The sequence below is a fragment of the Clostridium chauvoei genome (assembly GCF_002327185.1).
GTDB lineage: Bacteria > Bacillota > Clostridia > Clostridiales > Clostridiaceae > Clostridium > Clostridium chauvoei.
Window position 1 is genome coordinate 2,018,503 of record NZ_CP018624.1, and the last position, 115,343, is coordinate 2,133,845.

Below are 115,343 nucleotides of genomic sequence, written 5' to 3' on the forward strand. Positions count from 1 at the left end.
TCTACTTTTGTTATTTTAAGAGTACCTGTATTACTTTGTTCGGCTATTTTTTTATTTTTAACATTGGCTTTTATAACTTCACCATTTGTTGTTATTTTAAATGCTACTTGAGTTGTGTCTAATTTATATCCTTTTGGTGCACAAACTTCTTGATAAGTGTAGTTTCCATAAGGTAATTGGAATCTTAATTTACCTTCCTTATTTGTACATCCACAAGCTACTACCTCACATTTAGCATCTCTTATAATAAATTTAGCACAAGGTAATACTTCTCCCGTCCTAGCATCTGTTTTTTTAATTACTATTTTACCTTTTATAGGAATGTTATTAACAATTTCATTTACATCTGTTACTGCTAATTCATTTAGCGTTATTTGCCTGGGATTAACGTATGGTATATATCCTTCTGGAGCCTTAACTTCTTTTATAGTATAAGTTCCTGCTGGCAATTCTGCACTTGCAGTACCATCTGCCCCTGTTGTAACAGTATCTACTACTTGTCCTTGAGCGTTGATAATATCAAACTCTGCTCCTGCTAGTAACTTACTATTATTACTAGCATCTACCTTAGTAATAACAACCTTACATAATTGTTCAACATCACTAAATGTTAATATTGATGGTGATGTTTGATTAAATCCTATTGTAAAGTTTTGAGGTGTAGTATTAAGAACATATCCTATTGGAGCCTTAGTTTCAGTTGCTGTATAGCTTCCTGGTAATAAACTAATAGTTCCTTCACCATTTGAACCTGTAGTAATAGTTCCAGCTGAGCTACCACTTGAATTTGTAATATTAAATACAGCTCCTGCTAATGCAGCTCCTGTTGTAGCATCTACTTTTCTAATTACTAATTCTCCTGGAGCCTCATTATTAGTTATTGCTTGACTGACTACTTGGCCATTAACATTTATTGTAAATGGTATTGGAGTGGCATTTAATACATATCCTGCTGGAACACTTGTTTCAACTAAAGTATAATTACCATATGGTAGATTTGGTAATGAAGCTTGTCCTTGAGCATTTGTAGTTACTGTTCCTACACTAACTCCTGATGAATTTTCTATATTAAAGATTACTCCTGCTATTGGTTTACCTGTTTGTTTATCAGTCTTAGTAATACTAAGTGTTCCTGTTATAATTGCATTTGCTATATTTTGTGTTACAGTTGCTCCATTTGTTGTAATTGAAAATGGTACTGGAGTACTATTTAATACATATCCTGTTGGAACTGCTGTTTCAACTAAAGTATAGTTACCGTATGGTAAATTTGGTACTGTTATTTGTCCTTGAGCATTTGTAGTTTCTGTTGCTACTACTACCCCTTGAGCATTTTTAACTTGGAATGTTGCTCCAGCTAATAGTTTACCTGTTGTCTTATCAGTTTTAATAATACTAAGTGTTCCTGTTATAGCTGTATTTAATACATTTTGTGTTACTGTTGCTCCATTTGTTGTAATTGTAAATGGTATTGGAGTATCATTTAATACATATCCAGCTGGAACTGCTGTTTCAACTAAAGTATAGTTACCATATGGTAGATTTGGTAATGAAGCTTGCCCTTGAGCATTTGTTGTTACTGTTCCTACACTAGCTCCTGATGAATTTTCAATTTCAAATGTTGCTCCTGCTACTACATTACCATTTTGGTCTTTTTTAGTTATACTAAGATTACCTGTTATCATAGTATCTTCAACAGTTATTTGTACTGGTGTAGTTTGACCTGGAGTAATTGTAAATTGCTTTACCTCTGGTGAGGAAGGTGCAGGTCCTGCTGGAGGTGTTGTTGGAGGTGTTGTTGGCGCTACTACTGTAGCTTTCTTCCCTCCTTGCAAGGTCTCATTCATTGTTCCTCTTTCATTTGTATCTGTTGTCATAATCTCATTCCCCTTTAAGTCCATTATTTTAAATCTTACTCTCTTTATAAATAAGATGTGTAAATTTAATTTTTCATTTGTTGAATTATATAACTAATATTTATATTTTAGCTTTTCTTTATAATGATATATTATGAAAAAACTATATTATTTGACATCCCTAATATAGTTTTTTATAACCCTTTATATTATATATGATATTATTTATCATTTTTATACAAATCCTCTATTTTTTTTAATAGATTTAAAGCATTTAAAAAGAAAGATACAAAATAGTACCTTTCTTAGATTAATCCTTCTTTTTCTTCATTTACTTGAAATTCAATAGATTTTGAAATATCATATCCTATTGCTTTCTTTGTTTCTATTAATTTATATTCACCTTCTGGTAAAATAACCTTACCTATTCCGTCTGAATTTGTTGTTACTGTTGTAATTAATTTATTAGGAGTATTATTTATATCATATATTTTAAATTCTGCTCCTACTAATAACTTACTTGGATTATTTTTGTCTACCTTTTTTATATTAATTTCATATCCTTTATTATTTTCTATATTACCTAAATTAATAGTTTGACCTACCTCATTAGGGGTAATTGTAAATTTTATAGGCTCATCATCAATAAAATATCCATTTGGTGCGTTTACCTCTTGAAGATAATATATTCCAGGTGAATTTATAGGTGCAGTTATTATCCCTTCTGAATTACTAGTTAGCTTAGTTATCGTATTATTACTTTTATCTTTTAAATCAAAAACTGCTCCTTCTAATACAATATTTGCATTTTCACTATCTACTTTGACAGCTTTAAATGCATATCCTTTTTTAGTTTGAACAGTGTTAGTTATTGTTTTATTTATTTTAGCTTTATTATTTACAGTTGTGCCATCTGGAACATTAGTAAAATCAGTAACTATTTTAATAGAAAAGTTATCTCCATATGAAATTTCTCCATTACTATTTTCAAAAATAATAGTATTTGCTTCTTTATTTATTGAATAAGTGAAATTTGAAGGTACTTCTACTGATAGAATCTTAACATTATTATTCATATTATCTATAACATCAACAAAATTTTTATCAAAATATCCATAACTTTGAAAATTAATAGAGTAAGTTACTATTTGATTATCTGTACTAGTTAAGATTTCTGTTGAAACATATTTCTCAGCATTTATAATACCCGTATCTTTTTCTTTTGTAGTCATTACTTATCATCCTTTATTTAAAATTCCTACTAATCTTTTATAGGTATTATCATAATATGTTGCAAGTACTCCTTTTGATTTCTATATTTATTAATATAGAATAAAAAGATATGAATTCTAACTTTTTAAAATTCATATCTTTAAAATACTAATTTTTATCAGTTTCTATATCAAATATTATTGGTTTAGATAAAGTTGAATATCCTTCTGGAGCTTTTATTTCTATTAATTCATATTTACCTTCTGGTAATATAATCTTTACTTTACCTTCTTCTGCTGTAGTAATATTAGTAATAAAAACTTTAGAATTATTACTTATATTGTATATAGAAAATTCTGCTCCATTTAAAAGTTTATTATGATTATTTTTATCTATCTTTTTAATATCTACTTCATACCCTTTATAGTTTTCAATATTCCCCAAGTTTAAAGTTCGTCCTATATCACTAGCTGTAATAGTAATTTTTACAATACTTTTATTAAGAATATATCCCTTAGGTGCTTCTTCTTCTTGAAGATAATATATCCCTGGACTATTTATACTGGATTCAATTACACCATTTTCATTACTTATTATAGTTTTTATTATCTTATTATTATTATCTTCAAGATTAAATGTGGCTCCTTCTAAAGAAGCTAAACTATTACCATCTACTTTAATCGCTTGAAATGCATAACCTTTTTTAACTGATACTGTATTACTTTTATTATTATTTACTGTAACTAAATTTTTTATGGTAGTCCCACAAGGTACTTTAATAAAATCTGTAGTTATAGTAATTGAGAAATTCTCTCCATAAGCTATAGCCCCTAGGCTATTTAAAAAAGTAATACTATTGTTAATTATCTTATAAGTGAAACTTTTAGGTACACTTACAGATACTATATTAACTCTTTGATCTATTTCATCTATGATTTTTATATTATCTATATCAAAATATCCTTGACTTTGAAAATCAAGAGAATATACAACAATTTGGCTGCCATCTTTATTTAAAAATTCTGGTTTTACAGATTTTGTACAAACTAAATTCCCTGTGTTTCTATTGTAACTTGTAATAGCTTCAGTATTATACGCATTAGTATTATAATTAATAACAGCTTGATTTATATAACTTTCTTCTACTTTATTAACTTTAACAGAATAATTTAATAGATAACTTTTATTTATATTCCCAAGATTTAAAATTAGTTTATTATTATTTACAGTTAAAATATCATTAGTTGTTATAGGCGTAAAGGTCCCATTATTCTCTACTTTTAATTCTGCACTATTTGGTACATAAACTACACCCTCTGGCAAAGTATCTTCTATTGTTACTCCAGTTAAAATATTATTATCATTATTTATTTGTAATGAATACTTTATTATATCCCCAGTTTTATTTACTACATATTCATTAACTCCCTTGCTTTTAATAATATTATCTGTTAAAGCTACTTTATTCATAATCTTTTTATTATCATTACTAACTTCTACAACTGCATTTGAATTTATAAATCCTAATCCACCTTGGAAAGATGCTGTATTAATATATTCTTTTTTTTCAATAGTAATCTTACATTGATACTCTATAATATATTCTGAATCTACACTTCCTAACATTACTTGCATAAAGTTGAAAATAAAAAATATCCCACCACTATTTTGTAATTTCTTTGTTACATTTTCTCTATTTCCATTTTTAGAAACTTTATATACTTGTACTGATTTTTGAATTATTTCCATTCCTACAGGAGTTTGGTCATTTATTGAAACAGTATATAAATTTTTAAACTGACAATTTACATATATTGTATAACTAATTATTTGACCTACTGCTGGGCTATTAATTATTTTAACTGGTGTACGACCTTTATCTGGAATAAAGTTTCCAAAAGTTTTTAGATATTGAATACTTTTGCTATCTTCAAAATTTATGAAGTCTTCTAGTTCATTCTTATCCTTTGTACACATTTTATTTTCATCCTCTTTTGTTTAAACTTTTATTTATTACTATATTATGTTCTATAATTCTTTTGTTCCACTTGCCTACAATATAGATTTTTTCAAATTAAAAAGGAAAACTAACTTAGCTTTCCTTTTTATATAATATTTAATATGTATATGTGTCTTTTCCACACTTCTTCGATACATATAATTTCTCATCTGTAATTTTGATTAGACTTTCAGCATCTTCGTTTGATTCTACAATAGCATTTTCTATTCCTAAACTTATAGTTATTCTATCGCTTATTTTAGAGTAATCATGTTCTATATTTAATTCATATAGTTTATTTATTAAATTCTTAGCTTTGTTTATAACCTCTTCTTTGGGATTATTTGATATAATACAAAATTCTTCTCCACCAAATCTACAAACTACATCATTTTCAAATACTCTTTTAGTTAGCATTGCTATATTTTTTAGTGCTTCATCCCCTTTTATATGTCCATAATTATCATTATATAATTTAAAATCATCAATATCTATTATTACAAGTGTTATTAATTCTTTATTTTTCGCCTTTAAAGCTAACTTATCATAAAAAAACTTTTTATTATAAAGTCCTGTTAAAAAGTCTGTTATACTTATATTTTGAAGCTCATTATTTAACTCATTTATCTTTCTATTTTTATTATTTAAAACATAAAAAGCAATTAAAAGTATAATAGACATTAAAATAACTATTCTTGTCTTTAATTTTAATATTTCAATTTTCTTTTTCATTATTTCTTTATCTATTTCATCAACAATATATCTAGAATTTTTAAATTCTTCACTTATATTATTAACCTTTATAGAATTTTCATCGTCACTATTTAATGCAAATTCTATATATTTATCTGTTTTATTTAAGTTTCCTCCATTAGTAACTGGAATATCCTTAATAATAATAAGTAATATCATTACTCCAATAAATGATATTATCATTTTTATTAAATTACTGTTAGTTTTAATTACGCTAATTAGTTTTTTCATCAATAGAACCCCTTCATGTACCATACCTTTTCTTTATATGTTAATCTTATGTTTCTAGTTTATATTTCCTTAATATAATTATATATAATCCTACAAAAATGGATATACTTTTCTTTTAAACGACCAAATTTTTCATATAAACAACCTTTTTACTTTTTAATATTATGAATACTTTATTAATAAACTCGCAAAATTTTATTCTATCTATATACTTTTTCATTATAACTTATTAATTTAAATGTGTTTTTTGTAAATTGCATTATTATATATAAAAAGAAATAGAGTAGGAATATTATTGCCCACTCTATTTCTTATATATTATTAAATTTATGTAATTTATTTTTCGTTAAAAAAACGGAATAAGTAGCTTAATGTATGAAAATCTCTATCTACAGCTTCTGCCATATCATTAAAGCCTTTAATTAAAGCTTCTTCACTATATTTTCTTTGTAACATTATAATTTTTATTGGATTTATTTTTCCTTCTTTTGTGTCTATAACTCTTGAAGCTTTTATAAATTTATTTTCCATAGCTTTATTTATTGCTTTTTCTAACTCTTCACTTATATCTAGTTTTGGTATTTCTTCATATATAGTAACTTCATCTTTATCAAAAAATAAGCTTTTGCATGTATTTAAATTACACTCTACAAAAATTGTATTCTTAAATTCTGCATCTCTAAAGTCTACTTCACTTAAATTAACTCCTTCAAATAAAGTATCTTCAAACTTACCATGTCTAAACTTACTATTTTTTAGATTTGTTCCTATAAATTCTGCACTTTTAAATGTGCAACCATAGAAGTCACAAGATTTAAAGTGAGCACCCCTAAAGCTTACAAAGCTAAAGTTTGATCCAGCAAAACTAGAATTATAACAATTACTTCTTGTAAGGTTGCTATACATAAAGTTCTTGTTCATCTTTTCCATATTATTGTAATGAAAGTTTCCCTTAACACTATTATTTTTAGCCATATTTCCTCCAGAAAACATTATATTTAATTATAATAGTATAGATAATGAAGGATAAAGTCAAATCTTCAGAAGAAAAATAGTAGCTCCAAATTTAATTGAAGCCACTATACTTAGTATATTTTTAAATTTAATTATTTATTTTTAGATTTTTTCTTTAATAACAAGGCTGCTCCTAAGCTTGAAAATATTGCTCCTAATGTCTGAAGATTTCCTAAGCCATCCATACCTGTTTTAGGTAATTTATTTTTCTTACCATCATTTTTAGTTAATGTAGTTATATTTTTACTTTCTTCATTTTTAGTAGTTTTATTCTTAGCAGTTTCACTACTATTAGTTTCATCCTTATTTTCTGCTGAAGCTACTAACCCCTTAACAGCTAAATTTAATGCCTTTTCTGAAGTTCCTATTTCCTCTTCTGTTGCATCTTCCTTTTCAATAACAGCTTTAGCATTTAATATTTCATTTTCTAATACTGCAAAGCTTTCAGTAGTAAACTCATTTCTATCTTTCTTTTCTGCTTCATTTATTAAATCTTGTAACTTTTCCTTACTTGGCTTTAATCTTAAATCTAAAAATGCTCTTAATAATTTATCATAATTTTCAGACACTTCATTTTTCATTACATTCTTATCAGCTATTACTGCATTTACTTCCTCTAAAACTCCTTGAAGCTTATCCCAAGGTTCCTTAATATATTCATTAGAATTTAAAGTACTTATTTTATCAACTAAACCTATTAAAGCTTCCTTGTCCCCCTTTTCAAAAGATAACATATGCATTACTTTACTTAATCTTTCAAAAGAATCATCTATTTGCTTTTGAGTTGCTTTAGAATCCTTTAATACTTCTTCTGCTTCTATTAAGGCATCATTAAATTCTTTTTTAACTGCTGGTACAACCTTATCAAGAATAGTTGCATCTATTTTTTTAGCTTCTGATACTGCTATTTCTAAATGTCTTTTAAAGTTTTCTTTATCTATAACATCATCCTCTACAATATTACCTTCTTTAGCTATTATTTCATATATTTTAGGTAATGGCTTTGATGGGTCAAAAGTAAGTTTAACTTCAACTATTTCCTTAGAAACATTTAATTTATTTAATTGGTTGTCTAAAGCTCCTATATCCGTCCATTTTCCATTTGCACCTTTAACACTTACCTTTGCTCCACATATATTGTTTGCATCTTGAAGAATTGATAATTCTGAAACCTTTGTAACCCGTGACATTTTATACACAAGAGCATCTCCATTTTGAACACTTTCAGCTTCAAAGGCTGTTGACAAATCTCCATCATGTAAGTTTTTCCAATTTCCCTCTGGAGTGCCTGTAACTAATTCTACTGTATCATCACCTAATTCAGGTACTGTTTTATTAAATTGAAGCTCACATAATTGTACCCAAGAACCATTATTTTCTCCATTAGCTTGTATCTTTATATATTTTGCCATTTCTCCCTTTGCATCAACAGAAGCAACTTTTTTTCCATCTTTATCTGAGTATTCTAAAGCTCCAAGAGAAGTCCATGTAGATCCATCTTTTGAAATCATAAACTCAGAATTTCTCATATAATCTCCACCATTAAAATATGCACTTACATCATGAAGAGGAATAGTATTTCCAAGATCTAATTGAATATAGTGTCCATTTCCTGATGCCTTATCTGACCAATATTTAGTATCCATATTACCATCTAACGCATTTTCTATTACATAGTTTTGATAAGTTCCTATATTTTGTGATATAGTTGGATTCGCTTTATATACTGGATTAGTTTGAAGGCTTTCTATATTTATAGTAACTGGTGCTTTTGAATCATTTAAAATTCTAACATAGGTAGCTGAAATACTATCATTAGTTTTTAAAGTTCCATCTTCAACAGTAGCTTCTGCTTTACTCCATTCAATTCCATTTATTGAATACTCAATTGATAAATTATTATAGCTACTAGCTTTTACTTTTATCGCCCCTAACTTCATAGCCTTTGGTAAAGCTATACCTATATAATCACCCTTATTAAGAGTTACATTTTCTATACTATTGATAGTATAATTTCCACCTGAAACCTCTACTTCTTTATTTAATATATCCTCTATAGAACTTATAACCTTTGGTTCATAATTAGCTAATATTGAATTAGATATTATTGATTGTGATACTCCTATAGCTTCCTTAACTAATGGTTTCAATCTCTTTTCCCCTACTGATACAACATATTCTTTCGTAATAATATTTCCATGATCATCTTCTAATCTAGCTACCTTAAAAGTATCCATTAAAGCTAATTTTTCTGATGCTAATGAATTTTCATTAAGCCACGTTTCTATATCTCCATCCTGTGCTGCTATTAATGCATTCATAGATGCAATACCTGCTTCTGATAAAGCTTTATATGAATTTAAGAATGAATCTAATTCAGCAAGTAAATTTGCATTTTCAGTTTTAGTCTTTATAGCATCATAGTCTGAACTCATTGTTTTAAATTCAGCTAATAACTCAGCTGCTTTATCTTTTACATTTTCTTTATTTGTAATAGCAGATTTTAATCCATCTATTTTTTCTGCTAAATATCCTGATTCATCATATTCAAATGGACCACTAGCTCCCCCATCATCCTTTAAATAGCAAGTATTAGATGCAAATCTCTTAAACTCCTCACAAACTTCAGGTACAAGTTTATTTATTGATGTTTCCCAACTATTCATATAATCAAATGAATCTGTATTCCATGTATAATCAGCTATACTATATAATGCAACCTTTGATGCTTGTGCTTGATTCATTGGGTTTGAGAAGAATCCACTAACATTATCAAGATCTTTACTTAAATTATGAAGTGGTGCCATTAATATTCTACTATCACAATAATCGTTTACAGGATAGTTCCACCAAACTGCTACTTCTTTATTTACTCCTGTTTGTGCTTTTGGCCACTCAAATACATCTTTTGAAACATTAGACATTGTTGCATGTCCTGTCCACATTACTTGAATATCATCATGTAAAGTTTCCATAAATGGCTTAAAATAAACATTCATATTAGGGCCCCAAGCAGAGTTATATCTTGCTGAAATAACTATCATTGGTGCAACATCACCTTTAGCCTTAACAAATTCTGTGTCTATTTTGTTAATCCATTCAGCTTGTTTTCTACCATTATACCAATCATCAGTATCATCAAATAATACTCCAAATTGACGAACTCCTAAACTATATAACTGTTCAAATTTCATTATAAGTGCATCGTAATCCTCATCTGTAAATTTAAGAGTAGCTCCAGGATGAATTGTCCAACAGAAATTAAAATTATTATCCTTTCCTGCTTTTGCAAGTTCTGCTATTTGATTAGCTTTATCTTCTGGATATAACTCCTTCCATTGTTTTCTGTGATATGGATCATCCTTTGGAGCATAAATATAAGTATTCATTTTAAATTTACTTGTATCCTTCATAAGATTCATTCTATCTTCATGACTCCAAGGCGTTCCATAGAAGCCTTCTATAAATCCTCTAAATTCAATTTCAGGATAATCACTTATTATAACTTCTGCAAATTTATCTTCTGAAGTTGATTGTTCTAATATTTGTGCTAAGGTTAAAACTCCATAATAAACACCATCAGCATCTGATCCTATAATCGAAATATTTCCTTTTTTATTTTCATCATTACTACTTTTAAGAATATAAGCTTCTTTTTTACTTAAAACATTATTTTCTTCAAGCTTTCCTTTTATACAGTCCTCACAATGATCCTTTTCAGAAGAAATTATAATATTAGCTTTGTCATTATTTACAGCATCAGATATAGAGTACTTAATATTATTCTCATTTAAAACTTCTTCTAATTTAGGTAAAGTTGCTTCTTCTTGAGTCCCATGAACAACTACATTTACTTCACCTTCTAATGACATACCTTCTTCTGATGAATATTTTAAATCTTGAGGTACTGGGTAAATATTAGCCTTTACTATTTCCCCTTCTTTTGTTATTGTTTCTACTCTAATTAGCTTTCCACCTGCCATAGTGGTTACTATAGTTACTGCACAAGTAGTAGCTAAAGCATTTTGAAAAATCTTTTTTGATTTCTTTTTCATTTTAATCCCCCTTAAAATTTCATATATTTTTATCCCTATCAACTCAAGTTTACTACTTATTTATTTTTATGTAAATATATTCCATTTTAGTTTATGCTTATTTTTTAAATAACTTTAAAAATAAGAAAATAGAACCTTAATAAAAAAGTAGTTTCAAATTAAAATTGTTGATATTTGGTAACTTACAAGTTATCCTTATAGTAAGAATTTAATATATGGAGAAAAGACATGATATAAAAGGAAGGCGATTAAATGAACTGGATTAATTCTATAAAAAACTATACCCCTTATAATGAACAAGAGAAAAAAGATAAAGAGTTAATACTTAGTGCAATTGAAAATTATAACAACTTATTAACTCGTGAAAATGTAGTTATGCATATGACTAGCTCAGGATATATTGTAAATAAAAATAGAGATAAGGTTTTAATGATTTATCATAAAATTTATAATTCATGGGCTTGGACGGGTGGTCATGCAGATGGTGATGATGATATGCTTTATATCGCTATAAAAGAAGCTAAGGAAGAAACTGGCCTTAAAAATGTAACTGCTATTACTCCTGATATCTTCTCTTTAGATGTTCTTACTGTTAATGGTCATGTTAAAAGAGGTAACTACGTCTCCTCTCACTTACATTTAAATGTTACATACTTACTTGAAGCTGATGAAAATGAAGCTTTAATTGTTAATAAAGAAGAAACAGAAGGGGTTAAGTGGTTACCTATTAATGAATTATCTAAGTACTGTAGCGAAGAATATATGATTGAAAATGTATATAATAAACTTAATAAAAAAATAAATCTTTTATAAAAATAATAATGAAATATGATGAAGATTAAAGGAAACTTAATATATATTATTAATTTAATCTGATTTAACCCCTCAAGGTTGTTTTTGATATTTGATAATTATTATCTATTGATATATATTGTTTTTAAAGAAACAATTAATTACTTGAGGTGATAAAAATGAAATTTATGATGGACATAAGAGAAAAGACTTCTTTATTACATAGTGCTTCTGAAAATACAGGTTATATAAAAAAATTAGTAGATGGAACTGCTTCAGTTGAAGGCTATGCTGAATATATTTTTAATCTTGAAAAAATGTATAAAGCTATTGAAGATGCTTTAGATAAAAATAGCTCAAATGATGTAATTAAACCTTTTGTTACAAAAGAATTATATCGTTCTGAACTTATAAGAAAGGATTTACAATTCTTACTTGGGGATAAATTAGAAGCTATGAAACCATTAGCTTCCACTGAAGCCTCTGTTGCAAGAATTGAGGAATTATCAAAGACTAAACCTGAACTTGTAGTTGCATATGCTTACACAAGATTTTTAGCTGATTTATTTGGTGGTAGAACCTTCCTTTCATTATTAAGCACAAACTACAAGATTTCAAATGAAGGATTAAACTACTATCAATTCCCTGATATTAGTGATTTAAGAGGTTATGTTATGAAATATCATAATCTATTAGGTGAAATTAAATTATCAGATGACCTTAAAGTTGATTTTATAAATGAAGTTAACAATGCTTATATTTATAACCTTGCAATTTCAAATGAATTAGAAGCTAAATTAAAATAATATTCTTTTCTTTATTCTAAATTAAAATATCCTAAGATGTAGAAGATATTAAGCTTCTTATCTTAGGATATTTTTATATATTATTTATTCTTTATTGATTTACGAATATAGATTGCAATTGTTCCAAATATAACAATTAAAGATATAGGTAAAAATGCACTTGATAAATTCTTCATCTCTGAATTCATTCCAATTACTATCTTTGATTGGGTATAAAAAAACATAGATGCTATTTCAATATTAATAATCTTCATAAATGTTGATGCCATCAAATATTGTTTTTCTTTATTTATTGGATTTATTTCAACACAATAATTATACACTTCAGGATATTTAGATAAAATAGCCATTCCAATATAAACTATAACAACTACTGGTAATAAAATAAACATTGTATTCTTTGAACCATATCCATCAACTTCTCCATTAAAATTATAATGAGTTGGTACAATTTCAGGTGCATTTATCCAACCTATAAATGTAATTAAAACTAAAGCTATAATTAATACTACACCTACTATATCTATGATTTTATTTAATTTTTTATAAGTAGCTTTATCCATAACTACTCCCCCTAATAATAGTATTAAATACCTTTTATGCCTTAATTATATTCCTTTTTACTATATTTGCAAATAAATTTCAAGGGAGTATCTAAATTTTTAATACAACAACATGCATCATGGTTACCTTTTGCTAATATAACTTGAGTTCCCTGTGATTCTTCATTTACAGCCTTCACACAATTTTCTGCTTCCTTTGGTCCTACATAGTCACCACCAAAAATCATATAATCTAAAGGCTTTGAATCTTTATCTAAATTAGATAACCATGACTTTAAATTCGAAATATCACCATGAACATCTGATGTAGTGCCTATATAGTGAATGTCTTAATTATTATAATCAAACCTATTTAAATTTTGAATTTATTTTTTTGATCTTACTTTTCAATATAAAATATTGTATAACCCATATAACTATAAATATTATAATAAAAATTCCAAAATAACTTACAAATCCCATAAGACTATGCTCCATCCAATTCATTAAATAAGCAATGGGCATCATCACTATAGATGTAATAAAAAAATATATACTTGTTTGTTTTGCTATACTCCAATTATCCATTTCCCAAATTACCGAACTTCCTGCAAAAGCTGAGCCTACAAATCCACTTAAAATAGTTTGCAAAATAACTGCATTAATTTCACTACCCGTTGCATCAATAAGCCCTGGAGCACATGGTGAATAATATCCTTGTCCAAAGCAAATGGAAATAATAATTGAAATAATATATCCAATTGAAATCCCTAAAGGGAATCCTAATAAACTAAGAAAAAAAGCTTTCTTTTTCATATAACCACCTCATAATCCTAATATTTGTTTTATTTTAGCAACATATCGTCTTGAAACATATGTTACTGTATTGTCTAACATTGAAACACAAATAGTACCAGTAAAACTCAAATCAAAAGATTTTACCTTTTTTAAATTTATAATTTCTGAATTAGAAATACGAACAAAGTTATTTTTATTAAGACGTTCTTCCAACTCATATAAGCGTAGTCTTAGGGAATATTCCCCTTTATTTGTCAAGGCAATTACTTTTCCATCTACTGTATAAATACGACTAATATTTGATTGGTCTAATATCTCCAAAATACCTTTCTGAAAACCAGCTATTATCTGTGGTTCTTCATCAGAAAGCTTTTTTATTATATTATTTATTTCATCTGTCATCTTATCAGTAATTATAATAACTTTTGGTTCTTTACAGCTATTATCAATTTTTATTTCAACTTGCATCTAATTACCTCCTTCTTATGGTGATATTATAAACATATAAAGACCTATACTCTACTGTTTTTTCATAAGTGGTCAATATTTAAAGATAAGTGGTGAAAATTACACAATTGCTTATACTTATAATTCATCCACCATTTTTTTACTTAACTATTTATATAATAAATAATAATACCCCAACGAATATAATCCGAAAGGGTATTATCTATATTAAGACTTACTATTAGATACTTTGAATTACTCTACATCTGCTTTTTAGTAAATCCTTTATTGCTTTTTCTCTATATTTTTCAACACTATAAAAATTAATAGTATCTATTTTATTATTTAATTCCTTGGCCCATTTTTTATATTTTTTAGGGTTCCTCTTAATAACATCCTTAGCCTGATCCCTATTCTTAATATAGAATGTACCTAAATCTGAATAACTATCAAAGTCAAACTCTTTTAGTTCATACTCCATATGAAAATTCAATAATGAAAATCCATTATCAAATATAGGAGCTAATTTTTCAATTTCTCCTGTATTATTATTTCTAATAAATCCAAAATTATTAAAATGTCTATCTTTATTTTCAATAATATAGTCAAAAACTATCATATCATCTATTCCTAACATTATTTCATCAGAAACTAAACTTTTAATATCATTATATTTCCATCTATCTTTAGTCCCTACTTCTGTAGATAAAAACTCTGCCATTGTTAGGTACCCATGATCAACATCAGTAAACAACTTGCATTTAGTACATAAGATATCTTGCCATCTATCTAATTCATATTTAATATGTGGTATTCCTATTATATCAGCAACTTGTGATGCAATAACCTCTGAATAAGGTTCATTACCTGCATTGGCCGCTCCTGATGAGCCCTTTTTATATAAATAGATTCCATCATCTAGTTGTCTCCATGCTTTACCTAACATTCCTTGTGTAGTTAATTCAGGTGTATTTATTCTACCACCTAAAGATGAAGTATTACCAAAAAAAGTTATTATTCCTAATGATTCTTTAAATCCATTTTCATATAAATTGACACATGAAAAATCTTTATCATACCAGCTTATTTCATCATTTGAATTCTTAATCCAATAAGTATCATTTAATGAAACTCCATTATTAATCTTTAAATAATCAAATGGATCTGGTCTATCACTAAGCATTAAAGCTTCTATTACATTTTCTATATGTTCTCTATTGGTTGGAATTGGTCTGCTATCTAACCAAAAATCAAATATATCTATATTATCCTTTAATCTGTATGGTAATATATTTCTATTTTCCTCATATATTTTTATAACTTCATACTTCTTATCAAGTGTATCAACTTTCTTAAAATCTATTAGAGGTTTATCTTTGGAATATAGTGTATATATATTTTCCATTATTTCACTCTCCCTCTTATATTCTACGTATATCTTTAATAATATAATATCTTAGATATTATATTATAACAATAGTTTATCACATACTAAATGGAACTGTAATTTTGATATAGGGCTATGTGAATAAACTATATTCAGGTAGCGAGATTGAAATTAAAAGCAAAGAAAAAAGCACCCATCCGACCAAGAATAGTGCTTTAAACTCTTAATTAAATCTCTATTTAATTCATATAATAGCCCTAAAACAAAATAAATGTTCTAAGGATTACTTAGTGTTACAGGCACTAAGCTTTTCTTATTTATATAATATCACGTTTTTTTAAAAAATAAACATAATTTTTTGTATCTTATGCCGTTAAAAATAATACAAAGTAAAATAATATAATTGCAATTATAATACTTCCAAGTGCATATAAAAGTTTTTTCATAGTATTCCTCACTATTCTTTATCTTTAAAAATTATTTCATATTTTTTTAAATCATATACATTCCCAAAAAATGCTGTTAACATTTTTTCTCCATTAGTACGAGCATTATCTAATAAACCATTTGCAATAGAATCTTTTTCTGCTTTTTCTTTTAATTCCTTCATTACTTCATTATTTTCTGTAATGGTAACTTTAGTAAAGATACTATCATCCTCATGATATATTTTAAATGAACCTAAGTCTATTTCACTACTTAATACCTTTGACTTTGGTAGCTTTACTTCAATGCTAGTCCCATTTTCTTTCCACTCAATATCTTCAAAATTAAAACCAGCTTTTATAACTATATCGTAGCTATATATGTATTTACTTTGCGTAAATGGTATTGTAATTCCAAACAAGTTCCTTGACTTATCTGTAACATTTAATTCTGTACAATAGGCAGTTTGGGTAGCTAACTCTCCAATATCTTCAAATCCAATTTTTGTAGTCTTATTATCAAATGAAACAAATTTACTTAATCCAATTGCTACAGCAACAATACATGCTAGAATCACAATACCTATTATTTTCTGTTTAATAGAATACCTTTTTAAAAACTTTAATTTAATCCCACCCTTTTTTACCATTTCATTTTGCATACTCATAAACTTTTCCTCTCCCTTTACTTAAAATTCTTCATTACAATAAAGCATACAATTTTCATAAAATAGCATGTCTAAATTCTTAGATGCCTTTATAAATTCTACATAAAAATACATTTTTTATTAGATAAATTAACATAATTATAGCATATTTTTAAATACCCAACTATATTAACTCTAAAAATATGTGTTTATAATCTTAATTCCCTTTTTACATCTTAAAATGACATTTTCCCATTTTATTCTTATGTATATGTTATACATAATTATGTTATAATTTTAAAGTAATATATTAAAATTAAAAGCAAAGAAAAAAGTGCCCCATCCTGCAAAGAGTAGAACTTTTTCTTAATTAATCTTCAATTAATCTTTACCTATTACAACTCTCATATTTTCATCATATTCAATACCTAATTCCTTATATAACTTATCATTTAACTTTATAAGTTTATCATGATAATCCTTGTACTAATTACTTAATATTTTCATGTTAGGTAAAAAGATATCATAGTATCCGCTACTATTAAAAAATTCATTAAGTTGCTTTTTAAACCTATAGAACGGATTCATAATCTTTAATAATGATTTATCATTTTGTTTTTCTATATTATCTAATAATTTTTGCTTATATTTTTCTAACTCTTCCCCTTCTGCATTTAACATATTATTTATTTCACTCTATGTATTTTCTACTAATTAAATTTAGAGTATTACTTATGATACAGTTCAACTTTATATATTCTAATATATAAAATAAATGCAATAATACTTCCATTTAAAATCATTGAAATACTTATTAAAAACTCACTAAAAATTATACTAATAATAAATACTAAAGACATTAATCCAACTACCAATTGCCACTCATAATTGCTTTTTATTTTTTGAGTAATTTCTTGAAACCAGCTACACTTCTTATTTAATTGTATAAATATAGTTAAACTAATTATGTAGGAAATTATCATTAGTAAAATATTTATAGATTTATTCAAATTAATCATCCCCTTATAATAAAATATTATTAACATAAATAATTTATTTTGTATAATTAAAGGTGGATAAATCGTTTATCCACCTTGTTTTTAAACTTAATTTGCTGTTATTTTTAATTTTATAATTCTTTATTTTCAACTTCGTTGTTAATTCTTTTAATTAACTCTTCTAGTTCCATACTACCTTCATCGCCATTCTTTCTACTACGCATAGAAATCTTATTTTCCTGCTCTTCTTTTTCTCCAATAACAATAATGTATTGGATTCTTTCGTTTCTTGCTTCTCTTATTTTATATCCTATTTTTTCGCTTCTAGAATCCATTTCAACTCTTATTCCATTAGCATTTAGTTTGTTTTTAACTTCTTCTGAATAAGCATTGAACTTATCTGATATTGGTAGTATTTTAACTTGAATTGGAGCAAGCCATGTTGGGAATTTACCTGCAAAGTGTTCAATTAATATTCCTATAAATCTTTCTATACTTCCGAATATTACTCTATGAATAACTATTGGTCTATGCTTTTCTCCATCTTTTCCTATATAGTCTAGTTCAAATCTTTGTGGAAGTTGGAAATCTAATTGAATTGTTCCACATTGCCAAGTTCTACCTAAGCTATCTTCAAGGTGAAAATCTATTTTAGGTCCATAAAATGCGCCATCACCTTCATTTATTACATAGTCTAAGTTAAGTTCATTTAATGCTGCTTTTAGTGATTCTTCTGCTAAATTCCAGTCTTCATCACTTCCCATAGAGTCTTCTGGTCTTGTAGATAATTCAATGCTGTATTTGAAGCCAAATATTGAATATACTTTATCAATAAGGTCTACTACACCTTTTATTTCAGATTTTATTTGGTCTGGTAACATGAAAATATGTGCATCATCTTGAGTAAAGGCTCTAACTCTCATAAGTCCATGTAATGCTCCTGAAAGTTCATGTCTATGAACTCTTCCAAGTTCTCCAACTCTCATTGGGAAATCTCTATATGAATGTGCTTCTGATTTATAAACTAGCATTCCTCCTGGGCAATTCATTGGCTTTAATGCAAATTCTTCTTCATCAATCATTGAAGTGTACATATTTTCTTTGTAATGATACCAATGTCCTGAAGTTTCCCATAGCTTTTTATTTAACATAATTGGTGTTTCAACTTCAACATATCCAGCATCATAATGAAGCTTTCTCCAGAAATCAATTAAAGTATTTTTAAGTACTACACCCTTAGGTAAGAAGAATGGGAAACCTGGCCCCTCATTCATAAATGTAAATAACTTTAATTCTTTGCCTAATTTTCTATGGTCTCTTTTCTTAGCTTCTTCTAAGTTATGAAGATGTTTTTCTAGTTGTTCTTTATTTGAAAATGCTACACCATATACTCTTTGTAACATCTTATTTTTTTCGTTTCCTCTCCAATATGCCCCAGCTACACTTGTTAATTTAAAAGCCTTTACGTATTTTGTTGATTTAATATGAGGTCCTCTACAAAGGTCAATATGTTCACCTTGTTTGTATAAAGAGATTTTTTCATTTTCTGGTAAATCTCTTATTAATTCTACCTTATATGGCTCATCTTTTTCTTCCATTAGCTTTATAGCATCTTCTCTTGGAATATCAATTCTTTCAAAGCCTAAGTTTTCTTTAATTATATTATTCATTTCTTTTTCGATTTTTTGTAAATCCTCTGTAGTTAATGGAGTTTCTATGTCAAAATCATAATAAAATCCATTTTCTATTGAAGGTCCTATAGCTAGTTTTGCATCCTTATAAATTCTCTTTACAGCTTGTGCTAATATATGAGAGGTAGAATGTCTTATAACTTCAACTGCTTTTTCATCATCTGCTGTTAATATATTTACCTCATCATTATTTTTTAGCTTGTAGTCTAAATCAACTAAGGTCTTATTAACTTCCCCAACTACTGCTTCTTTTCCTAAATTTCTGCTAATTGATTTTGCAAGATCAAGAACAGTTGAATTTTCTTCAATTTCTCTTATTGATCCATCATTAATTCTTATTTGTATACTCATTCTTTTACCTCCTACTTAAAGTTTAATTTTAAATATAAAAAAAGCATCCATCCCTAGCTTGGGACGAATGCGATTATCCGTGGTTCCACCCAAATTGAATTAAAAAATTCAATTCTTCTCTATAGCTTTAACGACTTTCACCGATGACATTTCACTTAATTTAGCTAATAAATCATAGCTCCAGGGTAGTTTTTCTTATAGTCATATTTAGAAATACTTGCAGTCAATGATATTTCCTCCCTGAAAATTGTATTCTATAATACTTTTCCCTTTCATAGCTTATTTAATATTTAATTTATATCACCTAGATTATAGTCCTTTTAGATTATATTGTAAATACCTAATTAGTATTTAAATTCTAAATATTCAGCTCTTTGTAAATTTTATAAGGTCTACTTGAATAAACTCCTACTAAGTTTTTTACCTTTATTTCTATTCCTGATTCTTCAAGAACCTCTCTTGTTACACCTTCAATTAAATCTTCTCCATTCTCAATTTGTCCCCCTGGAAATTCCCATCCTCTATGTGGATTATTTATTTCTTGTAAATAAGGAATTTAATCGTCTATAAGATCTTTAGTTGCAGGACTTTCTATTAATCTTCCCTTATAATCAAATCTTGATCCATGACATGGACAATCCCATGTTAATTCATCTGCATTCCAATGAAGTTGGCACCCTAAATGAGCACATTTTGTTGTTACAAAAAATGCTTTACCTTCATTGTCTTTATAAACACCAACTTTTTCTCCATCATAATCAACAATTCCACCATGACCATTTTTAATATGTTCTATCCTATTACTTGGAATATAAACTTTTTGTGCAATAAAATTCTTTGCTGTTTGGCTTATATCTTTAGCTATATTATTTATTGATAATGATAAATCAAATCTTTTTGGTGAAAATATATCTGAAAAATCATTTTCTTTTTCTAATATCATATCTGATATTATCATTGCTGCTACCATAGAATTTGTCATTCCCCATTTGTTAAATCCTGTAGCAACATATATATTAGGTGTTTCATAAGAATATTCTCCTATATATGGTATTCCATCCATAGTCATGCAATCTTGAGCTGACCAATAATATTTTTCTTTTGAATTTGGAAATAATTCTTTTGTTACCTGCCTTAACTTATCATAGCTTCCACCCTCTTCATTTTCACCTGTTCTTTGGGTTATTCCGCCTAATAATAACAAGTTTTTATATGTCCTAAAGGAATACCCCTCTTTATCAGCATCTATATACATTCCATCAATATTATTTACATTTTCTAAAGCTATAACATAAGACCTTTCTTGATGCATTCGCATAAAATAATATCCTGGTGTATTCATTATTGGATAATGTGTTGCTACAACTATATGGTTTGCAGTTATCTCTCCCCTATTTGTAACTACTAAATTCTCTTTAATTTCTAACGCTCTAGTATTTTCATATATAATTAAATCCTTTGAAATATCTTTTAAAAATTTTAGTGGATTAAACTGTCCTTGATTATTAAACTTAACAGCTCCTTTAATTTCAAAAGGAAGGTTAGTTTCTTTTATAAATTCAGCCTTGATTCCTAATTTCTTAGCAGCTTCTACCTCTTCTTTAAGCTTATCTATCTCATTTAAAGAATATATATACGCTGACTTCTCTTCAAAATCACACTCTATTTTTCTTTTTTCAATAATTTCTTTATATTTTTTTATGGCTATTTCATTTGCTTTGGCATATTGCCTAGCTCCTTCTTCTCCAAATTCCAATATTAATTTGTTATAGATCAAATCATGTTGAGATGTTATCTTTGCAGTAGTATTTTTAGTGTTTCCACCTGCTATTTCATCTCCTTCAATTACAATTACATCTTTCCCACTTTCCTTTAACATGTAAGCTATTAATACTCCTGCTATTCCTGCACCAATAACTAAAATATCAGTTTTTATGTCTCCCTTTAAAGCTTCTCTTTTTTCAAAATTACAACTTTCGCTCCATATAGATTTCATAAAATCACCTCAATTTTAGTATTCCAATTTTTAAATAATATAAATAATAATTGTATGTATTTTTAATCAATTTATAAAAATCCCCCTAGAAATTTTAATAGTTTTATAGTAAAATTATAAAAAAATAATTGGAGGTATTAATTATGGCTCTTGGATATTTATTTATTTTATTCGTTGTTCTTATAGGAGTAAGTATACTTGGAATAACTTTACTTTACCTTTCAAAAAATGACAAGATAAAAAATATAGCATTTTACGCTTTAGCTGTTTGGGCAATATTAATTGCTTTTCTTAATGCAACTAGCTTACCAACAAACTACTTTACAGAAAAAAGTATTGCATGGGCTGTTGGAATAGTTTCACTAATTGGAGTTATACTTAGGCTTAAAAACCCTAAAAAAACAATTATCCCAAATATCCTTGTAACAGCTTCAATAATATTTGGATTATACACTTTAATATTTTAAATTTAATTTATAAAAATAAGCTATTGTTTCACATTACCAGATGCGAAATAATAGCTTTTAACCATTTAATTTATATATAATTAAACCATTCTCCTTTCATTTTGATATATTCGATTAAAAATAAATATCATTAAAATATTTTATGGCTTTTTATCATGTATAATTATTTGTTTATTTCCCTTTAAGTATATAATTATTTCTTCTTTTGTAATTTGTATTTCTGCCCCCATCATTCCGTAAATAAATCCTATAATCGCTATTGTTACTATAAAAATCATAAGCAGTATATTATGCTTTAAGTTTATGTGTGTAAAACCATTTATGTTAATTATCATAATAAAATACATAATGAAACAATATAAAAATATATCTAAAAATATAGATATAAAGTAGTCTAGTTTTGGATTGATAGATAAACACTCTACTTTTGGCAATCTCATTTTTTTATACTTCATAGTAACTTTTTCTATAAATATTTTTAAAATATACTTATTTATAAAAACTTGTCCCACTATTGATATAACCTTTACTATCATATTAGCTTTTGAAAATATTAATGTTAATATTGCAGTACATAAAGTTAGTAAAATATATGAATATTTTTTAATAAATTCTTTGTTCATTATGTCACATCCTTAATTGCTATTTTATATTTTTTATATCTTAATTATATACCAAGAAAATTAAGTAGAAACTATATTTTCCATAAATACCTTTACAAATTAACTTTTATGAAGAAAAATAATGTATTACTAGATGTTTATGCTAATTCTCTACCTAAAACAATTATTTTTGCTTTAGGAGGAATTTTATTATTAGTTCTTATGCTAAAAATAGATTATAGAAATTTAAAGAAGTACTGTAAATTTATTTATATATCAACAATAATTATTTCTTTGATAACAATATTCTTCTCATCTCATATAAATGGTGCTATTGGATGGGTAATTATTGGACCTATATCTTTTAATATTTTTACTATAGCTCCTTTTTTCTTAATAATTTCTCTAGCTGGGATTTTTGAAAATTGGAATTGGAATAATAAAAAATATTTATGTATAGGATTATTACTAGCTCTTTTACCCAGTTTGATTTTTATACTTGAAGCTTCATTATCTAATGCAACAATATATTTAATTGCAGCTATAACAGTAATGTTTATTTCTGGAGTAAAGTTAAAACATATAATTATTTCATTTTCACCTTTAGTTATATTCCTTACAGGATTTTTTCTTTCTGCTCCCTATAGAATTAACAGGTTATTAGGCTTTCTTAATCCATATAATGACCCTGAAGGTAGTGGCTGGATTTATATTAAGCTAAATGATTTAAGAAATTCTGCTGGATTATTTGGAAATGGTGCAATATTTGCAGCTCAATTCCTATTAAATATATTAATGAATTTCTCTGCTTCACCTATAACAGGTGTAGGACTTCCTTTTATAAGTTATGGAGGAAGCAGCTTATTAATTAACATTTTTGCTATTGCAATAATAAGTAATGTTTATAAATGGAGAAATACTCCTTTTTCATCAATAAATTAAGTAATTTAAAAGGGATATCAAAATAGATATCCCCTTTGTTATTCTTTAACCTTCAATAAATTTATTAATCTCATCTAAGTTCCAGTTTTAAATTCTAATTTCACATAATTATCCAAACTATAAAAGGAATATACATTAACAAGCATAGTACCCTTTGCCATAATCCCCCAAGTGAAAATAGACTATCTTTAAACTTTGGTTTATTCCCTATAGCAAAAAATATAAAGGATATTAAACTTAAAATAAAAAATATAAATGAAATCCAACCTAATACTATATCCCCAGAATTAAATCCTAAAATTGCAAGAAATAGATTTGAAAATTGAAGTGCTACAAACCCAATAGCTGATCCTATTCTATGTGTCTTAGACGAAACTGTAACATCTTCTTTTTTCTCATTTAGAGGAAAAAGACCTGAAATTATCTCATCTCCAAATCCATATATTGAAAGTAACAAAAATATAGTTATTGCCACTCCAAAATTTATATTTTCATAATATAAAAATATTCTATATCCAAAGAAAGGAAAAATAACTCCTGAAGCTATCATCCATAAATTATAAATAATTCCCCAAGGACTATTTTCACATCCTAAAACACTCATAACTTGATTAGTATGACTATATCCTTTATAAGGAATAGCTATAACAAACGGTATGACTAAATCTATTACCATAACACCTAAAAATAACATATCTTTCAAAACAATTCTCCTCCCAACAATACCCTCTCCATACTACTTAAAACATTAGAGAATATCATAAACTTATATTCTCTAAACACTTGTCCTACAAAATTTCACTACGTAAATTACTTTTATATTTTCTACCAATTGGTATAACCTCTCTATTACTTAATACTAATTCTATATTTTTAAATTCTCTTATTTTTGCAATATTAACTATATAACTTCTATGACATCTTTCAAAACCCTTATTACTTAAAGCTTTTTCTATATTATCTATTTTCTCATAAAACTCAAAGTAATTATCCTCAGTATATAAAATAACTTTTCCTTGCCTTGCTTCAAAATAGAATATATCTTTTAGTTTAAAAACTATAGTCTTTCCACTTCTAGTAACCTTATAGCTATCCATTAATTCTTTATTTAATTCTTCAATAGCTCTAAAGAAATTGTTTTCTATTTTTTCTTCCATTGCTGGCTTTATCATATAAGACATAGCTGATACCTCATATCCCTCTAAGGCGTACTTTTTGCTATTACTTAAAAAAATTATTTTAACAGTTTTATCCTTCTTTCTAATTTCTTTTGCAACCTTTAATCCATTAATTCCCTCTAAAATTACATCTAGAAAAATAATATCATATGAAATATCCCCATTTAAATAAGAATCTACTAATTCTTCTCCCTCATCAAATTTATCTATAATAATTCCGATATTATTCTTTAAACATATTTTCCCCAATATATTCTTAAGTAAATTTACATCCTCTTTATTATTATCACAAATAGCCACTTTCACCATACATTTTCCATCCTTAACCCGTATATAACTTAATATTTCCTCAAACAATTTATAATATTAATGTTAAATAAAAAAAAGCCAACTAAAGCATATCATAAACATACTTTAATTGACTCTAAAATCTAAAAATCTTATTTAAAATAATCTATATATGCATTAAATTAATATTTATATCAATTATTATAATATAGGTTATTGTAAATATCTTCAACTATCTATCTGTATTTAATTTTTTACTACAAAGAAGTATTACTTGTAACATTGTAAATGGAAGGGAACTATTTCTTCTATAAGCTAAATATTTTGGTACCCATTGTTTAGTGTACTTCTCTTTAAAGTTTCTAATCCCTATAAAGGAGTAAAAGTTTTGACCATATATTGATAATTGAGCTGCTATACGTTCACTAACAAAGGAATATCTTGATGTCCCTACGTTAGCTAAAGGTGCCATTCCTATATTGAAATTCTTATAGCCTTCTTGCTTTCCATACTCTATGATATTTAAAATCATAAAATCCATAGTGCCTACTATAGCATCATTAGAATATCTCATTAAATCTATAGATAAACTTCTCTCATTATCATACATAGGCATCATATTTGCAAAACATTTTATTTTATTATTTTCATCTCTAACTATAAATAGTCTATCTAAATTTAAATAATCCTCATCAAAGAATCCCATCGAAAAGCCTTTTTCTTTTTTTCCATCAAGCCATTCTTCTGATACTTCTTTAAGTTCTTCTATTAGCTCTTCTGAAAACTTTGGTTTAACTACTTCAAATGTATAACCTGCTTTAGCTATCTTATTGTAACCTGCTCTTAATCCTCTTGTTTTCTTACCTGCTATTGAGAAATTAGTCAAATCAACTATTCCCTCTTCTCCAAGCTTCATAAATTGATATCCATATTGATGTAATGTTGGAATCATCTTTTGATCTATTTGATAAAATATAGGTGTATAACCATATCTATCTGCTAAATTATAAAACTCGTCTATTGCTGATATAAATTCAAGCTTATTTCCTGCTGGATTTCCTAAAACTATAAGCTTATCTGCATATCTTTGATATTGAATTAAAACTGTTTTATTTTCATTTATAAAAACATACTTATCATCTAAATATAATAAATGAGTTAATGATGTTCCTTTATAATTTTCTAAAATTTCAGCTACTACTTCCTTATTATCACCAAAGGTTTCAAAGGGATATTTTTTATATTTACCAATCAAATATACAAATGCTATAAATACTATAGATAAAATAAAACCTACTAAACTACTTAAAAGTAAATAATTATAATTGTATTCAAGTACAGCTCTTACATAAGTACTTATTTTCTTAAACTTAAATGGAAATCTTGGAAAATATATTACTAAATAAAAGATAAAAAATCCAAATAAGAAAATCACATCTTGCACTAATCTTTCCCAAGAGAATACAAAGCTTTCTCTATAGAAATTCTTTTTACTAAACCATAAAAATATCATAACAAATACTAAAAATCCAATTTGCCAAGGTGAAGAATGTTCTATTAATGAACTAGCTAAAGCACATCCTAGTAAAATAATAACTACCTTAAAAATATCTTTTGATTTATAAGCAAGCATTCTTGAAATTGCTATTAATAAAAATCCCATTATTATTTCTGTAGTTAATGATATATTACTTGCTGGTTCTAGCATCTTATATATATGTCTAAAGGTTTCCCTCATTTCTGGTAATGCTCTAAAAAGTAAAATCATAATTCCTGTTAAGAATATTAATATTGCTGAAATACTATATGAAATATGTGATGATATTGATGAAAATATATTGTTATATTTTTTATCTATAACAGTTTTACCTTCATGTATAGCAAGAACTACACCTATTAGAACTGGGAATATGTAATAGCTTACACGATATAAAACTAGTGCTAATAATGCTTGTTCTTTTGCAACCCCAAAAGCACCAAGTCCCATTATAAAAGTTAAATCGAAAGTTCCAAGGCCACCTGGTATCATACTTATTATACCTACTGCACATGAAGTTACGTATATTGGGAATATATGTGTAAATGTTACTTTAGTCCCTAAAATTCTAATTATAGAATAAATTAAAATTACTGAAGTTATCCATTCTATAACGGATATACCCATTATTTTAAGAGTATTTATTGCTTCACTCTTCTTTTCTGTCTTAAAATATCTATATAAATTATAGATTATAAGAGTTGGTGTATATAAAGCTATTATGCACATAGCTATTTCAATTATGTTATACTCTCTCATACGCCAAATATTAGAAATTGAATATAAAAAACATACCATTGAGAAACCAGTAAAGTTTAATGCAACTATTTTTGTTACTTCTTTTACTAAACTTTTCTTATCATCTCTATTTATATGTGGTGAATAAAAATATCCCTTTAGAGCTATTGCAGACGTACCACCAAATCCTACAATACTTGCAATTGAACTTGCTATCCAAGAGTACTTATAAAGTCTTTTGTTACTTAAATCTATTTTACAAACATCCTTTAAAACAAAATCATACATTGATAAAGGTATGTATGAAACTAGCCCTAAAATTCCTATTACTATTAAATTCAAAATAGTCAATCTATCTTTATATATATTAAAAGTTCTAAAATCAAAGGTCTTAAATAGTTTTGTAAACTCCATAGAAATCAAAATAAAAATTGCAGTAATAAATAATATTTTTAAACCCAGCATTATCCTATCCTTTAATTTTCTATCCATGCTTATCTCTTACCTCCGCTTAAATTTGTTTACATCTTATTAATTGTTTATTCATCACTCAAATAATAATATCTCATTTAAATAATTAAAATAATTCCATAAAACTATAAAAAAGATTACTTAAAGTACTGCTCTAGGCAGATATTTTCTGTAATCCCTTGTTTATTATATATCACTTATTGTCTTTATTCAAAAGAATCCACTATTATTATGATTTTTTTAAGATTTTATTAAGATATTCATAACTTTTTAAGATTTATATATTATTACAAAAATCGCCTCTTACCATACTTATATTTTATTTTAATTAAATTTTACTTTACATAATTACTTATAATTAAGTTTTATGATAAAACTTAATAAAAAATTCAAAATATATAGACTATTTCCCCTTTAAATCTATCTTTTTTTACTGTAATATATTGTAATATATTCTTATTATTTATCAACTTGTATTTCTTTAATATTAAAAATCGAAGGAAGGTTTGTATTTTATGAGTTTAAATAACGCTGATAACATAAAAGAACTAAAAAATATATTAAGTGATTTATATCTAAAATACGGAACTACAGATGAAACTTTAAAATTAAGTCAATTACTAGACATTATAATTGAAAACCAACAAAACATTATTGTTAACCTTAGAAAAAATAAAGAAAAGTTTAAAAATATTATTTATGCTGCTAGCGATGTTATTTTTGAAATAGATATAACTAATAATGAGTTGTTATATTCAAAAGAAAACTTACCTTTAGATATTATGGAAACTAGAGATAAAACTCAAAATATTTATAACTTAATATTTTCATATGTAGCTTATAACTTCGTACATCCTAATGATTGTAAAGAATTTAAAAGCAAATTTTCCATAGCAAATATAGAAAATCTAATTGTAGAAGGCAAAGAAGCTCCTTATATGGATTTAAGATTTCTACACAATAACGATTATTTATGGGTTACTTGTAGTATCATCCCTGTTGTTAATGATGATGAAGTGGTGCTAGTTGTTTATGCTAAGAATATACATTCAAAAAAATTAAAGGAGCTTGAACTTATAAGAAAAACTCAAAATGATCCTTTAACAAACCTATATAATAAAACCTTTACTAAAAGCAAAATTGAAAATATAATATCAAATTCTCCTATAACTTACTATTACTTTATTATTGTAGATTTAGATAACTTCTCATTAATCAATAAAAATTTAGGTCATAGTTTTGGTGATGCTGTTTTACAAGATATATCTAAACAAATAAAAAGTATCTTTATGGATGCAGATGTAATTGGTAGAGTTGGTGGAGACGAATTTGTAGTATTTACTAAAGAAATAGATAATAAAATTTCATTATTATATAAATTAAATAAATTGAAGGTATTGTTAAGACAAAGTTATGGTCGTAATGGAAGTAAAGTAAATATTTCTGCTAGTATGGGGGTATCAACTTATCCTCAAGATGGTTCATCTTTTAATGATTTATATGAAAAATCTAAAAAAGCTCTTTATTTAAGCAAAAGACTTGGAAAGGATTCTTATGTATTTTACGATTCTTCTGTTCATCTTCACTTAAAAAATACTATAAAAAGCTCAGTAGATAATTCTGATCCTATTTACGTACTATCTGATATAAAACAAAATATTTTTGAATATATATTTAGAATTCTTTATGAAACAAAAGATACTTATACAGCTATTAACCTTATATTAAAAATAGTTGGGGAAAATTTTAATCTAAGTAGAGTTTATATCTTTGAGATTTTTGAGAATGGTCTATACTCTTCTAATACTTTTGAATGGTGTAATGAGGGTATCCCTTCTCAGCTTGAAAATATGAAAAAATTATATACTTCAGACTTTAAAGAGTCTGCCCCTCATTTTGATAGTAATAGCGTATTTTTCTGTGACGATATAACTACAATCAAAGGAAAATTTCATGAAATAATGGCTAAACAAAACATAAAATCCTTTATGCAATGTGCTGTTTTTCAAGAAGATAGATTTGTTGGCTCTGTAGGCTTTGATGAATGTGTTAATGAAAATAGAGTGTGGACAATGGAAGAGAGAAAAATATTAAATATTATCTCAAATATAATTAGCACTTTTTTATTTAAAGAAAGATCCTATACTAAACTATTAAATAGTGAAAAAATTAATAGATCTATATTAGAAACCCTAGATACCTATACCTATGTAATAGATATGGATAATTTTGATTTACTTTATATAAATAAAAAGATTAGAAATCTTATGCCTAATGCTAAAATAGGTGATAAATGTCATAAATTAGTTTTTAATAAAGATAAACCTTGTAAGGTATGTCCAATAAAACTTCTAAAGGAATCTGGAAAATCTAATACTGAAGCTATAGAAAATTATAATCCATTATATAATTTTTGGACTAGCTCCGTTGCTTCAAAGATTAAATGGGAAAATAAAGATAACGTATGTCTTATAAGTTGTCATGATATAAGTAAATATAAAAAATAACTTTAATATAAAAAATAGCTGTCTACGAAAATAATAAAAATTATTTTCGTAAACAGCCTTTTTTGTTATATCAACCTTTAACTAAAGGAAGCTATCTCAAATTATGATTGAATAAACATTTCATCTATACAAGCTTCTTTTGCCTTTATATCCCCTTTAACTTTAGCCTCTTTTTTCACTTCACCTAAATTCTTAAAGGCTACTGACATCATAAGCTTAATTCTATTTAACTGATTAACAGTTGACACTCCTGGATCATAATCTATTGCTACTATGTTTGCCTTTGGATATTTCTCTTTTAACGCCTTAATCATCCCTTTGCCTGTTACATGGTTTGGTAAACATGCAAAAGGTTGTAAACAAGTTATATTAGTTGTTCCGCTTTCAATAAGCTCTATCATTTCTGATGTTAAAAACCAACCTTCTCCTGTTTGATTTCCAAGAGAAAGAATTGATGATGCCATATTAGCAAGAGTATATATATCCTTTGGACTATGAAATCTCTTACTATTACTTAACTCTCTTTTCATAACAAATCTATATCTTTCAATATAATTAATTGCAAATTCTGCTAACCTTTTAGTTACTTTACTCTTGCCTAAATAATCAGCCTTAAACCTTGAGTTATAACAACAATAAAGCAAGAAATCTGTAAGGTCTGGCACTACAGCCTCTCCACCTTCACTTTCTATTGTTCCTACTATATTATTATTAGCAGTTGGATGGAATTTTACTAATATTTCTCCAACCACTCCAACCTTAGGCTTATTTATATCTACTAATTCTATATTATCAAATTCTTTAATAATAGATGTTAAATTATTCTTAAACTCTTTCTTACTTCCATTAATTAAATTCCTCTTAGCTTTTTCATTCCAATTATTATAAAGTTTATTTACAGCCCCTTGTACCTTCTCATAAGGTCTTGTTCTATAAACAACTCTCATAAATAAATCTCCATAAATTAAAGCCATTAAAGCTCTATTTAAAAACTTTAAATTCACCTTAAAACCAGGTTGTCCTTCTAATCCTACAGCATTTAAAGATATTATTGGTACCTGCTCAAACCCTGCATGTCTAAGAGCCATCTTTAAAAATCCAATATAATTTGTTGCTCTACAGCCTCCCCCAGTTTGAGTTATTATAACTGAAGTATTATTAACATCATATTTTCCGCTTTTTAGCCCTTCAATAATTTGCCCTATTACTATTATGGATGGGTAGCAAGCATCATTATTAACATATTTTAATCCCTCATCTACAGCTTTACTATTAGTTGTACTTAATACTTCTAAATTATATCCAGCTGTACCTATTGCTGTTTGAAGTAGATTAAAATGTATTGGTGACATTTGAGGACATAAAATAGTATGCTTCTTTTTCATTTCCTTTGTAAATACAGGATTATTGTAAGCCATACTTGATGTAACTTGTTTATAATCTTTTCTTATTCTTTCCTCTACAGCTGCCTTTAAGGATCTTATTCTTATTTTAGCTGCTCCTAAATTATTACCTTCATCTATTTTTAAAGCTGTATATATTTTCCCTTTAGATGAAATTATCTCATTTACTTGATCTGTAGTTACTGCATCTAAACCACAGCCAAAAGAGTTAAGCTGAATGATATCAATATTAGGCTCATTTGCTATAAAACTTGCTGCTCTATATAGCCTTGAATGATACATCCATTGATCTACAACTCTTAGCTTCTCTTGAAGTTTACCTAAATGAGATACTGAATCCTCTGTTAAAACTGCCATTCCATAAGAAGTTATAATATCTGGAATACCATGATTTATCTCTGGATCTATGTGATATGGTCTTCCACATAAAACTATTCCTCTTTTATTATTCTTTTTTAAATAATCTAGTACTTCTTCTCCAGCTTTTTGTATATCCTTTTTATAATTTTCTCTCTCTAAAAAGCCTAAAGCAACTGCTTTCTTAGCTTCTTCTAAGGTTATATTAAAATCTTTAAATTCATCTACTATTCTCTTTGGTAGACCTTTTTCATCCTCTAAAGAAAAGAAACCTTCAATGAAATTAATTTTCTTTTCCTTTAAAGCATCTACATTATTTCTAATAACCTCTGGATAAGAAGTTACTATGGGACAGTTAAAATGATTATTTGAATCCTTAAATTCTCTTTTTTCGTAGGACACACAAGGATAAAATATTGTTTTTATTCCTCTATTTATAAGATTCATTATATGACCATGACTAAGCTTTGCTGGATAACAAGCCGATTCTGAAGGAATAGTCTCTATACCAGCTTCATAAAGCTTCTTACTTGAATTACTTGATAACTTAACACTAAACCCTAAGTTTGTTAAAATAGTAAACCAAAATGGATAATTCTCATATATATTAAGAACTCTAGGAATTCCAATTACCCCTCTTTTAGCTATCTTTTCTTCAATAGGCTTATAATTAAAAGTTCTTTTATACTTATATTTATATAAATTAGGCATCTCTTCCTTTTTAGAATTTTCTATGCCTAAGCCTCTTTCACATCTATTCCCTGAAATAAATTCCTCCCCATTTGTAAATTTATTCACAGTTAAAAGACAGTTATTACCACACTTTCCACATCTTTTAAAGGAAGATGACATTTTAAAAGTATCTATTATATCTTTAGGTAATAAAGATGTTCTTCTGCATTTATCTTTACATCTTTCCTTTGCTATAATAGCACATCCAAAGGCACCCATAAGCCCTGCAATATCTGGTCTTACAGCCTCTCTTTTAGAAATAAGCTCAAAGCTTCTAAGAACTGCTTCATTATAAAAAGTTCCACCTTGTACTATTACCTTTTTACCAATATCTTTTTCATCTCTTAGCTTTATCACCTTAAATAAAGCATTTTTTATTACTGAATAAGAAAGTCCTGCAGAAATATCTGAAACCTCTGCTCCTTCCTTTTGAGATTGCTTAACTCTGGAGTTCATAAATACAGTACATCTTGACCCAAGGTCAACTGGTGATTTTGAAAATAAAGCTTCCTTTGCAAAATCTTCTACTTTCATATCTAAAGACTTACTAAAACTTTCAATAAAAGAACCACATCCTGCTGAACATGCCTCATTTAATAATATGCTATCTATTGCTCCATTTTTTATTTTTAGACATTTCATATCTTGTCCACCAATATCTAGAATAAAATCTACTCCTGGTAAGAAATAGTCTGCTGCCTTATAATGAGCTATGGTTTCTATTTCTCCAATATCTACATGAAGTGCTGACTTTATTAAGGCTTCCCCATATCCAGTAACACAAGAATTAACTACCTCAACTTCCTTTGGAAGCTTATCATATAAATCCTTTAAAATTCCAACAACTTTATCTAAAGGATTCCCTTCATTGCTTTCATAAAAGGAATATAAAAGTTCACAAGCTTCATTAATAAGTACCACTTTAGTAGTTGTTGAACCTGCATCTATTCCTAAATAAGCCTTTCCTTTATAATTTTTTAAATCACTCTTTTTAACTACAGACTTATTATGTCTTTCTTTAAATATCTTATATTCATCCTCATTTTTAAATAGAGGCTCTAATCTTTCTTCTACTTTATCTTTTATATTAGCTATTTTCTTTACTTTTTCAAATATAAATTTAAGAGAAGTAAGGTCTTGGTCTTCTGATAATAAAGCTGCACCTACTGCAACAAAAAGCTGGGAGTTATCTGGTATAATTGCTTCCTCATCTTTTAAAGCTAAAGTCTCAATAAATCTCTTTCTAAGTTCTGATAAAAAATACAAAGGGCCTCCTAAAAAGGCTACATTCCCTCTTATAGGCTTCCCACAAGCTAGTCCTCCAATTGTTTGATTAACTACTGCTTGAAATATTGATGCTGCTATATCTTCTCTTCTAGCACCTTCATTTATTAAAGGTTGTACATCTGTTTTTGCAAAAACACCACATCTTGATGCTATTGGATAAATAACTTCATATCCTTTTGCAAATTCATTAAGTCCTGCTGCATCTGTATTTAATAAGACTGCCATCTGGTCAATAAATGCACCTGTACCACCTGCACAACTACCATTCATTCTTTGCTCAACTTCACCTTTAAAATATGTTATTTTAGCGTCTTCTCCACCAAGCTCTATTACAACATCAGTTTGTGGAATAATTTCTTCTACAGTTTTAGTACACGCAATTATCTCCTGTACAAAATTAACTTTAAGCCATTTAGATACTGAAAGTCCTCCTGAGCCTGTTACAGTTATTTTACAGGGAATATCACCCACCCCCTCATAGCAGTCTCTTATTAGAGCAATAATTGTACTTCTTATATCTGAAAAATGTCTTCTATATTTACTATATACTATCTCATTTTTATTATTAAGCACTGCTACTTTTACTGTCGTAGATCCTATATCCAGTCCAATCTTATAATTTTTCATTATTCTTCTCCCCCTGCTTAGTTGTCCTCCATAATTCGTAAATCCTTATTCTCAACCCTAAACCAAGTAAAAAATGAATTTTTTGTTAATTTTCCCTATTATGTCATTATAATTTAACAAATAATTATGGTCAATTAACGCTTTTCTCCATATTTAAACGCATTAAGCCATTTTTGCTTAAAAAATAAACAGAACTTTTCCTTATTAACAAAAGTTCTGCTTTTTTATTCATATTTCCTGGGAAATTCAACTTATTCCCCTCTCCTATATATTTTATTAATAAACTTCATAAATTATAACTTATTAATAAAATTATATTATTGCAAATTAAAAGGATGTCCAAAGACATCCTTATGCTATGTTATATTAGATTCTCCATAATTATTAATATTTTACAGTAAGGAATAAATACTACATATAATTTTGAAGAATCCATATTCTCCTTTATATAATATTTATACTTACTATTAAACTTAGGGAAATATTCCTTTGAAATTCCCAAATCTTTTAATGTTTCTATTATTTTATCTTCAAGTTCTTGATTTTCCCCATCTTTCCAATCTAAAATTGAATAAAGTTTATCAATATTTCTGTATTCAAATATATGATATTTTTTACCATAAGACCAAAATTTAGATTTACTATTAAAAGAATAAATTTCTTCATAATCACATGGTAATACTATATCCCAATTTGAATTTACAATAGAAGCATAACCCATTTCTTCTTTAAATGAATCAAAACAACCTAATAACGAAACTACTGTAGTTGTTATAATAGAAATTAAAGTAATAATTTTAATGTTTTTTCTCATATATCCATTCCCATCCCCGTTTAATCCCCAATAAATGTAAATAAATATTTTACATTATTTTACTATAAATATTATTATTTGTAAACAGATACTCTTGTCTATACAACTTCTTTTTCTACAAGTTATAAATTCATACTCTCTTTTTCATCTATTTACTATAAAATTCATTTTTTTATTCTAAAATAAAATCAAAATTATTCTTTTTATTCTGCTTTTTTCTACCTAGTATAAATGGTAACCATCTATTTATAATTTTAACTATTGGTAATATTACAATACATGCTATTATTACAAAATAAAAAGAAACCATAAGCTTATCTAATATAAATTGTGATTCAAATACAGCACTACTCATATTGCGTTTTAAAAAACCAAAAATAACATATTGATGTATTGCAAGATAAACAAAGGAATTTTTACCTATAAAGCTAATAAATTTACTATTAGGTAAATTCTTTATTATTATTATCGTTGCAAATATACCACTAATTGCAGCTATATAAAACAAAATAAAGCTTCCATACTTACCATTAGAAATATCAATATTAGTATTTATACTACCTGCAAGTAAATTTATAATTAGTAATATAATTATTATAGGAAATTTGCTTATCTTAGTTATTAATTTAGTCTTCTTAGTTAAATATCCTAAACCAAGAAATACTATTGCAGTTATTGCTGCATCCATACTCCACAAAAGACTTTCCCCTACAAATAAATTATATAAATATGATATAACTCCACATATAATAATTGAAATTATTATATCTCTATTATTATTTTTAAATAACTTAACTGTAAAATAAAATACAATTTCAGCTATAAATAAAGCTAAAACAAACCATAGTGTTCCATTACATAAAGTCCACTTTGTTCCTCTTATCCCCACAAACATACCTAATAAAGGTTGCATCGCACTATTTAAATTCTGCCCTGCAAATTCATTAAAAACAATAGCTCCAAATAAATAATTAGTTGTGCTAAATATAAAATACGGAATTAATAAACTTTTAAATTTTGATTTAAAAAACTTTTTGAAACTATCATACTTACTTATGTTTAAAAGATATCCAGATATGAAGAAAAATAATGGCATATGAAATGCATATATATATTTTCTAATTGGCTCTGGTAATGGTGTATGTGCAAACATAACTAATATCATACCAACACCCTTAACCATATCTATCCATTTTATTCTTTTACTCACATAGTCACCTCCAAAATTCTTCCTATTCCAATATAATACTATATTATTCGAGGTTTTATGTCAATTAAAGTATATTTGTTAAATATTATCCATTTTTTATAATTTGTTATTTAATTTAAGTCTAGAAAATATCAAATAACATAACCAGTAAAAAATACATATTTATTTTAACAAATCTATAAAAACTAATTTTTACAAAAAAAATACACCCAGCCTAAAAGGTGTATTTTTTCGAGGCCACTACTCCTCACGGTACGTTTTTACTTATATTATTAACATTGATAGATTCACAATATTATTATATATCATTTATTAACAGCTTTTCTTCTTTTTTACTAAAATTTTCATTTTGTTAACATTTTCAGTATATTTTTAACAATTCAGTTTAACCGTAAATATTTACACATTAACTTTATAATTATAAACTTATATTTTTCCCAAAATAATGATATAATTATATAGTAATTTTTCATAATTTTCACCTGTGCATTTTAATTTTTTCAATTTCAAGCTCTAAAAGCTTCTCTAAAAATTCTTTGCAAATTTTAGCTAAAGAAAAATGACAATAAATATAAAAATTTTATTCTATACTTTTTATATATCCATCTTCTATTCTTATTATTTTATTGCATTGGTTTGAAATATTTTCATCATGAGTTACAATAATTACTGTCTTTCCCTGTTTATTAAGCTCAATCAAAATATCCATAACTTGTTGAGATGTATCTTTATCAAGTGCTCCTGTTGGTTCATCTGCCAAAATAATTTGGGGGTTATTTACTAATGCTCTAGCAATTGCAACTCTTTGATTTTGTCCCCCAGATAATTCTCTTGGAAGTTTATCTTTTTTTTCTATAATATCTAATTTTTTCAATATATCTAATATCAACTCTTTTTTCTTTTTTCTTTTACTATATATTAATGGTAATTCAACATTCTCATAAACAGTATAGCTATTTATTAATCCAAAATATTGAAGCACAAAACCTATATTTAAGTTTCTACTTTTCCATCATTAACTCCATATGTTTTGTATATATTCTCGAGTTTTATTATTTCCATTACTCACTTCTCCTTACTAAATCATTTATTGAGTATTTATTTAGATTAATCCTAATTATTATAGAAATTATGATTGTTATAAAAATTAATACTCCTATGGTTAAAATAAAATAAATAATATTAAACCTAAAAATAGTAAAGTTAGTTAATATAATAGATGATATTAAACCACTTATTCCCAACAAAATAAATACTTGTCCTAAAACTCTATTTCTAATGTCTTTCATAGTTGCTCCCATCATAATATTAATACCATATTCTTTCCTTTCTTTATATATAGTATTAATCATTACTATAATCACTGATATTGTTGAGAATAATATTACTATACTAGATACGTAAATTGCAGGTTTTATAGTATCGTTACTTTCCTTTCTATACTCTTGTATAGATTTATTAAAATCATTTATTTGAAATTTCAATCCTGATTCAAATAAATAATCGTTAATATTATCTATAGATTCATTATTTTTAAGGATTATATATCCTCCTTGCATATAACTAAAAAGCTCTACTCTTTGAATTAATTTAACTCTATCATTTTTACCTTGTTGCATCATATATTCTTCTCTAAATGGAATTAATATAGCATTTTTTAAAGATTGTTGGTTAAATTGAATTCCTCCTAAATTTATATAACTATTATCTGCTAGTATTCCAATAACTTCTAACTTAACTTGTTTATATTCTCCATCTTTATCTGTAGTTATAGTTTCTATTTTATCTCCAACAGAATATTTATCCTTATATATGTTCCCTAGAACAATTGGTATATTATCCTCATCTACTCTCTTAAAATTATCAAAACCTCCATCTATAAAATCATAATTCATCTTTTCTAAAAATAATTTATTCAAATAAATTCCCTGAACTCTTATATATTCTGTACTATCAATATTTTCAGTAGAATATGTTACCACAGTATCTGGAATAGCTTGTTCTTTTTTTATAAAAACAACCTCTCTAACTGCTGACATAAATTCAATATCTTCATTTTCATTGAAGTAATTATTTATATCCTGAAGAATCTTTAAATTCTTTTTATTTTTTTCTATATCCGCACCTCTAATATTTTCTATTGCCAGCTTTTCATCCATCTTATAATACTTATCATTACCAAATTGCTTATTTACACTTTCAATTAAATTGTTTGCATCACTTAGAAATTGAATTGAAACATATATACATACTATTGCTATTGTAAATTGAAGAATAGTTAATAATGAAAAAGTAATTTTTTTACTTATTCCTTCGTATAAAAACTTGAAAACCATCTAAATATTCTCCTTAATAATAGAATTAATGTTCATTTTACTTATTTTAATAACTGAAGGAATAATACATGTAATACTTACAATCACATTTATTAATGTAATTATAAGTAAACTCTTTAAAGCTATTAATAAATTAATAGAATTTAAACCACCACAAATTCCAAATATTAAATAAGCTATAATAATTGAAGCTATAATTACAAATTCGTATTCTATAAATAAATTAAGAAAGATACTTGATTTACTTTCACCAACTAAGCTTTTAATACCGATTATTACTTTTTCTTTTTCAATCCAATAAGAACTTATATTAATTACAGTAGAAATTAAAGACATACTTGCTAATAATCCCATTATTAAATAAATACTATTGCTTGAAATAGCTTCATTTAGCGGTTCAACTATTGGTTCACTTATTTCCATAATTACTTTGTTTCTTTCATTTAATTGTTCATATATTTTTTTCGCAGTGTAAGCTGTAGAGCCATCTAATACATCAATCGTAATACTTTTTCTATTTAAATTAAAATCTTGAGAATTCATATTTATATAAATACTATCTCCCAACCCTTTAGTAGATTTATTACCTAAAATACCAACTACTTTATACTCTTGATTTTGTATTTTTACCTTTTGATCTTGTATGTTATCTTTTAATTTATACCCTACTAATGCTACTCTTTCTCCTCTCTTAATTTCCTCTAAAGTAAACATCCTTCCTTCTGTTAAAGGATAAGTCTTATCAATATTATAGTTGTAATAAACACCAATAATTTCAGTTGCCTTATAATCATTATTTATAAGTACCTTACCTTCTAAAACAACATTCTTATCTTTTAATGTATTAATTAAATTATTAATTTTAATATCCTCTGCTGTTTCAAATAATATTATTTTAGCATCTTTACTTATTAATGAATTTTTTGTTTTTATGTCTTGTTCAAAACTTAGTATATTTATTATTACTGATATAAAAAATACATTTATTAAAATAAATGTACTAAATAATACCCAATATTTTTTAATTAGTTTTTTAAGTTTCTTCATTAATTCACGCTCCAAATAACAATAATATCTCTAAGTTAACTTTTGTTATCCCTCTTTATTGAAATTATGTTAATTTAATATAAATAATTATATCAAACAATTCCATATTATGCTATTATTTAGCTAGATGTACTTTTGATAGAATACTATAACTGTAGTTATGTATTAAATATTTTTCTACTACTAAATCCACTATAAATTAAATAATTTAAGTTGCAACTGGAGGTAATGACAATGAATATACATCTCTGTTTTAAATCTATTTTCAAATGTACTACAAATTTATTAAAATATTTCTTTATATTTTTTGCATCTTTAATATTTTCTATAGCTTTACAAGAAAAATTAGCTTTTAATGATGATATTGGATTTTCTTTAGCTCTCTTAATATCAACTTTCTTTTTTCTATTAGCTTTAAAAATAGAGAAGAAAAAACCTATTGAGTTTTTAAGATTACGTAAAGTTAATTTTAAGCTCTTACCCTCTCTAATATTTTTATCTGTCATAATTCTTCTCTTTGAAATTGGTTTAGGGAATTTATTACATGAAATCTTTACCTCACCTATTTCTGATGATATGGACTTATGTTTTTTTAGCGTACTTCATATATTAATTTTAGCTCCTATCTGTGAGGAGATATTTTTTAGAGGAATTATCTTTGCAAAGTTAAAAAATATAATGCCACTTTCTTTAGCTATCTTTATTCAAGCTTTTTTATTTGGATTTTTACATGGTGGCCTATCTGGACATATAATTCAAGCATTAATCATTACAATTTCTGGGATAGTTTTAGGTTTGGTATATCACTATACAGAAAACTTATCAATGTCAATTTCCTTTCATTTTATTAATAATTTTATAGTTATGATTTTAAATATCCTTGATTTTGACATTAACCCAATTTTTTGTATTTTAATCTCTATCTTGTTACTAATAATATATATTAAATGGATTACTTCTATTAAGTATTAGTTATTATTATCCGAAAATCTAATTGATTAGATAATAAATACTTTAGAGGAGGAAATTTAATGAAGGGTACCGTTGTCGCAACCTGGATGAAAACCAACAGAGAATTATTTGGTGATAAAGCAGTAAATGAAGCTATGAATCGTGTTGGATGGAAACAAAATAAAATCTTTTCACCAATTGAAAATGTTGATGATGATAAAGTAAAAACTGTTATAAAACATATAGCCTCAAGTCAAAATATGGATGTTAAACTTTTATGGAGAAAAATTGGACAAGATAATATAAAAACTTTTAATAAGTATTATCCTGCTTTCTTTCAACATGAAAATGTATATTCATTTTTAAAATCAATGTTTGATGTACATGTAGTTATGACTAAGAAATTTGCAGGGGCTAAACCACCACTATTAACTATTAACCCTATATCTAGTAAAGAAGCTATTTTTACATATAATTCTTCAAGAGGAATGTTTGATTATTTCCTTGGTTTATTAGATGGAGTATTTGCTCACTTCAAGGAAAAAATTAGAGTAGAAGAAATTTCAAGAACTAATACTACATTAGATTTAAAACTTGTATTTGAAAAGGACATATACTATAGCCAAAAGTATTCCTTTAATAAACTGCTGTCTTTAGGCTTTATCAAAAACTTTGGAGCTAAAGCAGCTTTATTTACTTTCATAATATCTTTAATAGTAACAATCCCTCTTATGGGACTTGATAATATTTTAAAATCTTTAATAGCAAGTTCATTATCAGGTATAGCAACCTTTATAGGTGTATCTTTAATGTTAGCTCCTATTAATAGAATAAAAGAAGAGCTTAATAATGTAGTAGAAAATAAGTATCATATAGATGGTGAAATTAAAACTTATGATTTCTTTGAAGATATATATAATTCAATTAAGAAGCATAAAAATATTATTCAAGCTGACTTTGTTGGATTTAAAGGTATTACAGATGAAATGAATGCTTTTATAAACAATATAAATTGTATATCTAACTCTATGGATACTACTTCTAGTGAAATAAGTGGTATTGTAGAACAAGTTGCAGATAATGCAATTGTCCAAGCTAACAATACAGATGATGCCGTTCAATCCCTTAATGGAAATATTGGTGCATTAAAAAATATTGTTGAAAATGAAAATAGCAATAAAATACAATTAGAAACTGCTATGGAAAAAATAAATAATAGCTATGAAGAAATAGATAACGCAAGTAAAAATATTTCAATATCTTTAGATAAATTCAATGATGTTAAAGTAAAAGGAACTCATCTTGAAAATAGAGCTAAAGATATAACAAATATAGTTTCTATAGTATCCGGAATATCAGATCAAACTAACCTTTTAGCTCTGAATGCATCTATTGAAGCTGCTAGAGCTGGTGAACAAGGAAGAGGCTTTGTTGTAGTTGCTGATTCTATTAAGAAACTTTCAGAACAATCTAAAGATGCAGTTAAGGAAGTAAATTCAAATCTTAAACAATTTAGAGATGAAATTAAAACCTTAGTAGAACAAATTGAAGTTCAATATAATTTATTAGAACAAGAAACTGCTAGCTTAGGAGTTGTTAGAAATATAAGCTTTGAAGCTAATAGTTCAATACAAAAAGTAGCTACATCTATGATAGAAACTATAGAAAAATTGAATAAAGAAGCTGATTCAATTTCAATGGCTTATAAAAATATAGAAGCCTTATCAACTATAGCTGAAGAAAATTCAGCATCTTCTGAGTAAGTAAGTGCAAGTGTAACAACATATACAAATGAAATTAAAAAGCTTATGGAAAATATCTCTGACTTTAAAGGAATTACTGAAATTTTAAAAAAAGACTTAGAAAAATATAAAATATAAAAAGACTGCTAACACTTTGTCAGCAGTCTGAAGGGGTGATATTATGTCACCCCTTTATTTCTTTTATAAACTCCCAAGTAGCTCCATTATCTTTTGATTGATAAAGAGCCTTTGAGTTAACATTATAGTCACCATCTGCTCCTTGACCAACTAACATGTTTAAAACTCCATTTTCTTCATAAGGCATATCAGGAAAGTCAAAAGGATTTATACTTTCCCCATTATCTAAAACTACTTCTTTTAAAGGAAATTCTATTTTTTCATAGGATACTCCTCCATCTTCTGTACGATATAAATTAGAATAAGTACCACCACCATGGGATAACCCTAAAAATCCAAGTTTATCATTAATAAAAGTTATTCCTGCTGCTCCACCAAGTGAATCTTTAAAAGGCCCTTCATTTATAATTTCCCAAGTTGCACCACCATCAACAGTTTTCACTAAAGCATAGGATCTACTACCTGCTGCTGCACCTGTAACTTGTAAAAAATAATAAACATCATCTGATACATAGAATTTTTCATTATTATTTTCTTTAACTTCTTCTACTGATTTTTCCTCATCCTTTGGAAGTTCTTTAGATTTACTCCATTCAGTATCATTTTTCAAGTTATATCTTTGAGGAGTATATTTATCTTCCTTTTCTGGAACAAATATAGATACAGTATAACCTACTATAGGGGAATTAGTTTCTACTACTTTTCTCTCACCTTTTTCATTTATATTTATAATTCCATCTGTATTAAGTCCCCAATTTCTTTTTCCTAAATAAAGCAATCCATATTCTTTTTCATCCCATACACTTACTGCTTTCTCAAGAGAAATAGCTTTAACTATACTTAATAAAGGTTCTAAAAGCTTATCTTCATTATAGTCAGCATCTGCATATCTATTAAATTCAACTGTAATATCTTTAGATTTACTTTTATCATAGTTAATTAAAAAAGTTTCATCTTCTCCCTTATCATTTTTTCCATAAATAAAAGTATAAAAACTTGTTATAGTTCCATCCTTTTTAAAATTCAAATCGAATCTCTCACTAATATATAACTTACTTGGCAGAGGATATTTTTCGTTTATATCATAAAAAATTCCTTCTACACCGTCTTTATATATGTTGTTATGCTCAAACTTAACTGACTTTACATTTTTAACATCATCTATAAAAAATGAAAGTTTACCACTATAATTTGTAGCACTATCATAAACTTTTTTACCATAAATAGATGTTATTCCTATAATACTTATAATACAAACAGCAATCCAAGCCCCTTTATAATTTGAATATATCGGATTGTCTTCTTCTCCTAACTTTACTTTTCTTATAATTCTAATTGTAGTAAATAATATAATTAATATAGAAAATACTACACAACCTAATATTATAAGAATATTATTATCTACTCTTCCATACCTAGCTAATGACGTTAACTCATAACAAAATAGCCAATATAGAATTATTAGTATTGGATTAGTTATTAATGAAATAAATACTTTCTTTATACCCTTTTTAAACATTTATTGCACCCCTTTATTTTTGAAGTTATTGTAGATTAAATTATCCTTTAATTTCTTTTATAAATTCCATTTTAACAAACTCATCATAACCTGTAATTGTATTTTTATTATATATTGTTTTTATTTTAAATCCTGCTCTTTCATAACATTTAATTGCTCTTTTATTAAAAGAACGTACTTCTAAAATAATTTTTTTATTGGGATATAGCTTATTAGATTGACTTTTTACTATATTCATCAACTTTTTTCCTAAACCTGCTCCACATAGAGAAGGCTTTAAACCAAGTCCAATTAAAATGTAATCATTTTTATCTTGAAATCTTATATAAGCACATAAATTATTAGATTCATCTATTAATGCAATAAACTCTTTTTCTCGTTTTTCTTTAAGTGTAATAGCCCAATTTTCCTGACAGACTTTATTCCATTCTGGATAGTTATAAACATGATATTCCTCTTCATACTTCCAATTACAAATTTCCTTTGCATGTGATTCAGTAAAATTCGTTAATTTCATTTTATTTCTCTCCACCCTTAAAATATTTTGCTTTAATAATCTTATGAAATTTTTAAGAATACTCTTTTAACCAATAATAATAAAAATGGTGAAGAAGTATCTCTAACCCCTTCACTCAATTTAATTTTAAGCAACATATCTAGCTAATACTCTATCTATAATAAATATTACTGCTACTATAATAACTGCTGATATTATAGAAATATTTACTATAGTATAATTTAAATAATATGCACATATCACCATTATACCTAAAATCAACATACAAACAACCCAGGTTTTTAGAAAGGAAACTACCTTATTCTCCTTTTTATTATTAAGAGATGTTTTACAAATATAGTTAACAAAGATATTAGCTAAAGAAATTACAATTAGAATATTAATAATATCCCCTATAGATAAACTAAAATTCCAACTTTCATTATGTGTTATGAAATTTCCTATTGCCAATCTAATAATATAAACCATTCCTAATATCCAAATAGAAGAAGTAGACATTTCTACAATCCCTATTACCTTTTCAAATGTTGTTTTTTTAGGCATAGTTTCTATAATTTCATCGCATACTTCTTTATAGTTTTCCCCAATAACCTTTTGTATATCATCTCCACGATTCTGTCCATCAATAATCATTTGAATTAAATCTTCACGTACTAACTCCTGATTATATTCTGTCATATCTGATCCTCTAAGATAAACTATCATATCGGTATAGATTTTTTCATTATTTTTATAAATTTCTTTTTCTCTCTTGTTATTACTTTTAAGTAATTCCCTACATTTATTCTTCATTCTCATTCTCCTTTTCTAATAATTTATTTACTGCTTTATCTAGCTCTATCCAATTGTTTTTAAATTGGTTTAATGCTTCTATACCTATTAAAGTAAGTTTATAATATTTTCTTTTGGGTCCACTATTTGATTCTTTTAAGGTTGCACTTATCATGTTATTTTTTTGTAATCTTAATATTATAGGATAAATTGTACCTTCTGATATTTCACCAAATCCATATTTACTAAGTTTTTTAGATATTTCATATGCATAGGTTTCTTGTTTATTAATAATCTCTAAAATACATCCTTCTAACATTCCCTTAAGCATTTGTGATGGTATCATTTATTTCTCCTTTCTATCTTGTATTACAATATAGTATATATTGTATTGCAAGATACTATCTTTTGTCAATATTAATTAACACCATAAAAATAAGATAGGATTAAATCCTATCTTTAAACAAATGCTATTCTTTATTTAACATATTCAAAATTCTTTTTATAGCTCTTTAACTCTTTTAATTCCATACTTTCTGGTACTGAAAGTTCTTCTTTTGTTTTCTTAAATTCTTCTTCATTAAAAGGTCCATGCACTATATCTTTTTCAACCTCTATAACCCAAAACTCATACTCTTCTTCTGGAATAGATTCCATATACTTATCCTCTTCCATTAAATTGGTAAATTCTTTTTTTCTAGCTTTATATGTAGGTATTGATCTTGCAATAATATATTCATCATTGAAATTAAGTTCTATAACTTTTCCAGGTACTCTTGCATCTGATCCTTCCTTATCACTAGTCTTTATTATCACAACATTATATCTATTAATTTCCCATAATTGATAATCCTTTGTTAATTTCATTTTATAATCTGATTTTGGTGAAGCTATAATACATCCATGAAGATTTAATACTACTACCATAATAATTAAAATTGTTCCACCTATTTTGAATAATTTATTTTTCATAAAAGCTCCTCCTATTTGTTAATACTTAGTAAGTGTATATTTTTGTTCCTTAATTGTAAATTAATTCTGAACAAAACATCCAATAATCTAACTAAATAGAAGTTGTTTATGTAGAAAGTTTATTTTTAGTATAAAATAAATTGTTAAACTTTAGATGATTCTAAAATACTGAGCTAATTAACAAAGAATCTGTAAATTAAGATAATTATTTAATATTTAATTACGATTTTATTATCTCTCCAAATCTCCACTTTGCATATTCTTCTTCAAACCACCATATGTCTTTTTTATCTAAATCATTTGGTGAATCAGATACCCATAAAGTATTTACACTACTTATTCCATTTGTTCTCCTAAGATACTCAAATCTATCATATACCTGTAAACTTACCTTTTCCAATAATTGTGGTAAGTCATCTCTTGAAGATGATGGAGTTCTTTCATCAATAAAATATGGTCTATCATTTTCAAATACAAAAGCATCTTTAATCCAATAAGGACAACTGCTTATATGAGTAAAAGCTTCAAATTTTTCACATTCTCTTACTGTATCCATATAATATTTAACTGTATATTTTATGTTTGAACCTTTAATAAACTCTTCTATTTCTCCAATGAGATAATTATTTAAATCATTACCAGTAAAATACACATATAATTTTTTTGATACTGACCCATCATCATTTATTTTTGAAATATCTTTATATATATTATATCCCATAAATTCTTCGTAACTACTCATATAAATCACCACCTATAAAATACGTATATCTTGTTTCTAAATATCTTATGAAAAATTCTAATTCTATATCACTACAAAACATCTTTAAATTTTCATCTCTTTATTTATTATTTTTAAGCCATTGTATCGCGCTATATGTATGTATTGCTGCTCCTGTAGCTAATATTTCTTCATTAAATATTACTTTACTATTATGCATTGGTTCACCATATAATGGATTTTCTTGTTTTGTTCCTGCTCCTAACATAAAATATACACTTGGTACTTTGTATGAATAAGATGCAAAATCTTCTGAGCCCATTCCTCCACCTTCAAACATTACTACCGATTTTTCTCCTATTAACTCTTTAATATATGATATCATTTCATTAGCTAATTTTTTATCATTAATTAATGGTGGTACTGATGATAATTCTATTAGTTTAGCCTCTCCTCTAAACATTTTTGCAGTTGAAATTACTATATCGTTTATTCTATTAAATATAAATTCACCTAATTCTTTATCTAAACTTCTTATAGTTCCTTCCATAACTACTTGTGAAGGTATGATATTTGGTGCATCTCCACCTACAAATTTACCAATAGTTACAACTGCTGATTCAGTGGCTTTTATTTCTCTAGATATAATTTCTTGAATTGATAAGTATATATGTGCTGCTATATTAATTGGATCTACCCCTGTTTCTGGCATAGCTCCATGACAGCCTATTCCATTTACTTCTATTCTAAATCTATTGCATCCTGCAATAGAAGTTCCCATTCCACATATAACCATATTAGAAGGTGTTCCTGAATTTACATGCATAGCCAAAGCTACATCAACTTTTGGGTTTTCAAGTACTCCAGCTTCTAACATTTTCTTAGCTCCAGTAAACCCTTCTTCATCTGGTTGAAATACTAATTTTATTGTTCCTTCTATTTCATCTTGATTTTCTTTTAATAACTTAGCTGCCCCTAAAAGCATAGTAGTATGCATATCATGTCCACAAGAGTGCATATTTCTATTAGTAGACTTATAATTAACATCAGTATCTTCTAACATAGGTAATGCATCCATATCAGCTCTTAATAGGATTGTCTTGCCACCTTTCTTTCCCTCTATTATTGCTACAATTCCACTCTCACAAATTTCTTTTGGATCATAGCCAAATTCTCTTAGTTTATTCATTACAAAAGATTTTGTTTTAGGAAGATTATCACCTACCTCTGGATTTTTATGAAGAGTTCTCCTATACTTGATTAACTCATCTTTTATTAACCTAGCTTGCTTGATTATACTATTCATAATTCACCTCTACTAATTGTTTTATCTTTAATTAAGTTATTCTCATATATTAATTTTATTATAACATCAAAGTAAAATTTCTTTAATATGCAAGTCATTTAATAATATTATCATTTTCCTAAGCTCCTCTTTAATACTAATATTAAATTGGCAATGAAAATTATAAAACTTATTATTGAAATTATTTCTAACGAAATTGCCCATACATTATATCCCCCAGCACTATTATCAGCTAATACTCCTTGGAACATCAATCCTGACCACATAGCTATACCACAAAACACATCTATTATTAAGTCTATCTTATTAAAATTTCTTTCTGTTTTCTTTTTATTACTATAAATAGCTTTGCAAAAGTTAACTATTACAATAATAAACAATACTATATATGGGAAAAATGCAAACTTGAAGTGATACATTATATCTTCCACATTGCTTATTTCTGTAACAAGTGGATTTTTATATGGGTTATTAATATCAATAATGAAAAAATATATCCATAATCCAACAATAGTAAGTGCTGTTATTGTTGCTAAAGGTAATAAGTGTTTTATAACTTCATAAGCTCTCTTTTTCATTTTATCCCTCCAAAACCTTACTTCTTATTTTAAATTTTGTACTCTCATAGGTTAATATTATATCCTAAAAACATCTCTTATAACTCTCTCCCCCTTTTGTATATCACTATATAAATATTATACTTTATTTCAAAATAAAGGGAAATAGGAAGCTATATTTTTATAAAAAAATAAGATAGGTTTTAATCCTATCTTAAATATTAAATATCTTTATTAGAAATACTTCTTGGCCATGAAAGTAATTTTTTCTTATCTATTTTCAAGTTTTTTTCATTTGCAAAGTTTATATCACAGAAATAGTTATGATAATTAGCTATCCAAACATATTTGTCCCAAACCCTTATGTTCTCTTTATATAAATCTAACATTTCCTCTAATTTAACTTTATGTCTAAAAAGTAATTATATTTGAGTTTTTTCAAATTCATAATTATTATTACATTTGGTATACTTTTTAAATATTGTATTTAGATAATTTAAAAACCATTGTCCATCACTATCTATTAATATCTTATTTTGCTGTGGAGCTATATCGTAATTATTTATATATTTTTGTAATCTATTTACTATTTTGTTGTCTAATACAATTCTTGGATAGCAAGCTAAATTACTTTCAACGTAATGTGCATCTAAAAGTGCTGGTCCAAAAACTATATCCTCATTAATGTAAAATTCACCTACACTAACTCCACCTCTAACAAAAAGACCTTCTAAGGCTAAATTAAATTGATATTCTGATACATTATCTAGTATTTCATTTAGACTTTCTTCCCCATCATCTTTTATAGGATAACCTATAATCATATTATCAGTGTATATTTTTATTTTTCCCTTGCTATACTTATTCTTAATTATACATTGCTTATTTTTATTTATAAGAAAATTAATTTCTCTAAGCAAATTATTTCCATATTTATTATTGCATGATTGTATTATCATTTGTGAAAAGCCTAATATATCTATAGTACATACCATAGAGTTGACAAGCATTGGATTATCTTCATTATATTCTTGCATACTTTTTCTCCTCCATTTAAAACACTATATTTATTATAGTTTAATATTTACTTTTAATTATTATAATTATATCTTTTATTGTAATAAAAAAAGATTGCAGTTTAAACTACAATCTTTGCTAATCTAAAATTATCTGTTATTTTGTTCTTTCTTAGCTCTTCTACAAGATATGCATCTTGTTGGTTCATTTGTAAATCCTTTTTCTTTGTAGAATTCTTGTTCTCCTACTGAAAATATGAATTCACTTCCACAATCTCTACATTTTAATATTTTATCTGTCATAAATATTCCTCCTAAAATTAAAGATTCTAAATTGATATAATAATCTCTAATTTCTGAGAAACTATCTACCTAAATAAAACTTCTTTGTTAGCAATTTTGCTACTCATTTATAATAACATACTATTTACTTAATTACAACTTATTTATTGTAATTATTTTTATTTTGGAATAATTATTAACTAACTATAAATTTATGTTACTAGTTTTTTTCTACTATATTAACTAATCCTATCTTAAATTTTGATTATTCTTGTTGTACCACTTTATAATAAACATTTGATGTTATTACATATACAATTACGTAAAGTATAATAAATACTATAGCTGTTATTATTGTTACTATTAAAAATATATTTATATCAAATAGGCCAAATAGTCCTAGTAGTTTTGATATTGGTTTAAATGCAAAGGCTGTATGGATTAGTGCTATTCCTACTGGGAAAAAGAACACCATAAGCACTTGTTTATTAATAACTTTTTTAACTTCTTCTTTGCTCATTCCAACTTTTTGCACGATTTGGAATCTATCGCTATCATCATATCCTTCTGATATTTGTTTATAATAAATTATTAATACAGTTCCTAGGATAAATAATAATCCTAAAAAGCTACCTAAAAATATGCATCCTCCATTTACAACGTAAAAATCTTTTCTATCTATATCAATGTTACTAATCTTTGCTAATTTGGTATTTGTTAAATCACTACTTATTGCTTCACAAAAGTTTATTTTGTCTTCTTTAGTTCCATCTAAATTAAATTTAATTTCATTTGTTGAAAATAATGCTCCTTTATCTGCTGAATCTTTACATACCTTTTCTATCACTTGTTGATTTTTAAGAACTACACAATATTCATCTGTTATATTATTTTTATTTTTATTAACTACCTTAAAGCTATCTAAATTTTTGGCTATTTTAAATTTATTATCATTAATAACTATTGAATCACCAGTATACTCTTTTGATACAGAGAATATTAAAGCTTCATTATCCTTTAGTTCTATATTTTTATTTTCTATTTTGTTGTAATCATCTAATGAATAAATTTGAATAACGCTAATGTCTTCAATTCCAGAAGTTTTTTGTTCTATTGCTGATTTAAAATTTTCACCATCAGCATTTACCATTAAATTAAAATTATTAAATTTCTTTAAATCAGTTATCTTTACGTTGTAGTTACTAGCTTTATTTTCTAAGTTATCACTAATTTTAGTATAAAGTTCTTTTTCTGAAGCTGGAACTTTTATTTCTGTATCATATGGATATGCAATTTTTAAGCTTCCCTCTTGACCTGCATATAAAGAAACTGTTGTGGATATTGTAATTAATACTGCTGTACATAATATACATATACTAGCAAGTCCTACTGCATTTTGCTTCATACGATAAGTCATACCTGATACTGATATAAAGTTTTTTGATTTATAATAGAAGCTTTTATTTTTCTTTAACAATTTTAAAATTGCAATACTTCCACTTGTAAATAGACTGTAAGTTCCTAGAATTACAAGTATAATTGCTATAAATACTATTGAAAGTGCTTTTAAAGGCTTATCTACTGTACTCGCCATTGTGTACCCTGCTGTTAAAAATCCAAAAGCACATATTGTTAAAATCCAAGATGCCTTTGGTTCTTTTTCACCTTTTTCTCCACCCCTTAAAAGCTCTATTGGATTATTTACTTTAACCATTATTATATTTTGAAGAAGAACTACTATAAAAATAGCTACAAATAAAAATACTGTATTTTTCATTGCAACTAATGATATAGAAAATGTACTTGAAATACTAATACTAACTTTTAATAAATTAATTAATATTAGAAATAATAGTTTTCCTAATATACTACCTAAAATAATTCCTAGAATTAAGCTTCCAAAACCTATAATTAAAGTTTCAATTATTAGAATTTTACCTATATGCTTCTTTTCCATTCCTAAAACATTATAAAGTCCTATCTCCTTTTTTCTTCTTTTAATTAAAAAGCTATTTGTATAAAATAAAAATATAATTGAAAATAAACCTATAATTTTAACTCCAATACCAAGAAGTATTTTTAATGCACCTGCTCCTCTTACAGAGTCCAACCCTTCATTTGTAGCTATACAACTCATAACATAAAACATCATTATTGTACCTATACATGCTAATATATAAGGAAGATATGTCTTTTTATTTTTTAGTAAATTATTCTTTGCTATATTAACGTACATTGAATTTTTCATTATTTTTCCCTCCTGTAGCAAGTATAGTAAGGGTATCAGAGATTTTTTCATACATCTTCTCGTTATCCATAGAGCCTCTATATATTTGATTGAATATCTTGCCATCTTTAATAAATAATACACGACTTGCATGACTAGCTGCTAAAGTACTATGGGTTACCATAAGAATTGTTTGTCCTAATTTATTAATATTAGAAAATAAATCTAATATTTCTGCTGTTGTTTTTGAATCTAAAGATCCTGTTGGTTCATCTGCAAGTAATAATTCTGGACTAGATATTATAGCTCTTGCTATAGCAGCTCTTTGCTTTTGTCCACCTGATACTTCATATGGATATTTTTCTAATATATCTTCTATTCCTATCATATCTGCAATAGGCTTTAAGCTTTCTTCCATTTCTTTATACTTTTTCCCTGCTAATACTAATGGTAAAAAAATATTGTCCTTTAAGGAAAATGTATCTAAAAGGTTAAAATCTTGAAATACATATCCAAGGTGATTTCTACGAAAGGCTGCCATATCTTTTTCCTTTATGCTAGTTATATTTTTCCCCTTTAATAAAACTTCTCCACTAGTTGATTTATCTAAAGAAGCTAATATATTTAAAAGTGTTGTTTTACCTGATCCTGATTCACCCATTATAGCTATATACTCACCATTTTCTACTGAAAAGGAAACATCCCTTAAGGCTTCTACCTTATTTCCACCAAATCTTGTGCTATATACTTTTTTTAAATTTTTAATTTCTAATATTGCCATATTTATACCTCCAAAACTCTCTTAAGCTTTTAATTTCATTTATTTTCTATGATTTAATTATAATAAAAAAAGAAATGCTTTGCCTTAACATGACATTACATTTCTCCCTTGCAACCTTACAGTTGTGTAAGGTTATTCTATTTTTATATTATTTGTTGAAAAATCAATATAAACTTTAGTTCCTACTCCTACTTTAGAAGTAACATATAATTTATGTGAGAGCCTTGTAGCTATTTCATTACATAAATATAACCCTATTCCTGTAGATTTTTTATCACGTCTTCCATTATATCCAGTAAAGCCTTTTTCAAAAATTTGTGATACATCTTCTTCTACTATCCCTATGCCTGTATCTTCAATTACTAAAGTATTTTTACTTTCCTTGTCCATATAAATAGAAATAGTCCCTTTGTTTGTGTATTTTAAACTGTTAGATAGTATTTGTTCAATTACAAAAGTAATCCACTTTTCATCAGTAATAATATTGCAAGTTATATCTTCTAAATCTAAAGCTATCTTTTTATATACAAAGGTTGCAGAATATTTTTTAATAGCACCTTTTATAATCTCTTTAAGAGAATACTCCTGTAGCTTTAAATCATAAGATAGATTTTCTAGTCTTACATAGTATAAAACCATATCTACATATTCATTAATCTTAAATAATTCTTGCTTCATCATATTTTTTTCTACTGATGAATCCATTGATTGAACAATCATAGAAAAAGCTGAAATAGGAGTTTTAATTTGATGAGCCCACATTGTATAGTAATTAACTGTATTCTCATACTTAGAATCTAAATCTGTTTTTAAATTTGTTTTATTATTATAAAGTGCTTCTATAATATTTTCATAATCTTTATTAATTAATGAATTGCTTTTGGGTAGCTTATCCAAACTATACTCTACCTCATTTAATACACTAATTAAAACTTTATGTTTATTATAATAAATATTAAAATCATATAAACTAAATAAGAATGCTAAGGTAGAAACAATAAGTGCTGCATATAAAAATACTCCTAAAGGCAAGTGATATAAACTATATACAAGAAAAAATATTCCCATAAAAACAAGAAATTTTATAATGATACTTAGCTTATCTTTATAATAGCTAATTAATATATTGATTATTTTTTTATCCTTCATACTACTCACCTATTATATAGCCAATTCCTTTTTTAGTTTTTATAAAATCTTTTAGCCCTATTTCTTCAAGTCTTTTTCTAATTCTAGTTACATTAACAGTTAAAGTATTATCATCAATATAGCTTTCACTCTCCCAAAGATAAGTCATAATATCTTCTCTGGAAACAGCTTTGTTTTTATTTTCTAATAATATTTGAAGAATCTTAAACTCATTTTTAGTTAAACTTAACTTTTCCTCTTTATAAGTTAAAGTAATCTCCTCTAGGTTAAGGATAGCCCCCTTACTTTCTAAAACATTCATCTTTCCTTGAAAAGAGTAAGCTCTCCTAAGTAAAGCTTGTACCTTTGCTACAAATATATTTAAATCAAAAGGTTTTACTATAAAATCATCTGCGCCCATATTTATAGCCATAATATAATTCATATTATCACTTTCTGATGATGCAAACATTATTGGAACCTTGGACATCTTTCTTATTTCAGTACACCAATGATATCCATTATAAAAAGGTAAGTTAATATCCATAACTACTAATTGTGGATTAAACTGCATAAATTCACCTAATACATTACTAAAATCAGAAATACATTCTACTTCATATCCCCATTTACATAAATTCTCTTTTAACAATGATGATATAACACTATCATCCTCTACAATTAATATTTTATACATATTTAATTTCCTCTTGTTATTTCTATTAGTTTTTTAATTTAATTATAGCATATTTTGTAAATGCGGTTTTATATTATAGCTACTATATTCTTACCTTATTCCAATTATCTATAGGTTTTATTCTCATTTCACTTTAAATATATTTTTATACTTATTTTAACATCAAAAAAACAATATATTTAGGGTTATGAATAAACATATTGTTTTTACACTATATCTATATTGAGTACTAAAATATCTGTACTTATAAAGACCTATTAATTTTATGAATTTCTTCTTTACTTAGTTTTGTGTATTTCATTATTTTTTCAATAGGCTCATTGTCTTTAAGCATCTCTTTAGCTAATTCTAACCTTTCTTGCATTTTGCCTTCTTCTCTTCCTTCTTCTAATTTTTCTCTATCACGCTCTAAAAGTGTCATAAACTCTACCTCCACGCTAGGATTATTCTTAACTTCTATTACTCTTTTATGGATATTTTTAACTAATGTACCTTTAGTTTTTTCAGCTGTTTTATCATCTGAATGTTCTACATACTCTAAAAAACCAATAAGTTCATCGTTAAGATCTTTTATAATCCCTTTAGTATTTAATATAATTTTATTTGTATCATCTTTTAGTTTTATATTATTATCTTCAATACATACAGTTTCAAATGTGTATTTATGTCGTCCTGCTTTAAATAAATCAAAGGTACATATATATCTAGTCTAATTCGTTTAATTTCTTACCATTATTATATTAAATTATTCATCTAATCTCAATGTTAAAGTCTTGTTTATACAATAACTATATTTAAAATTATTAAAGTGAGCATTGATTTTTAATGCTCACTTTGTTTTTTATTCTTAATAGTAACTTCTTCTGTTTCTTTTATTTCTAAAATCTGATGTTCTTCTTCCACCTCTGAAGCTAGGTCTAAATCTATCACCTTTTAGGAGTTGTAATTTTTCTTTACAGGCTCTACATCTTTCACTTGGGTAATCCCATGCTAATTTTTTCTTACAGTCTAAACAAACTCTTTCATGTTGAAGTAAGCTTGTTAGAAGTAGTTCATTTATTTTATTTGCTGTATTTTCTTTTTCACTTGAAATGTATCCATTGTTTGTAATTAACTTAAAGTTTTTACCAAAGGAGTAGTTAAGCTCTAATGACTTATAATAACATTCAAGTTCATCAAGTTCTTTTTTGGCATTTACTATTTCATTAAGTTTTGGTCTTTTTAAGTTTACTGCCCCTTGGCTATACATAGTGCAGTATTCTTCCCACAATGCAAGTACTCTCTTATTATTTTCTTCAAATGGAATTGTTGCCATCTTTAAAAGATCGCTTTTTGATGCTTTAACTTTTATATCTTTTAATCTATTTAAAAGGAATATTATTGTTGTAACATCTGGCTTTTGGAAATATCCTTTAACTGGTGCTAAGCTCCAAGTTTTTAATGCATCTATAATATCTATATCCAATTCTAAAAGTGAATCTGGAATTTCTATGTAGCATTTTTCTATCTTCTTTGTCTCTGAAGTTAATGCTGATTTAATTAGGTTACTATCAGCTGTTGTAGCAACATATCCTTTTTCGTATATCCCTTTACGTCCAGCTCTTCCTGCAATTTGCTTTATTTCTGAAACCTTTAGCTTTCTTTGTGAAATCCCATCAAACTTTCTTGTTTCTAAGAATACAATACGCTTAATAGGTAAGTTCACACCCATACCAATAGCATCTGTACATACTATTACATCTGTTTCTCCATCTAAGAATCTTTCAAATTGTTTTTTTCTTGTTGAATATGGTAATGATCCATAAATAATACTAGTTTTTATATTATTATTTAGAAGCTCTGCTGAAACTGCTAGTGCCTTCTTTTTCCCAAAGACAACTAAAGCATCTCCTTTTTTAACATCATTTTTAAGTTCAAATTTCTTTTCTTCAAATATTAATTTAGTATTTCTTTTATGATTTATTATTTCATATGTATCATTACAATCTTTTATTAGCTTGATTATTATATCCTTTGCTTCAGGAGCCATGCAAATATGTATTTCTGGTGATAGCACACCTATTATAGCTCTTGTCCAAGCCCATCCTCTTTGTTTATCTGCAATCATTTGAGCTTCATCTATAACACACACATCATAATTAGTTCCTAAAGAAAGTTTTTCAATTGTTGATGAAACATGTGATGCATATGATTTTATATCTTCTTCTTCTCCTGTTAATAATGAACAAGATATATTTTGAGAATTAAGCTTATCTTGAATTTCTAAAGCTAACAATCTTAATGGTGCTAAATATACCCCAGTTTCTGCATCCATAAGTCTTTGAATACTTGCATAGGTTTTTCCTGTATTAGTTTCACCAACATGAAGATAAAAATGTCTTTTCATATCTCTAGCTTCTTTATACTCACCTATTGGATTATCTAATATTATTTCTTTTATCTCATCTTTTACTTTACTTTTTATGTATATATTTTCTGATGTCCAAAGTAATCCTTTTGTACAAATCCATAAAAGACATTCTTTTATAAATTCCATATCTTCAATAGATGGAGCTGAAGGATTTTTTTCTAAATAATTCTTATATATAATATTTTCAACTACAGCTACTCTTTCAATTAGCTTATTTATTTTATATTCTTTATCTATAAGAGTTTTTCTAAAGCCTGGTAAATTAACACTTTTATAATATCCAAATATCATTTCTCTTGCATCATTTAAAAACAGCTTCATATGTTCATTTGTCTTATAAACATTCATATTAATAAGGTCATCTATTTTTTTATCAAAGGAGTTAATAACTTTAACTTTAAGCTTATTTATTCCCTTTGATAATTTTGTAGCTTCTTTATAGTTATCAAGCATAAGCTTTATTATCTTTTCTTCATCTTTACTGTTGTCTGCCTCTATAACTTCTGAAGAATATTCATTTTTAATGCCTAAAATCTTGCAACCTTCATCATAAATATCTAATAAAAGTTTATTATCTAAAGAAATTACCTTTGCTACAACATCATTACCCCATCTAGTTTTGTAACTGTTGCCTATTTCAGTTTTTATTTGTTCTTCTAGTCTTATCTTTTTATTTTCATCTATTTCATTTAAATCTATATCACAATAAATTTTCCCATCTCTAGATCTTTTATACCATCTAACACTATTAAATAGGAATTCTTCATTATATTTCTTTTTAAATTCTTTATATAGCTGACCTTTTTTTATTTCCATAGATGCTTCTACTTTTTCATATAAAACAGTAGCAATATCTTTTGGTATGTACTTGTATAATACTTCTGAATCCTCTGTTATCTTTTGTGGTATATATTTTGATCTACCTTTAGAATTGTCAGAGTACTCACTTTCCTTTAATTCCTTTATGTATGAACCTTCCCAGGATAATTCATATAAAAAGTCTTTTACATACATATAATCATAAATATTAAAAGGTCCATCATCTTTTAAAATAACCTTAGATTCTGCATCCTCTTTGTCAAACTCAGAGTCATCAATCTTAACTTTATGAGTTGTTCTTATATAATTAATGATTTCTTTAATCATTTCAGTAATAAATTCATTGTCTATGTATTTATTTATTTCATTTTTAACTTCTTTTCTTAATGTGCATTTAATTGAACCCATTTTATCACTTCCTTGGTAATCTAAAATTATCTTTTGCTATGTTTAACTATACTACATTGATAATAATTTACAAGGATATAGTCTTTATATTTAAAATTTAGTATTAAACATATTCAATGTTAATAAAAAAGAAAAGTGGCCAAAATTGATATATTCCCTAAGCAATCTTATATTAAATTATCAATTGGCATAAGAACTGTCAATGCAATATAAAGCCAAAATGTAATAGGGAAAAAAATGATAAATATTATTCTTAACCTAGTTGCATTGAACCCAAAATATTCAGATATACCTCCACACACACCTAATATAACCTTATTTGAATTAGATTTGTATAATATGTTTGACATAAAATCCCCTCCTACCTAATAAAAAATATAATCCAAGTACTTATTTAAACTAAGTTCTAAACTTTCTATTTTCCTTTTAGTTATTATAATTATTATACCATATAATAAAAATACTGTAATAAAGTTACTTTTATCCTCTAGGTTGTTTAAACATCTATATTTGGCTATAATATAGATAAATTATAAAAGGAGGCAATATAATGGGTAGACGACTTTTGAATCCTAAAGTAGATTTTATATTTAAGAAAATATTTGGGTCTGAAAAGCATCCAAACATATTAATTTCCTTCTTAAATGCTGTAATGAAACCAGCTGACAAAATAGTTTCTGTAGTCATTAATAATACAGAAATATCAAAGGACTTTTTAGAAGATAAGTTTAGTAGATTAGACGTTAAAGCAACTACAAATAAAGGTGAAGTTATAAATATAGAAATACAAATTAAAAATGAATATAACATGATAAAACGTAGCTTGTACTATTGGAGTAAATTATATGAAGAACAACTTAGTGAAGGTGATAAATATGATAAGCTTTCAAGGACTGTTTGCATTAACATTCTGGATTTTAAATACTTAGATAACGACAGATTCCACAATGGATATAGACTAAAAGAAATTGAAACAAATGAAGAACTTACAGACATTGAAGAAATTCATTTTATAGAAATCCCTAAATTAAAAGACCTTGATGATGATGCAAATATTGATACAATAGATATGCTTACAGCTTGGATTGAATTTTTAAAAGATCCAGAAAGCAATGTAGTTAGAAAACTTGAATTTAGTAAAGAAGAAATTAAAGAAGCTAAAGACGAGCTATATAGACTAAGTAGAGACAAAAAAGAACTTGAACTTTATAACCTGAGAGAAAAATCATTCTTCGATAAAATTTCTGCATTATCTAACGCTGAAGAAAAAGGTAGAGAGCAAGGTCGAGAGCAGGGTTTGGAAGAAGGTAAATTATTAGAAAGAATTAATATAGCTAAAAACCTTTTAGATGTATTAGATAATGAAACCATCTCCCTAAAGACTGGATTAAGTGTAGAGGAAATAGAAAAATTAAGATAAAATTTAAAGTTATAAAAGAAGGCAATTTAATGGATAGAAAACTAAGTAGAAACAAAAAAGAACTTGAGCTTTATAACTTAAGAGAAAAATCATTCTTTGATAAAATTTCTGCCTTATCTAACGCTGAAGAAAAAGGTCGAGAACAGGGTTTGGAGGAAGGTAGAGAGCAAGGTCTTGAAGAAGGTAAATTATTAGAAAGAATTAATATAGCTAAAAACCTTTTAGATGTATTAGATAATGAAACCATCTCATTAAAAACTGGATTAAGTGTAGATGAAATAGAAAAATTAAGATAAATTTTAAAATTATAAAAGGAGGCAATGTAATGGGTAGACGACTTTTAAATCCTAAAGTAGATTTTATATTTAAGAAAATATTTGGGTCTGAAAAGCATCCAAACATATTAATTTCCTTCTTAAATGCTGTAATGAAACCAGCTGACAAAATAGTTTCTGTAGTCATTAATAATACAGAAATATCAAAGGACTTTTTAGAAGATAAGTTTAGTAGATTAGACGTTAAAGCAACTACAAATAAAGGTGAAGTTATAAATATAGAAATACAAATTAAAAATGAATATAACATGATAAAACGTAGCTTGTACTATTGGAGTAAATTATATGAAGAACAACTTAGTGAAGGTGATAAATATGATAAGCTTTCAAGGACTGTTTGCATTAACATTCTGGATTTTAAATACTTAGATAACGACAGATTCCACAATGGATATAGACTAAAAGAAATTGAAACAAATGAAGAACTTACAGACATTGAAGAAATTCATTTTATAGAAATCCCTAAATTAAAAGACCTTGATGATGATGCAAATATTGATACAATAGATATGCTTACAGCTTGGATTGAGTTTTTAAAAGATCCTGAAAGCAATGTAGTTAGAAAACTTGAATTTAGTAAAGAAGAAATAAAAGAAGCTAAAGACGAGCTATATAGACTAAGTAGAGATAAAAAAGAACTTGAACTTTACAACTTAAGAGAAAAATCATTCTTTGATAAAATTTCTGCCTTATCTAACGCTGAAGAAAAAGGTAGAGAGCAAGGTTTGGAGGAAGGTAGAGAGCAAGGTCTTGAAGAAGGTAAATTATTAGAAAGAATTAATATAGCTAAAAACCTTTTAGATGTATTAGATAATGAAACTATCTCATTAAAGACTGGCTTAAGTGTAGATGAAATAGAAAAATTAAGATAAATTTTAAAATTATAAAAGGAGGCAATGTAATGGGTAGACGACTTTTGAATCCTAAAGTAGATTTTATATTTAAGAAAATATTTGGGTCTGAGAAGCATCCAAACATATTAATTTCCTTCTTAAATGCTGTAATGAAACCAGCTGACAAAATAGTTTCTGTAGTCATTAATAATACAGAAATATCAAAGGACTTTTTAGAAGATAAGTTTAGTAGATTAGATGTTAAAGCAACTACAAATAAAGGTGAAGTTATAAATATAGAAATACAAATTAAAAATGAATATAACATGATAAAACGTAGCTTGTACTATTGGAGCAAATTATATGAAGAACAACTTAGTGAAGGTGATAAATATGATAAGCTTTCAAGGACTGTTTGCATTAATATTCTAGATTTTAAATACTTAGATAACGACAGATTCCACAATGGATATAGACTAAAAGAAATTGAAACAAATGAAGAACTTACAGACATTGAAGAAATTCATTTTATAGAAATTCCTAAATTAAAAGATCTTGATGATGATGCAAATATTGATACAATAGATATGCTTACAGCTTGGATTGAGTTTTTAAAAGATCCAGAAAGCAATGTAGTTAGAAAACTTGAATTTAGTAAAGAAGAAATTAAAGAAGCTAAAGACGAGCTATATAGACTAAGTAGAGACAAAAAAGAACTTGAACTTTACAACTTAAGAGAAAAATCATTCTTTGATAAAATTTCTGCATTATCTAACGCTGAAGAAAAAGGTCGAGAGGAAGGTAAATTATTAGAAAGAATTAATATAGCTAAAAACCTTTTAGATGTATTAGATAATGAAACCATCTCCCTAAAGACTGGCTTAAGTGTAGATGAAATAGAAAAATTAAGATAAATTTTAAAATTATAAAAGGAGGCAATATAATGGGTAGACGACTTTTAAATCCTAAAGTAGATTTTATATTTAAGAAAATATTTGGGTCTGAGAAGCATCCAAACATATTAATTTCCTTCTTAAATGCTGTAATGAAACCAGCTGACAAAATAGTTTCTGTAGTCATTAATAATACAGAAATAACAAAGGACTTTTTAGAAGATAAGTTTAGTAGATTAGATGTTAAAGCAACTACAAATAAAGGTGAAGTTATAAATATAGAAATACAAATTAAAAATGAATATAACATGATAAAACGTAGCTTGTACTATTGGAGCAAATTATATGAAGAACAACTTAGTGAAGGTGATAAATATGATAAGCTTTCAAGGACTGTTTGCATTAATATTCTAGATTTTAAATACTTAGATAACGACAGATTCCACAATGGATATAGACTAAAAGAAATTGAAACAAATGAAGAACTTACAGACATTGAAGAAATTCATTTTATAGAAATTCCTAAATTAAAAGATCTTGATGATGATGCAAATATTGATACAATAGATATGCTTACAGCTTGGATTGAGTTTTTAAAAGATCCAGAAAGCAATGTAGTTAGAAAACTTGAATTTAGTAAAGAAGAAATTAAAGAAGCTAAAGACGAGCTATATAGACTAAGTAGAGACAAAAAAGAACTTGAACTTTACAACTTAAGAGAAAAATCATTCTTTGATAAAATTTCTGCATTATCTAACGCTGAAGAAAAAGGTAGAGAGCAAGGTTTGGAGGAAGGTCTTGAACAAGGTCGAGAGCAGGGTTTGGAAGAGGGTAAATTATTAGAAAGAATTAATATAGCTAAAAACCTTTTAGATGTATTAGATAATGAAACCATCTCATTAAAAACTGGATTAAGTGTAGATGAAATAGAAAAATTAAGATAAAATTTAAAGTTATAAAAGAAGGCAATGTAATGGATAGAAAACTAAGTAGAAACAAAAAAGAACTTGAACTTTACAACTTAAGAGAAAAATCATTCTTTGATAAAATTTCTGCCTTATCTAACGCTGAAGAAAAAGGTAGAGAGCAAGGTTTGGAGGAAGGTAGAGAGCAAGGTCTTGAAGAAGGTCGAGAACAAGGTCTGGAAGAAGGTAAATTATTAGAAAGAATTAATATAGCTAAAAACCTTTTAGATGTATTAGATAATGAAACCATCTCCCTAAAGACTGGATTAAGTGTAGAGGAAATAGAAAAGTTGAGATAAATTTTAAAATTATAAAAGGAGGCAATGTAATGGGTAGACGACTTTTGAATCCTAAAGTAGATTTTATATTTAAGAAAATATTTGGGTCTGAAAAGCATCCAAACATATTAATTTCCTTCTTAAATGCTGTAATGAAACCAGCTGACAAAATAGTTTCTGTAGTCATTAATAATACAGAAATATCAAAGGACTTTTTAGAAGATAAGTTTAGTAGATTAGATGTTAAAGCAACTACAAATAAAGGTGAAGTTATAAATATAGAAATACAAATTAAAAATGAATATAACATGATAAAACGTAGCTTGTACTATTGGAGCAAATTATATGAAGAACAACTTAGTGAAGGTGATAAATATGATAAGCTTTCAAGGACTGTTTGCATTAATATTCTAGATTTTAAATACTTAGATAACGACAGATTCCACAATGGATATAGACTAAAAGAAATTGAAACAAATGAAGAACTTACAGACATTGAAGAAATTCATTTTATAGAAATTCCTAAATTAAAAGATCTTGATGATGATGCAAATATTGATACAATAGATATGCTTACAGCTTGGATTGAGTTTTTAAAAGATCCAGAAAGCAATGTAGTTAGAAAACTTGAATTTAGTAAAGAAGAAATTAAAGAAGCTAAAGACGAGCTATATAGACTAAGTAGAGACAAAAAAGAACTTGAACTTTACAACTTAAGAGAAAAATCATTCTTTGATAAAATTTCTGCATTATCTAACGCTGAAGAAAAAGGTCGAGAGGAAGGTAAATTATTAGAAAGAATTAATATAGCTAAAAACCTTTTAGATGTATTAGATAATGAAACCATCTCCCTAAAGACTGGCTTAAGTGTAGATGAAATAGAAAAATTAAGATAAATTTTAAAATTATAAAAGGAGGCAATATAATGGGTAGACGACTTTTAAATCCTAAAGTAGATTTTATATTTAAGAAAATATTTGGGTCTGAGAAGCATCCAAACATATTAATTTCCTTCTTAAATGCTGTAATGAAACCAGCTGACAAAATAGTTTCTGTAGTCATTAATAATACAGAAATAACAAAGGACTTTTTAGAAGATAAGTTTAGTAGATTAGATGTTAAAGCAACTACAAATAAAGGTGAAGTTATAAATATAGAAATACAAATTAAAAATGAATATAACATGATAAAACGTAGCTTGTACTATTGGAGCAAATTATATGAAGAACAACTTAGTGAAGGTGATAAATATGATAAGCTTTCAAGGACTGTTTGCATTAATATTCTAGATTTTAAATACTTAGATAACGACAGATTCCACAATGGATATAGACTAAAAGAAATTGAAACAAATGAAGAACTTACAGACATTGAAGAAATTCATTTTATAGAAATTCCTAAATTAAAAGACCTTGATGATGATGCAAATATTGATACAATAGATATGCTTACAGCTTGGATTGAGTTTTTAAAAGATCCTGAAAGCAATGTAGTTAGAAAACTTGAATTTAGTAAAGAAGAAATAAAAGAAGCTAAAGACGAGCTATATAGACTAAGTAGAGACAAAAAAGAACTTGAACTTTACAACTTAAGAGAAAAATCATTCTTTGATAAAATTTCTGCCTTATCTAACGCTGAAGAAAAAGGTAGAGAGCAAGGTTTGGAGGAAGGTAGAGAGCAAGGTCTTGAAGAAGGTAAATTATTAGAAAGAATTAATATAGCTAAAAATCTTTTAGATGTATTAGATAATGAAACTATCTCTTTAAAGACTGGATTAAGTGTAGATGAAATAGAAAAATTAAGATAAAATTTAACATTAATAAATTTAAAAGGATGTCCACATCAACTACTTCCTGTTTACTTCACAGGGGATAGCTCAAAGTGGACACCCTTTATTTTTATAAAAATTACTCACATTAATTTCATATACTTAAACTACTTATTATTTACTATCTTTAATAACTTATCTATATATTTTTTATCCATTTTTACATAGTTTGAACCTTTTTCACTTGAATCTTTTTTAGCTCCACTATGCATAATATATTGGTCTATATCAACATATTCTTGCCATGAATCACCCTTATATTCCTTTGAAGATTGAGAACTAGATGGATAAGCTAATTTTAACTTCTTACCATTTTTCAATGTAATATTATAGAAAAATTCCCCCTTACTTTTTCCACTATCACCAAAGCCAGTATGGATATACTCTACATCACTAAAGTTATACTTATTTCCTTTTAAATTAAAAAAGCTATAATCATAAACCCCCTCTTTCGTAACTACCACTACACTAGTTACTATCATATATATAAATATAATTATTGCTAATATCAATAACTTATCACACTTTAACCATAACGATGAACCTTTGTCCTTAGAAAGCAATTTTTTCTTGTCTACAAATAGTATTTCTATTCTTCCAATTGCTATTATCAATATTAGAAATAATAAATATGAATATGGACTTTTTATAAGGTAAATTATATATTCTCCTTTAACAAATAGTTTTGCTTGTATAAAGTTAATTCCTATATAAAGTCCCATAAAAGCTATCAAACTTACTACTACTAATAAAATATAGAATATACCTGTTCCTATAAAACTTAGTTTTTTATCTTGCATTTATGCTCCCCCTAAGATGTTATATTTTATCTCTTTACCTATTTATTTCATATAATTAGTTTTTACTCCATTATATTACAAGATTTAGATAAGTACAATTAATCATAGAAACTTGCTTTTCTTCTATAACTCACATCAAAATGAGTATCTTTTTATAAAAAACAAGATAATTCTAGTTAAATTATTTATTTTTAACTAAAATTATCTTCTTCAAAGCTCTAAATATATTTTTATTTAATTCATACCAACGTAAAGGTAAATATTATAAATCTTCTGTCTTGTAAACAGTGTATCCTTCATAATAGTAGCTTGTATCAATACCCTTCATATAAATTTCTCTATCATTAATTTTATCAATTAATGCTTGTTTTAAAATATGCTTAATCTCTATATCTTTTATAGGGCTACGTTCCATTGCAAGCAAATAATCATTCTTATCAACTTCACTCCAGTTAACTACTTTTCCCAACTCTTTTTTTAATATTAAATCAAGCCAAATTCGTGAACTTCTTCCATTTCCTTCTCTAAAAGGATGAGCAATATTCATTTCAACATATTTTTCAATTATTTCATCAAAACTTGATTGTGACATTGATTCAATATGTTCTAATGATGCTTTCAGATACATAATAGGAGCAAACCTGAAATTCCCCTTTGCAATATTCACATCACGTACTACTCCTGCAAATTCATATATATCCTCAAATAAATATCTATTAAGTTGAGCTAATGTATTATATTTTCCTGCTTCTAAACTATCTAAATATCCACTTTCGAATAATTCGATAGCTTTTTTCTTGCTTATTTTTTCTTCTACCCTAGCAAGCTCAACTGAATCTGTAATTTGCAATTTATTATTAAGTGCCATAATACCTCCTATATAATAGATGTTTATTTTTCTCTTATATATTAATTACTTTTTTATTCTCTATTTTAATTATAACATTGATTAAAAGCTTATTTAATTGAAAAATTCATTAATAAGAACTATCTCCATTTACTCTCTAGGAATTCTAAAACTTTGTTCTATCCCCATTTCTCTAATACTATCTAACCATCTATAAATATCAGCCTGATTATATTTGTAACTTCCATTATCATTCTTAGCTTTTTCTAATGCTATTCCCATTAAAGCATATTCATTTTCTAATAAAGTATCAAAAACTTCTACTGAATAAATTATAAAACAATGTTATCAAGTTCGTACACTACTTATAATTTAACTATTAATATATCTCTCATACATATTTAACACCTTAACACTTTTGTTATATTGTCTATATTTATATTCCAATAAATCTGATTTATCCGATTCATGAGTAGACATTATTACTTGAGAATCAGTAAATGAATCTACCAGTACATCTGCAAAAGAGAAAGCACTTATATCATCAATTGATTGAAGAGGATCATCTATTAATATTAAATCTAAACCATCATTAAAATCAATAGTACTCCTTATTGATAACATAATTGATAATGCTACTCCATTTAATTGACCCATACTTAAATAGTTAAATATGTCATCCTCTTTGTTATCAGTTTGGAAAATAACTTGCTTATCCTTTATATCTACATTTATTCCTAATCCCATAGGATAATTCTGAATTATTTTACCTGAAGTTATGTATAATGGTATTTTTATATTCTCCACTAAATTCGTTTGGTACGCCTTAAATGCAGCATCATATTTCTTTCTATATTCCTTAACTGTATCTTCTGCTAACTTATTTTGATTTTTTACTTTTTCATATTCTATATTCCTATCCTGAAGCTTCTTTTTTTCTATTGAGATTTGTTTGGAATATCCTGTTGAATATTTATCAGCAATAAACGCTATTTTATTATTTATATCAACTTCCTTATGATTAATTCCATTTTTATAGTACTTATCAATTAAATTCTCATAATCCTTAACTTCTTTTTCAGATAGTCTTTCCCCTAATCTATTAATTTCTTTTTCAATATTTAATTTAAATAAACTGTATTCATTATCAAAATTTTCACTTGCAAAGTCCTTTTCATTATTAAATTTTAACTCCGTCATTACCTCTTTTTCTTCTGTAAGATTAGAAATATTAATATTAATTAGCTTTTCTAACTCTAAATACAATTTATATTCTGTATTATTTAAAAACTTAGCCTTTTCATTTATACATTCAGCCTCATCAAAATACTTCTCTATTTTATCTTTAATCAAATCTACGTCTTTTTCTAACAATGTATTATTTTCTTTTAATACTCTTTCTGTCATATTAAAAAGTCTTTCCAATTCCATAGATGTATTTCCACACAAAGGACACACATTCTTATCAAAATTATTATTTTTAATATTTTTATTGAAAAACCCTATTAAATTTTTTCTATTAGTAATAAAGGTAGCCCTATATCTCTCATTGCTCTTTAAATCTGTTAATAATTTATTGTATCTTCTTAAAGATATTTCTATTTCTGTTATACTTTCAATTGAAATGCCCACTAGCTTTCCTACGGCTATTGCATCGCTATATTTTCTTTCTTTTAACATGTTATCTACATTCTTTATATTATTTAAAATATCTACTTTAGGCTTAATTTTTTCAATTTCATCAGCATAGTATATCGCTCTCAAATTATTCTCTATTGAACTTTTAACCTTTTTTTCAAAATCCTTTAGAAACTCACTTTTTTCTTGAATATTACTACTATCTAATATTCCTAAAATTAAACTCTTTCTATCACCATACTTCTTCTCAAGAAACTCTAAAGACTCCTTTTGTGAAATATACATACCAATATCAAAAATGCTTTTATTAAACTTTAATAGTTGCCATAAATATTCTTCAGTACACTCTTCTTCATTAACCTTTTTAGTAGATGTACATCCATATTTACAATCAATACATCTTTCAATAGTTATAATATTACCTTTTTCATTAACTAATTTGGCAGTAATTTTAATATCCTTTGAGGGATTATTAGCTAAAATTGATTTAGAAATATTTCCTCTATTTAAGAGAGTTGAGTTAAAGCTCTTAATATCTCCCGTCAATAGTAATTCTACAGCTTCAAAAGTAGTTGTCTTTCCATATCCATTCGGACCATTTAGAAGTACTAAATTAGCCTCCTTAAAGTTAATCTCTACTCCTAATTCATTTTCACTATACTCTACAAACTTAAAATTATTAATCCATATGCTTTCAATCCTAATTAGTTCATTAAAGCTATACTTTTTATTCTTTTTAGCCCAAGCTTCAAATATATTCACTTCATCATCGTTATAATAAAAAACATATTTTTTACAGAAATACTCATTCTCTTCTATTTCAATTATCTTCTTATATAATTGTTCTCCTATAGAAGTTGTCTTTAAAATAACTATTGAATAAATAAATTGTGGTTTAATATTCCTTAATATTTCATTTTTATTACAACAACTTTCTATATATGCCGCAATTTCTGAGAGAATAGATAATTCTATGTAATTATCTACTGTATCTTGCTAAAATGCAAAGATCCTTTATTACTTTAAATTATTATTTATATTAACAACACAAGAATCTTTTAAAAATTTTATAAAATCCCTTAATATTATGTAAAGATTGTTTTGGATATTTAGTTGAACTCCTACTCGATGAAAAGGTAAAATCAACCCTTTTTTTAGCTCTAGATAAAGCTACAAAAAATGCACAAAAATCTTCATTCTTTTGATTGTTAAAATTCCAAAAAGCACCATCCTCTAGTCCTATAAAAAATACCACCTCATATTCCAAGCCTTTACTTTTATGTATTATCATAATAGGAATAGAATTTTCCCCTTTAAAGTTATTTAATGCTATATTCCAATTTTCACTCATTTCATACTCGTTCCATAATAATTCACAATACTTATCAATATAATATTTGAATGTATTATCATTTTTATATTGATTATATTTTCCTTTATACTTATCTATATCTATAAACTCTAATAACTTATATATAAAATTGTTAAATGATTGTTTATCTAATACCCCTAATAATACTTCTTTTAACTCAATAATTTTACATTTAATTTCGTGTTCAAATTTGTTAATATCATATAAGTCTTTTAGTTTATCTTCATTCAATTCAAACATTAATTCCAATAAGTCTGCCCATTCATTTGGTGATTTCTCATTTATTAATATTTTAATAAATTTATTTAACATAAATACTAACTCTTCTTTTAATATATCCTGATATATTACTTCATTTCTAGCTAATATTTCATACTCTTTCAAAAAATCAATAATCTTTTTACAATATACATCAGGAGTTTGCTTTACTAAAATACATATATCTCTATGTGCATATCCTTTTTGTATAAGATTATATATTTCTAGTGCAATAATCTTTGCTTCTTCTTCATCATTATTAAATAAATGTAAATAGGATTCTCCATCATATTCATTCCATTTTGGATTATTTTCTATATCAAATGTAACCTCACTATCCTTATAAAAGAATTCGCTATATATAGTTTTTTGTATTTTCAACAATCTTGGAGCACTTCTATGATTCATAATTAACATTGCATCATTTGCGTTAAAATCTCTTATAAATTTTTCAAATGCATCTCTTAGTGCACCTGCCCATACCATTATTCTTTGTTTATCATCTCCAACAGCAGTTATTAGTATAGCTTCATCATAAAAACAGCTCTGTAGTAAATCATACTGTAAAGAAGTAGTATCTTGATACTCATCTAAAAATATATGAGAATATGTCATATTTAAGATTTTTTTGATCATTGGATTACTACTTATTAAATATTCTGCTAACCTATTAATCATCCTAAATGTTAAATAACATTTCTGCTCACCATCCTCGTTAGCTATATATTTCCATAATGTTTTGATATTATTCCCTTCACAGAATGGTAATTTTTCGCTCGTTAACTTATCAATTTCTTTTATATATTGATTCTTATATTGATAATTAAATATTTCATTTTCTCTCAAGAGTTCTATTAAATCTTTATCTTCTATTATTTCATAATTTCTTAATGGTCTATATTCTATTGGAATAGCATTCAAAAATTGATCCACTAAAGATTTAGCAAATGCATCAAATGTCATAGAATCAAATCTTGAAGCTAATTCCCTACCACAACGTTTTACTACCCTCTCCTTAATATTAACAGCTGCATCCTTCTTAAAACTAACAGCCAATATTCGTCGTGGTTCTTTACACTCATCAGTTTGTAACAAATAACATGCTCGTTGTGCTAACAGCTCACTCTTCCCAGCACCAGGGCCTGCAATTACAAGCATATTATTGTTACTTTTTACTACTTCTAAAGCATTTTCTTCTAGAATCATACCATCTACAGGAATCCACTTTTCTTTATCAATTAAAATCCCCACCTATCTCATCCCCCCAAAGACTCTATCTAGCATAATTTGCTCTCTATATTTCTCCTTATTTTCATAAAAATATCTGGCATATTTTCAATTAACATCTCATCTTCAATATTTAATAATGCAACTCTATGTGTTGTTGGTTTACCACGTGTTAAGAAAAAGTATTTATACCAAATCATTAATTCCATTTCTTCTTTTGTGAATGTACTTCCTGAAGTACATTTATCTTTTAATGTATCTTTAACATCTTGTGATAATCTTTTGTCATATTTGCTTTTTAAACGCTTTTTATTTTTCTTATCTTTTTCTGTCTCAATATCTTTTATCTTTCCATACCCAATAATTTGCGGACCTTCATTTTCATTTAATATCTGAAGATACTCACTTTTAAATTTTTTTATCATTAAAAAATCAATATCTAATGGTGCTGAAAAATAAATATCATACGCCTCTAAAAACCCTATCCATTTATTCATCTCATCAATGTTCTCTACATTCCAAATATGCATATCATCAAAATTTCCAATCATAGTAATTTCACTTGACTTCTCAAGCTGATCTATAGTTATTTTATTTAATTTTATTAATTCTTCACATACATATTTGATTCTTCCCCATCCTCCAAGATATCTTTCTCTATCTAAGTCTAATAGTGTGATATATGGAATATTTAATTGATTTAATAATCTCCAAAAATGATTTACATGCCTACCGCCTAAAGGAACTACTGAAATTGACTTTGTATCAATCTTATTACCTAAAACTTCTATCATTTTAGGTAATAGAATTTCCTCACTATCGCCTTCTCCTAGTATAACTAAATTTGCAAAGTATAACTCTGGATATGCTATAACTCCATTTTTTATATATTTATACTCTTCTTCTGAATATCCATCTTTAGAAGGTAAATCTAGGCTTTCAGATTGTTTTATATAACATAGCCTTGTATCTATGCTGCCTTCTACTGTTGATCCTCTACTCCATGTTGCCTCTAATCTAATCCTCAAATACTGCCTCTATATATAAATTTTTCTCTTGAATATCTTCAGGATTCTCATCTTTATTTAAATGAAAGTCTGATCTAACCAATGCTCTTTCTCCAGCTGTTGCACCAAATAATTTTTGTAATGCACTTAATGCTGTTGTTTTTCCACTGCTATTATTTCCAATAAATGTTGTTAATTCATTAAATTCAATTATTTTTGCTTCACAAAAAGATCTATAATTATAAATCTTTATTTTTTTCAATCTCATAACCATAATTTTCCCTTCAGCTTGTATTTGTGTACTTATGTAAACAACTTCATAGTATAATATTACTATTTTTCTCCTTAAATAACAATAAGATACTGTTGTTGTATCATACTTAAGCATAATTTTTATAATTTTCTTGCTTATAATTTGAAATTATAAACTTATTATATATAATAAAAACAACTGAAATAAATTCAGCTGCTCTTTTAAAACTGTATATCATCCTCTTATATTTTTTCTAATAATTTTGGTTCTCCACAGGTATGGTTCACCGTACCGTAAGTATAAAAATTTAGATTTCCCCATATACAATATAATTAATATAATTTTAAATTCAAGTTTCAACTATATTTTTTATAAAAATAGGATAGGTTTCACCTATCCTAACAATTCTTATCTCTTAAATCTTTAATTTCCTCTATATCTAATCCTGTCTTATCAGATATTGTTTCATTATCTAAAACATCTAATAAATTTCTAGCGATCTCTATTGCTTTTCTTTTCTCTGCACTCTCTTCCATTTCTCTTAAAATAAATGCATTATTAGCAACCATTTTAATAACATCCTCCTTACTCGCTTCTAATACCTCTGTAGCTTTTATAGCTAATGGCTCTTCTGTAGTATTTCGAATCCAATGCTTTATTGCTTTTAATTCTTCATTACTTAAACTATCAAAAAATAATGCTATAGCTTTAACTCTATTCAAAAATTCTTGTGGCGTTATTTTTTGATCTAATAAAAATATTGCAGCTGTTACATTTTTGCTATTTACTAACTCTTCTTTTGTAAACCCATTGTTAATATCAAATATATCATAAGTGAAATTTAAAATTCCACTATGAAATTTTTCTTCATTATAAAATATCTTTCTTAGTTCAGTTGGTACGTCCCACACTTCTCTTCCATTATATAATACTATTGGTATTACTGCAGGAATCTTTAAATTCCTATCATTTTTATCGTGATTTTGATTTTTAGAGAACTCTCTTAGTATTTCACACATGTAAAATAATAATCTTAGTGGCATCCTATAATCTATAGTTGATTGGAACTCTATTAGTATATAAAATATTGCTTCTGTATCACCAATTTTTGCACTATAAACAATATCACTTTCTGACTCTTCATAATCTGATGAAATAAAAGATTTATTAACTAAAGTTAAATCTTCTACCTTTAAATATTTCGTGAAATCCTTACTTACGAAATTCTTTAACAAATCTATTGCTATTTCTTTTTTTGAATATAAATCCTTATAACTTTTGTCATGAATATGATACATTTCTTTCTTAACATTTTTATTCATATGATAACATTCCTTACTTTTTCTTTTGTTTTAATTATTATCATATTTCACCTTTATTATAACACTAAAGTAAAATTTCTTTAATAGAAACTTTATTATAATCCTATTTTACTTATACTATAGATATCTCTTATATCATTATATGTTCTTTAAAATCGAATACTAATCCTTAATTATTTTTTCTAATAATTTTGGTTCTCCACAGATACGCTTCCCGGTACTGTAAACAAAAAAAATTATACTTCCACCTATACAACCTAATTAATAATATCTCAAATTCAAGTTTTAATTATATTTTCCTACATTAATTTCATTATAGCATCAACAAAACTTCCTTAATGTAAACTTAATATTAACTTTAATTTAACTATATTAAGGCTCTCTTCTATTATTAATCCTAAATAAAATATTTTCTCAAATTCAAGTTTCTACTATGCTTTATACTAAAAAAGTAGCTAGTAAAATTTTTATTATTCTACTAGCTACTTTTTTAGTATATTATTTGCCCAATTAGGTATTTTTTTATCTTTCCATATTATTTCCCCATTTTTTAAATATATAACTTCTTTCAATACTTCTGTATTATCATATATATTTACTTCATCACATATTGCAATCACATTATTCAAGTTGTTTAATGAATCATAATATCTTCTTTCTATATCCTTATCTGGTATCCCATGCCCGCCTTTACTTACTCTAATTTTAACCCTTTCTTTAGCAACTTCAGGATCTTTTACCCCTACATAATTCATAACTATATAAAATCCATTTTCTTTTGCAAACTTTATGTTCTTTATTATGGTTTTTCCAGATAAAGTGGTTTCTTGATTAAATGATCTACCTTCTAAAATATAGTGTTTTATTAATTTAACAGCTTCTCTTGCACATTTCATTTGAATATTAGTATCTTTCCAACATCCAATTCTAGCTACCATTTCATCAGTATTTATTCTTTTTTCATCTTTATTCTCATTATAATAAATGGATTTATATATTGAAGTTTTGCCAGCTCCATTAACACCTGCAAAAATTGTAAATATCGCCATACTATTGCCCTATGACCTTTGCTTGCTCTTTTTGCAATACCAAATTAGATAATGTCATATAAAAGTCTTGTTCTTCTTTTGTCTTTGCATTCTTAAATAATTCCTTTAACTGACTATATGAATAACTTAGAAAAATATCGTATAAATTATTATTCTTATTTTCCATTTAAATTACCTCCTTTAAAAACACTTATATTAATATTATATACTAAATCCACTATATTATAAAATGTAAAAATTAATGCTCTCTTCTATAAATTCTGCTGTTGTCTCGAAATATATTTTGTATTTTTTGGTATTATATTGTATAATTTTTATGGTTTAATTTAATAATTATTAAAAATTTATACAAAAGAGGTGTTGTTTTGTTTAATTACTTTAAGGCTGAATTAAAATGTACAATTTATTCAAAATACTTTTTTATATCGTTATTAATAGCTTTTTCGTTGTTGCTGTATTCTTTCTTTGAATTTATTACATTAGGTTGGAATTTTAATGTATGGAATTTCCATTCTTTTTCTGAGCATTATGATTTTATTGATTTATTTCTAATTTCGAGATCTGAAAATAGGGCAAGTTATCTTGGGGTATTAGCTCCTCTTTTAGCTTCTTTAATTTACTCTGACTCTTATCTATCTGATAAAAAAACTGGTTATATAAATTTTATTTATATGAGAATTTCTAAGGGAAAATATATCTTAGTTAAATTATTAGTTAATTTTATTTCTAGTGGATTAGCTATATTATTGGCGTCTTCAATGATGTTAGTTTTTTTATCAATACTATATGGGTTTACACTTAACCCTAAAAATGCTTTGAATATCACTGGAGTATTTTCAAGTGGTAAATATTTATATCTTATTTTTATTATTTTTAACTCCTGTATTTTTTATTGTATATTTTCAACATTATCTTTAGCTGTTTCTACTTTTATAGATAACAAATATATTTCATTAGCTATTCCATTTTTTTATTATATAATTTCTGGTTCAATATTTGTTATGTTTGGACTTAATAAATTAAATGCAACAGCTTTATTTACACCTAAAAATGGTCTTAATATTTACCAGTTTATATTTTATGAGCTATTTTTACTTTCATTAGGGGTAATAACTTTTATTTATGGAGTGCTAAAATCAAATGAAAAGATTAATTAGATTTTTTTATAATAAAATTAATGATAGAAAAATTAAGATAACTTTATTTGTAGCTATCCTTTATCAGTTTTTAAATTTTTTAGAAATGTGTAAAGAGAAAGTACAGTTTAACTTATATGATGTGATTATTAGTCAATTTGATTATCTTTCATTATTTTTATGCTTAGTATTGTATTTTTAATTGTTATTTACAATATAAATTCTAACTCAGAGTTTGACCAATATTTATTACTTAGATTTAGTGATAAAAAACAATATTTTGATGCTAATGTTATAGTTGTTTTTATTACATCTTTCTTATATGTTTTTATGTTTAACCTGTTGTCTTTTATTGAATGTATAGGAAGAATTTCTATGAAAAATAACTGGAGTCAATTTTTTCTTAATGCAAATGCTGATTTAGTTAATATTGATACTTTTTTAAGTTATTTTACACCATTAAAATATACTATGATTTTAAATGTTTTAGTTTTTTTATATTTTTCTACTTTAGGAATGATATTTTTAATGATACATTCTATTTTTAACAAAAGATCTATAACATTAATTATAACAATTGGTATTATATGTTTAAATATGGCTTCAGATTCAACAAGAATACTTTCAGATTTTACCTTTACAAATAATATCTTTATCCTAAACTCTACTAATTTTATATTTTCAAATTTTATTTACTTTTTTAAAAGGCTGGCTTATTGGATGTTTATATTAATATCCTCTTACTTAACTGGTTTAATTATAACTATAAAGAAGGACTATAAATATGAATGTTAATTTTAATGTTATAAAAAATAATATTAGGAGTATTTTTAATTACAAAACTATAATTTTAAATATTTTAGTTTTTCTTTTATTATTTTCATTTCAACTTGACTTAATAAAAGAAAGCTCTCCTACCACCTTATTTCAATATATAACTTATTGTTTTTATGGAGTAGATACTGTACTTGAAAATATTAGTGCTTCATTTTCTTGGCTTATGTTTCAATTATTATTTATATTAATTATAATTCAATATATTAACAATGAATTTCAAGGTAGAAACATCTATTTAATTTCAAGACTTAAAAGTAAACAAAATTGGTTTTTAAATCTTGAATTAACACTAATTTTAGCAAGTATAATCTATTTTTTTATAGGTTTTTTAACGCTTATTGCTTGCTCTAAATTATTAGCTACTAGTCTTCAATTTTCAAATAAGGAAATCTATGCTTTTATTATTATTTTTCTTAATAGCTTATTTTATGTTAATTTTTATTTGTTTACAATAATTCTTCTTAAACATAATAAATACTCTTTACTAGGTTTAATTCTACTAATATTTATTAATATAGACTTAGGAAGTGTATTAAAAATAGATCTATATAATCCTTTTACTCAATGTATTTTTTAAAATACTATTTAATTAATAATTCATTCTTAAATTCTATAATGATTTTATTAATTAGCAATAGCTTGATTGTACTATCATTATACTTTGCTATTATAAAAAAAGATTTGCTAAATATTACAATATAACAAAGGGGGAACTGACACATGGATAATACTGTGGTAGAAATTAAAAATGCATCTAAAATAATAAATAATATAAAGATATTAGACAATATTAATGTTTCATTCAAAAGTGGACATATATACGGAATAATTGGGAAAAATGGTTCAGGAAAAACAATGTTATTTAAAGCTATATGTGGACTTATAAATATAACCTCTGGTGAAATAAAAGTCTTTGATAAATTAATAGCTAATGGGAAATTTCCAGATGATACTGGGATAATAATAGAAAACCCAGGTTTTTTACCTCAATATAGCGGATATAAAAATTTAGAAATACTAGCTAGTATACGTAATAAAATAACACCTTCAGACATTAAAGATATTATTAGAAAAGTAGGTCTAAACCCTGATGACAATAGACCAGTAAAAAAATACTCCTTAGGTATGAAACAAAGATTAGGAATTGCACAAGCCCTTATGGAAAACCCAAAACTACTAATTTTAGATGAACCAATGAATGCTTTAGATGAAGAAGCTGTAAATGACATCCGTAAAATACTACTAGATTTACAAAAACAATCAGTAACAATTATACTAGCAAGCCACAACAAAGAAGATATTTATACACTATGCGATTCTATCTATACCATAACCAATGGAGTGTTAAAACCAAGTTTAGTTACTACGTAAAAGAAACAGTATTATAAATTCTATAGCCTTATCTATCCCTAAAATATAAAATTGCAATATATAGTTAAGGTGATAATTACAATATAACTTGAAAGTAATATTTTTACATTTGAATATTATTAAACTACTATATGAAAGAAACATCTTAACTCTTAAAAATTCAAATTTAGTTTAAGATGATTTCTATAATTAAAAATCAAATTCAGTTACTACATGAAAGAAACATTATTATAAACTTTAGAGCCTTATCTATCCCTAAAATATAAAATTGCAATATATAATGAAGGTGATAATTACAATATAACTTAAAAGTAATATTTTTACATTTGAATATTATTAAACTACCATATGAAAGAAACATCTTAACTCTTAAAAATTCAAATTTAGTTTAAGATGATTTCTATAATTAAAAATCAAATTCAGTTACTACGTAAAAGAAACATTATTATAAACTCTATAGCCTTATCTATCCCTAAAATATAAAATTGCAATATATAGTTAAGGTGATAATTACAATTTAATATTAAGTAGTCCTTAATACGCAATAAAGATTATCATAAATCCTAGAGTTTTATAATTCTACCCTCTAATATAGAGTTTTTATCTATCCTCTCATCATATCTAAGAATTACAATATAACTTGAAAGTAATATTTTTACATTTGAATATTATTAAACTACTATATGAAAGAAACATTATCATAAAATTTAGAGTTTTATAAATACAACTTTGATATAGTAAATAAAATCTCTATTGTCTGAACGTATGTGAGTTATAGAGATTTTTGCTATATCTATAGTTGTATTTATAAGAAAACTCTTAGTGAAATGATATAGCTTTCTGGAATATAGTAGTTTAACAACTTCACACTTTAAAAATTCTTACCTAAAACATATTCTCAATTCTAGAATACTCCCCATACCACACCAACCCCACCATCCCTTTTCCTCCGTGTCTATTTTTTAGTATTATGGCGTTTATGCAATTTGGATTTTCGTCTGCACTTCTTGAATTGTAATTAATTTTTCCGTTTCTACTCATTTCGTCTCTATAAGCTAGATTCTCAAGTTTTTTATTTCTATATAAGGCTATAACTTGATCACTATCTTGCTCAATTCTTGCACTATCTTGAATATCGCTTTCTGATATTTTTTCGCATAGATTATCAGATACATTTCTATCAACACCTCTATTTGCCTGTGCTAAAAGTACTATACAAATATTCTCCTGCATAGCTAAAGTTTTAAGTTTTGATGATACTTCTCCAAGCTTTTCTGTTAAAGAAGATCCTTTAGCTCCTGATACATACTTATTTATATAATCAACAAAAACTACATCCAAGCCATGCTCTAATTTATAAAGCTTAATCTCATCTATCAACACATCAATATTAGTTTCATTAGTAACATAAAACTCATTATTTAAAAGCTTAGTTATAAGATAATTAACCTTGTCCTTTTTCTCTTCATCAGCAAAAACCTTATTAGATATATCAGAATACTTTATATAACAATAACTTGATGCCATCTTATTAAAAACCTCAGTATTACTCATTTCCCCACTACAATAAACAATCTTTTGACCATTCATAGCCATATTTAAAGCTATCTGCAAAGACATTGTAGTTTTCCCAACACCACTTCTTGAAAAAATAGTAATAAGCCTTCCCCTTTGAAAATTACAAAGAAGTTTATCAAGCTTATTAAGTCCACTTTTAAAACCAATTTCACTAGTATCATTATAAAGCCAATCCAAGTAGTTTTCATAAGGACTAATTATGTCAACTTCCCTTGTTAAACTAGATTTATACACAGATGCCAAGGTGTTTTCCACAGCTTCAACCATATCACTTGTAGATATATTTGTGCATAACTTTTTTGAAAGCTTTAAAATCTCACTTCTCTTATAATTTTCCACTAAAAGTTCAAGTTTTGTATTAAAATTCTCCTCACTTATTGAGCAAGTTGACACCTCTGTAATATATGAAACTCCCCCCATTTCTTTAGTAATATTCTTATAATTTTCAAGAAAATTTATAGTATCTATAGATTTCCCTTCATCCATCATCCTTAAAATTCCCTTGTAAATTTTCTTATGGGAATCAATTCTAAACATACAAGATTTAATCTTTTCTTTAGCCCTAAAAAATAAAGTACTATTATTAAAAATCCCACCTAAAATCTCTTGCTCTAAAACAATTTCTTGATTAGTAAGCATAATAAATTCCTCCCCTACTCAATATATTTAGTAAAATCAAATTCTAATTTTTTACTTGAAGTTTTCTTAAACTTAGAGGTATAGTTGTTCCATATATCACCACTATCTACAAACCTTTTAAGACCATTGTTCTTAACTAAAAAACTTTTCAATCTCCACTTAAAACTATAATAATAATTGCTCTTTAAAATTTCTGAATAATTACAAATACCTTGAATAATCTCACTAACTGAGAAACTTAACAAAGCCTTCTCTATGGCAAGCTTATTTTTAAAACTTAGCTCCTCAATATAACCTAAATTACATGAATTCCAACACTCTAAAATCCTTATATATATATTTGTATTATTCTCTTGTATTATTAGTGTTCCATTTTCAGAACCCTCTGGATTCTCACTTTCAGAACTGGTTGATGCTTCTAAAGTTTCACTGTTGATACTTGTTGATACTTCGTGATACTTCTCTTCTTTAACCTTTTGTTCAGTATTTTCCACATCACTTTCTTTATCTAAAGCCTTATTAATACCACCAAAAAGCTTATCCTTAATTCCTTCATAAAATAAATAACCCTTATGCAAAAAATATCTAGTTGCTCTACCAGTTTTAATAAGCTCAATATATCCCTTCTCCTTCAATGAAGAAATAATCTTTGATATTTTGCATCTATTCCTTATTTTTATTAAGTCCATAATGTCATTGTAAGTAGCTTCAATTACACCAACCCTTTCACCATCTAAAGACCAAAGCCCTGATAAAAAAGCTTTTTCATCAATACTTAATTTTTCATCTAAAAACACAATCTTCTCACTTATACTATAATTAATCATTTCCACAACCTCTCCCCCTTAACCTAAAACATATTTTTGAAATAATAATGATTTACCTTTTTAATAGTTTTCTTTTCGATATATCCCTTTTCACTTAAAGACTTAATAAGCTTAGAAATCTTTTCCCTTCTTTTAGTGCTGCAAATCTCCATTAAAACTTTATAGCTTGGAAATACCTCTCCACAATTTTTATAATCAAACTTCTTCAAAGCTATAAGAAAAAACTTTTCCTCCAAACTTAAATCTTGATTTTCTAAAATCCAATTATCAACCATAGTAAATTTTTTTCTCATCATAAAAAGTTCTCCTTTCGCGCGCAAATAATTAGGGAATTAAAAAACCCTTATATATAATAAATACGAAAAAAAAATCATGTTTTACGGATTTTCCGTAAAAAACATGATTTTTTTTAAAAGTTTTTTCCGACATAAAAAGACATCACCTTTTTAGTCTCATATTAACTCACTATCTCCCTAACTCTTTGAAAGACCTTAACTGGATTACTTGAAACCTTCAACAACTCAATAAAATCTTCATCCTCTACAAGTTTCATCAATTGAGTTATTATATCTATATGATCCTTTTCATTTTCTGTAGCCATAGTAAAAAATACTTTTACTCCATCTTTATTTAAAATACTAATTGGTTCTTTAAAAGTAGTTATAGTAAATCCAAATCCCTTAACATTTTTACCTGGTTTTGCATGTGGAATTGCAATCCCATCATCTACAACTATGTAAGGTCCTAAATCTTCTATATTCTTTACCATATCATCTATATAAGCTTTATTTATTACCCCGTCTTCTAATAATGGCTTAGCTGATTTTCTTATAGCTTCTCTCCAATCACTTTCCTCTATAGATAAATTTATATTATTTATACTAAAATTGCTTAACAATGAATTACTATTTTTATCTATTATATTAAAATACTTCATAAGTTCCTTTTTAAGTTCCATTCTATCATTAACGTTAGCTCGATCCTCAATAATACTTAATATATCATTTACTACATCTACATTATATATTGTAGAGCTTACATTTATATATCTTTTAAGATTAACTATATCTTCACAGGACAATAATGGAGATACAACTACACTTGGCACACTTAAATTTTCTTTTATTTTTATAGAGCTAATTACTAAATCTACATCATTTTCTAAAATAATTTTAGAAAGATTATGAAGAGAAGTTACTGAAACTATATTAACATTAAACATCTCTTTTATCTTAGAGCTTAAAAGTCTACCTGTTGCAAAGCCTCCATAACATGCAATAATTACATTTTTCACTCCATCTATATTTTTGCTTTTTAAATTTAATTTATCATTACTTTCTTTTATTCTATCTTTTCTTTCTATGGCAGCTTGAAAATATAAAGTTAAATATCCTATTTCATCATCACTAATTTCTTTTTTATATTTTCTTTCTATAAAATTAGAGGCTTGTCTTATAACATAAAAAATCTCACTATAAGAATTCTTTATATTATCAATTAAAGCATTAGTAGTTTGTCTATCATATACTATTCTAAATACTAAGGAATTAATATGCTTTAAAACTCCATCATATAATTGATAATCACTTCTAAGTCCTTTACACACCACTTTTTCTACATTTCTTATTAATTTATTTGTTATATATTCAATTTCATAAGAAGTAGGTTGCTCTAAAACATTCTTCCCACTTATACTGCTTCCTTGCATTATCATAGTTAAGTATTGAACTTCTCCTTTAGAAATATTAATATCAAAATACTCTTCAACACTTCCTACCACTTCAGTAATTATTCCATATTCTTCACTACAATTTATATAATCTAAATTATAATCGCTATAATCTAAGTTTCTATTAATTAAATTTCTTTTTACAGTAACTAAAATATTTATAACAAGGTTCATAAAAGCTTCATCTGACAAGCTAAACTTCTTTTTATGCTCTAAATTCCTAACTATACTTTCTACAAACTTTACATCTTCACATTTAAAGAAATCCTTTTGTATAGTATGAAAAATAACCATATTTTCTTTAGAATATATACTATCTACAATTTCTATAATATTATATCCTCCACCATCGTTAACTAATAAATCAACCATAGCCTTTCTTATTTCTTTTTCTTCACCATCAATAATTAAACCATTTTTATTTTCTGTTGATATAGCTAGCTTATAACCTTTAAGCCATTTTCTAACTAGCTTAAGGTCTGATACTAAAGTACTTTTACTTATCATAAGTTTTTCTGTAAGTACCCTATACTTTATTTCAGATTTTGATGTTAAAAGTTCGTAAAGTATAATAACTACCCTCTCTTCTTGGGATAAGACATAATTATTAATATCTATTCTTCTAAAAATATCATTAATGCTATTTTTTTCATTGTCCTTTAAAGAAAGTTTAACTCCAGCATTAGGTTTTCTACTTATTTCAGTTAAGGAATTACTCTTTAAAAAATAATCTATCTTATCTAAATCGTATCTTATAGTTCTCTTACTTACATTAAACTCATTGGCTAAATCTTCAATATTATAATATAACTCTTTTTCCATTAACATTAATAATATATCTTTACACCTTTTATTTAACATATTTCCTCCAATGTCTATAAATACTTATTGTTGCACTAAAGGTCTATATATAAATATATAGACCTTTAGCTTAACCTTTTTATTTTACATATTTAAAGCGTCATCATCGCTTAAATTATTTATAACCTTAGACTTTGTTTTTATAAAGTTTGGAATTATTAATGCTGCAATTAATATTACAACTATTCCATAAATACCAGCTTTTCCAACAAACTCATATACCTTACCAAGTAATATACCTATAACTCCAAAGTCTATATCTCCAAAAGTTGTGTTTTGGAAACCTAATGTACTCATTACTGATAATAATATTGCTGGTAAAAAGCTTAATAATAATCCGTTAACAAAGGCTCCTACAACAGCACCTCTTTTACCACCTGTTGCATTACCAAATATACCTGCTGTTGCTCCACAGAAGAAGTGAGGTACAAGTCCTGGAATTATTAATATTCCACCTGCAACGCCTAGTAATAACATTCCTATTATTCCACCTATAAAACTAGCTACAAATCCTATAACTACAGCTGTTGGAGCATATGTGAAAAATACTGCACAATCTACTGCTGGAATTGCATCTGGAATAATTTTAGTTGCAATACCTTGGAAGGCTGGTAATAAATCTCCTAAAATCATTCTAACACCTGAGTAAACTATAGCAACACCTACAGCAAATTTAAGAGCTGATAATATTGCAAAAATAAACATTGACTTTCCACCTGATAATTCAGCTACAAAATCTGGACCTGCTGCAAAGGCAGATACTAAATAGAAAACCATCATTGTAATACCTGTTGAAATTGTTGAATCTCTTAAGAAACTCCACTTTTCTGGTATTTCTATATCTTCAGTACTATCACTATTTTTACCTACAAGACCTCCAACCCAAGCTGAAATATAATAACCTATACTACCAAAGTGACCTAAAGCTATATCATCACCATCAGTAACCTTTAATGTGTATTTTTGACCTATTGCTGGAGAAATAGCACTCCAAGCACCTAATATAATACCGCCTATAATAACTAATAAATAACCTTCAAAACCAGCTGTTTGTAATACTGCTGATAGTAGACACGCCATAAAGAAGCTATGATGTCCAGTTAAAAATACATATTTATATTTTGTAAATCTAGCTATAACTAAATTTATAAGTAAACCAACAATAAGTATTGACATTGTTTCTACACCGAGAATCTTTTGTGCAACAGAAACAACAGCTTCATTATTAGGGATTACCCCTTGTATGTTAAACCCTTTTTCAATCATCTTTCCTAAAGGATCTAAATTTGAAACGATAAAATCAGCACCTGCACCTAACATTAAGTAACCTAAAATCGGATTTAGGGTACCTGTTAAAATTTTATGTGCAGGTTTTTTTAATGCTATAAGACCTACACAAGCCATAAGACCCATTAACAAGGCTGGCTCACTTAAAACATCCTTTACAAATTGTAATACTCCCATTAAATTCGCCCCCTATTTATTTAGATTATTATAAATTTCTTTAATCTTTTCTAGAGCATCTTCTTTAATTTTTTTCTTATTAACATAGCTTCTTACCACAGCTAAATTCTTACCTTCAAACTTACCTGCAAGTTCCTTTACTGTAACATATAAATCACAATTTTTACTTGAAGCTGCATTGAAATCACAAGATTCAACATCTACATTGTTCATGCCTTCTTCTCTGCAAATCTGCTCTATTTTAGTTGCAAGCATTAAGCTACTTCCTATACCATTTCCACATACAGTTACTATCTTCATAAAATCACCCTCCATTTTATTAAAAACTAAATATAACTTTTTAATAAATTAATTATTTCAACTTTATCTTTACAATTATTTATTTTCTCTATAAAATCATCATCTTCTAAAAGAAGCATTATATCTTTTAAAAGTTCTATATGACTATTATGGTCTAATGCACAAATAGCAATTATAACCCTTACTGGATCATACTCCTCATTTCCAAAAGCTATAGGATTTTTTAAAGTTATAAGAGAAAAACCTATATCCTTTGCTCCATTTTCTGGCCTTGCATGGGGCATCGCAACCCCATTTGCCATAACTATATAAGCACCCATTTCATTTACTGTATCTATCATTGCTTTTATATATTTTTCTTCGACTTTCCCTGCTTTTAAAAGTAAATCTCCAACTTCATATATGGCATTTTGCCATGTCTTTGCATTAACATCTAATTTAATAATATCTTCATTTAATAATTCTCTTAACATATTAAATCCTTCTTAACTTTAAGTTTTATTATAAAATCTTATATCCTAAACTTGTGGCATCCTTAAAGAAGCCCTTTACTGTTTCTAATGAATAGTCCTTTAAGTCTTTTCCAAATAAAGATAATTTATTTAAATTAGAGTTTGTTACAGTTATTATTTGACATCCACATCTATCAGCTTGTACTATATTGAAAACTTCTCTACAACTTGCCCATAATATTTCACAGTTTTTATTTTTCTTAGCAAAATCTACAGATTCCTTTACAAGATTTTCAGGATCAAAACCTGTATCAGCAATTCTTCCAGCAAATATTGAAATAATACTTGGAGTATTTTCATCTAATACAGCTAAAATATTTTTAACTTGTTCTACTGTAAATACAGCTGTTACATTAACCTTTATTCCATCCTTTGATAAGTTCTTAATTACCTTACCTGTAAATTCTCCCTTAGTATTAGTTACAGGAATTTTTATATAAATATTTTCTCCCCAGCTTGCTATTTCACGAGCTTCTTTTTCCATCTCATCAATATCATCTGAAAATACCTCAAAAGATATTGGCATATCTTTTATATTATCTAAAACTAGCTTTGCAAATTCAGAGTAACTTTTAATACCTGCTGCCTTCATTAAAGATGGATTAGTTGTAAATCCCTTTACTATTCCCTTTTTATATTCCTCTAACATACCTTCTAAATTTGCTCCATCAGCAAAAATTTTTACTTTTAAGTCCTTAACCATTATTTAGTCCTCCCCTTTAAACAATCTCTTGTAATTGATTACAATATCATTATATTCCCCCTCTATATGTATTTAAAGGACAAAGGTTTTCACTCTATTGTGGCAAAAAAATAAGTTATGCAAAAATGCATAACTTATTTTTAAATACTTAAAGCTTTAATTTTATCGATAGCTTCACTAGATAAACCTAAGCTTGATAGTGCTAAGTCTAGTTTATCTCTTAAAGCCTCTTCATCTATTGACATTTTTAGGTAGTCTAAAACGGCATCCCTTGTTTCAAAAAAGACTTTCTTTACTGTTACTAAATCCTCTCCAAAAACAAGGTTACTATTAAGAATTTTAGATAAAGTATATAAATATACAAATCCAAAATTCACTATGTCTAATTGATTTCTATTTTCTAACTTTTTTATTTTATAGTTACATCTCATAAGATCGTACTTACTAAGGCTGTCCTTCTCTAAAATAAACTCTTTTGCTTCTCTATTTATATGCTCACTAATATTGTTATCAAAATAATTTAATATTGCCTTACTTATGCAATCTACATCCTTAACCATATAAACCCCATACCTAAACTTTTACTTTTTATTTTTGAAAATAAATATACCTGCCATACCTATAACTATTATACCACTTAAAATAAGTATATCTTTAACCTTATTATTTGCTCCTTTATTGATAGAAAGCTTATCTGGTTCTTCATTTGAAATATCATTTGAAGTATCTCCATCTTTACGTATTATATTATTTTTTTCTAATTTGTTATTTTTTTTATCTAAATGTAAAAAACCTAACACTCTATCAATAAAGTTAGACTTTACCTTTGTGGTGTCGTAAGTTAAATTTTCATCTGAGTCTAAAAATATACCTTCTTTTTTATCATTTCCATTATCTTCATTTTTTATACCTCTTTTAAAATCAAAAGGCATATTATATACATTATTTCCACTATCTATCCCAACTAATTTAATAGTTAAGTTAGTATCATTTATATCTAAAGTCCCATCCCCTATGATTTTTGCTTTTATTTTAATTATTGAACCTGATCCACTAACACCTTCAACCATACCTTTAAAAGTCATTTTATAACTTGCTGTATCCCCATCTTTTTTAGGTTCATTTATTAATTCTTCAAATTTATTTCCTTCAATAAGGCTTCCTTCTACTATTGATTTTATTTCAATTATATCCGAATTATATGTATAATCCATTGACAATGAATATAAGTTTTCTACATTCTCTATATTTAAGCTTATTACAATATCCTGCCCCTTTTTTAATTCACCATCAACATTAATATTAACTAAAGGCTTATCATCAGCCCAAACTACATGTATAGATAAAATAAAAATTATAAATAATAATCCTAAAATCTTTTTCATTAATTTATTTCCCCCTTAAATTAAATTTAAATTTCTTTAATAAAAACACACAAAAATACACCTAATAAATAGGTGTATCTTTTGTAGTAATAACACTGCTCACGGTATTCTATTTCTTATAATATCTATAATTTGATTTTTGAATTTATTTACATATTTATTATATATTATTTTTAATTGAATTTGTGAAAATAATTTCATTATTTACAAATTATTAATATCTAAAGCCTTTTCTTAACATATTCTAAATCTTCTATAGAATCTATCTCGAAAATATCATCTTCTTCTATTTTATTTATATATAAATCAAGCTTTTTAATATTATCCTTAACTATATCGTCCCAATAAAAATTAGAAAAATCTTCATTTTCTATAACTCTTTCTAAATCCTTTATAATAACCTCTGCGTCCTTTTTGCTCCAATATGAAACCCCTGATAAGATATGGCCTTCGCCTTGTCCATCCATAACTTCAATATCTGAAACCTTATTGTTTTCATCAAAGATTATCTTCCACTCGTTTTTAACATCCTTTTTGTAAGCTGAAAAATAAGTTGAAGTTTTAGGTTTTTCTAGTAAAAAGTTTCTATTTATATACACATCTGCATCTATAACATAAGAATCTTTTAAAAATTCTCTAACTAGAAACATTGTATAAATATTGTTATATACATTATATTTATCGTTGTAAACTAAAGTTACTCCATACTTATTTTTAAGATATTCAAATTTTTCATTTAAATATCCTGTTACTATTATTATTTCGTCGATTCCTTTTTCCTTTAAAAACTGAATTTGTCTTTCTGCTAATGGCATTCCATTAACTTTTATTAAGGATTTAGGAGTATCTAAAGTTAATGGTCTTAACCTAGTTCCCATTCCTGCTGCCAAAAGAATTGCTCTCATCCCTATGCCTCCTTAATTTCATTAGGTTCTTTAGCTACTAAATATGATCCCATCATAATAACTCCACCTAATATTATTGTTTTTATAGAAAGTTCTCTTCCTAAAAATATAGTTTCAAAAATTATAGCCCAAGCAAAATATGTTATATTTATTCCCATTGCTTTTGTGGCTCCTATCTTTTGTATTGCACTATAATAACATAAATATGATATAGTTCCAAAAAGAGCTGTTACTATAATGACTATAAAAATTGGTTTTTTTATTGTTTCAATAGTTAATGGAATTGCTTTAATTAATGGAATTATTAAAAATCCATACACTATTGCTGAAGTAAACTGTCTTATTTGAAGGGCAGAATTAGAGCTTATCTCCTCATCCTTCATTCCATAACCACATATAACAGCTTCTGATCCCCAGCCTAAAACACATAGAATTATAAAAACAAACCCTAAAACATTTCCTGTATTATCTCCTTTTGAATATCCTAAAATTACAATACCAGTTATACTAATAATTAGTCCAAGCCATGCTTCTTTATTTATCTTTTCTTTAAGGATTATTGCTGCAAGTACTGCTCCTACTGCTGGATAAAATGAGGATATTGCTGCTGTATATGATGGTCCTAAATACTTAATTGATAATAAGTAACCAGTCATACCAACAGGTCCACCTAACAATGCTCCTATTACAACATAAAAAGCACTTTTAGTTTTCATTTCCTTAAATAAAGCTTTAAGTTTCTTTGTTACACATAGATACAAAAAGGTCCACATAGCTGAAAATAAGTCATGTAAAAATGTACTTATAAAAGGTGCTAAAAACATAGCCTCTGAAGTTTCTATAAAAGGAGTCATCGCTAAAATTATTCCCATTAAAACAGTATCTGCACCCCACATTATAGCTGATATCCCAGCTGCCCCTGTTCCTATATTCAATATTCTATTTTTCATAATTTAACCCCATAAATCCTCTAAATTAATTTTTCAAGCTTATCTAAATTTTCCTTGGCTCTATTGTATCTATCGATACCATAAGTTCCAAAGTCATCACCCTTAGCTTCCTTTATTAACGTCCATACTGCCCATAAAAAATCTTGGCATATTTTATTTATTAAAAGCTTAATTCTATTATTCTTACTTGCTTCACCATTAAAATATAATTTTAAAAATAACTCCTCATCACTTTCTGAAAATTTACATTCTATGCTATGAGCTGCTAAGTCCCACATCTCATCATTTAAACCACTATACTCCCAATCTATTAAATATAAACGACCATCTTTATCTTTAACAAAGTTTTCAGGTACAGTATCATTATGAGATGGTACAAGGTTAAAATCACATTCTTTAAATATATCTTTTAATCTCATCACTCTATTTTTTACTTCAAAATAATCTTTATAAAAACTTCCCTTACAAGCTTTTACTAAGTCTTCATACTTCTCCATTTCACTAAAAACATCAAAAGTATTTAACATCTCTATCTTTGAATTATGTAAAGTTCTTAATATGTCAGTAACTAATTTCATATTTTCTTCTTTTTTAGCTGCTCTTCCTGTTAAAGTTTCAGCTTCCTCTATAAACTTTGATATCTTAATTCCTCTTTCTTCATCAAAGCAAGGTATGTCTACATTTAATCCTAAATCTGAAGCTAATTTAGAATTAACCATTTCATTTTTTCTGCTTATCATATTTTCAGTTCCAGCTCCAGGAACTCTTAATATAAAATATTCTCCATTTATACATACTTTATAATTCTTATTAGTCATTCCCCCTGCATGTATAACTGTAGTAACATTTTCTGCTGGGATATCTAAATACCTTTGTATTATGCTTTTTATATTATCCTTTTCAAATTTTAAATCTTTTCTTTTAATCTTAGAAAATAAATAATTTTTAATTGCATCATACTGCTTTAAAGTATCAATTTCTCCCCAAGCTAAATCATCTATTTTTAAGGCCGCTACCCTATGCTCCCTTGATAAATCTAAAAGCATATATTCATAATGTAAATATGGGTTTATATTGTTTTCAAATTCCTTAAGCATCTTACTGTATAAACTATAAGAAATTCTGCTAATCCCTATCATTTCCCCATCTATTCTATTAAATTGATGAATATCCTTAGATAACTTAAATAAATATCCATTCTTTAACTGAACAAAGCCTTCATCCCCTGAACCACTTTCATTAGTTATAAGAACACAATCTTTTTCCTTGCTATTAACAATTTGAGAAATAGCCTGACTTTCAAAAATCAAATCCCCTTCTATAAGGATAAAATCATCTGTTATAAATTCTTTTGCTAAAGCTAGTGAAGTCATATTTCCTGTCCATTTATACTTTTCATTATTCACTAAAACTACACTGCTTTCTTTTTTAACTAATTCCTCCAAAAAGCTACTATTATATCCCGTTACTATAACTATCTTCTCTATTCCATTTTCCTTTAATATACTTATAGCTCTTTCAATTAAAGTAATGTCTTCAACTTCTAAAGCACACGCTGGCTTATGAAAGTCTTTTTCTCCTGCTGCTAAAATAACAGCTTCCCTTATACCATCCACTTTATTATTCATAATTACCCCCTAAGTAATTTTCTTAAATAACTATGTTCAACAGTAATATTTGCTTTTACATAAAAATAAGGATAGCCACACCCATCCTTATTTTATATTAAATATGAATTTAATATAAAATACACCTAAATTATATCAAACTTATATTATCGTTGTAAATTATCATTCATTAAGTTTTATTTGTTAAAGTTTTTTAAACTTAAAGGTATTCTTAAAATAAAAAAAATAGTTGTCCCTAAAATCCCACCAGAAAAATCAATTAATACATCCCTTACACTTGAAGTTCTACCTGGTATATATAATTGATAAAACTCGTCAAGAACCCCAACAAGCAATACTATAAATAATATATAAATAATAGCATTTTTACCCTTGATTCCAAAGTTCTCTAAAACTAAAGCTACTACAATAGCCAACATAAGAAATTCTAAAGCATGTGCTGCTTTTCTTAAAAGTAAATTTAATTTATTTTTATTTATATTTATTTTCTTAATAGAATTATTCTCTACCTTTTCCTCTATTTTATCAACAATCTTATTCACTATACTTTTACTTTTTATATTAGATTCCTCTCCACTTTTACTTGAGTTTGAAAATATAAAAAGTACACATAAAATACTAATTACTATTAACGCTAATTTCTTCATAATACCTCCTTACCTATTTAACTATTATACCAAATATTATGTCTCTCAATATTACAAAGATATTAAAAAAGCTACTTGAAAAAAACAAGTAACTTTTTAAAACCTATACTTTTTTAATACTTATATTGTAATCTATTTTATAATCTCTAAAATTTAAAATTCTTTCGTAGTCCTCTATATAATCTACCTCTGCCCAGAACTTTTTATTTATATCCTTAACAAAAATATCTGTCTTATCTGATAATGTATATAATGCATTTTCCCACCATTGTCCATGCTCTTGATGGTTTATCATTACATTTAAGTTTTCTTTAAACTTACCTATAAAATCACTCTTTATCTTAGCAACACCAATATACTCACCAGTAATTTCATCGCCTTCTAATTCTTTACCATATTTTATAAGCTTATTATTTTCATAATAGAATTTATAGTCAGCTTCTTCCTTTCTAGTATCATCACAGAATAAAACAGGACTTAATTCTTCTTCTATTATTTCCTTTAATAAACCTTCTTCTAAGAAAACATCACCATTCATAATTATAATATCTTCATCTTCTACAATAAAATCTTTTGCAAACCATGCTGAAGCTATACTATTTGTAACATTATAAAATGGATTATAATAAAAATTAACATTTTCATCTTTTAAAACTTCTTTTATATATTCTTGATTATAACCTAATATAATCCCAATATTGTCTATTCCACATTTTTTAAAATTTCTTACAGTGTACTTTATTAATATTTCTTCACCTATATCAACAGTACATTTAGGGTGACCTGATAAATATCTACTTATTCTAGTTCCTCTTCCTGCAGCTAAAATTAAAACTCTCATAGTATTCCTCCCTCATTCATATCTACAAATGCTTTTATTAACTTATCATTATCCTCTTTAGATAAATTACCTATATGACCTACTCTAAATAAGGTATCTCTTAAGGTTCCTCCATTTGGACATATGTGTATATCATAATTTTTTTCTATATACTCAAAAATATCATGAGCCTTCATTTTGCCAAGAGGCTTTAATGGTGTTACTGTATTTGATAATGATTCACTTGCTATCTTAAATGGTAAATCTTTGATTTTACTTCTAAAATCTTCTGCAATTTCTTTTGTATAATTTAAGTAATACTCTATTCCCTTTTCATCAATCTTACTTAATCTATAATTTAATTGAATCAATATTCCTACTGCTGGTGTAAAAGGAGTTTGTCCCCTTAATCCATCCTCTAAATACTTTCTTAAATTAAAATATAAAGATCTGCATTTAGATTTATTAACTCTATTAACACCTTTTTCATCTAATACTAATATTGATATTCCTGGTGGAAGAGCTAACCCCTTTTGTGAGCTTAAAATAGTAATATTTACTCCCCACTTGTCCATATAATATTCATCTGCTAAAAATGAGCTTATTGCATCTACTACTAAAAATAAATTTTCTTCCTTGCAGAATTTTGATACTAATTCCATATCATAATAAACCCCAGTAGAAGTCTCATGTACATTTATTAAAAATCCAGTAAAGCCTTTTCCCTTAAATTTACTTAAATCTTCTTCTGTAAGCTTCTTTCCACTAGAAAGCTTGATTTCTTCATGATTTATATTATGTATTTCACAGATTTCTTTAAATCTGCCTCCAAAACTTCCCCCATTTACAACTAAAACCTTATCATTTTCATCAAAACTATTCATTACAGCAGCTTCCATAGCACCAGTTCCTGAAGCTGTTAAAAATACTGCCCTTGCTCCATTACTAGCATAAACAAACTTTTTAATTAAATCTTCATTTTCTTTATTTAAATTTGAAAATTCTGACGTTCTAAAATAAGGAATTTTATGTGAACCAATCTCTTGAATATCCTCATCCATCTCCACTGGTCCTACAGAAAAATTCAAATTCTTTTTTAACTCTATCATTTCATATCTCCTACCCTATATCTAATTCCCTTTAATTACAATTTCATGATTTTTTAATATAATTATTTTTATCAATGAATATATCAACTATTATAACATTTAATTAGTTTTTTTCCAATTTTTATATAAATATTATCTAGTAAATTTTAAATAAAAACTAGTTTTCCATAAAAAAAATAAGACTATCTGTAAAAACAAATAGTCTTATTATTGAATCTCTTCTTTGGTTTTAAAAATAGTAAAGGGATATTATATTTTAATTATTTACACTTTTACTAATTTTATACACTAGTTTTTATAATTTTTTCTAAATATTCCGAAAGTCCTTCTTTAAGCTCTGGTCTTCTTAATGCATATTCTATTGTTGCTTCTAAAAAGCCTAACTTATCACCTACATCATATCTTCTGCCTTTAAAATTATAAGCATACATTGCTTCATTTTTTATAAGCTCCAATAATGCATCTGTAAGTTGTATTTCATTTCCCTTATCTGGTTTAGTATTATCTAATATTTCAAATATTTTAGGGGTTACTATATATCTTCCAAGAATAGCAACATTAGATGGAGCTTCTTCAATACTAGGCTTTTCAACTAATCCCTTTACCTTCATTACTCTATCTTCAATATCTATTCCATCAACTATACCGTACTTACATACATCTTCATTATCTACAGTTTGTACACCTAATATCGATGTTTTATACTCATCATAACATTCAATAAGTTGCTTTAAACAAGGCTTTTCTTCATTATATACAATATCATCACCTAATAATATTGCAAAAGGTTCATTACCAACGAAAGCCTTAGCACAATTAATAGCATGTCCAAGTCCTCTAGGCTCCTTTTGTCTTATATAATGTATATCAACCATATCAGATACATCCTTAACTAACTCAAGAAGCTCATCCTTTCCACTTTTAGCAAGCTCCATCTCAAGCTCAATAGACTTATCAAAGTGATCTTCAATACACTTCTTACTTCTTCCTGTTATAATAAGAATTTCTTCTATACCTGATTCCACAGCTTCTTCTATTATATATTGAATAGTTGGCTTATCAACTATAGGTAACATTTCCTTAGGCTGTGCCTTAGTTGCAGGTAAAAATCTAGTACCAAGACCTGCTGCTGGTATTATTGCTTTTCTTATTTTTTTGTTCATAAATCCTCACTAATTATATTATTTTTTCATAAAATTATATCTTTTTAATATCTGATTTACTACTTCATTCTTATTTCTTATCATATAAATTATACCTATTAAACAATAAATACTTCCACCAACAATAATTTGTATTATCCCTGTTAATATTGTTTTATTTAATACTAAACCTATATATCTAATAATTAAACACATAAATATTCCAGGAATAACGAAAAACATATTACGTTTAATGTATGTATTAATATCTAATTCTTCTTTTACTTTTATTGTCTGATATATAGCCACTGTTGCTTCAGCTAAAACAGTTCCTATTGTAGCTCCAATAGCTCCATATTTTCTAATTAATAATAGATTAATAACTAAATTAACAATAGCTCCTAAAATAGTAGACACTATATAAATTTTATCTTTTTTCTTTGGTATCAAAAATTGCATTCTAATAACATTTGCCCATGCTATAAATAATATTGTTACAGACAAAATTGATACTATGTCTATACATTGAATAAATTCCTTTCCTAAAAATATAGGAATTAATACAGGGCTTACTCCTATTAAACCAAACATAGAACCAAAAGCCATAAACATTACAAAATCCATTGATATTGATATATATTTTTTACTTTGATTTTTTTTACCTTTTGCTTCTAAATTTGATATCTTAGGCAACATAACAGTACCAAGAGCAACAATAATACCTATTGGTATATTTATTATTTTTTCAGAATTTTCATAGAAACCTACTTGAGTAATTGTATTCATAGATCCAATCATAATTTTATCCATTATCTTATATATACTTATTGCAACAATTGGAATAAAAAGTATTAATATTGGTTTAATTTGTTCTAATATATTATTTATATCTATTTTAATTAACTTAATATATCTACCTATAAATTTCCATAATATTAGTTGTCCAATTAAAACTCCTAAAGCTAATATCAATGAGTATATATATAAGTCATTTTTATCTTTTACAAAAATAAAAATACTAAGTACTGATAATAATTTAATAATAGTATTTCTTATTACTGTTAATTTAAACTCTTCTATTCCAAAAAAGAACCAATTTATATCAAATAAAGCTGATATAATATATATTAGTTGAATTAAAAATATTATTTTATATTTATCTACTATAAAATAAACATATATACTATAAAAAATAATCATAATTAAAGATATTATAACTTGCACTGAGTAAATACTAAGAAATACCCTACTTAAATTTTCTTTATTATCCCTAACCATAGCTACACTTCTATTTCCATGATTATTTATTCCTAACATTGCAAATAAAACAAAATAATTTACTATTGAATACGTATATGATTGTACTCCTACCCCATCTACTCCTATAACTCTAGATATATATGGTGTTGTAATTAATGGAAGTATTAATATTAACATTTGATATGTAACATTATAAATAAGATTCTTTTTTATACTCATAAATTTATAGCCTTATATCTTAATTTTTTTAAAATATAATACATATTTACTTTTATCCATAAATATATATTTATTTTTTTTAGTATTTTCATTTCACTATGTGCTTTACTGGTATTATTATTTTTTATATACAACTTACTTAGTCTATATGAAAAACTTTCTTCAACTTTTATTATTTCATTAGTATTTAAGTTATTATATAGACTTCTACAATACAATCTTAACATCTCCTCTCCTTTTATATTCTTAATGCTACCTTGACTTATTCTTTCTTTTGAATGCTCATTATATCTAACTAAAATTTCGGGGACTCTATCTACTTCATACCCTCTATTTAATAATTTTATTATAACTGTAGAATCTTGTTTACTAGGAACATTATTAAATCCTCCAATATTAATAAGTGCTTTTCTTTTACATAACCATTGTGATGTTGCCGCAATACACAAACACATTGAATCAAATAAACAATTTCCAACATAATCATATCTATATTCATTTAATTTTTTATCATATTCATCATAACTATCGGTATAACAGTATATTAAAGCTAGTTTTTTACTTTTATTATTTTTAAATAATTCTATTTGTTTCTCTATTTTTTCTGGATAATATTCATCATCATCATCTAAAAAAGCAATATACTCTCCTTCAGCATTATCTATTCCTCTATTTCTTGTTAATGCTCCTCCGATATTCTCTTCATTTACTATGTATTTTATATTATTATACTTTGTATATTTTTTTATTATTTCTTTCACTCTAGTATGATACTCTGATTTAATACCATTATCATCTACTATTATTATTTCTATATTTCTATATGTTTGTCTAATTATACTTTCTATGGCGCGTTCTAATTCAAAATCTCTCTTATATGTAGATATTATTATACTAACTAAATCTTCCATATTATTTCTCCTTTATATTAAATTGTATATAGTTCTATTTAAATTTGAAATAAGAAACTACATATGATGGAATTATTAATAAAGTTGATAAAATTTTATTCGGAGTATTTTCTTTTATATTTATCTTTCTATTTAAACAAAATGAATTTAATACTAATATTACTCTTAAACATCTATAAAATTTTTTAACTCCCTTAATTTCTCTTGATTTTTTATATCTACTATTAAGTAATTCCAAAACGCCTCTTGGAGATTGCTTCCATAATTTTTTATAATTTTTTGTTAAACCATCCTCTAAATATTCCATAATATATATAACTCTATTAATTATATATAATGCTCCTATATTATCTAGCTTATTATATAATATTTCCTCACTTAAAAATTTTTCTCCTTCAAATTTAATAAAATAATTTTCCTTTAAATATTTAGTTCTAAATATTAAAGCTGTTTCGCCCTTTTTACCATACAAATTATATAAGTCACTTAATGTAGCTCTATTTATTCCAGCTTTAAAATAATTACCCATAACATTATTTATTGAATATCCTCTTAATGCTACAATTCCAATACATGAATTTAAATTTGAAGCATTTTTTAATATAAATTCAATAGCATTAGGTATTATATAATCGTCAGAATCTACACAAAAAAATAGCTCTGTTTTACATAATTCAACACCTTTATTATGAGCTATATGTTTTCCTGAATTTTCTTGAAAATGATATATTATTTCTATTTTTTTATCTAACTTAAACTTTTCTATTAGTTCCTTAGTCCCATCATTTGAACCATCATCTACTACAAGCCATATAAATTCTCTACTAGTTTGTTTTAATAAACTTTCATATAATCTATACAATTTATTTTTTCTATTATATGTAGGCGTAAATATAGTTACCTTCAAAAAAATCCCCCCTTTTTATTACTTTTTTTATAAATTAAGTCTGCTAAAAATACTAATGATAAATTTAAAAATATATTAGATAAAAACCCCTCAGTAATTCCATAAATAGAAAAAAAAGCTATAACAAGTAATTCTTCTTTTCTCTCTAATTTTATAAATAGGTTAGTAATTATAAAATATCCTAACATATATATTATAAATACTATTAGACCATAATTTATCAACAATATAACATAACTATTATCTATAAGACGTGAATCATTAAACAAATTATGTCCAAATAAAGTAATTTTATATGAGTTTAAGAAATGATACGAATATTCTACCTGTTAATATATTATCTAATTTATATAAAATTTCATACTGGTTATATAGTTTTGCTGTAACAAAAGTAAAAATTACGCTTATTGGCATAATATATTTGAATATACTATAATTAATATGTTTTTTAATTCTACTTAATATATAACTAACTATAACTATCATAATAATTGAATAAAACCCAGTTCTACTTAATGAAAAGTTATATATAAAAAAATTTACCGCCAAAATGATACTACAATTTATAATATTTAACTTTTTATAATTTAAATATATAAATAAAACTACTATTATAAATAAATTACTATGTAATAAATTAGGATGATTATATCCTAATGAATATCTAGTTATATAGCCTATTCCATCTCTCCAATGTACATACTGTTTATTTGGTATCATACCTATTAATGATGAAAAGATTATAGTGAAATATATTATAACTTTTATATTTAATGATAAACTAAATAATTTCTTATATTCAATATTTTTCATACCTATTATAGTTAAAATACTTAATAAAACACCTGCTCTTTTACTTATATAAAAAGTAAACATTCCAATTATAATAAGTATTGCTATTATTATAATTTCTCTTCTTGTATATTTAGTTATAGTTAATTTTATTAATAAGAATATAAATGCCATAATTGTTATAATTCTCAAAATAAAATTATTTGCACCTAAGCCTATACTTTTTCCGATTAATATAAATATAAAATATAAATAAAATAAAATTTCTTCTTTATTTAAATTACTCATTATCAATCCTACTTTTTATTATATCCTTTATTTTATTATATCTTTTGAATCCAATGATACTTTTTATTGATGATATTAATTTTATTTTCACTTTTTTTTGTGGTGTTAACCATGTTCCCTCAAACCAATGTATTGCTATAGTATTATGGGTAACTTTAGGATTACTACTTCCAATTTTTAATGGTGAGAAAAAATCATTTGAATATATAGTTATCTCATCATTAAGTAAATTTTGTATTCTATTATCTTGCTTTAAACCATGGTTTAATAAAATATCAGTAACTACTCTTACATTAGTTAATTCACTTTCTCTTCCATTTTTTATAAATCTCCTATTATTGTAAGTATCTAACCAGTTTTTAATTATTATGTTATTTTTTCTCGCTCCTATTGTAGCTGTAGATATTAACTCATCATCTTCAAACCCTAAAAAAGCATTAGAGTCTAATAAGGCATTAAAATCAGATAATATTTCTACATCAGTATCTAAATATATTCCTCCATATTTAAACAAAATATCTAATCTTACATAATCTGATACAAATGCATATTTTCCTTTATCATATGCTTCCTTAATGTATAAATTTGCACTAATATCAAAATTATCTTCGTTCCATTCCATAATCTTGTAACCATCTAAGTTTTTCTTCCAACTTTCTATACATCTATTTGCTAATTCAGATTTTTCCCCTCTCCCAAACCAACAATAATGTATTATTTTAGGTATCCCACTTTTTCCCATTATAGTCTCCTTTTATTAACTCTAAACATTCTTTCTTAAAGTTCTCTACAAACTTATCTGTTGCATTCTTATAATCTTTATTTAAATTTTTTTCCCTATTTAAGAAATTATTGATTTCTTCATCTAAAAAATTAATATCATATATGGCTATAATTTTTTTTTTCATTTCTAATTTTTTTGTAAAATACACTTGATGATCATCTACATGCTCCCCATATTTTTTTTGTCTTGGAACTACTATAGGTATTTTATTAAATTGAAAAGGTAAAAATATACTTCCTGGACCACCATGAGTTATTATTATTCTTGAATTCTTAGTATAATAAATCATTTCTTCAGATGTTATCATTTCTTTATAATCACAATTTTTAGGAATATACTTTGTATATCCAATTTGCATAAATATAGGCTCTATTATTTTTTTTTCATCTATTAAATTATCAACCTTTTTTATTAATCTACTAAAATCTTGTTCATGAGTACCTACTGTAACAAAAATCATTATATTATTCCCCCTAAATTTATTCCTTTAGGATAAAACTTTTTTTGTTCATTCCATTGTAATATGAATTTATCAGTAACAGGATATACTACTTTTCCGGTAATTGTTGGCAATTCAATTCTATCATAAACTTCAATATATACAGTTTTAGCTCCAAATAATTTCCCTAAATAGAAGAAAGGAATTGATACCGCTGCTCCAGTTGATATTATTAAATCTGGCTTCTCCTTTATTAGTATTTTAAGTGCTAGAAAAGTATTTTTTGTTAAATTCTTTAAATTTCTATTTGTAGGAAAATAACACCAATATTTTTTTCATTTTCTAATAATGATACTGAATCTAATTTATTAAATGTAACCCAAAATCTATCATGTTCCTCCCAAAATTTCTTTAATAAATACAAATGTGTAAGATGCCCCCCGCTTGATCCAACTAAACATATTTTCATTTATTCTCTCCTTTTCAGTTTTTAATTATTGTAGCTGCAATTTCTTGCTTAGCTTCAACTTCCATATTTAAAACTTCTCTTCTACCTACTGAGTAATACTCAACTTTTTGACCCTCTGCATCCTTTATGTTGTAGCAGTTCCTTCCGTCAAATATTATAGGATTTCTCATTAAAGTTTTATAAACCTCTAAGTCTAATTCCTTTATTTCTTTCCATTCAGTAAATATAAATACCATATCTGCATTCTTTAATGCATCTTCAGGATTATTTACATATTCTATTTCTGTAGGATATTTTTTCTTAAAGTTTTCTATTCCTACAGGATCATAAGCTACTATTTCTGCACCTTCATCAAGTAATCTTCTTACATTAGGTATAGAAGGTGCTTCTCTTAAATCATCTGTTCCAGGTTTAAAAGTTAATCCAAGTACAGCTACCCTTAACCCCTTAAGATTTCCAAATCTTTGTTTAGCTTTTCTAAATAGCTTAAATTTTTGATTTTCATTTACTTCTATAGTAGCTTTTATAGTTTTTATTTCATAGCCATTATCATTGGCTAACCAATGTAGAGCTTTAGTATCTTTAGGGAAACATGAACCTCCATATCCTATACCTGCATTTAAGAATTTATCTCCAATTCTCTTGTCATAGCTCATTCCTTTAGCTACATCTTCTATATCAGCTCCAACTAATTCGCAAAAATTAGCTATTTCATTCATAAAGCTTATTTTTAAAGCTAGAAAATCATTTGAAGCATATTTAATCATTTCAGCACTTCTTCTGTTAGTAACTACTATTGGTTGATTAAATGGTTCATAGACATTTCTTAAAATATTTCCTGCATTTTCTGATTCAACACCTATTACTATTCTGCTTGCATGAAGTGTATCTACTACTGCTGTACCTTGTGCTAGAAATTCAGGATTTGATGCAACTTCTACCTTTACTTTGTTAACTAAATTATCTTTTAAATATTCTTCAACTCTATCATTTGTACCGATTGGAACTGTAGATTTTACAACTACTAATGCATTATTCTCTAAATTTTCTGCTATTTGTTTGCATACCCCAAAGACATAATCTAAGTTAGCTGATCCATCTTCTCTTTCTGGTGTACCAACTCCTATAAAAATTATGTCTGCATCTTTATATGCACTTTTATAATCTGTTGTAAAATTTAATATCCCTGCATCATGGTTTTTCTTTAATATTTCATCTAAACCAGGTTCATATATAGGTGAAATTCCTTGTTTCATTAGTTCCACCTTTTTTTCATCTATATCTACGCAAGTAACCTTATGCCCTACTTCCGAAAGACATGCTCCTGTAACAATCCTACATAGCCTGTCCCTGCAACTACAATTTTCTTATTCATCTCATTAGCCCCCTTATAATGTTTAACATGCATTCTTATCACCAAATAAAACAAAAAATGTTTTAAATATAAGATTTATATCTAATAAAAGACTTCTATCATTTACATATTTAATATCTAGCTTCATCCAATCTTCAAAATCAATATTATTTCTTCCTGATACTTGCCAATAGCATGTAAGCCCTGGTTTTACTTCTAATCTTTTCATCATCCAAGGTTCAAACTCTTTTACTTCTTGTGGAAGGATTGGTCTAGGTCCTACTAAACTCATTTCTCCCTTTAAGATATTGATTAATTGTGGTAATTCATCTATGCTTGTTTTCCTTATAAACTTTCCTATCTTAGTAATTCTAGGATCATTTTTCATCTTAAACATTGGACCTGACATTTCATTTTGCTCTGCAAGCTTCTTTTTAAGTTCTTCTGCATTTACAACCATTGATCTAAACTTGTACATATTAAATTCTTTACCATTTAAACCAATTCTTTTTTGAGAAAATACTATAGGTCCCTTTGACTCTAGCTTTATTAAAATTGCCACTACTATTAAAAGTGGGCTAAGTAAGAGTAATCCACATATTGAAGCAACTATATCTATAACTCTTTTAGTTACTTCATATAAATATCTATTTTTTTTCAACTCTCTAATCTCTATTTCTGGTGTCTCAATCCCTGCTCTCTCCACCCTTTTTCACTCCTCTCAATAAATAATAAAACACCCTTTTATCTCCTACTAAATACCGAAAATAAACCTTTCTTTTTAGTCTTTAGCCTTCTTCCTTGAAAGCTTATTTCTTCATTATTTAATAGTTTTTCCCCATTTGTTTCTAAAAATCTTCCGTACCCTTTTTTAAGTTGTTCTAATGTTTTTAAGGCTTCCTGCATATTGGCAGTTCTGTTTTCATCTCTATGTGCATCTGAGCCTATAAAGCTATAGATATCATTTTTCAGGAATTTTATGGCTGTATTCTTTACATCTTTGTTAAAATAACCTATCAAACTACCAGCATTTAGCTGAAACAAGTACCCTGCTTGTATAAATTTATTTATAAGTTCTGGTTTTTTTATAAAATTTAAATATCTTTCTGGATGTGCTATAACTGGTACTATTCCTCTGATTTGTAATTCATATAAATTATCTAAAATTTCTTCTATAGAAAAATCTCTTTTTCTAAACTCTATAAGCATATATCTTGAATGGTTTATAGTTTTTATGAAGCCACACTCATAATATTCTAAAATTTTTTCAGTATAACATACTTCTTGCCCCAAATAAATCCCTATATCTATTCTATTTTTTTCAGCTAAAACCTTAAGGTCATCTACCTTTTTTTCAAGCTCACTTATCTCTATTTCATAATGCCCCCTAATGAAATGTGGAGTAGCTACTATGCTTTTAGTTCCTCCACTTACTGCTTGCTTTAGCATTTTCAATGCCATTTCCTGTGTTTTTGCCCCATCATCTATTTCCCATAATATATGTGAATGAATATCTACCATTATTTAATTTTCTCCATAGTAATAATAGTAATTACCGCTATCATTATCTACTCCATTTAAAACTGTTCCCATTATATGTGCATTAACTTTTTTAAGTAAATTTACTGCATTATGAACTGATTCTCTCTTAGTTTCTTTAGCTCTAATTACAAGTAAAGTTCCATCTACTTTTGTAGATAAAATTTGTGAATCTGTTACTGCTTGTATAGGTGGAGTATCTATGATTATATAATCAAAGTCTTCCTTTAACTCTTCTAATAAATTACTCATTGCCTTTGAACTTAACATTTCTGAAGGGTTTGGTGGAATTTTACCTGAAGGTAATATAAGTAAGTTTTCTCCATGTCTTTTTAAAGTATTTGATAATCTTTCTTTACCTATTAATACATCTGATAATCCAGTTGCATTAGATACTTTAAATTTTTTATGTATAGATGGTTTTCTTAAGTCACAATCAATTAGTACAACTTTTTTCTCCCCTTGAGCTAAGGATAATGCAAGATTTGCTGCTGTAGTTGATTTTCCTTCTCCTGGCTCTGAGCTTGTTATTACTATAGCTTTATATTCTTTATCAAAAGATGAATATTGGATATTTGTTCTTAGTGTTCTATAGCTTTCTGCAATTACCGATTTAGGTTTATTTTCTACTACTAACATAATAACCTCCTTAATTAATGTTTACTTTTATGATTATTTTCTTCTAAAAAGCTAGGGATAACCCCTATTACTGGAATTTCCAAATCTTCTTCTAATTGTTTCTTTGTTTTGAAAGAGTTATCTAAGAATTCTAGTAAAAATACTATTCCTACTCCAACCATTGCTCCTAGTAAAAATGCTATTGCTATGTTCATTTTTTTATTTGGACTTACTGGTTTTTCTGGTAGTGAAGAATTCTCTAATGTTTTTACATTTCCATTTGGAACTAATTCTGAAGATTGTTTTATAAATTCATTTTTAATAGAATTTATTACCTTAAATGCTATTTCTGGTGAATTATTCTTATATTTAATTTCAAGGATTTGAGTATCTGCAACTGGTACAACTGTTAAGTTAGCTAGTACATTTTTAGTTGTTTCATTTACACTTATATTACTTAGTGCAGTATTAATTAGATCTTTTGTTTTAATAACTTCTGAATAAGTTTTTAATAATTTTTGATACATAACTACATCATTTTGGTTATAACCTTCTGTTGATGTTTCTTCTTTTCCTATAAATAATTTAACTTTGGTTTCATATTGTGGCTTAATTAAAAAGAACGTTACAACTGCAGATAATAATGTAGTAGTTAACGTCGTTATAAGTATAATTTTCCATCTCTTTTTTAAGGATTGAAATATCTCCTGTAAGCTTATCTCTTTTTCCATTTTGCCCCCCGATTTACTTTTTATTAAAATTCTGTTTTAAATTATATCAAAATTTAATCATTTGTAAATAAAATAGCCCCTTTATTCAGAAAGTGTAATTTGTCGTATCCTTTATTTATTTTTATAAATTGAATAGTATATTTTAAAAATTACTAAAATACCCTTTTCGCTCTATATTTAACTTTCTATTTTTTTATCTTTTTTAAATAGTATTATTTTTTTCTATCAGAATTAAATAATTGCTTTTGCTTTTTAAATGTCGATTTTTTTGTTATGATTTTCTTGATTTACATAATAAATTTAAATATTTCATTCTTTTTTAATATAAAATAATCCGTTTTGTAAAAAAGAGATATTGGAAATGAATCTTTCATTTCCAATACCTCTTTTAATCTTATAAACTTTTTGACACTTTCACTAAATCAAATATGTCTATTATTCCATCACTATTTAAATCTAAATAAGCTTTAAAGCCTTGTTCTCCACTACTTTTATTATAGTCTACAGAAATTTTTGCTAAGTCTTCTATATTTATTTCATCATTTTTATCTATATCTTCTTTATTGTACCCTGGTATAAATGGTGTATTTACTTCATTTATAAGTTGAACATTTGAAGGTCTTATAAAACCTCTATTTTTCCAAGGATAATCTCCATTATATTTACCGTTGCTTAATGGATCTGTTCTTTCTGGAAACATTTCATATAATCCTAAGTTATTAGTTTCTCTGTAAGTTAATGCGGTTATATTTCCTTTATATCCACCCCATCCACTTACTGTTGGGTTTATATCATATAAAAGATTTCCTCTATCATCTGTAACTTTATTAACTCCAGTGTAAATAGCTAGTTGATATCCGTTATAATCTGTTAAGTTAAAATATGAATCTATATTAAAAGCATGTTGTCCTGCTTTTTCTCCCCAAAATGGATCTGATGCATATTTTACATTTGCTCCTAGTTGTTTATCTCCAAAGTATCCACCAAAATATCTATAGTCTGCTGGATCTGCATATCCTCTTGAGATATATGTTTTGCAGAATTCTCTTACACAGTCTGCTGGTGTTGCAAATGAATCTGCACTTCCTGCTGCATCAAAATCATAGGCTTTAATTCCAAATAAATTATTGTTTTTTTGTGCTATAGGTGAGTCTCCATTTCCTGATTCATTCATGGCTAAACCTAGTATTAATAAAGGGTTTGTCCCATATTTATTTTGACATTCTATTAATACTTTTCCTAAACCTCTTAACTTACTTGTAGGTTTAGTTGCAGCATTTATGAAAGCATTTATTTCCTCTGCTGTATGGCTTGTCCTTGTTCTAAAAGGTAAATACTGATAATAACTATAATATGGTGAATTAGGATTTATTGAATTTTCTTTAGTATCATTTTTTAAATCTGTTATTAACTTATTTAATCCTTCTTGTATATCTCTTCCTTCATAAAAATAGTGTCCATCATAGCTATAATAATCTTTATTTGGCTCTAAATATGATGGTGCTAATCCTATTTTTATTGAATTACCATTTCCATTCCATGAAGTCATATTATTAGATATGAAATGATATAAATATCCATTTTTAACTAGATAACAACTTGGATTTGTTACTTGGTTTATAGGAACTACAACTAAATCATAATTATCTGAGTTTTGATTTTTATTTAACCACCCATTGTAACCATTTATTTGTACCTTAGCTGAATTTCCTCTGTCTTCAATAATAGGCACATCATCTATATATCCATGATTTATATAAGTAAATTCTTTTTTTAATTCTGGATTTGAATATACAAGTGTTATATTATTGTTGGTTTTATCTGGTTGCTTATTAATATGCTTCCATACTCTTCCCATGGAATTAGTTGAATAAACAACTTCTCCTCCAGCATTTATTACTGCTGGTATTATTGTTCCTTGATATTCTTTTACTTCTTCATTATTTTTTCTAAAGTTTCTGCTTTTTTTATTGCATCCTCTACAGTATCTGCTTTGTCCATATATTTATAGCTTCCGTCACTATAAGCTAATGCAACTTCAAAGTTAGCTGTAGTTTCTTTTTCTAAAAGCTTTATATTTCTTGATTCTTCTAATTTCTTTCTTACTTCTTCTTTCTCAGCTTGTGCATAGTTTGGACTAAAAAATTCTAAATCTCCTACTTTTATCTCTCCATATATTGTTCCTTCTTTACTGTCTTCTTTTGTATCATCTAGAGCAAATACATTAATGCTTGGTATTATAATCATAATAGCCAATGCTAATGATAAGCATTTTTTTAATCTGTTCATAACTATACTTCCTTTTATTTGATATGTTTATTTATTTTTTCTTTTCTTTATTATAATAGTTGTTGTTGCTACCACTATTACTATTGCTAATATTGCAAGTTCTGTTCCTATTGCTATTTTCTTTTCTTCTTTATTTTCTGCCAAGGCTTTTTCTTCTGGCTTCTTTTCATCATTTTTAGCTTCTTCAGATTTCTCTTGGCTGTTTTTATTTTCTTCTGATGTTTTTTCTTCGCTATTTTGGCTTTCCTCTGCTATTTCTTCAACTTGAGTTTTTTCTTCTTTATTTAATCCTAAAAAGCTTAATATTTTTTTATATAAACTTGGTTTCTTTGAAGTTGAAACATTTTCTACTGTTTTAGTTTCTACTTTTTTAGTTTCTTCTTTAGTAGAATCGTCTTTTTTGTTTTCATCCTCTTTTTTAGTTGTAGCTTCTTCCCCCTTTTTTTCATCTTGAGGCTTTGACTTATCATTGAAGTTAAATGGCATCTTTGAAACTTCATAAGCTTCATTAACACCTATTAATTTTACATCCATATTATCTTTTGTTACTTTTAAATCTGTATCTTTTAATACATCTGCTTTTATTTTAACTATATTCCCTGAACCTGTTATCCCATCTACTTTTCCTGTAAAAGTCATTTGGTAAACTGCTCTATTTCCATCTTTAGCAGTATCACCACCAAGTTCAACACAATTGTCCTTGCTTTCTTTTATTAATCCAGCACCTTCAATTGACTTTACTTTTATTTCTTCTGGATTATAAATATAATTAACTGACATAGCATAAAGTCTTGTTACGTTATCAACATTTATGTTTATTGTAATTTCATTTCCTACTTTAGCTTGTCCTTCGATATCAAAATTAACTGAAGCATCATTTACTGCAAATGCTTTAGTTGTAAATATACTTAAAAATATTATTAAAAAACTTATAATTTTTTCATAATTTTCTCCTTTATTTCTTATAATTATATATTAAAATTTATACATTTACTATAATTATATCATATTATGTATTTACACATAATATTTTGTATTAATTTTAATTAAATATTTAATCTAGTTTGAATTTAATGTATAATAAATGTATTAATAAATTTAGAGGGGATGATTAAAATTAAAAACTTATCTAAAATTCTAACATTTACTTTATTTTTAAACTTTTTAGTCTTAACAATTCCTACTTTTGCTGAGGAATTGGAAGTTCATACTGGTACTTTAGTTATGGATGAATACCAAACTTTTAATGGTGAAGTAACTATGGACAACTTATATTCAAATAATGCTGTAGACGAATTAATTAAAACTGCTATTTATAACGGTTTAAAAAATGTTCAACCTACTATAGACTTAAGTAGATACTGTATGTATATGAATAACGATTTAAATATGGCAGCTAACTTATTTTTCAAGGTATTAGCTGAACATCCAGATATCTTTTACTGCACTAATTCTATAAGCTACAGTTATTCTCTGAACTATAATAATCAAATTGTTGGCTATTCTTTATTAGTGAAATATGCTTATGATACTCCTACTATTAATACTATGAAAGTTGAGCTTAATGATAAGGTATCTTATATTAAAAACAATTTAATAAATGATTCTTATAGTGAATTAAAAAAAGAATTTATAGTTCATGATTATTTAACTCAAAATTGTACTTATGATGCAGAAAATCTTAGTAAAAATACTGTTCCTGCAATTTCACATACTGCTTATGGTGCTTTAGTTAATAAAGTTGCTGTTTGTGATGGTTACTCTAAAGCTGCTAAACTTTTATTAAATGAATGTGGTGTTGAATGTGGTGTTATTGTAAGTGATCAAATGCATCATGCTTGGAACTATGTAAAAATCGATGGAGAATATTATCAATTAGATATAACTTGGGACGATCCAGTTCCTGAAAGTAATAGACTTAACTATTCTTATTTCAACCTTACAAATGCAGAAATGGCTAAATCTCACCAGTGGGTTCAATCCGATTACCCTGTTGGGACAAGTTCTCGATTTGGCTATTTAAGAACTACTCCATCTTATCAACTTACAAGACTAGATGATAGATTATATTATGTTAATAGTAAAAAATTATTATCTAGCAATTTAGAAGGTGAAGATATTAAAACAGAAGTTTCAAAATTCACTGGAAGTAATCTAGTTGGATATGATAATTACATCTACTCAACTTCTTATACTTGGTTTGTACCAGCACCTGAACCTACATATAAAATATCTAAATTAAATTTAAAAGATAATACTTCTGAAGATGTATTTACTTTTGATGGTAGATTCTCAACTATGTATCTTAAGGATAATAAACTTAATGTAGAATATACTTCTAATGGAGTTAATAGTACAAAGCTTATTGATCTTCCTGAAGCTATAGTAAAAGATGTTAGAGATCTTAATAATGATGGTGAAGTTGATGTTTTAGATTTATCTCTTGTTGCTAGTAAATATAATTTATCTTCAAGCGATAATGACTTTAAAGCTGAATATGATTTAAACAATAATGCTTTTATAGATATATTTGACTTAGTACCTATATCTAAAGCTATGCAATAAAAAGGACAAGCTCTAAGCTTGTCTTTTTATTTAATTTCCTTTGAAATCATAACTAAGTCGAAAATATCTACTATTCCATCTTTATTTAAGTCAAAATTATCATTCCAATCTTCTTCGTTTTCCGTTGAATTATACTTAACTCCTAAAGCGGCTATATCGTGTATATCTATATTTTTATCTTTATTTATATCTTCTATTTTATGTAAATTACCATTAAAAGTTATAGGTTGAACAACTTCCCCTGAGAAAATACATTTTTCATCAGGTATGTTTCTTTCTTCCCTATCTTTAATTTCTATGTTTATTTCTTCTTCAAAAGAAAATTTTAATTCTTGTATATTATTATCATTTACATTGTTTACCATAATAGCAGTATTTGTTCCATTAGCTATACCACTATTTGATATGTCTTTAAATTTACCTTTGTCCTTAAAGAAACCTACAGGCTTCTTTATTACTAATTTCCCATTAGCTTCTACATTTTTTAAAGTTATCTTTTGATTAACTGCTGAAACGTACTCTAATTCTTTTAAATTACTTAATGGAGTTAAATCACTTATCTTATTATTATCTAAGCTTACCCCACCTAAATATTGACATCTCTTTAATACAGATATATCTTCTATTTGATTATTATCAGCATAAAATGCTTTTAAATTCTCTTTTCCTTTTAAAGGTGTTAAATCACTTATCATATTATTTTCCATAAGTAAATATGAAAGATTATTAATATTAGTTAGCGCCTTTATATCTTTTATTTTATTCATATTGATAAATAAGTCACGTAACTTTGTTAAGTTTTCAAGAGGCTTTATATCCTCTATTTGATTTAGATTTATAGCTAATTGCCTTAATTCTTTTAAGCTACCTAATGGAGTTATATCTGTTAACTTATTACCTTGTAGTTCTAATGTTGTTAATGAAGTACAATATTGTATTCCATCTAAGTCAGATATATCTGAAAAATTCAAATATAACTCTGTCATTTTTGATAATTCACGTCTTGTTAACTCTCCATCTAAGTTTCTACGTAAATATTTATTTATAGCGCGCTTTAAATTAACATCCTTAAATTGTACATATCCTTCTCTTGAAATAGCATTATATTCTGGTATTTTAACCTCTACTTCTTCTGCTAACACCTTTACTGTTGGTAACATAAAAGAACTTCCTATTGCTAATGCAATCATTCCTGCTATTAATTTTTTTTTCATATAATACTCCTCCTATATTATAATTTATATTTATATTGACTTTGAAACTATAACTAGATCAAATATGTCAATTATTCCATCTTTGTTTAAGTCACAATCTTCATTCCAATTTTCATCTATGTCTTTTTTATTGTAATGTATTCCTAAGTTTGCTAAGTCATTTATATCTATAGACTTATCTTTGTTGATGTCTTCTACTCTTAAAGCATTCGCATTAAATTCTACTGGTTGAACTACTTTTCCAGAGAAGGTAACTTGCTCCCCATTAATATTAAGTTCCTCCTTAAAATTAAAGGATAGATTGTTTATATTATTATTTTTTATACTATTCCATGTTAAATATTTATTTGCTTTGATTGCTTGTCCATCATTTGATAAGTTTTTAGCTTCTTCATATCCATTTATAGATTTAACTGGATTTTCTAATATTAATCTTCCGTTAACTTCTTTATTTTCTAAAGTTATTTGTTGATTATCTAACTTTACTCTTTTTAATTCATATAAATCAGCTAAAGCACTTATATCTGCTACATTATTATTAGACATATGTAATAATTCTAATGTACTAAATTTATTTAATACTGATATATCTTTAATTTTATTATTTCCTATATCTAATCCCTTTAAATCTTTTATATCCTCTATTGGGGTTAAATCTTCTATTTCATTATATGATACTCTTATCCACTCTAAGTTCTTTAACCCTTTTAAGACATTTATATCTTTTAATCCATTTTCACTTAAATCTATAGAAAGTAATCCTTTTATATTTCTTATAACCTCTAAATTATCTATTTTATTCTCATATAAATCTAAATATTTTAATGAATCTAATTCTTCTAATGGTTTTATATCTTTTACTAGAAGATTACCTAAACTTAGATCCTGTAGTCTTTTTAGATTTCTTAATGGATATATATTGCTTATTTTATTACCACCTAAATATAATTCTCTTAAATTAGATAATTCTGATAATGCACTTATATCTTCTATTTGATTTACATTTAAAAATAAGGTTCTTAATTTCTTCAAATTTTTTAATAAATTAATATCACTTATTTTATTATCTTGTAAATTTAATTCTTTTAAATTTGTACAATATTGTATTCCTTCTAGATTAGAAATATCAGTAAACATAGCATATAGTTCTGTTAATTTCTCTAGCTTCCATTTTGGAATATCATCATTTTCTTTTTGTCCAATTGCTTTATTCATTGCTTTTTTTAAGCTAACATCTGGAACATCTACATATCCTTCTCTTACATTTAATTCTTGTAGTCTCAATTCTTCTGCAAATACTTTTACCGTTGGTTGAAGTAAAGAAGTTCCAAGTATTGCTGTCATTATAACTGCTGTCAATCTCTTTTTCATCAATTATTCTCCTTACATTTCCTTTGAAACTATAACTAGATCAAATATGTCAATTATTCCATCTTTGTTTAAGTCACAATCTTCATTCCAATTTTCATCTATGTCTTTTTTATTGTAATGTATTCCTAAGTTTGCTAAGTCATTTATATCGATAGACTTATCTTTATTTATGTCTTCTACTCTTAAAGCATTAGCATTAAATTGTAGTGGCTGAACTACTGTTCCAGAGAAAACACTCTTTTCTCCTTTAACTTTAAATTGTTTATTAAAGTTAAAAGATAGATTATTTATATTGTTATCTTTTATATTGTTCCATGTTAAATATTTATTTGCTTTAACTGATTGTCCATCATTTGATAAATTTTTAGCTTCTTCATATCCATCTATAGATTTAATAGGATTTTCTAATATTAACCTTCCATTAACTTCTTTATTTTTTAAAGTTATTTTTTGATTTTCTAATTTAACACTTTCTAAGCTATATAAGCTATCTAAAACACTAATATCTGATATATTATTATTTGATATATCTAATGAAAATAATTTAGTTAAATTTTTTAGTGATGATATATCCTCTATGTTATTATTATTTGCTGATAAACCCATTAAATATTTTGAACTTTTAAGAGGTGATAAATCTTTTATGTTATTTTCTTCTAAGCTTACCCATTCTAGCCAATTTAAGTTTTTTAACATATCAATATTTTCTAATCCATTATCATATAAATTTATAGAACGTAAAAATTTTAATTTATTTATAACTTCTAAATTATCTATTCTATTATTAGCTAAATCTAAGTGTCTTAACTCAGGTAGCTCTTGTAATGGACTTATATCTTTTACTGAAGTTCCTCTTATACTTAACTCCTTTAAATTTTTTAGATTTGTTAATGGAGCTATGTCTTTTATTTCTGAGCTATATGCTAAGTATAATTCTCTTAAATTCTTTATTTTGCCTAACTCAGTTACATCTTTTATAGGAACTGCATTTAAATATAGCTCTCTTAAATTAGGTAATTCAGTTAATACGCTTATATCTTGTAGCGGATTTCCATTTAAAAGTAATACTTTTAAGTTTTTTAAATTTCTTAATAAACTAATGTCTTTTATTTCATTACCTTGTAAATTTAACTCTTTTAAATTAGTACAATATTGGATACCTTCTAAATTAGAAATATCACTAAATCTTGTATAAAGCTGAGTAAGTTTCTCTAACTTTG

General features: G+C 26.2%; 107 protein-coding genes, 3 pseudogenes and 1 other annotated feature (2 of these 111 only partly in view). Of the genes and pseudogenes, 19 read left to right on the forward strand and 91 right to left on the reverse strand.

Annotated features, from left to right (window positions below; genetic code table 11):
• From BTM21_RS09490 to BTM21_RS09515, 6 genes are all read right to left on the reverse strand, one after another.
• Window positions 1-1,877: the 5' portion of a SpaA isopeptide-forming pilin-related protein gene (locus tag BTM21_RS09490; protein WP_079481135.1), read on the reverse strand. Its footprint begins 271 nt before the window's first position; 1,877 of the gene's 2,148 nt are visible here — the first part of the coding sequence; its start codon is at window positions 1,875-1,877; its stop codon lies off the left edge, out of view.
• Window positions 1,878-2,161: 284 nt separating this feature from the next.
• Window positions 2,162-3,088 (reverse strand): MSCRAMM family protein, encoded by a 927-nt coding sequence (locus tag BTM21_RS09495; protein WP_096145417.1) that lies wholly within the window; start codon window positions 3,086-3,088, stop codon window positions 2,162-2,164.
• Window positions 3,089-3,236: 148 nt separating this feature from the next.
• Window positions 3,237-5,045: an MSCRAMM family protein gene (locus tag BTM21_RS09500; RefSeq protein WP_021874922.1), complete on the reverse strand. Its 1,809-nt coding sequence runs from the start codon at window positions 5,043-5,045 to the stop codon at window positions 3,237-3,239.
• Between the two features lie 139 nt (window positions 5,046-5,184).
• Window positions 5,185-6,051, reverse strand: coding sequence for a GGDEF domain-containing protein (locus BTM21_RS09505; protein ID WP_161493082.1), 867 nt, complete (start codon window positions 6,049-6,051; stop codon window positions 5,185-5,187).
• Window positions 6,052-6,387: 336 nt separating this feature from the next.
• Window positions 6,388-7,026 carry a pentapeptide repeat-containing protein gene (locus BTM21_RS09510; RefSeq protein ID WP_079481133.1) on the reverse strand — a complete coding sequence of 213 codons (639 nt, stop codon included), beginning with the start codon at window positions 7,024-7,026 and terminating at the stop codon, window positions 6,388-6,390.
• 131 nt (window positions 7,027-7,157) lie between these two features.
• Window positions 7,158-11,120 (reverse strand): glycoside hydrolase family 84 protein, encoded by a 3,963-nt coding sequence (locus BTM21_RS09515; RefSeq protein WP_021874919.1) that lies wholly within the window; start codon window positions 11,118-11,120, stop codon window positions 7,158-7,160.
• A gap of 252 nt (window positions 11,121-11,372) precedes the next feature.
• On the opposite strand from BTM21_RS09515, the gene BTM21_RS09520 reads away from it, so the two are divergent.
• Together BTM21_RS09520 and BTM21_RS09525 are read left to right on the forward strand one after the other, a co-directional pair.
• A complete protein-coding gene (locus tag BTM21_RS09520) occupies window positions 11,373-11,933 on the forward strand; it encodes an NUDIX hydrolase (RefSeq protein ID WP_021874918.1) in 561 nt (186 codons plus the stop codon).
• 158 nt (window positions 11,934-12,091) lie between these two features.
• Window positions 12,092-12,718: a biliverdin-producing heme oxygenase gene (locus BTM21_RS09525; protein ID WP_079481132.1), complete on the forward strand. Its 627-nt coding sequence runs from the start codon at window positions 12,092-12,094 to the stop codon at window positions 12,716-12,718.
• An 80-nt stretch (window positions 12,719-12,798) separates the two neighbouring features.
• Here the strand turns inward: BTM21_RS09525 and BTM21_RS09530 are convergent, their stop codons facing one another.
• From BTM21_RS09530 to BTM21_RS09580, 11 genes are all read right to left on the reverse strand, one after another.
• Window positions 12,799-13,281, reverse strand: a complete 483-nt coding sequence (locus BTM21_RS09530) for a DUF1648 domain-containing protein (protein ID WP_021874916.1) — start codon at window positions 13,279-13,281, stop codon at window positions 12,799-12,801.
• Window positions 13,282-13,322: 41 nt separating this feature from the next.
• The gene (locus BTM21_RS09535) at window positions 13,323-13,607 is read right to left on the reverse strand and encodes a metallophosphoesterase family protein (protein WP_096145418.1); all 285 of its coding nucleotides are present in this window, start codon (window positions 13,605-13,607) and stop codon (window positions 13,323-13,325) included.
• A gap of 22 nt (window positions 13,608-13,629) precedes the next feature.
• Window positions 13,630-14,076: a DUF3021 domain-containing protein gene (locus tag BTM21_RS09540; protein WP_021874914.1), complete on the reverse strand. Its 447-nt coding sequence runs from the start codon at window positions 14,074-14,076 to the stop codon at window positions 13,630-13,632.
• Between the two features lie 9 nt (window positions 14,077-14,085).
• Complete coding sequence (locus BTM21_RS09545; RefSeq protein ID WP_021874913.1) at window positions 14,086-14,526, reverse strand: LytTR family DNA-binding domain-containing protein; 441 nt, start codon at window positions 14,524-14,526, stop codon at window positions 14,086-14,088.
• Between the two features lie 220 nt (window positions 14,527-14,746).
• Window positions 14,747-15,910 carry a HipA domain-containing protein gene (locus BTM21_RS09550; protein WP_021874912.1) on the reverse strand — a complete coding sequence of 388 codons (1,164 nt, stop codon included), beginning with the start codon at window positions 15,908-15,910 and terminating at the stop codon, window positions 14,747-14,749.
• A 439-nt stretch (window positions 15,911-16,349) separates the two neighbouring features.
• Entirely contained in the window at window positions 16,350-16,985 is a 636-nt protein-coding gene (locus BTM21_RS09555) for a DUF4230 domain-containing protein (protein ID WP_021874911.1), read from the reverse strand.
• A gap of 465 nt (window positions 16,986-17,450) precedes the next feature.
• Entirely contained in the window at window positions 17,451-17,645 is a 195-nt protein-coding gene (locus BTM21_RS09560; protein ID WP_021874910.1) for a hypothetical protein, read from the reverse strand.
• Between the two features lie 47 nt (window positions 17,646-17,692).
• Window positions 17,693-17,974: a hypothetical protein gene (locus BTM21_RS09565; protein WP_079481130.1), complete on the reverse strand. Its 282-nt coding sequence runs from the start codon at window positions 17,972-17,974 to the stop codon at window positions 17,693-17,695.
• Window positions 17,975-18,093: 119 nt separating this feature from the next.
• Window positions 18,094-20,004 (reverse strand): threonine--tRNA ligase, encoded by a 1,911-nt coding sequence (gene thrS, locus BTM21_RS09570; protein WP_021874908.1) that lies wholly within the window; start codon window positions 20,002-20,004, stop codon window positions 18,094-18,096.
• 56 nt (window positions 20,005-20,060) lie between these two features.
• Window positions 20,061-20,289: a binding site (T-box leader), on the reverse strand.
• 73 nt (window positions 20,290-20,362) lie between these two features.
• Window positions 20,363-20,560, reverse strand: a complete 198-nt coding sequence (locus BTM21_RS13985) for an NUDIX hydrolase (protein WP_311195401.1) — start codon at window positions 20,558-20,560, stop codon at window positions 20,363-20,365.
• A complete protein-coding gene (locus BTM21_RS09580) occupies window positions 20,561-22,000 on the reverse strand; it encodes an FAD-dependent oxidoreductase (RefSeq protein ID WP_021874907.1) in 1,440 nt (479 codons plus the stop codon).
• A 143-nt stretch (window positions 22,001-22,143) separates the two neighbouring features.
• Between BTM21_RS09580 and BTM21_RS09585 the strand changes: the two genes are divergently transcribed.
• Window positions 22,144-22,467: a hypothetical protein gene (locus BTM21_RS09585; RefSeq protein ID WP_021874906.1), complete on the forward strand. Its 324-nt coding sequence runs from the start codon at window positions 22,144-22,146 to the stop codon at window positions 22,465-22,467.
• Window positions 22,468-22,607: 140 nt separating this feature from the next.
• On the opposite strand, the gene BTM21_RS09590 is transcribed toward BTM21_RS09585, so the two are convergent.
• Window positions 22,608-23,090 carry a hypothetical protein gene (locus BTM21_RS09590; protein WP_096145419.1) on the reverse strand — a complete coding sequence of 161 codons (483 nt, stop codon included), beginning with the start codon at window positions 23,088-23,090 and terminating at the stop codon, window positions 22,608-22,610.
• Between the two features lie 108 nt (window positions 23,091-23,198).
• Between BTM21_RS09590 and BTM21_RS09595 the strand changes: the two genes are divergently transcribed.
• Window positions 23,199-24,011: an FtsW/RodA/SpoVE family cell cycle protein gene (locus BTM21_RS09595; RefSeq protein ID WP_021874904.1), complete on the forward strand. Its 813-nt coding sequence runs from the start codon at window positions 23,199-23,201 to the stop codon at window positions 24,009-24,011.
• Window positions 24,012-24,111: 100 nt separating this feature from the next.
• On the opposite strand, the gene BTM21_RS09600 is transcribed toward BTM21_RS09595, so the two are convergent.
• The 3 genes from BTM21_RS09600 to mprF form a co-directional block, all read right to left on the reverse strand.
• Entirely contained in the window at window positions 24,112-24,705 is a 594-nt protein-coding gene (locus BTM21_RS09600; protein ID WP_021874903.1) for a DUF998 domain-containing protein, read from the reverse strand.
• 94 nt (window positions 24,706-24,799) lie between these two features.
• A complete protein-coding gene (locus BTM21_RS09605) occupies window positions 24,800-25,498 on the reverse strand; it encodes a LytR/AlgR family response regulator transcription factor (RefSeq protein ID WP_079481129.1) in 699 nt (232 codons plus the stop codon).
• A gap of 211 nt (window positions 25,499-25,709) precedes the next feature.
• Complete coding sequence (mprF, locus tag BTM21_RS09610; RefSeq protein WP_079481128.1) at window positions 25,710-28,244, reverse strand: bifunctional lysylphosphatidylglycerol flippase/synthetase MprF; 2,535 nt, start codon at window positions 28,242-28,244, stop codon at window positions 25,710-25,712.
• Between the two features lie 494 nt (window positions 28,245-28,738).
• Between mprF and BTM21_RS09615 the strand changes: the two genes are divergently transcribed.
• Window positions 28,739-30,730, forward strand: a complete 1,992-nt coding sequence (locus BTM21_RS09615) for a GGDEF domain-containing protein (protein WP_021874900.1) — start codon at window positions 28,739-28,741, stop codon at window positions 30,728-30,730.
• Between the two features lie 101 nt (window positions 30,731-30,831).
• Here the strand turns inward: BTM21_RS09615 and BTM21_RS09620 are convergent, their stop codons facing one another.
• The 6 genes and pseudogenes from BTM21_RS09620 to BTM21_RS09645 all read right to left on the reverse strand — a co-directional run bounded on the left by BTM21_RS09620 (window position 30,832) and on the right by BTM21_RS09645 (window position 40,543).
• Window positions 30,832-35,136, reverse strand: coding sequence for a 2-hydroxyacyl-CoA dehydratase (locus BTM21_RS09620; RefSeq protein WP_079481127.1), 4,305 nt, complete (start codon window positions 35,134-35,136; stop codon window positions 30,832-30,834).
• A gap of 361 nt (window positions 35,137-35,497) precedes the next feature.
• Window positions 35,498-35,950 carry a hypothetical protein gene (locus BTM21_RS09625; protein WP_021874898.1) on the reverse strand — a complete coding sequence of 151 codons (453 nt, stop codon included), beginning with the start codon at window positions 35,948-35,950 and terminating at the stop codon, window positions 35,498-35,500.
• Between the two features lie 172 nt (window positions 35,951-36,122).
• Window positions 36,123-37,160, reverse strand: coding sequence for an acyltransferase family protein (locus tag BTM21_RS09630; protein WP_021874897.1), 1,038 nt, complete (start codon window positions 37,158-37,160; stop codon window positions 36,123-36,125).
• Window positions 37,161-37,740: 580 nt separating this feature from the next.
• Window positions 37,741-38,157: pseudogene (locus tag BTM21_RS09635) on the reverse strand (ABC transporter ATP-binding protein); the annotation flags it as partial.
• 64 nt (window positions 38,158-38,221) lie between these two features.
• The gene (locus BTM21_RS09640; RefSeq protein ID WP_021874895.1) at window positions 38,222-39,496 is read right to left on the reverse strand and encodes an ABC transporter permease family protein; all 1,275 of its coding nucleotides are present in this window, start codon (window positions 39,494-39,496) and stop codon (window positions 38,222-38,224) included.
• Entirely contained in the window at window positions 39,497-40,543 is a 1,047-nt protein-coding gene (locus tag BTM21_RS09645) for an ABC transporter permease (protein WP_021874894.1), read from the reverse strand.
• 234 nt (window positions 40,544-40,777) lie between these two features.
• Between BTM21_RS09645 and BTM21_RS09650 the strand changes: the two genes are divergently transcribed.
• Complete coding sequence (locus tag BTM21_RS09650) at window positions 40,778-41,515, forward strand: type II CAAX endopeptidase family protein (RefSeq protein WP_161493081.1); 738 nt, start codon at window positions 40,778-40,780, stop codon at window positions 41,513-41,515.
• 59 nt (window positions 41,516-41,574) lie between these two features.
• Window positions 41,575-43,374: pseudogene (locus BTM21_RS09655) on the forward strand (heme NO-binding domain-containing protein).
• Between the two features lie 46 nt (window positions 43,375-43,420).
• Here BTM21_RS09655 and BTM21_RS09660 read toward each other — a convergent pair.
• From BTM21_RS09660 to BTM21_RS09740, 18 genes are all read right to left on the reverse strand, one after another.
• Window positions 43,421-44,893 (reverse strand): WD40/YVTN/BNR-like repeat-containing protein, encoded by a 1,473-nt coding sequence (locus BTM21_RS09660; protein WP_021874891.1) that lies wholly within the window; start codon window positions 44,891-44,893, stop codon window positions 43,421-43,423.
• Between the two features lie 40 nt (window positions 44,894-44,933).
• Window positions 44,934-45,410, reverse strand: a complete 477-nt coding sequence (locus BTM21_RS09665; RefSeq protein ID WP_079481125.1) for a GNAT family N-acetyltransferase — start codon at window positions 45,408-45,410, stop codon at window positions 44,934-44,936.
• 126 nt (window positions 45,411-45,536) lie between these two features.
• A complete protein-coding gene (locus tag BTM21_RS09670; RefSeq protein WP_079481124.1) occupies window positions 45,537-46,202 on the reverse strand; it encodes a hypothetical protein in 666 nt (221 codons plus the stop codon).
• On the reverse strand, window positions 46,192-46,527 hold the full coding sequence (locus tag BTM21_RS09675; protein ID WP_021874888.1) for a PadR family transcriptional regulator: 336 nt from the start codon (window positions 46,525-46,527) through the stop codon (window positions 46,192-46,194). The genes BTM21_RS09670 and BTM21_RS09675 overlap by 11 nt, the downstream gene beginning before the upstream one ends.
• A 131-nt stretch (window positions 46,528-46,658) precedes the next feature.
• Window positions 46,659-47,153, reverse strand: a complete 495-nt coding sequence (locus BTM21_RS09680) for a DUF3997 domain-containing protein (RefSeq protein WP_021874887.1) — start codon at window positions 47,151-47,153, stop codon at window positions 46,659-46,661.
• A 220-nt stretch (window positions 47,154-47,373) separates the two neighbouring features.
• A complete protein-coding gene (locus BTM21_RS09685) occupies window positions 47,374-47,895 on the reverse strand; it encodes a hypothetical protein (RefSeq protein WP_021874886.1) in 522 nt (173 codons plus the stop codon).
• 100 nt (window positions 47,896-47,995) lie between these two features.
• A complete protein-coding gene (locus BTM21_RS09690; protein WP_096145420.1) occupies window positions 47,996-49,180 on the reverse strand; it encodes a M20 metallopeptidase family protein in 1,185 nt (394 codons plus the stop codon).
• Between the two features lie 110 nt (window positions 49,181-49,290).
• On the reverse strand, window positions 49,291-49,758 hold the full coding sequence (locus BTM21_RS09695) for a hypothetical protein (protein WP_021874884.1): 468 nt from the start codon (window positions 49,756-49,758) through the stop codon (window positions 49,291-49,293).
• A 200-nt stretch (window positions 49,759-49,958) separates the two neighbouring features.
• Entirely contained in the window at window positions 49,959-50,126 is a 168-nt protein-coding gene (locus BTM21_RS13990; RefSeq protein WP_021874883.1) for a hypothetical protein, read from the reverse strand.
• 33 nt (window positions 50,127-50,159) lie between these two features.
• A complete protein-coding gene (locus tag BTM21_RS09700; RefSeq protein WP_021874882.1) occupies window positions 50,160-50,774 on the reverse strand; it encodes a hypothetical protein in 615 nt (204 codons plus the stop codon).
• 129 nt (window positions 50,775-50,903) lie between these two features.
• On the reverse strand, window positions 50,904-51,056 hold the full coding sequence (locus tag BTM21_RS09705) for a zinc-ribbon domain-containing protein (protein WP_021874881.1): 153 nt from the start codon (window positions 51,054-51,056) through the stop codon (window positions 50,904-50,906).
• Between the two features lie 244 nt (window positions 51,057-51,300).
• The gene (locus tag BTM21_RS09710; protein ID WP_161493080.1) at window positions 51,301-53,283 is read right to left on the reverse strand and encodes an ABC transporter permease; all 1,983 of its coding nucleotides are present in this window, start codon (window positions 53,281-53,283) and stop codon (window positions 51,301-51,303) included.
• On the reverse strand, window positions 53,261-54,043 hold the full coding sequence (locus BTM21_RS09715; protein ID WP_021874879.1) for an ABC transporter ATP-binding protein: 783 nt from the start codon (window positions 54,041-54,043) through the stop codon (window positions 53,261-53,263). The genes BTM21_RS09710 and BTM21_RS09715 overlap by 23 nt, the downstream gene beginning before the upstream one ends.
• Before the next feature lie 132 nt (window positions 54,044-54,175).
• On the reverse strand, window positions 54,176-55,192 hold the full coding sequence (locus tag BTM21_RS09720; protein ID WP_079481122.1) for a sensor histidine kinase: 1,017 nt from the start codon (window positions 55,190-55,192) through the stop codon (window positions 54,176-54,178).
• A 1-nt stretch (window position 55,193) separates the two neighbouring features.
• The gene (locus BTM21_RS09725; RefSeq protein ID WP_021874877.1) at window positions 55,194-55,868 is read right to left on the reverse strand and encodes a response regulator transcription factor; all 675 of its coding nucleotides are present in this window, start codon (window positions 55,866-55,868) and stop codon (window positions 55,194-55,196) included.
• Window positions 55,869-56,112: 244 nt separating this feature from the next.
• Window positions 56,113-56,289, reverse strand: coding sequence for a hypothetical protein (locus tag BTM21_RS13995; RefSeq protein WP_242944832.1), 177 nt, complete (start codon window positions 56,287-56,289; stop codon window positions 56,113-56,115).
• A gap of 426 nt (window positions 56,290-56,715) precedes the next feature.
• On the reverse strand, window positions 56,716-59,505 hold the full coding sequence (locus BTM21_RS09735) for a helicase-related protein (protein WP_021874875.1): 2,790 nt from the start codon (window positions 59,503-59,505) through the stop codon (window positions 56,716-56,718).
• A gap of 167 nt (window positions 59,506-59,672) precedes the next feature.
• Complete coding sequence (locus tag BTM21_RS09740) at window positions 59,673-59,855, reverse strand: PspC domain-containing protein (RefSeq protein WP_079481121.1); 183 nt, start codon at window positions 59,853-59,855, stop codon at window positions 59,673-59,675.
• 200 nt (window positions 59,856-60,055) lie between these two features.
• Between BTM21_RS09740 and BTM21_RS09745 the strand changes: the two genes are divergently transcribed.
• Genes BTM21_RS09745 through BTM21_RS09780 form a run of 8 tightly spaced genes read left to right on the forward strand, consistent with a single transcriptional unit; the run spans window position 60,056 to window position 66,036 of the window.
• Entirely contained in the window at window positions 60,056-60,925 is an 870-nt protein-coding gene (locus BTM21_RS09745) for an Rpn family recombination-promoting nuclease/putative transposase (protein WP_079481120.1), read from the forward strand.
• A gap of 29 nt (window positions 60,926-60,954) precedes the next feature.
• Complete coding sequence (locus BTM21_RS09750; RefSeq protein ID WP_079481119.1) at window positions 60,955-61,221, forward strand: hypothetical protein; 267 nt, start codon at window positions 60,955-60,957, stop codon at window positions 61,219-61,221.
• 29 nt (window positions 61,222-61,250) lie between these two features.
• Entirely contained in the window at window positions 61,251-62,132 is an 882-nt protein-coding gene (locus tag BTM21_RS09755; protein ID WP_079481118.1) for an Rpn family recombination-promoting nuclease/putative transposase, read from the forward strand.
• Between the two features lie 29 nt (window positions 62,133-62,161).
• Entirely contained in the window at window positions 62,162-63,007 is an 846-nt protein-coding gene (locus tag BTM21_RS09760) for an Rpn family recombination-promoting nuclease/putative transposase (RefSeq protein WP_079481115.1), read from the forward strand.
• 29 nt (window positions 63,008-63,036) lie between these two features.
• Window positions 63,037-63,930, forward strand: coding sequence for an Rpn family recombination-promoting nuclease/putative transposase (locus BTM21_RS09765; protein WP_079481117.1), 894 nt, complete (start codon window positions 63,037-63,039; stop codon window positions 63,928-63,930).
• A gap of 29 nt (window positions 63,931-63,959) precedes the next feature.
• Window positions 63,960-64,250, forward strand: coding sequence for a hypothetical protein (locus BTM21_RS09770; protein WP_079481116.1), 291 nt, complete (start codon window positions 63,960-63,962; stop codon window positions 64,248-64,250).
• A 29-nt stretch (window positions 64,251-64,279) separates the two neighbouring features.
• Window positions 64,280-65,125, forward strand: coding sequence for an Rpn family recombination-promoting nuclease/putative transposase (locus BTM21_RS09775; protein ID WP_079481115.1), 846 nt, complete (start codon window positions 64,280-64,282; stop codon window positions 65,123-65,125).
• Window positions 65,126-65,154: 29 nt separating this feature from the next.
• Window positions 65,155-66,036, forward strand: a complete 882-nt coding sequence (locus BTM21_RS09780; RefSeq protein WP_079481114.1) for an Rpn family recombination-promoting nuclease/putative transposase — start codon at window positions 65,155-65,157, stop codon at window positions 66,034-66,036.
• 128 nt (window positions 66,037-66,164) lie between these two features.
• Here the strand turns inward: BTM21_RS09780 and BTM21_RS09785 are convergent, their stop codons facing one another.
• From BTM21_RS09785 to BTM21_RS13795, 10 genes are all read right to left on the reverse strand, one after another.
• The gene (locus BTM21_RS09785) at window positions 66,165-66,857 is read right to left on the reverse strand and encodes a hypothetical protein (protein ID WP_021874872.1); all 693 of its coding nucleotides are present in this window, start codon (window positions 66,855-66,857) and stop codon (window positions 66,165-66,167) included.
• 262 nt (window positions 66,858-67,119) lie between these two features.
• Window positions 67,120-67,725 (reverse strand): protein adenylyltransferase Fic, encoded by a 606-nt coding sequence (fic, locus tag BTM21_RS09790; RefSeq protein WP_021874871.1) that lies wholly within the window; start codon window positions 67,723-67,725, stop codon window positions 67,120-67,122.
• A 129-nt stretch (window positions 67,726-67,854) separates the two neighbouring features.
• The gene (locus BTM21_RS14095) at window positions 67,855-67,986 is read right to left on the reverse strand and encodes a hypothetical protein (RefSeq protein WP_021874870.1); all 132 of its coding nucleotides are present in this window, start codon (window positions 67,984-67,986) and stop codon (window positions 67,855-67,857) included.
• 90 nt (window positions 67,987-68,076) lie between these two features.
• A complete protein-coding gene (locus BTM21_RS09795) occupies window positions 68,077-70,317 on the reverse strand; it encodes an ABC-three component system middle component 1 (protein ID WP_079481113.1) in 2,241 nt (746 codons plus the stop codon).
• A gap of 64 nt (window positions 70,318-70,381) precedes the next feature.
• A complete protein-coding gene (locus BTM21_RS09800) occupies window positions 70,382-72,223 on the reverse strand; it encodes a UvrD-helicase domain-containing protein (RefSeq protein WP_021874868.1) in 1,842 nt (613 codons plus the stop codon).
• 26 nt (window positions 72,224-72,249) lie between these two features.
• Complete coding sequence (locus BTM21_RS09805; protein ID WP_242944831.1) at window positions 72,250-73,227, reverse strand: ATP-dependent endonuclease; 978 nt, start codon at window positions 73,225-73,227, stop codon at window positions 72,250-72,252.
• Entirely contained in the window at window positions 73,217-73,594 is a 378-nt protein-coding gene (locus BTM21_RS14000) for an AAA family ATPase (protein ID WP_242944830.1), read from the reverse strand. The genes BTM21_RS09805 and BTM21_RS14000 overlap by 11 nt, the downstream gene beginning before the upstream one ends.
• A gap of 263 nt (window positions 73,595-73,857) precedes the next feature.
• Window positions 73,858-74,781, reverse strand: coding sequence for an Rpn family recombination-promoting nuclease/putative transposase (locus BTM21_RS09810; RefSeq protein WP_021874864.1), 924 nt, complete (start codon window positions 74,779-74,781; stop codon window positions 73,858-73,860).
• A 482-nt stretch (window positions 74,782-75,263) separates the two neighbouring features.
• Window positions 75,264-75,830 carry an ATPase gene (locus tag BTM21_RS09815; protein WP_021874863.1) on the reverse strand — a complete coding sequence of 189 codons (567 nt, stop codon included), beginning with the start codon at window positions 75,828-75,830 and terminating at the stop codon, window positions 75,264-75,266.
• 1 nt (window position 75,831) lies between these two features.
• Window positions 75,832-75,996, reverse strand: a complete 165-nt coding sequence (locus BTM21_RS13795; protein WP_021874862.1) for a hypothetical protein — start codon at window positions 75,994-75,996, stop codon at window positions 75,832-75,834.
• 199 nt (window positions 75,997-76,195) lie between these two features.
• Here BTM21_RS13795 and BTM21_RS09825 point away from each other — a divergent pair, with 199 nt between their 5' ends.
• The 3 genes from BTM21_RS09825 (at window position 76,196) to BTM21_RS09845 (ending at window position 79,174) form a co-directional block, all read left to right on the forward strand.
• A complete protein-coding gene (locus BTM21_RS09825) occupies window positions 76,196-76,987 on the forward strand; it encodes an ABC transporter permease (protein WP_021874861.1) in 792 nt (263 codons plus the stop codon).
• A gap of 354 nt (window positions 76,988-77,341) precedes the next feature.
• Window positions 77,342-77,761: a hypothetical protein gene (locus BTM21_RS09835; RefSeq protein ID WP_096145422.1), complete on the forward strand. Its 420-nt coding sequence runs from the start codon at window positions 77,342-77,344 to the stop codon at window positions 77,759-77,761.
• A 762-nt stretch (window positions 77,762-78,523) separates the two neighbouring features.
• Complete coding sequence (locus BTM21_RS09845) at window positions 78,524-79,174, forward strand: ABC transporter ATP-binding protein (RefSeq protein ID WP_021874858.1); 651 nt, start codon at window positions 78,524-78,526, stop codon at window positions 79,172-79,174.
• Window positions 79,175-80,059: 885 nt separating this feature from the next.
• Here BTM21_RS09845 and BTM21_RS09850 read toward each other — a convergent pair.
• The 33 genes and pseudogenes from BTM21_RS09850 to BTM21_RS10010 form a co-directional block, all read right to left on the reverse strand.
• Window positions 80,060-81,391, reverse strand: coding sequence for a replicative DNA helicase (locus tag BTM21_RS09850; RefSeq protein WP_021874857.1), 1,332 nt, complete (start codon window positions 81,389-81,391; stop codon window positions 80,060-80,062).
• Window positions 81,392-81,405: 14 nt separating this feature from the next.
• Window positions 81,406-82,224, reverse strand: coding sequence for a hypothetical protein (locus BTM21_RS09855; RefSeq protein ID WP_021874856.1), 819 nt, complete (start codon window positions 82,222-82,224; stop codon window positions 81,406-81,408).
• A 17-nt stretch (window positions 82,225-82,241) separates the two neighbouring features.
• On the reverse strand, window positions 82,242-82,514 hold the full coding sequence (locus BTM21_RS09860) for a helix-turn-helix domain-containing protein (RefSeq protein WP_021874855.1): 273 nt from the start codon (window positions 82,512-82,514) through the stop codon (window positions 82,242-82,244).
• Window positions 82,515-82,675: 161 nt separating this feature from the next.
• The gene (locus BTM21_RS09865) at window positions 82,676-84,808 is read right to left on the reverse strand and encodes a BglG family transcription antiterminator (protein ID WP_021874854.1); all 2,133 of its coding nucleotides are present in this window, start codon (window positions 84,806-84,808) and stop codon (window positions 82,676-82,678) included.
• An 84-nt stretch (window positions 84,809-84,892) separates the two neighbouring features.
• On the reverse strand, window positions 84,893-86,272 hold the full coding sequence (locus tag BTM21_RS09870; protein ID WP_021874853.1) for a PTS ascorbate transporter subunit IIC: 1,380 nt from the start codon (window positions 86,270-86,272) through the stop codon (window positions 84,893-84,895).
• Between the two features lie 12 nt (window positions 86,273-86,284).
• On the reverse strand, window positions 86,285-86,572 hold the full coding sequence (locus BTM21_RS09875) for a PTS sugar transporter subunit IIB (RefSeq protein ID WP_079481110.1): 288 nt from the start codon (window positions 86,570-86,572) through the stop codon (window positions 86,285-86,287).
• A 26-nt stretch (window positions 86,573-86,598) separates the two neighbouring features.
• Window positions 86,599-87,045 (reverse strand): PTS sugar transporter subunit IIA, encoded by a 447-nt coding sequence (locus BTM21_RS09880; protein ID WP_021874851.1) that lies wholly within the window; start codon window positions 87,043-87,045, stop codon window positions 86,599-86,601.
• A gap of 28 nt (window positions 87,046-87,073) precedes the next feature.
• Window positions 87,074-87,787, reverse strand: coding sequence for a transaldolase (locus BTM21_RS09885; protein ID WP_021874850.1), 714 nt, complete (start codon window positions 87,785-87,787; stop codon window positions 87,074-87,076).
• A gap of 140 nt (window positions 87,788-87,927) precedes the next feature.
• Window positions 87,928-88,347 (reverse strand): hypothetical protein, encoded by a 420-nt coding sequence (locus tag BTM21_RS09890; protein WP_021874849.1) that lies wholly within the window; start codon window positions 88,345-88,347, stop codon window positions 87,928-87,930.
• 21 nt (window positions 88,348-88,368) lie between these two features.
• Window positions 88,369-89,172 (reverse strand): cohesin domain-containing protein, encoded by an 804-nt coding sequence (locus BTM21_RS09895; RefSeq protein WP_021874848.1) that lies wholly within the window; start codon window positions 89,170-89,172, stop codon window positions 88,369-88,371.
• 221 nt (window positions 89,173-89,393) lie between these two features.
• Entirely contained in the window at window positions 89,394-90,077 is a 684-nt protein-coding gene (locus BTM21_RS09900) for a sugar phosphate nucleotidyltransferase (RefSeq protein ID WP_021874847.1), read from the reverse strand.
• Between the two features lie 2 nt (window positions 90,078-90,079).
• Window positions 90,080-91,027, reverse strand: coding sequence for a DMT family transporter (locus BTM21_RS09905; protein ID WP_021874846.1), 948 nt, complete (start codon window positions 91,025-91,027; stop codon window positions 90,080-90,082).
• Between the two features lie 20 nt (window positions 91,028-91,047).
• Window positions 91,048-92,655: an NTP transferase domain-containing protein gene (locus BTM21_RS09910; protein ID WP_021874845.1), complete on the reverse strand. Its 1,608-nt coding sequence runs from the start codon at window positions 92,653-92,655 to the stop codon at window positions 91,048-91,050.
• Window positions 92,656-92,831: 176 nt separating this feature from the next.
• Window positions 92,832-93,302, reverse strand: a complete 471-nt coding sequence (locus tag BTM21_RS09915) for a VanZ family protein (RefSeq protein WP_021874844.1) — start codon at window positions 93,300-93,302, stop codon at window positions 92,832-92,834.
• A 103-nt stretch (window positions 93,303-93,405) separates the two neighbouring features.
• The gene (locus BTM21_RS09920) at window positions 93,406-94,143 is read right to left on the reverse strand and encodes a phosphocholine cytidylyltransferase family protein (RefSeq protein ID WP_079481109.1); all 738 of its coding nucleotides are present in this window, start codon (window positions 94,141-94,143) and stop codon (window positions 93,406-93,408) included.
• Window positions 94,140-95,231 carry a pyridoxal-phosphate-dependent aminotransferase family protein gene (locus BTM21_RS09925; RefSeq protein WP_021874842.1) on the reverse strand — a complete coding sequence of 364 codons (1,092 nt, stop codon included), beginning with the start codon at window positions 95,229-95,231 and terminating at the stop codon, window positions 94,140-94,142. Before BTM21_RS09925 ends, BTM21_RS09920 begins: the two co-directional genes overlap by 4 nt.
• Window positions 95,232-95,512: 281 nt before the next feature.
• Complete coding sequence (gene galU, locus BTM21_RS09930; RefSeq protein ID WP_021874841.1) at window positions 95,513-96,394, reverse strand: UTP--glucose-1-phosphate uridylyltransferase GalU; 882 nt, start codon at window positions 96,392-96,394, stop codon at window positions 95,513-95,515.
• An 18-nt stretch (window positions 96,395-96,412) separates the two neighbouring features.
• Window positions 96,413-97,852 (reverse strand): flippase, encoded by a 1,440-nt coding sequence (locus tag BTM21_RS09935; protein ID WP_079481108.1) that lies wholly within the window; start codon window positions 97,850-97,852, stop codon window positions 96,413-96,415.
• Window positions 97,849-98,763 carry a glycosyltransferase family 2 protein gene (locus BTM21_RS09940; protein ID WP_021874839.1) on the reverse strand — a complete coding sequence of 305 codons (915 nt, stop codon included), beginning with the start codon at window positions 98,761-98,763 and terminating at the stop codon, window positions 97,849-97,851. The genes BTM21_RS09935 and BTM21_RS09940 overlap by 4 nt, the downstream gene beginning before the upstream one ends.
• A 34-nt stretch (window positions 98,764-98,797) precedes the next feature.
• A complete protein-coding gene (locus BTM21_RS09945; RefSeq protein ID WP_161493078.1) occupies window positions 98,798-99,670 on the reverse strand; it encodes a glycosyltransferase family 2 protein in 873 nt (290 codons plus the stop codon).
• Between the two features lie 291 nt (window positions 99,671-99,961).
• Window positions 99,962-100,750, reverse strand: coding sequence for a hypothetical protein (locus BTM21_RS09955; protein WP_079481105.1), 789 nt, complete (start codon window positions 100,748-100,750; stop codon window positions 99,962-99,964).
• A complete protein-coding gene (locus tag BTM21_RS09960; protein ID WP_079481104.1) occupies window positions 100,743-101,492 on the reverse strand; it encodes a glycosyltransferase family 32 protein in 750 nt (249 codons plus the stop codon). The genes BTM21_RS09955 and BTM21_RS09960 overlap by 8 nt, the downstream gene beginning before the upstream one ends.
• Window positions 101,470-101,994 (reverse strand): glycosyltransferase, encoded by a 525-nt coding sequence (locus tag BTM21_RS09965; RefSeq protein ID WP_021874834.1) that lies wholly within the window; start codon window positions 101,992-101,994, stop codon window positions 101,470-101,472. Before BTM21_RS09965 ends, BTM21_RS09960 begins: the two co-directional genes overlap by 23 nt.
• Window positions 101,994-102,233: a hypothetical protein gene (locus BTM21_RS14005; RefSeq protein WP_341429553.1), complete on the reverse strand. Its 240-nt coding sequence runs from the start codon at window positions 102,231-102,233 to the stop codon at window positions 101,994-101,996. Before BTM21_RS14005 ends, BTM21_RS09965 begins: the two co-directional genes overlap by 1 nt.
• Before the next feature lie 35 nt (window positions 102,234-102,268).
• Window positions 102,269-102,442 (reverse strand): hypothetical protein, encoded by a 174-nt coding sequence (locus BTM21_RS14010; RefSeq protein WP_242944829.1) that lies wholly within the window; start codon window positions 102,440-102,442, stop codon window positions 102,269-102,271.
• A 14-nt stretch (window positions 102,443-102,456) separates the two neighbouring features.
• Window positions 102,457-103,817: pseudogene (locus BTM21_RS09975) on the reverse strand (UDP-glucose dehydrogenase family protein).
• A gap of 22 nt (window positions 103,818-103,839) precedes the next feature.
• Window positions 103,840-104,472, reverse strand: a complete 633-nt coding sequence (locus BTM21_RS09980; protein ID WP_242944849.1) for a sugar transferase — start codon at window positions 104,470-104,472, stop codon at window positions 103,840-103,842.
• 68 nt (window positions 104,473-104,540) lie between these two features.
• The gene (locus BTM21_RS09985; protein ID WP_021874829.1) at window positions 104,541-105,317 is read right to left on the reverse strand and encodes a tyrosine-protein phosphatase; all 777 of its coding nucleotides are present in this window, start codon (window positions 105,315-105,317) and stop codon (window positions 104,541-104,543) included.
• A gap of 3 nt (window positions 105,318-105,320) precedes the next feature.
• Window positions 105,321-105,974, reverse strand: a complete 654-nt coding sequence (locus BTM21_RS09990; RefSeq protein WP_021874828.1) for a CpsD/CapB family tyrosine-protein kinase — start codon at window positions 105,972-105,974, stop codon at window positions 105,321-105,323.
• A gap of 14 nt (window positions 105,975-105,988) precedes the next feature.
• Entirely contained in the window at window positions 105,989-106,684 is a 696-nt protein-coding gene (locus BTM21_RS09995) for a YveK family protein (RefSeq protein ID WP_079481103.1), read from the reverse strand.
• Window positions 106,685-107,078: 394 nt separating this feature from the next.
• On the reverse strand, window positions 107,079-108,542 hold the full coding sequence (locus BTM21_RS10000; protein WP_096145425.1) for a glucosaminidase domain-containing protein: 1,464 nt from the start codon (window positions 108,540-108,542) through the stop codon (window positions 107,079-107,081).
• 71 nt (window positions 108,543-108,613) lie between these two features.
• Window positions 108,614-108,973, reverse strand: a complete 360-nt coding sequence (locus BTM21_RS10005; RefSeq protein WP_096145426.1) for a hypothetical protein — start codon at window positions 108,971-108,973, stop codon at window positions 108,614-108,616.
• A gap of 27 nt (window positions 108,974-109,000) precedes the next feature.
• Complete coding sequence (locus BTM21_RS10010; protein ID WP_096145427.1) at window positions 109,001-109,753, reverse strand: hypothetical protein; 753 nt, start codon at window positions 109,751-109,753, stop codon at window positions 109,001-109,003.
• Between the two features lie 327 nt (window positions 109,754-110,080).
• Between BTM21_RS10010 and BTM21_RS10015 the strand changes: the two genes are divergently transcribed.
• Complete coding sequence (locus BTM21_RS10015) at window positions 110,081-111,538, forward strand: transglutaminase domain-containing protein (protein ID WP_021874824.1); 1,458 nt, start codon at window positions 110,081-110,083, stop codon at window positions 111,536-111,538.
• 26 nt (window positions 111,539-111,564) lie between these two features.
• Here BTM21_RS10015 and BTM21_RS10020 read toward each other — a convergent pair whose 3' ends face one another.
• The 3 genes in view from BTM21_RS10020 to BTM21_RS10030 are tightly spaced (at most 30 nt apart) and all read right to left on the reverse strand, a layout consistent with a single transcriptional unit that may run on beyond the window.
• The gene (locus BTM21_RS10020) at window positions 111,565-112,752 is read right to left on the reverse strand and encodes a leucine-rich repeat domain-containing protein (RefSeq protein WP_021874823.1); all 1,188 of its coding nucleotides are present in this window, start codon (window positions 112,750-112,752) and stop codon (window positions 111,565-111,567) included.
• Between the two features lie 30 nt (window positions 112,753-112,782).
• Entirely contained in the window at window positions 112,783-114,123 is a 1,341-nt protein-coding gene (locus tag BTM21_RS10025) for a leucine-rich repeat domain-containing protein (RefSeq protein ID WP_021874822.1), read from the reverse strand.
• 12 nt (window positions 114,124-114,135) lie between these two features.
• Window positions 114,136-115,343, reverse strand: the 3' portion of a protein-coding gene (locus BTM21_RS10030; RefSeq protein WP_079481102.1) for a leucine-rich repeat domain-containing protein. Its footprint extends 235 nt past the window's final position; 1,208 of the gene's 1,443 nt are visible here — the last part of the coding sequence; its start codon lies off the right edge, out of view; it ends in the stop codon at window positions 114,136-114,138.

Coding starts and splice junctions, on each gene's coding strand:
- BTM21_RS09495 (WP_096145417.1), bottom strand. CDS start 3,088: ATGACTACAAAAGAAAAAGATACGGGTATTATAAATGCTGAGAAATAT.
- BTM21_RS09500 (WP_021874922.1), bottom strand. CDS start 5,045: ATGTGTACAAAGGATAAGAATGAACTAGAAGACTTCATAAATTTTGAA.
- BTM21_RS09505 (WP_161493082.1), bottom strand. CDS start 6,051: ATGAAAAAACTAATTAGCGTAATTAAAACTAACAGTAATTTAATAAAA.
- BTM21_RS09510 (WP_079481133.1), bottom strand. CDS start 7,026: ATGGCTAAAAATAATAGTGTTAAGGGAAACTTTCATTACAATAATATG.
- BTM21_RS09515 (WP_021874919.1), bottom strand. CDS start 11,120: ATGAAAAAGAAATCAAAAAAGATTTTTCAAAATGCTTTAGCTACTACT.
- BTM21_RS09520 (WP_021874918.1), top strand. CDS start 11,373: ATGAACTGGATTAATTCTATAAAAAACTATACCCCTTATAATGAACAA.
- BTM21_RS09525 (WP_079481132.1), top strand. CDS start 12,092: ATGAAATTTATGATGGACATAAGAGAAAAGACTTCTTTATTACATAGT.
- BTM21_RS09530 (WP_021874916.1), bottom strand. CDS start 13,281: ATGGATAAAGCTACTTATAAAAAATTAAATAAAATCATAGATATAGTA.
- BTM21_RS09540 (WP_021874914.1), bottom strand. CDS start 14,076: ATGAAAAAGAAAGCTTTTTTTCTTAGTTTATTAGGATTCCCTTTAGGG.
- BTM21_RS09545 (WP_021874913.1), bottom strand. CDS start 14,526: ATGCAAGTTGAAATAAAAATTGATAATAGCTGTAAAGAACCAAAAGTT.
- BTM21_RS09550 (WP_021874912.1), bottom strand. CDS start 15,910: ATGGAAAATATATATACACTATATTCCAAAGATAAACCTCTAATAGAT.
- BTM21_RS09555 (WP_021874911.1), bottom strand. CDS start 16,985: ATGAGTATGCAAAATGAAATGGTAAAAAAGGGTGGGATTAAATTAAAG.
- BTM21_RS09560 (WP_021874910.1), bottom strand. CDS start 17,645: ATGTTAAATGCAGAAGGGGAAGAGTTAGAAAAATATAAGCAAAAATTA.
- thrS (WP_021874908.1), bottom strand. CDS start 20,004: ATGAGTATACAAATAAGAATTAATGATGGATCAATAAGAGAAATTGAA.
- BTM21_RS09580 (WP_021874907.1), bottom strand. CDS start 22,000: ATGAAATCTATATGGAGCGAAAGTTGTAATTTTGAAAAAAGAGAAGCT.
- BTM21_RS09585 (WP_021874906.1), top strand. CDS start 22,144: ATGGCTCTTGGATATTTATTTATTTTATTCGTTGTTCTTATAGGAGTA.
- BTM21_RS09590 (WP_096145419.1), bottom strand. CDS start 23,090: ATGAACAAAGAATTTATTAAAAAATATTCATATATTTTACTAACTTTA.
- BTM21_RS09595 (WP_021874904.1), top strand. CDS start 23,199: ATGAAGAAAAATAATGTATTACTAGATGTTTATGCTAATTCTCTACCT.
- BTM21_RS09600 (WP_021874903.1), bottom strand. CDS start 24,705: ATGTTATTTTTAGGTGTTATGGTAATAGATTTAGTCATACCGTTTGTT.
- BTM21_RS09605 (WP_079481129.1), bottom strand. CDS start 25,498: ATGGTGAAAGTGGCTATTTGTGATAATAATAAAGAGGATGTAAATTTA.
- mprF (WP_079481128.1), bottom strand. CDS start 28,244: ATGGATAGAAAATTAAAGGATAGGATAATGCTGGGTTTAAAAATATTA.
- BTM21_RS09615 (WP_021874900.1), top strand. CDS start 28,739: ATGAGTTTAAATAACGCTGATAACATAAAAGAACTAAAAAATATATTA.
- BTM21_RS09620 (WP_079481127.1), bottom strand. CDS start 35,136: ATGAAAAATTATAAGATTGGACTGGATATAGGATCTACGACAGTAAAA.
- BTM21_RS09625 (WP_021874898.1), bottom strand. CDS start 35,950: ATGAGAAAAAACATTAAAATTATTACTTTAATTTCTATTATAACAACT.
- BTM21_RS09640 (WP_021874895.1), bottom strand. CDS start 39,496: ATGGTTTTCAAGTTTTTATACGAAGGAATAAGTAAAAAAATTACTTTT.
- BTM21_RS09645 (WP_021874894.1), bottom strand. CDS start 40,543: ATGAAGAAACTTAAAAAACTAATTAAAAAATATTGGGTATTATTTAGT.
- BTM21_RS09650 (WP_161493081.1), top strand. CDS start 40,778: ATGAATATACATCTCTGTTTTAAATCTATTTTCAAATGTACTACAAAT.
- BTM21_RS09660 (WP_021874891.1), bottom strand. CDS start 44,893: ATGTTTAAAAAGGGTATAAAGAAAGTATTTATTTCATTAATAACTAAT.
- BTM21_RS09665 (WP_079481125.1), bottom strand. CDS start 45,410: ATGAAATTAACGAATTTTACTGAATCACATGCAAAGGAAATTTGTAAT.
- BTM21_RS09670 (WP_079481124.1), bottom strand. CDS start 46,202: ATGAAGAATAAATGTAGGGAATTACTTAAAAGTAATAACAAGAGAGAA.
- BTM21_RS09675 (WP_021874888.1), bottom strand. CDS start 46,527: ATGATACCATCACAAATGCTTAAGGGAATGTTAGAAGGATGTATTTTA.
- BTM21_RS09680 (WP_021874887.1), bottom strand. CDS start 47,153: ATGAAAAATAAATTATTCAAAATAGGTGGAACAATTTTAATTATTATG.
- BTM21_RS09685 (WP_021874886.1), bottom strand. CDS start 47,895: ATGAGTAGTTACGAAGAATTTATGGGATATAATATATATAAAGATATT.
- BTM21_RS09690 (WP_096145420.1), bottom strand. CDS start 49,180: ATGAATAGTATAATCAAGCAAGCTAGGTTAATAAAAGATGAGTTAATC.
- BTM21_RS09695 (WP_021874884.1), bottom strand. CDS start 49,758: ATGAAAAAGAGAGCTTATGAAGTTATAAAACACTTATTACCTTTAGCA.
- BTM21_RS13990 (WP_021874883.1), bottom strand. CDS start 50,126: ATGTTAGATTTATATAAAGAGAACATAAGGGTTTGGGACAAATATGTT.
- BTM21_RS09700 (WP_021874882.1), bottom strand. CDS start 50,774: ATGCAAGAATATAATGAAGATAATCCAATGCTTGTCAACTCTATGGTA.
- BTM21_RS09705 (WP_021874881.1), bottom strand. CDS start 51,056: ATGACAGATAAAATATTAAAATGTAGAGATTGTGGAAGTGAATTCATA.
- BTM21_RS09710 (WP_161493080.1), bottom strand. CDS start 53,283: ATGAAAAATTCAATGTACGTTAATATAGCAAAGAATAATTTACTAAAA.
- BTM21_RS09715 (WP_021874879.1), bottom strand. CDS start 54,043: ATGGCAATATTAGAAATTAAAAATTTAAAAAAAGTATATAGCACAAGA.
- BTM21_RS09720 (WP_079481122.1), bottom strand. CDS start 55,192: ATGAAGGATAAAAAAATAATCAATATATTAATTAGCTATTATAAAGAT.
- BTM21_RS09725 (WP_021874877.1), bottom strand. CDS start 55,868: ATGTATAAAATATTAATTGTAGAGGATGATAGTGTTATATCATCATTG.
- BTM21_RS13995 (WP_242944832.1), bottom strand. CDS start 56,289: ATGACACTTTTAGAGCGTGATAGAGAAAAATTAGAAGAAGGAAGAGAA.
- BTM21_RS09735 (WP_021874875.1), bottom strand. CDS start 59,505: ATGGGTTCAATTAAATGCACATTAAGAAAAGAAGTTAAAAATGAAATA.
- BTM21_RS09740 (WP_079481121.1), bottom strand. CDS start 59,855: ATGTCAAACATATTATACAAATCTAATTCAAATAAGGTTATATTAGGT.
- BTM21_RS09745 (WP_079481120.1), top strand. CDS start 60,056: ATGGGTAGACGACTTTTGAATCCTAAAGTAGATTTTATATTTAAGAAA.
- BTM21_RS09750 (WP_079481119.1), top strand. CDS start 60,955: ATGGATAGAAAACTAAGTAGAAACAAAAAAGAACTTGAGCTTTATAAC.
- BTM21_RS09755 (WP_079481118.1), top strand. CDS start 61,251: ATGGGTAGACGACTTTTAAATCCTAAAGTAGATTTTATATTTAAGAAA.
- BTM21_RS09760 (WP_079481115.1), top strand. CDS start 62,162: ATGGGTAGACGACTTTTGAATCCTAAAGTAGATTTTATATTTAAGAAA.
- BTM21_RS09765 (WP_079481117.1), top strand. CDS start 63,037: ATGGGTAGACGACTTTTAAATCCTAAAGTAGATTTTATATTTAAGAAA.
- BTM21_RS09770 (WP_079481116.1), top strand. CDS start 63,960: ATGGATAGAAAACTAAGTAGAAACAAAAAAGAACTTGAACTTTACAAC.
- BTM21_RS09775 (WP_079481115.1), top strand. CDS start 64,280: ATGGGTAGACGACTTTTGAATCCTAAAGTAGATTTTATATTTAAGAAA.
- BTM21_RS09780 (WP_079481114.1), top strand. CDS start 65,155: ATGGGTAGACGACTTTTAAATCCTAAAGTAGATTTTATATTTAAGAAA.
- BTM21_RS09785 (WP_021874872.1), bottom strand. CDS start 66,857: ATGCAAGATAAAAAACTAAGTTTTATAGGAACAGGTATATTCTATATT.
- fic (WP_021874871.1), bottom strand. CDS start 67,725: ATGGCACTTAATAATAAATTGCAAATTACAGATTCAGTTGAGCTTGCT.
- BTM21_RS14095 (WP_021874870.1), bottom strand. CDS start 67,986: ATGGGAATAGCATTAGAAAAAGCTAAGAATGATAATGGAAGTTACAAA.
- BTM21_RS14000 (WP_242944830.1), bottom strand. CDS start 73,594: ATGCTTAAGTATGATACAACAACAGTATCTTATTGTTATTTAAGGAGA.
- BTM21_RS09810 (WP_021874864.1), bottom strand. CDS start 74,781: ATGAATAAAAATGTTAAGAAAGAAATGTATCATATTCATGACAAAAGT.
- BTM21_RS09815 (WP_021874863.1), bottom strand. CDS start 75,830: ATGGCGATATTTACAATTTTTGCAGGTGTTAATGGAGCTGGCAAAACT.
- BTM21_RS13795 (WP_021874862.1), bottom strand. CDS start 75,996: ATGGAAAATAAGAATAATAATTTATACGATATTTTTCTAAGTTATTCA.
- BTM21_RS09835 (WP_096145422.1), top strand. CDS start 77,342: ATGAAAAATAACTGGAGTCAATTTTTTCTTAATGCAAATGCTGATTTA.
- BTM21_RS09845 (WP_021874858.1), top strand. CDS start 78,524: ATGGATAATACTGTGGTAGAAATTAAAAATGCATCTAAAATAATAAAT.
- BTM21_RS09850 (WP_021874857.1), bottom strand. CDS start 81,391: ATGCTTACTAATCAAGAAATTGTTTTAGAGCAAGAGATTTTAGGTGGG.
- BTM21_RS09860 (WP_021874855.1), bottom strand. CDS start 82,514: ATGATGAGAAAAAAATTTACTATGGTTGATAATTGGATTTTAGAAAAT.
- BTM21_RS09865 (WP_021874854.1), bottom strand. CDS start 84,808: ATGTTAAATAAAAGGTGTAAAGATATATTATTAATGTTAATGGAAAAA.
- BTM21_RS09870 (WP_021874853.1), bottom strand. CDS start 86,272: ATGGGAGTATTACAATTTGTAAAGGATGTTTTAAGTGAGCCAGCCTTG.
- BTM21_RS09875 (WP_079481110.1), bottom strand. CDS start 86,572: ATGAAGATAGTAACTGTATGTGGAAATGGTATAGGAAGTAGCTTAATG.
- BTM21_RS09880 (WP_021874851.1), bottom strand. CDS start 87,045: ATGTTAAGAGAATTATTAAATGAAGATATTATTAAATTAGATGTTAAT.
- BTM21_RS09885 (WP_021874850.1), bottom strand. CDS start 87,787: ATGGTTAAGGACTTAAAAGTAAAAATTTTTGCTGATGGAGCAAATTTA.
- BTM21_RS09890 (WP_021874849.1), bottom strand. CDS start 88,347: ATGGTTAAGGATGTAGATTGCATAAGTAAGGCAATATTAAATTATTTT.
- BTM21_RS09895 (WP_021874848.1), bottom strand. CDS start 89,172: ATGAAAAAGATTTTAGGATTATTATTTATAATTTTTATTTTATCTATA.
- BTM21_RS09900 (WP_021874847.1), bottom strand. CDS start 90,077: ATGAGAGCAATTCTTTTGGCAGCAGGAATGGGAACTAGGTTAAGACCA.
- BTM21_RS09905 (WP_021874846.1), bottom strand. CDS start 91,027: ATGAAAAATAGAATATTGAATATAGGAACAGGGGCAGCTGGGATATCA.
- BTM21_RS09910 (WP_021874845.1), bottom strand. CDS start 92,655: ATGAATAATAAAGTGGATGGTATAAGGGAAGCTGTTATTTTAGCAGCA.
- BTM21_RS09915 (WP_021874844.1), bottom strand. CDS start 93,302: ATGAAGAAATTAGCGTTAATAGTAATTAGTATTTTATGTGTACTTTTT.
- BTM21_RS09920 (WP_079481109.1), bottom strand. CDS start 94,143: ATGAGAGTTTTAATTTTAGCTGCAGGAAGAGGAACTAGAATAAGTAGA.
- BTM21_RS09925 (WP_021874842.1), bottom strand. CDS start 95,231: ATGATAGAGTTAAAAAAGAATTTGAATTTTTCTGTAGGACCAGTGGAG.
- galU (WP_021874841.1), bottom strand. CDS start 96,394: ATGAACAAAAAAATAAGAAAAGCAATAATACCAGCAGCAGGTCTTGGT.
- BTM21_RS09935 (WP_079481108.1), bottom strand. CDS start 97,852: ATGAGTATAAAAAAGAATCTTATTTATAATGTTACATATCAAATGTTA.
- BTM21_RS09940 (WP_021874839.1), bottom strand. CDS start 98,763: ATGGAAGATTTAGTTAGTATAATAATATCTACATATAAGAGAGATTTT.
- BTM21_RS09955 (WP_079481105.1), bottom strand. CDS start 100,750: ATGAGTAATTTAAATAAAGAAGAAATTTTATTTTATTTATATTTTATA.
- BTM21_RS09960 (WP_079481104.1), bottom strand. CDS start 101,492: ATGGGAAAAAGTGGGATACCTAAAATAATACATTATTGTTGGTTTGGG.
- BTM21_RS09965 (WP_021874834.1), bottom strand. CDS start 101,994: ATGATTTTTGTTACAGTAGGTACTCATGAACAAGATTTTAGTAGATTA.
- BTM21_RS14010 (WP_242944829.1), bottom strand. CDS start 102,442: ATGAAAATATGTTTAGTTGGATCAAGCGGGGGGCATCTTACACATTTG.
- BTM21_RS09985 (WP_021874829.1), bottom strand. CDS start 105,317: ATGGTAGATATTCATTCACATATATTATGGGAAATAGATGATGGGGCA.
- BTM21_RS09990 (WP_021874828.1), bottom strand. CDS start 105,974: ATGTTAGTAGTAGAAAATAAACCTAAATCGGTAATTGCAGAAAGCTAT.
- BTM21_RS09995 (WP_079481103.1), bottom strand. CDS start 106,684: ATGGAAAAAGAGATAAGCTTACAGGAGATATTTCAATCCTTAAAAAAG.
- BTM21_RS10000 (WP_096145425.1), bottom strand. CDS start 108,542: ATGGGAAGAGTATGGAAGCATATTAATAAGCAACCAGATAAAACCAAC.
- BTM21_RS10005 (WP_096145426.1), bottom strand. CDS start 108,973: ATGAACAGATTAAAAAAATGCTTATCATTAGCATTGGCTATTATGATT.
- BTM21_RS10010 (WP_096145427.1), bottom strand. CDS start 109,753: ATGTCAGTTAATTATATTTATAATCCAGAAGAAATAAAAGTAAAGTCA.
- BTM21_RS10015 (WP_021874824.1), top strand. CDS start 110,081: ATGATTAAAATTAAAAACTTATCTAAAATTCTAACATTTACTTTATTT.
- BTM21_RS10020 (WP_021874823.1), bottom strand. CDS start 112,752: ATGAAAAAAAAATTAATAGCAGGAATGATTGCATTAGCAATAGGAAGT.
- BTM21_RS10025 (WP_021874822.1), bottom strand. CDS start 114,123: ATGAAAAAGAGATTGACAGCAGTTATAATGACAGCAATACTTGGAACT.